General features: G+C 64.1%; 99 protein-coding genes and 1 riboswitch (1 of these 100 only partly in view). Of the genes, 54 read left to right on the forward strand and 45 right to left on the reverse strand.

Annotated elements, in window-relative coordinates; all coding sequences use genetic code 11:
• Positions 1 to 193: 193 nt before the first annotated feature.
• Together ACOZJV_RS01360 and ACOZJV_RS01365 are read right to left on the reverse strand one after the other, a co-directional pair.
• Entirely contained in the window at positions 194 to 1225 is a 1032-nt protein-coding gene (locus tag ACOZJV_RS01360) for a zinc-dependent alcohol dehydrogenase (RefSeq protein ID WP_078469042.1), read from the reverse strand.
• 67 nt (positions 1226 to 1292) lie between these two features.
• The gene (locus ACOZJV_RS01365; RefSeq protein ID WP_421546593.1) at positions 1293 to 2324 is read right to left on the reverse strand and encodes an ABC transporter substrate-binding protein; all 1032 of its coding nucleotides are present in this window, start codon (positions 2322 to 2324) and stop codon (positions 1293 to 1295) included.
• Positions 2325 to 2647: 323 nt separating this feature from the next.
• Here ACOZJV_RS01365 and ACOZJV_RS01370 point away from each other — a divergent pair, with 323 nt between their 5' ends.
• From ACOZJV_RS01370 to ACOZJV_RS01420, 11 genes are all read left to right on the forward strand, one after another.
• Entirely contained in the window at positions 2648 to 3985 is a 1338-nt protein-coding gene (locus tag ACOZJV_RS01370) for an NAD(P)/FAD-dependent oxidoreductase (protein ID WP_421546594.1), read from the forward strand.
• A 29-nt stretch (positions 3986 to 4014) separates the two neighbouring features.
• Entirely contained in the window at positions 4015 to 5445 is a 1431-nt protein-coding gene (locus ACOZJV_RS01375; RefSeq protein WP_201132206.1) for a gamma-aminobutyraldehyde dehydrogenase, read from the forward strand.
• Positions 5446 to 5563: 118 nt separating this feature from the next.
• Positions 5564 to 6595, forward strand: coding sequence for an ABC transporter substrate-binding protein (locus ACOZJV_RS01380; protein WP_421546595.1), 1032 nt, complete (start codon positions 5564 to 5566; stop codon positions 6593 to 6595).
• A 99-nt stretch (positions 6596 to 6694) separates the two neighbouring features.
• Positions 6695 to 7777, forward strand: a complete 1083-nt coding sequence (locus ACOZJV_RS01385; protein WP_020299017.1) for an ABC transporter ATP-binding protein — start codon at positions 6695 to 6697, stop codon at positions 7775 to 7777.
• Complete coding sequence (locus ACOZJV_RS01390) at positions 7774 to 8661, forward strand: ABC transporter permease (protein ID WP_078469048.1); 888 nt, start codon at positions 7774 to 7776, stop codon at positions 8659 to 8661. Before ACOZJV_RS01385 ends, ACOZJV_RS01390 begins: the two co-directional genes overlap by 4 nt.
• A 4-nt stretch (positions 8662 to 8665) precedes the next feature.
• Entirely contained in the window at positions 8666 to 9484 is an 819-nt protein-coding gene (locus ACOZJV_RS01395; RefSeq protein WP_020299019.1) for an ABC transporter permease, read from the forward strand.
• Complete coding sequence (locus tag ACOZJV_RS01400) at positions 9481 to 10959, forward strand: 2Fe-2S iron-sulfur cluster-binding protein (RefSeq protein ID WP_421546596.1); 1479 nt, start codon at positions 9481 to 9483, stop codon at positions 10957 to 10959. Before ACOZJV_RS01395 ends, ACOZJV_RS01400 begins: the two co-directional genes overlap by 4 nt.
• A complete protein-coding gene (locus tag ACOZJV_RS01405) occupies positions 10956 to 12125 on the forward strand; it encodes an NAD(P)/FAD-dependent oxidoreductase (RefSeq protein WP_421546597.1) in 1170 nt (389 codons plus the stop codon). Before ACOZJV_RS01400 ends, ACOZJV_RS01405 begins: the two co-directional genes overlap by 4 nt.
• 88 nt (positions 12126 to 12213) lie before the next feature.
• Complete coding sequence (locus tag ACOZJV_RS01410) at positions 12214 to 13008, forward strand: IclR family transcriptional regulator (RefSeq protein WP_078469051.1); 795 nt, start codon at positions 12214 to 12216, stop codon at positions 13006 to 13008.
• 151 nt (positions 13009 to 13159) lie between these two features.
• Positions 13160 to 13519 carry a RidA family protein gene (locus ACOZJV_RS01415; RefSeq protein WP_078469052.1) on the forward strand — a complete coding sequence of 120 codons (360 nt, stop codon included), beginning with the start codon at positions 13160 to 13162 and terminating at the stop codon, positions 13517 to 13519.
• A gap of 45 nt (positions 13520 to 13564) precedes the next feature.
• Positions 13565 to 15055 (forward strand): CoA-acylating methylmalonate-semialdehyde dehydrogenase, encoded by a 1491-nt coding sequence (locus tag ACOZJV_RS01420; protein ID WP_078469053.1) that lies wholly within the window; start codon positions 13565 to 13567, stop codon positions 15053 to 15055.
• Positions 15056 to 15109: 54 nt separating this feature from the next.
• Here ACOZJV_RS01420 and ACOZJV_RS01425 read toward each other — a convergent pair whose 3' ends face one another.
• Both ACOZJV_RS01425 and ACOZJV_RS01430 read right to left on the reverse strand, forming a co-directional pair.
• Positions 15110 to 15898 carry an IclR family transcriptional regulator gene (locus tag ACOZJV_RS01425; RefSeq protein ID WP_020299389.1) on the reverse strand — a complete coding sequence of 263 codons (789 nt, stop codon included), beginning with the start codon at positions 15896 to 15898 and terminating at the stop codon, positions 15110 to 15112.
• Between the two features lie 335 nt (positions 15899 to 16233).
• Entirely contained in the window at positions 16234 to 16665 is a 432-nt protein-coding gene (locus ACOZJV_RS01430; protein ID WP_421546598.1) for a PaaI family thioesterase, read from the reverse strand.
• 393 nt (positions 16666 to 17058) lie between these two features.
• Here ACOZJV_RS01430 and ACOZJV_RS01435 point away from each other — a divergent pair, with 393 nt between their 5' ends.
• The 3 genes from ACOZJV_RS01435 to ACOZJV_RS01445 all read left to right on the forward strand — a co-directional run bounded on the left by ACOZJV_RS01435 (position 17059) and on the right by ACOZJV_RS01445 (position 21285).
• Positions 17059 to 18762 (forward strand): long-chain fatty acid--CoA ligase, encoded by a 1704-nt coding sequence (locus tag ACOZJV_RS01435; protein ID WP_421546599.1) that lies wholly within the window; start codon positions 17059 to 17061, stop codon positions 18760 to 18762.
• A 47-nt stretch (positions 18763 to 18809) separates the two neighbouring features.
• Positions 18810 to 20171: an MFS transporter gene (locus tag ACOZJV_RS01440; protein WP_421546600.1), complete on the forward strand. Its 1362-nt coding sequence runs from the start codon at positions 18810 to 18812 to the stop codon at positions 20169 to 20171.
• Positions 20172 to 20280: 109 nt separating this feature from the next.
• Positions 20281 to 21285, forward strand: a complete 1005-nt coding sequence (locus ACOZJV_RS01445; protein WP_421546601.1) for an NAD(P)H-dependent flavin oxidoreductase — start codon at positions 20281 to 20283, stop codon at positions 21283 to 21285.
• A gap of 36 nt (positions 21286 to 21321) precedes the next feature.
• Here ACOZJV_RS01445 and ACOZJV_RS01450 read toward each other — a convergent pair whose 3' ends face one another.
• The 7 genes from ACOZJV_RS01450 to ACOZJV_RS01480 form a co-directional block, all read right to left on the reverse strand.
• The gene (locus tag ACOZJV_RS01450) at positions 21322 to 22575 is read right to left on the reverse strand and encodes an OprD family porin (RefSeq protein WP_421546602.1); all 1254 of its coding nucleotides are present in this window, start codon (positions 22573 to 22575) and stop codon (positions 21322 to 21324) included.
• Between the two features lie 372 nt (positions 22576 to 22947).
• Positions 22948 to 24090, reverse strand: coding sequence for an acyl-CoA dehydrogenase family protein (locus ACOZJV_RS01455; RefSeq protein ID WP_421546603.1), 1143 nt, complete (start codon positions 24088 to 24090; stop codon positions 22948 to 22950).
• A 10-nt stretch (positions 24091 to 24100) separates the two neighbouring features.
• Positions 24101 to 25297 carry an acyl-CoA dehydrogenase family protein gene (locus tag ACOZJV_RS01460; RefSeq protein ID WP_421546604.1) on the reverse strand — a complete coding sequence of 399 codons (1197 nt, stop codon included), beginning with the start codon at positions 25295 to 25297 and terminating at the stop codon, positions 24101 to 24103.
• A gap of 15 nt (positions 25298 to 25312) precedes the next feature.
• Positions 25313 to 27433: a 3-hydroxyacyl-CoA dehydrogenase NAD-binding domain-containing protein gene (locus ACOZJV_RS01465; protein ID WP_421546605.1), complete on the reverse strand. Its 2121-nt coding sequence runs from the start codon at positions 27431 to 27433 to the stop codon at positions 25313 to 25315.
• A 594-nt stretch (positions 27434 to 28027) separates the two neighbouring features.
• Positions 28028 to 30481: a TonB-dependent siderophore receptor gene (locus ACOZJV_RS01470; protein ID WP_421546606.1), complete on the reverse strand. Its 2454-nt coding sequence runs from the start codon at positions 30479 to 30481 to the stop codon at positions 28028 to 28030.
• A 75-nt stretch (positions 30482 to 30556) separates the two neighbouring features.
• Entirely contained in the window at positions 30557 to 31528 is a 972-nt protein-coding gene (locus tag ACOZJV_RS01475; protein ID WP_421546607.1) for a FecR family protein, read from the reverse strand.
• A 6-nt stretch (positions 31529 to 31534) separates the two neighbouring features.
• The gene (locus ACOZJV_RS01480) at positions 31535 to 32056 is read right to left on the reverse strand and encodes a sigma-70 family RNA polymerase sigma factor (protein WP_421546608.1); all 522 of its coding nucleotides are present in this window, start codon (positions 32054 to 32056) and stop codon (positions 31535 to 31537) included.
• Between the two features lie 336 nt (positions 32057 to 32392).
• Here ACOZJV_RS01480 and ACOZJV_RS01485 point away from each other — a divergent pair, with 336 nt between their 5' ends.
• From ACOZJV_RS01485 to ACOZJV_RS01495, 3 genes are all read left to right on the forward strand, one after another.
• A complete protein-coding gene (locus tag ACOZJV_RS01485) occupies positions 32393 to 33733 on the forward strand; it encodes an ABC transporter substrate-binding protein (RefSeq protein WP_421546609.1) in 1341 nt (446 codons plus the stop codon).
• Positions 33734 to 33969: 236 nt separating this feature from the next.
• The gene (locus tag ACOZJV_RS01490) at positions 33970 to 35133 is read left to right on the forward strand and encodes a DUF1624 domain-containing protein (protein ID WP_421546610.1); all 1164 of its coding nucleotides are present in this window, start codon (positions 33970 to 33972) and stop codon (positions 35131 to 35133) included.
• A gap of 219 nt (positions 35134 to 35352) precedes the next feature.
• On the forward strand, positions 35353 to 36531 hold the full coding sequence (locus tag ACOZJV_RS01495; protein ID WP_078469067.1) for a sugar transporter: 1179 nt from the start codon (positions 35353 to 35355) through the stop codon (positions 36529 to 36531).
• Between the two features lie 13 nt (positions 36532 to 36544).
• On the opposite strand, the gene ACOZJV_RS01500 is transcribed toward ACOZJV_RS01495, so the two are convergent.
• The 6 genes from ACOZJV_RS01500 to ACOZJV_RS01525 are packed head-to-tail and all read right to left on the reverse strand — an operon-like array spanning position 36545 to position 42105.
• Entirely contained in the window at positions 36545 to 37507 is a 963-nt protein-coding gene (locus tag ACOZJV_RS01500; RefSeq protein ID WP_421546611.1) for a fatty acid desaturase family protein, read from the reverse strand.
• Positions 37494 to 38126 (reverse strand): phosphatase PAP2 family protein, encoded by a 633-nt coding sequence (locus tag ACOZJV_RS01505; protein WP_421546612.1) that lies wholly within the window; start codon positions 38124 to 38126, stop codon positions 37494 to 37496. The genes ACOZJV_RS01500 and ACOZJV_RS01505 overlap by 14 nt, the downstream gene beginning before the upstream one ends.
• Before the next feature lie 10 nt (positions 38127 to 38136).
• Positions 38137 to 39228 carry a hypothetical protein gene (locus ACOZJV_RS01510; RefSeq protein ID WP_421546613.1) on the reverse strand — a complete coding sequence of 364 codons (1092 nt, stop codon included), beginning with the start codon at positions 39226 to 39228 and terminating at the stop codon, positions 38137 to 38139.
• Complete coding sequence (locus tag ACOZJV_RS01515) at positions 39225 to 39968, reverse strand: hypothetical protein (protein WP_421546614.1); 744 nt, start codon at positions 39966 to 39968, stop codon at positions 39225 to 39227. The genes ACOZJV_RS01510 and ACOZJV_RS01515 overlap by 4 nt, the downstream gene beginning before the upstream one ends.
• On the reverse strand, positions 39965 to 40990 hold the full coding sequence (locus tag ACOZJV_RS01520; protein ID WP_421546615.1) for a hypothetical protein: 1026 nt from the start codon (positions 40988 to 40990) through the stop codon (positions 39965 to 39967). The genes ACOZJV_RS01515 and ACOZJV_RS01520 overlap by 4 nt, the downstream gene beginning before the upstream one ends.
• 53 nt (positions 40991 to 41043) lie before the next feature.
• A complete protein-coding gene (locus ACOZJV_RS01525) occupies positions 41044 to 42105 on the reverse strand; it encodes a glycosyltransferase (protein ID WP_421547566.1) in 1062 nt (353 codons plus the stop codon).
• A 165-nt stretch (positions 42106 to 42270) separates the two neighbouring features.
• Here ACOZJV_RS01525 and ACOZJV_RS01530 point away from each other — a divergent pair, with 165 nt between their 5' ends.
• The 4 genes from ACOZJV_RS01530 to ACOZJV_RS01545 all read left to right on the forward strand — a co-directional run bounded on the left by ACOZJV_RS01530 (position 42271) and on the right by ACOZJV_RS01545 (position 44180).
• Positions 42271 to 42741, forward strand: a complete 471-nt coding sequence (locus ACOZJV_RS01530) for an SUKH-3 domain-containing protein (protein WP_421546616.1) — start codon at positions 42271 to 42273, stop codon at positions 42739 to 42741.
• 49 nt (positions 42742 to 42790) lie between these two features.
• Positions 42791 to 42934 carry a hypothetical protein gene (locus ACOZJV_RS01535; RefSeq protein WP_421546617.1) on the forward strand — a complete coding sequence of 48 codons (144 nt, stop codon included), beginning with the start codon at positions 42791 to 42793 and terminating at the stop codon, positions 42932 to 42934.
• Positions 42935 to 43011: 77 nt separating this feature from the next.
• The gene (locus ACOZJV_RS01540) at positions 43012 to 43443 is read left to right on the forward strand and encodes a DNA methylase (RefSeq protein WP_421546618.1); all 432 of its coding nucleotides are present in this window, start codon (positions 43012 to 43014) and stop codon (positions 43441 to 43443) included.
• Positions 43440 to 44180, forward strand: a complete 741-nt coding sequence (locus tag ACOZJV_RS01545) for a DUF72 domain-containing protein (protein WP_421546619.1) — start codon at positions 43440 to 43442, stop codon at positions 44178 to 44180. The genes ACOZJV_RS01540 and ACOZJV_RS01545 overlap by 4 nt, the downstream gene beginning before the upstream one ends.
• Here ACOZJV_RS01545 and ACOZJV_RS01550 read toward each other — a convergent pair.
• Entirely contained in the window at positions 44177 to 45061 is an 885-nt protein-coding gene (locus ACOZJV_RS01550) for a LysR family transcriptional regulator (RefSeq protein ID WP_078469151.1), read from the reverse strand. The two genes, ACOZJV_RS01545 and ACOZJV_RS01550, sit on opposite strands and share 4 nt — an antisense overlap.
• A 151-nt stretch (positions 45062 to 45212) precedes the next feature.
• On the opposite strand from ACOZJV_RS01550, the gene ACOZJV_RS01555 reads away from it, so the two are divergent.
• Positions 45213 to 45986, forward strand: coding sequence for an SDR family NAD(P)-dependent oxidoreductase (locus tag ACOZJV_RS01555; protein ID WP_201131205.1), 774 nt, complete (start codon positions 45213 to 45215; stop codon positions 45984 to 45986).
• Between the two features lie 43 nt (positions 45987 to 46029).
• Positions 46030 to 47322 (forward strand): MFS transporter, encoded by a 1293-nt coding sequence (locus ACOZJV_RS01560; RefSeq protein WP_421546620.1) that lies wholly within the window; start codon positions 46030 to 46032, stop codon positions 47320 to 47322.
• 46 nt (positions 47323 to 47368) lie between these two features.
• On the opposite strand, the gene ACOZJV_RS01565 is transcribed toward ACOZJV_RS01560, so the two are convergent.
• The 9 genes from ACOZJV_RS01565 to ACOZJV_RS01605 all read right to left on the reverse strand — a co-directional run bounded on the left by ACOZJV_RS01565 (position 47369) and on the right by ACOZJV_RS01605 (position 59881).
• Complete coding sequence (locus tag ACOZJV_RS01565; protein WP_421546621.1) at positions 47369 to 48340, reverse strand: aliphatic sulfonate ABC transporter substrate-binding protein; 972 nt, start codon at positions 48338 to 48340, stop codon at positions 47369 to 47371.
• Positions 48337 to 49233, reverse strand: coding sequence for an ABC transporter substrate-binding protein (locus ACOZJV_RS01570; protein ID WP_421546622.1), 897 nt, complete (start codon positions 49231 to 49233; stop codon positions 48337 to 48339). The genes ACOZJV_RS01565 and ACOZJV_RS01570 overlap by 4 nt, the downstream gene beginning before the upstream one ends.
• The gene (locus ACOZJV_RS01575; RefSeq protein WP_020298901.1) at positions 49230 to 50378 is read right to left on the reverse strand and encodes an LLM class flavin-dependent oxidoreductase; all 1149 of its coding nucleotides are present in this window, start codon (positions 50376 to 50378) and stop codon (positions 49230 to 49232) included. Before ACOZJV_RS01575 ends, ACOZJV_RS01570 begins: the two co-directional genes overlap by 4 nt.
• Before the next feature lie 29 nt (positions 50379 to 50407).
• A complete protein-coding gene (locus tag ACOZJV_RS01580) occupies positions 50408 to 52933 on the reverse strand; it encodes a TonB-dependent receptor domain-containing protein (RefSeq protein ID WP_421546623.1) in 2526 nt (841 codons plus the stop codon).
• Between the two features lie 91 nt (positions 52934 to 53024).
• On the reverse strand, positions 53025 to 53975 hold the full coding sequence (locus tag ACOZJV_RS01585; RefSeq protein ID WP_078469082.1) for a FecR family protein: 951 nt from the start codon (positions 53973 to 53975) through the stop codon (positions 53025 to 53027).
• Positions 53972 to 54472 carry a sigma-70 family RNA polymerase sigma factor gene (locus ACOZJV_RS01590; RefSeq protein WP_078469083.1) on the reverse strand — a complete coding sequence of 167 codons (501 nt, stop codon included), beginning with the start codon at positions 54470 to 54472 and terminating at the stop codon, positions 53972 to 53974. Before ACOZJV_RS01590 ends, ACOZJV_RS01585 begins: the two co-directional genes overlap by 4 nt.
• A 147-nt stretch (positions 54473 to 54619) precedes the next feature.
• A complete protein-coding gene (locus ACOZJV_RS01595; protein ID WP_421546624.1) occupies positions 54620 to 55975 on the reverse strand; it encodes an amidohydrolase in 1356 nt (451 codons plus the stop codon).
• Between the two features lie 260 nt (positions 55976 to 56235).
• Positions 56236 to 58389 carry a TonB-dependent receptor gene (locus ACOZJV_RS01600; protein ID WP_421546625.1) on the reverse strand — a complete coding sequence of 718 codons (2154 nt, stop codon included), beginning with the start codon at positions 58387 to 58389 and terminating at the stop codon, positions 56236 to 56238.
• A 108-nt stretch (positions 58390 to 58497) separates the two neighbouring features.
• Positions 58498 to 58702, reverse strand: a riboswitch (cobalamin riboswitch).
• Positions 58703 to 58807: 105 nt separating this feature from the next.
• On the reverse strand, positions 58808 to 59881 hold the full coding sequence (locus ACOZJV_RS01605; protein ID WP_421546626.1) for a hypothetical protein: 1074 nt from the start codon (positions 59879 to 59881) through the stop codon (positions 58808 to 58810).
• Positions 59882 to 60149: 268 nt separating this feature from the next.
• Here ACOZJV_RS01605 and ACOZJV_RS01610 point away from each other — a divergent pair, with 268 nt between their 5' ends.
• Positions 60150 to 60647, forward strand: coding sequence for a DUF1543 domain-containing protein (locus ACOZJV_RS01610; protein ID WP_421546627.1), 498 nt, complete (start codon positions 60150 to 60152; stop codon positions 60645 to 60647).
• Positions 60648 to 60670: 23 nt separating this feature from the next.
• On the opposite strand, the gene ACOZJV_RS01615 is transcribed toward ACOZJV_RS01610, so the two are convergent.
• Positions 60671 to 61321: a DUF2625 domain-containing protein gene (locus ACOZJV_RS01615; protein WP_421546628.1), complete on the reverse strand. Its 651-nt coding sequence runs from the start codon at positions 61319 to 61321 to the stop codon at positions 60671 to 60673.
• Positions 61322 to 61622: 301 nt separating this feature from the next.
• On the opposite strand from ACOZJV_RS01615, the gene ACOZJV_RS01620 reads away from it, so the two are divergent.
• A complete protein-coding gene (locus tag ACOZJV_RS01620) occupies positions 61623 to 62441 on the forward strand; it encodes a cyclase family protein (RefSeq protein WP_078469089.1) in 819 nt (272 codons plus the stop codon).
• Positions 62442 to 62445: 4 nt separating this feature from the next.
• Here the strand turns inward: ACOZJV_RS01620 and ACOZJV_RS01625 are convergent, their stop codons facing one another.
• Positions 62446 to 64338 carry an ATP-binding protein gene (locus tag ACOZJV_RS01625; RefSeq protein WP_078469090.1) on the reverse strand — a complete coding sequence of 631 codons (1893 nt, stop codon included), beginning with the start codon at positions 64336 to 64338 and terminating at the stop codon, positions 62446 to 62448.
• 307 nt (positions 64339 to 64645) lie between these two features.
• Between ACOZJV_RS01625 and ACOZJV_RS01630 the strand changes: the two genes are divergently transcribed.
• From ACOZJV_RS01630 to ACOZJV_RS01640, 3 genes are all read left to right on the forward strand, one after another.
• Positions 64646 to 66745: a PQQ-dependent dehydrogenase, methanol/ethanol family gene (locus tag ACOZJV_RS01630; RefSeq protein WP_201131197.1), complete on the forward strand. Its 2100-nt coding sequence runs from the start codon at positions 64646 to 64648 to the stop codon at positions 66743 to 66745.
• A 96-nt stretch (positions 66746 to 66841) separates the two neighbouring features.
• A complete protein-coding gene (locus ACOZJV_RS01635; protein ID WP_421546629.1) occupies positions 66842 to 67711 on the forward strand; it encodes a transporter in 870 nt (289 codons plus the stop codon).
• 145 nt (positions 67712 to 67856) lie between these two features.
• A complete protein-coding gene (locus tag ACOZJV_RS01640) occupies positions 67857 to 68558 on the forward strand; it encodes a DUF3053 domain-containing protein (RefSeq protein ID WP_421546630.1) in 702 nt (233 codons plus the stop codon).
• 58 nt (positions 68559 to 68616) lie between these two features.
• Here the strand turns inward: ACOZJV_RS01640 and ACOZJV_RS01645 are convergent, their stop codons facing one another.
• Together ACOZJV_RS01645 and ACOZJV_RS01650 are read right to left on the reverse strand one after the other, a co-directional pair.
• A complete protein-coding gene (locus tag ACOZJV_RS01645) occupies positions 68617 to 70401 on the reverse strand; it encodes an IlvD/Edd family dehydratase (protein ID WP_020298887.1) in 1785 nt (594 codons plus the stop codon).
• 48 nt (positions 70402 to 70449) lie between these two features.
• Entirely contained in the window at positions 70450 to 71631 is a 1182-nt protein-coding gene (locus ACOZJV_RS01650; RefSeq protein WP_078469094.1) for a fumarylacetoacetate hydrolase family protein, read from the reverse strand.
• 113 nt (positions 71632 to 71744) lie between these two features.
• Between ACOZJV_RS01650 and ACOZJV_RS01655 the strand changes: the two genes are divergently transcribed.
• The 7 genes from ACOZJV_RS01655 (at position 71745) to ACOZJV_RS01685 (ending at position 79161) form a co-directional block, all read left to right on the forward strand.
• A complete protein-coding gene (locus tag ACOZJV_RS01655; protein ID WP_421546631.1) occupies positions 71745 to 72695 on the forward strand; it encodes a LysR family transcriptional regulator in 951 nt (316 codons plus the stop codon).
• A 128-nt stretch (positions 72696 to 72823) separates the two neighbouring features.
• On the forward strand, positions 72824 to 74404 hold the full coding sequence (locus ACOZJV_RS01660) for an aldehyde dehydrogenase (NADP(+)) (protein ID WP_421546632.1): 1581 nt from the start codon (positions 72824 to 72826) through the stop codon (positions 74402 to 74404).
• Positions 74405 to 74493: 89 nt separating this feature from the next.
• Complete coding sequence (locus ACOZJV_RS01665; RefSeq protein ID WP_421546633.1) at positions 74494 to 75876, forward strand: MFS transporter; 1383 nt, start codon at positions 74494 to 74496, stop codon at positions 75874 to 75876.
• On the forward strand, positions 75873 to 76613 hold the full coding sequence (locus ACOZJV_RS01670; protein WP_421546634.1) for an SDR family oxidoreductase: 741 nt from the start codon (positions 75873 to 75875) through the stop codon (positions 76611 to 76613). Before ACOZJV_RS01665 ends, ACOZJV_RS01670 begins: the two co-directional genes overlap by 4 nt.
• 40 nt (positions 76614 to 76653) lie before the next feature.
• Positions 76654 to 77502, forward strand: a complete 849-nt coding sequence (locus tag ACOZJV_RS01675; protein WP_421546635.1) for an ureidoglycolate lyase — start codon at positions 76654 to 76656, stop codon at positions 77500 to 77502.
• 84 nt (positions 77503 to 77586) lie between these two features.
• Positions 77587 to 78375 (forward strand): hypothetical protein, encoded by a 789-nt coding sequence (locus tag ACOZJV_RS01680; protein ID WP_421546636.1) that lies wholly within the window; start codon positions 77587 to 77589, stop codon positions 78373 to 78375.
• Positions 78376 to 78459: 84 nt separating this feature from the next.
• Complete coding sequence (locus ACOZJV_RS01685) at positions 78460 to 79161, forward strand: hypothetical protein (protein WP_421546637.1); 702 nt, start codon at positions 78460 to 78462, stop codon at positions 79159 to 79161.
• A gap of 124 nt (positions 79162 to 79285) precedes the next feature.
• Here ACOZJV_RS01685 and ACOZJV_RS01690 read toward each other — a convergent pair whose 3' ends face one another.
• From ACOZJV_RS01690 to ACOZJV_RS01700, 3 genes are all read right to left on the reverse strand, one after another.
• Positions 79286 to 81526: an ATP-binding protein gene (locus ACOZJV_RS01690; protein ID WP_421546638.1), complete on the reverse strand. Its 2241-nt coding sequence runs from the start codon at positions 81524 to 81526 to the stop codon at positions 79286 to 79288.
• Positions 81523 to 82137, reverse strand: a complete 615-nt coding sequence (locus ACOZJV_RS01695; RefSeq protein WP_421546639.1) for a biliverdin-producing heme oxygenase — start codon at positions 82135 to 82137, stop codon at positions 81523 to 81525. Before ACOZJV_RS01695 ends, ACOZJV_RS01690 begins: the two co-directional genes overlap by 4 nt.
• A gap of 223 nt (positions 82138 to 82360) precedes the next feature.
• A complete protein-coding gene (locus ACOZJV_RS01700; protein ID WP_421546640.1) occupies positions 82361 to 82732 on the reverse strand; it encodes a hypothetical protein in 372 nt (123 codons plus the stop codon).
• 267 nt (positions 82733 to 82999) lie between these two features.
• Here ACOZJV_RS01700 and ACOZJV_RS01705 point away from each other — a divergent pair, with 267 nt between their 5' ends.
• Entirely contained in the window at positions 83000 to 83548 is a 549-nt protein-coding gene (locus tag ACOZJV_RS01705) for a glyoxalase superfamily protein (protein ID WP_078469107.1), read from the forward strand.
• Between the two features lie 92 nt (positions 83549 to 83640).
• Here ACOZJV_RS01705 and ACOZJV_RS01710 read toward each other — a convergent pair whose 3' ends face one another.
• Positions 83641 to 85032, reverse strand: coding sequence for an aldehyde dehydrogenase family protein (locus ACOZJV_RS01710; protein ID WP_421546641.1), 1392 nt, complete (start codon positions 85030 to 85032; stop codon positions 83641 to 83643).
• Positions 85033 to 85132: 100 nt separating this feature from the next.
• On the opposite strand from ACOZJV_RS01710, the gene ptrR reads away from it, so the two are divergent.
• Complete coding sequence (gene ptrR / locus ACOZJV_RS01715) at positions 85133 to 86011, forward strand: putrescine utilization regulator PtrR (RefSeq protein ID WP_421546642.1); 879 nt, start codon at positions 85133 to 85135, stop codon at positions 86009 to 86011.
• Between the two features lie 69 nt (positions 86012 to 86080).
• Here ptrR and ACOZJV_RS01720 read toward each other — a convergent pair whose 3' ends face one another.
• From ACOZJV_RS01720 to ACOZJV_RS01730, 3 genes are all read right to left on the reverse strand, one after another.
• A complete protein-coding gene (locus ACOZJV_RS01720) occupies positions 86081 to 86542 on the reverse strand; it encodes a YbaK/EbsC family protein (protein WP_078469111.1) in 462 nt (153 codons plus the stop codon).
• Between the two features lie 149 nt (positions 86543 to 86691).
• Positions 86692 to 87768, reverse strand: coding sequence for a bifunctional DNA-binding transcriptional regulator/O6-methylguanine-DNA methyltransferase Ada (gene ada / locus ACOZJV_RS01725; RefSeq protein ID WP_421546643.1), 1077 nt, complete (start codon positions 87766 to 87768; stop codon positions 86692 to 86694).
• 87 nt (positions 87769 to 87855) lie between these two features.
• Positions 87856 to 88515: a DNA-3-methyladenine glycosylase family protein gene (locus tag ACOZJV_RS01730; RefSeq protein WP_421546644.1), complete on the reverse strand. Its 660-nt coding sequence runs from the start codon at positions 88513 to 88515 to the stop codon at positions 87856 to 87858.
• A gap of 291 nt (positions 88516 to 88806) precedes the next feature.
• Here ACOZJV_RS01730 and ACOZJV_RS01735 point away from each other — a divergent pair, with 291 nt between their 5' ends.
• From ACOZJV_RS01735 to ACOZJV_RS01755, 5 genes are read left to right on the forward strand one after another with little or no spacing between them, the layout of a single operon-like run.
• A complete protein-coding gene (locus ACOZJV_RS01735) occupies positions 88807 to 90885 on the forward strand; it encodes a type VI secretion system Vgr family protein (RefSeq protein WP_421546645.1) in 2079 nt (692 codons plus the stop codon).
• Positions 90886 to 90910: 25 nt separating this feature from the next.
• Positions 90911 to 93544 carry a hypothetical protein gene (locus tag ACOZJV_RS01740; RefSeq protein WP_421546646.1) on the forward strand — a complete coding sequence of 878 codons (2634 nt, stop codon included), beginning with the start codon at positions 90911 to 90913 and terminating at the stop codon, positions 93542 to 93544.
• A gap of 29 nt (positions 93545 to 93573) precedes the next feature.
• The gene (locus tag ACOZJV_RS01745; RefSeq protein ID WP_421546647.1) at positions 93574 to 94257 is read left to right on the forward strand and encodes a hypothetical protein; all 684 of its coding nucleotides are present in this window, start codon (positions 93574 to 93576) and stop codon (positions 94255 to 94257) included.
• Between the two features lie 6 nt (positions 94258 to 94263).
• Positions 94264 to 95286, forward strand: a complete 1023-nt coding sequence (locus tag ACOZJV_RS01750; protein WP_421546648.1) for a hypothetical protein — start codon at positions 94264 to 94266, stop codon at positions 95284 to 95286.
• 26 nt (positions 95287 to 95312) lie between these two features.
• Entirely contained in the window at positions 95313 to 95942 is a 630-nt protein-coding gene (locus ACOZJV_RS01755; protein ID WP_421546649.1) for a hypothetical protein, read from the forward strand.
• A 127-nt stretch (positions 95943 to 96069) separates the two neighbouring features.
• Here ACOZJV_RS01755 and ACOZJV_RS01760 read toward each other — a convergent pair whose 3' ends face one another.
• From ACOZJV_RS01760 to ACOZJV_RS01770, 3 genes are read right to left on the reverse strand one after another with little or no spacing between them, the layout of a single operon-like run.
• Complete coding sequence (locus ACOZJV_RS01760; RefSeq protein ID WP_078474104.1) at positions 96070 to 96309, reverse strand: DUF6555 family protein; 240 nt, start codon at positions 96307 to 96309, stop codon at positions 96070 to 96072.
• Positions 96299 to 96556 carry a hypothetical protein gene (locus ACOZJV_RS01765; protein ID WP_078474103.1) on the reverse strand — a complete coding sequence of 86 codons (258 nt, stop codon included), beginning with the start codon at positions 96554 to 96556 and terminating at the stop codon, positions 96299 to 96301. Before ACOZJV_RS01765 ends, ACOZJV_RS01760 begins: the two co-directional genes overlap by 11 nt.
• Positions 96553 to 96810 (reverse strand): DUF6555 family protein, encoded by a 258-nt coding sequence (locus ACOZJV_RS01770; RefSeq protein ID WP_020294830.1) that lies wholly within the window; start codon positions 96808 to 96810, stop codon positions 96553 to 96555. The genes ACOZJV_RS01765 and ACOZJV_RS01770 overlap by 4 nt, the downstream gene beginning before the upstream one ends.
• Before the next feature lie 189 nt (positions 96811 to 96999).
• On the opposite strand from ACOZJV_RS01770, the gene ACOZJV_RS01775 reads away from it, so the two are divergent.
• Positions 97000 to 97203 (forward strand): hypothetical protein, encoded by a 204-nt coding sequence (locus ACOZJV_RS01775; protein ID WP_421546650.1) that lies wholly within the window; start codon positions 97000 to 97002, stop codon positions 97201 to 97203.
• Positions 97204 to 97268: 65 nt separating this feature from the next.
• On the opposite strand, the gene ACOZJV_RS01780 is transcribed toward ACOZJV_RS01775, so the two are convergent.
• The gene (locus ACOZJV_RS01780; protein ID WP_078474107.1) at positions 97269 to 97772 is read right to left on the reverse strand and encodes a DUF4142 domain-containing protein; all 504 of its coding nucleotides are present in this window, start codon (positions 97770 to 97772) and stop codon (positions 97269 to 97271) included.
• 182 nt (positions 97773 to 97954) lie between these two features.
• Between ACOZJV_RS01780 and ACOZJV_RS01785 the strand changes: the two genes are divergently transcribed.
• Together ACOZJV_RS01785 and ACOZJV_RS01790 are read left to right on the forward strand one after the other, a co-directional pair.
• Positions 97955 to 99736, forward strand: a complete 1782-nt coding sequence (locus tag ACOZJV_RS01785) for an ABC transporter ATP-binding protein (RefSeq protein WP_421546651.1) — start codon at positions 97955 to 97957, stop codon at positions 99734 to 99736.
• On the forward strand, positions 99723 to 101483 hold the full coding sequence (locus ACOZJV_RS01790) for an ABC transporter ATP-binding protein (RefSeq protein ID WP_421546652.1): 1761 nt from the start codon (positions 99723 to 99725) through the stop codon (positions 101481 to 101483). Before ACOZJV_RS01785 ends, ACOZJV_RS01790 begins: the two co-directional genes overlap by 14 nt.
• Positions 101484 to 101517: 34 nt before the next feature.
• Here ACOZJV_RS01790 and ACOZJV_RS01795 read toward each other — a convergent pair whose 3' ends face one another.
• Positions 101518 to 102165 carry a TetR/AcrR family transcriptional regulator gene (locus ACOZJV_RS01795; RefSeq protein ID WP_078474101.1) on the reverse strand — a complete coding sequence of 216 codons (648 nt, stop codon included), beginning with the start codon at positions 102163 to 102165 and terminating at the stop codon, positions 101518 to 101520.
• Between the two features lie 127 nt (positions 102166 to 102292).
• Here ACOZJV_RS01795 and ACOZJV_RS01800 point away from each other — a divergent pair, with 127 nt between their 5' ends.
• From ACOZJV_RS01800 to ACOZJV_RS01830, 7 genes are all read left to right on the forward strand, one after another.
• Positions 102293 to 104329 carry an FAD-dependent oxidoreductase gene (locus tag ACOZJV_RS01800; protein WP_421546653.1) on the forward strand — a complete coding sequence of 679 codons (2037 nt, stop codon included), beginning with the start codon at positions 102293 to 102295 and terminating at the stop codon, positions 104327 to 104329.
• A gap of 134 nt (positions 104330 to 104463) precedes the next feature.
• Positions 104464 to 105771 (forward strand): M24 family metallopeptidase, encoded by a 1308-nt coding sequence (locus ACOZJV_RS01805; protein ID WP_421546654.1) that lies wholly within the window; start codon positions 104464 to 104466, stop codon positions 105769 to 105771.
• A 59-nt stretch (positions 105772 to 105830) separates the two neighbouring features.
• Positions 105831 to 106640, forward strand: coding sequence for an amino acid ABC transporter ATP-binding protein (locus ACOZJV_RS01810; protein WP_421546655.1), 810 nt, complete (start codon positions 105831 to 105833; stop codon positions 106638 to 106640).
• Complete coding sequence (locus ACOZJV_RS01815; protein WP_078474097.1) at positions 106640 to 107281, forward strand: amino acid ABC transporter permease; 642 nt, start codon at positions 106640 to 106642, stop codon at positions 107279 to 107281. Before ACOZJV_RS01810 ends, ACOZJV_RS01815 begins: the two co-directional genes overlap by 1 nt.
• Positions 107278 to 107940 (forward strand): amino acid ABC transporter permease, encoded by a 663-nt coding sequence (locus tag ACOZJV_RS01820; protein ID WP_421546656.1) that lies wholly within the window; start codon positions 107278 to 107280, stop codon positions 107938 to 107940. Before ACOZJV_RS01815 ends, ACOZJV_RS01820 begins: the two co-directional genes overlap by 4 nt.
• 60 nt (positions 107941 to 108000) lie before the next feature.
• The gene (locus ACOZJV_RS01825) at positions 108001 to 108831 is read left to right on the forward strand and encodes a transporter substrate-binding domain-containing protein (RefSeq protein WP_078474095.1); all 831 of its coding nucleotides are present in this window, start codon (positions 108001 to 108003) and stop codon (positions 108829 to 108831) included.
• Between the two features lie 35 nt (positions 108832 to 108866).
• Positions 108867 to 109862, forward strand: a complete 996-nt coding sequence (locus ACOZJV_RS01830; RefSeq protein WP_421546657.1) for an Ldh family oxidoreductase — start codon at positions 108867 to 108869, stop codon at positions 109860 to 109862.
• On the opposite strand, the gene ACOZJV_RS01835 is transcribed toward ACOZJV_RS01830, so the two are convergent.
• On the reverse strand, positions 109859 to 110782 hold the full coding sequence (locus ACOZJV_RS01835) for a LysR family transcriptional regulator (RefSeq protein WP_421546658.1): 924 nt from the start codon (positions 110780 to 110782) through the stop codon (positions 109859 to 109861). The genes ACOZJV_RS01830 and ACOZJV_RS01835 overlap by 4 nt on opposite strands.
• A 136-nt stretch (positions 110783 to 110918) precedes the next feature.
• Between ACOZJV_RS01835 and araD1 the strand changes: the two genes are divergently transcribed.
• Complete coding sequence (gene araD1 / locus ACOZJV_RS01840) at positions 110919 to 111914, forward strand: AraD1 family protein (RefSeq protein ID WP_421546659.1); 996 nt, start codon at positions 110919 to 110921, stop codon at positions 111912 to 111914.
• A 43-nt stretch (positions 111915 to 111957) separates the two neighbouring features.
• Positions 111958 to 113541 carry an aldehyde dehydrogenase (NADP(+)) gene (locus ACOZJV_RS01845; protein WP_421546660.1) on the forward strand — a complete coding sequence of 528 codons (1584 nt, stop codon included), beginning with the start codon at positions 111958 to 111960 and terminating at the stop codon, positions 113539 to 113541.
• A gap of 89 nt (positions 113542 to 113630) precedes the next feature.
• Here the strand turns inward: ACOZJV_RS01845 and ACOZJV_RS01850 are convergent, their stop codons facing one another.
• Positions 113631 to 113726: the final stretch of an FAD-binding oxidoreductase gene (locus ACOZJV_RS01850; protein WP_201131169.1), read on the reverse strand. Its footprint extends 1299 nt past the window's final position; the window shows 96 of its 1395 coding nt (coding positions 1300-1395); its start codon lies beyond the right edge, outside the window; the stop codon is at positions 113631 to 113633.

The following is a 113726-nucleotide window of genomic DNA, read 5'->3' on the forward strand; positions in this document are numbered from 1 at the left end:
CCGCCCCCCCCCCGGGCGCCCCCCGCGCCCCCCCCCCCCCCGCCGGCGGCCCACCGGGATCCGCCCGCCCCCCCCCCCCCCCCCCCCCGGCCCCCCCGCGGGCCCCCCCCCCCCCCCCCCCCCCGGCGGCCGAAAAAAAACGCCGTTTGCTCACTCAGGGCAAACGGCGTTTTGCGTTGGGGGAGGGTGGTGTTCAGGCGATTTTCAGCACCGTGCGCCCCACCAGTTGCCCTTTGCGCATGCGCTCGAATATCTGGTTGATTGCTTCCAGCGGCTCGGTGACGATCTGCGCCGTGACCTGGCCCCGGGCGGCGAAGGCCACCGCTTCGTTGAGGTCCTGGCGGGTACCGATGTTGGAGCCGGTGATGGTCAGTTCCCAGCCGCTGATGGCCGAGATCGAGGCGCGCACGGTGTCGGCGTCGCCGCCGGGCAAGCCGATGAAGACGGCGGTGCCACCCGGGCGCAGCATGCCCACGGCCTGTTCGAAGGCGGCGTTGGCCACTGCCGTGACCAGGGCCGCGTGGACCCCGCCGAGTTGCTCCTTGATCGCCTGCACCGGCTCTTCCCGGGCGTTGATCAGGCGGTCGGCGCCCAGGCTGCGGGCCAGCTCCAGTTTGTCGGCCGAGACGTCCACCGCCACCACGCGAAAGCCCATGGCCTTGGCGTATTGCACTGCCACGTGCCCCAGGCCGCCAATGCCGAGCACCGCCACCCATTGCCCGGGACGGGCCCTGGAGCGCATCAGCCCGCGATACGTGGTGACCCCGGCGCACAGAATCGGCGCCATGGCATACAGGTCCACGCCGTCAGGAATCCGCGCGACAAACGCCGCTGGCGCCAGCATGTATTCGGCGTAGCCGCCGGGTTGGCTGTAGCCGGTGGATTCGCGGTGGGCGCAGATGGTTTCCATGCCCGCCAGGCAGTACTCGCAGGTGCCGCAGGCGCTGTACATCCACGGCACGCCCACCGCTTCGCCAATCGCCGGTTGCTGCACACCTTCGCCCTGAGCCACCACGTGCCCGGTGATCTCGTGGCCGGGTATCAACGGCAGCAGGGGCAGCTCAGACCAGTCGCCGTCGATGGCGTGCAGGTCGCTGTGGCACACGCCGCAGGCCACCACCTTGATCAGCACTTCACCGCGCCCGGGTACTGGAATCGGCACCTGCTCGATGCTCAACGCTTCGCCGACACGGTGCAGTACGGCGGCCTTCATGGTGTTGCTCATGGTGTTCCCCTGTGTTTCAAGGGCAGCCCGCCTGGGCTGCCGGATCGTTCGAGAGTGGAGGGCGGGCTTACTGGGCGACGAACAGGGCAAAACGCTTCTGCATGGCGTCCTGGTTATCGACCCACCAGTCGGGGTTGACCATCACCACGCGCGAGGCGTTCTGCGGCGAGGTCGGCAGGCGCTTGGACAGCTCTTCGCTGATCAGCCCCGTCTGGTAGGCATGGCTGTTGACCGGCGCGTAAGGAATAAAGGTCGCGAGCATGGCCTGGCTTTTCGCGCTCATGATCTGGTTGATCACCTGCATCGCCAGGGCCTTGTTCGGCGCGCCCTTGGGCACGATCAGGCAGTCGTGGCTGAGCAGGGCGCCGTCGAAGCTGTAGTCGACATTGGCGTCGTCATGCTTTACGTCGTTGACCCGGCCATTCCAGATCGCCAGGAAATCCACCTCGCGGCTGCGCAGTAATTGCGCGGAATCGGCGCCCGCGCTCCACCAGTTGGCGACTTGCGGCTTGATCCGCTCCAGGGCGCGGAACGCCCGCTCCACATCCAGCGGGTAGAGCTTGTCCGGGGCCACGCCATCGCCCAGCAGTGCGGCTTCCATGGTCAGCCAGGGTTGCCGGTACAGGGCGCGGGCGCCTTTTACCGAAGGGTCGAAGAATTGGTTCCAGGTTTTCGCCACCGGCTTGCCAGTGTCATTGGCCCAGGCCACCACCGTGGCGTAGGCGTGGGTGCCGATCCAGTTCTGGCCGACCACGTTTTTATCCACGCCATCGGTGCCGATCACGCTGTAGTCCAGGGGTTCGGACAGGCCTTCGCGCTGGGCCTGGGCGCATTCCATGCTGCCCAGTTCGACGATGTCCCACTTGGGTTTGCCCGACAGCACCTGGGCGCGCACGGCGGCCAGGCCATCCATGCTGTCTTCCTTGATGGTGATGCCCAGGGCCTCGGCGGCCGGTTGCAGGTAGGCCTTGCGCTCGGCGTCCTGCAGGGCACCGCCCCAACCGGAGAAGGTCAGGGTGGCGGCGCCGGCGCTCAGGTGCGCGCTCAACAGCAGGCAACCGGCGATGCAGCGGGGAAGGGAAAGAGGGGACAGTTTCATATCGATTTTCCTATGAGGTGCGTTTCGGGCAGCCGTCAGCCCAGATACAGGGGTGGTTGGCAGGCTGGCACAAGGTGGCGAAACGTAAATTTATTATTGTTCAGGCGTCATCGAGGTCGCTGATTCGCTGTTAAATATCGCATTGCGATAATTAAAAATCGAATAAAGTCAAGTCTTATGGTTATTTGATTGTCTGTCAATGCGATTTTCGAAATCGACAGCGGGGAAAGTTGTTAAAAATAATCGTTGACCGATATCGACATTCGCTTCTAGTCTGTTAAAAACCGATTAGTTGATATCGCACAGCGATAATGCGAGGCCAGATGTACGATCCATTGGTGCATTCCCATCCCGGCACGGGCGAAGCTCACTCCGCTTCCTATTGGGTCGATACCGCCGGCCAGGCGCCGGCGGATGACGGCCCGGTCACCGGGCCGCTGGACGTCGACGTGGCGGTGATCGGCGCCGGCTATACCGGCCTCAGCTGTGCCCTGCACCTGGCCCGGGATCACGGCGCCCAGGTGCTGGTGCTGGAAGCCAACACCACGGCCTGGGGCTGCAGCGGGCGCAATGGCAGTTTTGCGCGGATATCCGGCGGCCGAGTGCCCCTGGCGGAATTGATCGGCCGCTACGGCAAGGACACCGCCCGGGCCTACTTCGGCGAAATGCAGGCGGGCCTGGCCACGGTCAAGCGTCTGATCGCCGAGGGCGGGATCGAGTGCGACGTGCAGCCCGACGGGGTGTACAAAGTGGCGACCAAGGCCGCCCACACCGAAAGCCTCAAGCGCGAGGCCGGGCTGTACAACGAGGTGCTGGGTTACCCCGCGCATTTTGTCGGGGCCGAGCAATTGCAGGGCGCCCATGCCGGGGCCGAATCCTTTGGTGCGCTGCGCATGCCCGACGGCTTTGCCATGCACCCGTTGAAACTGGCCTGGGGCGTGCAACGCATGGCCCGCGCCGCCGGGGCCAGGGTTCACGTGGCGTCGCCGGTGACCGGCTGGAGCAGTGACGCCAAGGGCCACCTGCTGGTGACCCCGGGCGGTGTGGTGCGGGCCCGCAAAGTAGTGGTGGCCACCAACGGCTACACCTCGTCGGACCTGCATCCGCAACTGGCCGGCCGGGTACTGCCGGTGCATTCGCAGATCATCGTCACCGCGCCGTTATCCGCCGAGCAGGTGCGCAACAGTCTGCCGTCCACTGACTGCATGTTCGATACGCGCAACCTGTTGTTCTACTACCGCCGCCTGCCGGACAACCGCCTGCTGTTTGGCGGGCGTAGCGCCGTGACCGGGCGCGAGGCCGAGAACCCGGTGCACCGTCAGTTCCTCCTCGACTCCCTGCGGCGCAAGTTCCCGGTGCTCGGCCAGGTGCCAGTGGACTACGGCTGGGGCGGCTGGGTCGCGGTGAGCCAGAACTCGCTGCCCTACATCTATCAGGTGCCGGGCCTGGACCAGGTGTTCAGCGCCGGTGGTTACGCTGGCAGCGGCGTGTCGTTTTCGCTGCACGCCGGCCAGCGCCTGGCGGACATGGTGATGGGCACTGGCCTGCCGAGTGCCGCGAGTTTCCTGCACCAGGTGCCACAACGCTTTCCCTTCCAGCCGTTCCTGCGCCTGGGCCAACGCCTGGCCTACAGCTGGTATCGCTTTCAAGACGCCCGCTGAGGCGGGTCATTTTTCTGGAGCTTGTCATGATCTACCGTGAGTTTTTGATTGATGGTCAGTTGGTCCCGGGCCTGGGTGCCGAAGAGCGGGTAATCGCCCCGGCCGATGAGCGCCAACTGGCCGTCATTGCCGAAGCCACTCCGGCACAGCTGGACCAGGCCGTGGACGCCGCCGAACGGGCCTTTCCGGCCTGGGCCGCGACCCCGCCGCGCCAGCGTGCCGCGCTGCTGCTCAAGCTGGCCGATGCCATCGAGCGCCACGCCGAGGCCCTGGGCACCCTGGAAAGCCAGAACTGCGGCAAGCCGTTGCAAAAAGCCATAGGCCATGAAATGCCGGCGGTGGCCGATGTGTTCCGTTTCTTTGCCGGGGCCAGCCGCTGCCTGTCGGGCAGTGCCGCCGGGGAGTATGTGGCGGGGCGCACCAGCATGATCCGTCGCGATCCGCTGGGGGTGGTCGGGCTGATCGCACCCTGGAACTACCCGCTGCTGATGGCTGCCTGGAAACTCGCGCCGGCCCTGGCCGCCGGCAATACCCTGGTGTTCAAGCCATCGGAACTGACGCCCCTGAGTGCCCTGTACCTGGCGCGGTTGTGCGCCGAGATCTTCCCGCGCGGGGTGGTCAATATCCTTTCCGGACGTGGCGCCAGCCTGGGCGAGCAGCTGTCGAGCCACCCGAAGATCCGCATGGTCTCGGTCACCGGCGATATCGCCACCGGGCAGGCGGTGGTGCGGGCGGCGGCGAGCAACTTGAAACGCACCCACCTGGAACTGGGGGGCAAGGCGCCGGTGCTGGTGTTTGCCGATGCCGACATCGACGCAGCGGTGAACATGTTGCGCACCGGCGGCTATTACAACGCCGGCCAGGACTGCACGGCTGCCTGCCGGGTGTATGTGGACGATGCAATCCATGACCGCTTTGTCGAAGCCCTGAGCGCGAACATTGCCACGCTCAAGACCGGTGCCCCCACCGACCCGAGCAGCGATTTCGGGCCCTTGATCAGCCGCCGCCAGCAACAGCGGGTAGCCGGCTTCGTCGAGCGTGCCCGTGGCCTGGCCCATGCCGAAGTGCTGGTGGGCGGCGCGGTGGTGGATGGCCCCGGATTCTTCTACGCCCCCACCCTGATTGCCGGAGTGCGCCACGAAGATGAAATCGTGCAGAAGGAAGTCTTCGGCCCGGTGGTCAGCGTCACCCGCTTCGACGACGAACAGCAAGTCATGGCCTGGGCCAATCAGAGCGAGTACGGTCTCTCGGCCTCGGTCTGGACCCGCGACGTGAAGCGTGCGCTGCGCACCTCCAGCCAATTGCAGTACGGTTGCGTGTGGGTCAACGATCACATGACCCTGGCCACGGAAATGCCCCACGGCGGCCAGCGCCAATCCGGCTACGGCAAGGACCTCAGCGTCTATGGCCTGGAGGACTACACCTGCGTGCGGCATGTGATGCTGAATTTCAACGATTGAATACCCGCGACACCGGCGATACCCAGAATAAAAATCAGGATCGAGTTCGATTGGAGGGCAGGACGCCCGCGTTTCAGCTGTTGCCTGTCCTTTGACAACGACCCAGGGAATACACCCAATGCAGATCACCGCCAGCACCAGAACCATCAGCGCCTTGACCCTTTCACTGCTGTGCATCGGCGCCGCCCAGGCCGCCCCGAGCATCACCTTCGCGGGCTGGGGAGGGGCCCTGCAGGATGCCGAGCGCAAGGCCTACCTGGAACCCGCGGCCAAGGCCCTGGGCGTGACCATCAAGGAGGACAACATGGATGGCCTGGCCGCCGTGCGTGCCCAGGTGCTGTCCGGCAAGCCGCAGTGGGATGTGGTGGAACTGGCCTCCAACGATTGCGTGCTGGCCGAGCGCCAGGGCCTGACCGAACCCCTGGATTTCTCGGTGATCGACACCTCGGGCGTGGCCAAGGGGCTGTACGGCAAGAACTGGATCGCCAGCAATGCCTATTCCACGGTCATGGCCTGGGCCACCGACACCGGCAAGGCGGTGCCCAAGAACTGGAAAGAGTTCTTCGACCCCAATTTCAAGGGCGCGCGCTCGCTGTACCGCCAACCGTTCACCACCCTGGAACTGGCGCTGATGGCCGATGGCGTGGCGCCGAAAAACCTCTACCCACTGGACGTCGAGCGGGCGTTCAAGGTGCTGGAGAGGATCAAGCCGCAAGTGGTGAACTGGTGGCGCAGCGGCAGCGATTCGGCACAGTTGCTGCGCAGCCGTGAAGTGGACTTCCTGTCGATCTGGGCTTCGCGGGTCAATGAGCTGAAACAGGGCGGCGAAGCGGTCGACTACACCTACGACCAGGCGCTGCTGGACTACGATTGCGTGGTGGTGCCCAAGGACGCGCCAAACAAGGAACTGGCGATGAAGCTGATCGGCCAGATCATGTCCGCAGAGAGCCAGGCACGGCTGGTGATGCTGATCCCCAACCCGCCGATCAACAGCAAGGCCTACGACACCGGGATCATTCCTGCGCAGATGGCGGCCACGCTGCCCACCGCGCCGGCCAATATCGACAAGGTGGCGATGTTCGACCCGGTCTGGTGGGTGGACAACCAGGCCGAGCTGCAACGCCGCTTCGACCTGTTTATCCAAAACTGATTCATGCTCGACTCCCCGCTGGTCCAGGCCGCCGGGGAGGTTGCGGGCCGCGTGGTTGGCGGCCCTGAAGTTGAGCCTTTACCTTGCGCTGAGTTGACTATGTCCCAAGAAAAAAGCCAGTCGATCGCCATCGACATCGAGCGATTGACCAAGACCTACGGTGCCTTTGCCGCCCTGGACGATGTGTCGTTGAACATCCGCAGTGGCGAGTTCATCTCCCTGCTGGGTTCGTCCGGTTCGGGCAAGACCACCTTGCTCATGGCCCTGGCCGGGTTCGTCCAGCCCGACAGCGGCAGCATTCGCTTCGGTGGCCGCGAGATGGTCTTCGAGCCGCCGCACAAGCGCGACGTGGGGATGATGTTCCAGAACTACGCGCTGTTTCCCCATATGAACGTGTTCCAGAACGTGGCCTATCCGCTCAAGCTGCGGGGCTACAAGCGCGAGGACATCCGCCGTCGGGTGCACGAAGCCCTGGCCACGGTGGAACTCGATCACCTGGTGGAGCGGCGCATCGACGAAATGTCGGGTGGCCAGCGCCAGCGCATCGCCCTGGCGCGGGCGATTGTCTTTGAACCGAAGATCCTGCTGATGGACGAACCGCTGTCGGCCCTGGACAAGCGCCTGCGGGAAACCATGCAGCTGGAGATCCGCCGTCTGCACGAGCGCCTGGGCATGACCGTGGTCTATGTGACCCACGACCAGCGCGAAGCCCTGACCCTGTCCGATCGCATCGCGGTGATGACCAAGGGCCGCATCCAGCAGATCGACACCCCGCAAAACCTCTACGAGCGCCCGGCCAACCGCTTTATCGCCGAGTTTGTCGGCGAGTCCTCATGCCTGCCGGTGCAGGTCCGCGATGGCGCGGTGTGGCTCGGCGAATCGCAGCTGCAATGCACGCCGCCCGCTGGCCCGCTGCTTAACCCGAACCTGGTGGTGCGCCCCGAAAAACTGCAATTTATCGGCGCCGACACGCCAGGTTTCAACGGCTTGCAAGGCCAGGTCCGCGATGTGATCTACCAGGGCGACAGCCAACTGATCCAGATCACCCTGGAGCAGGGCGCCGAAGTCTCGATCCGCCGCCCGACCCGCAGCTCCGAGGTCGAGCGCTTGCCGCAGCGTGGTGAACAGGTACGCCTGGGCCTGCACCCGATGGACACCCTGGTGGTGGGGGACGCGCCATGAACCTGGCCCTCAACCCTGGCGAGGCCCCCCATCGCCAGCAATTGCAACGCGCCGGCCGCCGCCATGGCTGGTGGCTGCTGAGCCCGGGGCTACCGGCCTTGCTGTTGGTGCTGGTGACCTTTGTGCTGCCGATCGGCTGGCTGTTCGGCCTGTCGCTGTTCGACGCCGAGGGTCAGTGGACCACCGAGAACTACAGCCGCCTGCTGCAGCCGATCTACACCCTGGCCTTCAGCCAGACATTCAGCGTGAGTTTTATCGTCACCGCGATCTGCGTGGTGATCGGCTACCCCTACGCTTATTGCATGGTCCACGGCCCGCGCCTGCTGGCCAACCTGGCCATGGCCTTGCTCCTGGTGTCGCTGTGGACCTCCTTGCTGGTGCGCACCTACGCCTGGCTGGTGATCCTGCAACGCCGTGGCCTGGTCAACGAAATGCTGCTCGGCCTGGGCCTGGTGGACACGCCCCTGGCCCTGGTGCACAACCTCACCGGCACGGTGATCGGCATGACCCACATCATGCTGCCGTACATGATCCTGCCGCTGTATGCGGCGATGAAGAGCATCAACCCGATCTACCAGCAGGCCGCCGCCACCTTCGGCGCTTCGCCGGCGCGGGCCTTTCGTGATGTGTTCCTGCCGTTGTCGCTGCCGGGGCTGACCGCTGGCGCGACCCTGGTGTTCGTCCTCAGCCTGGGCTTCTACGTGACCCCGGCACTGCTCGGCGGCGGCAAGGTGCAGATGCTGTCGATGCGCATCGAAAGCGACGTGTCGATGTACGCCAACTGGGGCGCGGCATCGTCCCTGGGGGTGATTCTGTTGTTGGCGACCCTGGCCCTGATGTACCTGGTCAAGAAGGTCGCCGGCCTTCGTCAGCGGAGTGAGTGAAGCCATGTCCCGTCTATCCCGAAACCTGGTCCGCGAGGCCAAGCGCAGCTGGCTCTACCTGTTCATGCTGCTGGCGATGGTGTTTTTGATTGCGCCGACCTTGATCGTGCTGCCGATGTCGCTGTCGGATGCGCGCTACCTGAGCTTCCCGCCCAAGTCCCTGGGCTGGCAGTCGTACCTCAATTACTTCGGCTCCCTTGAGTGGCAGAGTGCGACGCGTATCTCGCTGTTCACCGCGACCCTGACCATGCTCATCGCCACCAGCCTCGGCACGGCGGCGGCCTATGCCCTGCATGTCAGTGGCAAGCGCTTCACCGCGCTGCTGCGCGGGCTGATGCTGGCACCGATGATCGTGCCGGTGATCTTCACCGCCATCGGCCTGTTCTTCGTCTATGCGCGGCTGGAGCTGAACAACACCCTGTTCGGCCTGGTGCTGGCCCATACCCTGGTGGCCTTGCCCTACGTGATCATCAACGTCGAGGCCGGGCTGCGTTCCTATGACATGACCCAGGAACACGCGGCGTGCATCCTCGGCGCCACCAGGCTGCGGGCGTTCTTTGACGTGACCCTGCCGCAGATCCGTTTTTCGGTGATCGGCGCGGCGATGTTCGCCTTTGCCGTGTCCCTGGATGAGGCGGTGATTTCGCTGTTTATCAGCGGCGGCGACACCTCGACCCTGACCCGCAAGATGTTCAGTTCGCTGCGTTCGGAAATCGACCCGGTGATCGCGGTGGTGGCGACGCTGATGACCCTGCTCTCGATCATAATGCTGGCCATCAGCCTCACGGCCCAGAGCCGGGCCAAGAAGAGGGCGCAGCCATGAGCCGGCCGTGTCCGCGCCTGGCCCACGGTGCGCAGCAGGCGGTGGAGTTTTTCTGGAACGGTCACGCTCTGCAGGGCCGGCCGGGTGAGCACCTGGCCGCGGCCTTGCTGGCCAACGGTGTTCGCACCCTGGCCTGGACCCGCAAGTCGCACCGGCCCATGGGCCTGTCGGGCAGTTACGTGAATGGCGTGCTGGCGCGGGTCGATGGCGTGCCCAATGTGCGCCTGGATCAGGTCCGGGTGCGCGCCGGGCTGCGGGCCGGGATGCAGAATTGCTGGCCCAGCCCCGGCTTCGACCTGTTGCGCCTGGCGCGCTGGATCCCGTCGGGCTGGATCCAGGGCGGCTTCGAGCACAGCAACCTGATTCCCAGTGGCAACCGGCTGTTTCAGGTGTGGGAAGCCCTGCTCGCGTTCCTGGCCGGCGTAGCCCGGCCGGCAGACCGTGCGCGCCTGGCGGGCCAGACATTGCCCCAGGGGCGGGCCCTGAGCTGCGAGGTACTGGTGATTGGCGCCGGCCCTGCCGGGTGCGCGGCGGCCAATGCGGCGGCCGAGCAGGGTCGGGATGTGTTGCTGGTGTCCCGTGGCCCTGGTCCTGGGCGCGGGTTGCAGGCGGCCGGGCAGCGGGTGCCCGAGGTGGCGGCGGCGGTGCGCACCCTGTACGGGGTCGAGGTGTTTGGCGCCTATCGCGACGGCGACTTGTTGTTGGCCGCGCCCCAGGACCCGAGTCAGGGTGCCGTGGCCCTGAGTGCCGGCGAGGTGCTGCTGGCCACCGGCAGCCGCAGTTGTCCGCCGTTGGTGCCGGGGGCCTGGCTACCGGGGGTGATGGACGCCCGCTGCGCCCTGGCCCTGGCCCATGAGTGTGCAGTGGCACCAGGGCGCGCGGTAGTGGTGGCCGGCACCGGCCAGGAAACCCAGGTCGCCGAACGCCTGCGTCAGCTCGGGGTGACGGTGGTGGCGGTCAAGAGCCTGGAGGGCTTGCGTTGCATCAAGGGCCGGCATGCGGTGGAGAGCGTCATGTTCGAGCAGCCGATTGTCTGTGATGCCCTGGTGCACGTCGGCCCCTGGTTGCAGGAGGCCAGCCTGGAATTTCAGAGCGCGGCCCACGGCCTGGGCCAGTTGCGCAGCGGCAACAGTCGCTTCCAGCGCATCGGCCGCGCGGCGCGGGCCGACCAGGTATTGCCGGTCAGTGATCTTGAGCCGCTGCTGCTGTGCCCCTGCATGGACGTCTCAGGCAAGGAGGTCGCGGCGCTGATCGATGAGGGCGTCATCGACCTGGAAGTGATCAAGCGCCTGACCTCCTGCGGCATGGGCCCGTGCCAGGGACAGCCGTGCTGGGATGCCTTGCGCGCCTTTGTCAGCGCCCGCAGCGGTCTGCCGTTGCAGGCCCTGGCCCGACCGACCCTGCGCCCACCCAGGCGCAGCCTGACCGTGGCCCAGGCGGCGGGGCTGGTGGATGTGGTGGAGCCTTTGCAATGACGGAATCAAGCAAGCTGCCGCGCCAGGCGTCGGTGGTGATTGTCGGCGGCGGCATCCAGGGCCTGGCCCTGGCGTTCAACCTGGCCGAGCTCAAGGTGCGCGACATCCTGGTGCTCGACGCCGGCTACTGGCAGGGCGGGGCTTCCGGGCGCAACGGCACGCTGATCCGCGGTGCCTTCAGTTCGCCGGAATGGACGCGCTTTTTCGCCCACTCCAACCGCCTGTGGCTGGGGCTGTCCAAGCGCCTGGGGCAGAACGTGATGTTCTCCCGCCGCGGCTACACCATGGTCGGCGAGCGCGAGGCCACTGCCCAGTTGCTGCAGCGCACGCTGCAGGTCCACCGTGACTGCGGCATCGACTCGGAAATGCTCAGCCCCGGGCGCCTGCGCAAGGTTCTGCCGGCCCTGGCCCATGAACGGGTCAGCGCCGCGTTGCACCTGCCCGACAGCGGGGTGGCGCCGCATCATGCGGCGATGCACGGCTACCTCAAGGCCTGTCAGGCCCGGGGAGTGGATGTGCGCTATCGCACCGAAGTCAGCGCCATCGACCGTCGCGACGGCCAGGTGGAAGGGGTGTGGGTCGGCCAGCAGCGGATTGCCTGCGACACCCTGGTCCTGGCCGGCGGCGCCCAGAGCAATGCCTTGGCGGACATGGCCGGGGTGCCGCTGGAAGGCTACCCGATGCGCCTGGAGGCCATGGCCCTGGAGCCGACCCGGGCCCTGATCGGCCCCGCGGTGGCCTTGCTCGACCGCCTTTGCTACATGCACCAGACCGCCCGTGGCGAAGTGGTGGGCGGCGCCGAAGTGGCCGAGCGCCCGCAAGTCAGCCTCGGCGCCGACGTGCCGGTGATGGCCGCCACGGCCAAGGCCTACGCCGAAATGTTCCCGCAACTGGGGGCGGCGCGGATCCTGCGGCAATGGGCCGGGCTGGTGCATATCTCCAAGGACTTCGGGCCGCTGCTCGGCGCCCACCCGCACCTGGGCGGGCTGCACCTGAGCGCCGGCTGGTGTTATGGACATGCCGGCGCGCCGGCCGCTGGCGAGTTGCTGGCCAGGGCCCTGGTCACCGGGGTGGTGGACGAGCGCATGCAGCCGTTCGCGGTCGACCGTTTTCAACGCAATTGCCCGGTGCACGAACCGGGAATTGTCCTGAGCCACTTCGAATGAACGCGGGCAGCCAGTATCCTGCACACTGTCCGGCTTTTAGCCGCGCCCCAGACGCGGCAGTCACACTCAATCAAGGATTTGTTGCCTGATGACCACACCTGAAGAATCCCCGCTGTTTGTCACTGCGCTGTCCAAGGGGCTGGCCATTATCGCGATCTTCCGCGCCGGGCAACCGAGCATGAGCCCGGCGGAAATCGCCGAGGCCACCGGGCTCAACAAGAGCACGGTGCAACGCTCCTTGTTCACCCTCGAGGCCCTGGGCTACCTGTGCAAGGAGCCGGACACCAAGCGCTACCGGCTGACCCCCATGTCCCTGGACCTGGGCACCGGCTACTTGCAGACCAGCGACCTGATCGAGCGCGCCAACCCGTACCTGCATGAACTCAACCGCGATATCGAAGAGAGCTGCAACCTGCTTGAGCCCTGCGGCCTGGACATGCTCTACGTGGCGCGCTTCCCCAGCCACAAGCAGATCTCGCTGCATATTCCCCTGGGCCGGCGCCTGCCGATGTACTGCACGGCGGCGGGGCGCGCCTACCTGTCGGCGCTGCCGGCGGCGGAGTCCGGTGCGATCCTCGAACAGTCCAACCGCCAGGCCTACACCGCCAACACCGTGACCGACCTCGGGCAACTGCAGGCGGTGATCGAGCAGGCACGCACTGAAGGTTATGCCTACGCCAACGAGGAGTACTACGCCGGTGATATCAGCGTCGCGGCAGCGGTGGTGAATGCCGCCGGCTACCCCCTGGGGTCGGTCAACGTGGCGGTGCCGTTCAGCCGCTGGAACCTCGAGGACGCCCGGCGCGAACTGGCGCCCAAGGTGATCAATGCCGCCCGCGCCATTTCCAGTGCGGCCCGCAGCCTGCGGCGCATGCCTGGCTGACTGACGGCCGCCCGCCGGGGTGGCCGCTGCCTGAACCTGTGAACTGAACCTGCCCGACGGCGATTGATCGCCGTCACGGGTTTCGTTCGCCCGCGATTTCTTGAAACCGGCCGAATACCTCGGCCGCACCGACCCCTGAAGAGAGGCCAGCATGACCATCAAACGCTACCAGCCCAACGGCAAACGCCTGAGCCACGCCGTGGAATACAACGGCATCGTCTACGTCACCGGCCAGGTCGCCGCCGACCGCAGCCAGGATGTCCAGGGCCAGACCCGCCAGGTATTGGCCCGCATCGACGAACTGCTGGCCGAAGCCGGCAGCGACAAGAGCCGCATCCTGTTCGCCCAGGTCTGGCTCAAGCACGCGGTGCAGGACTTCGCCCAGATGAACGCCGCCTGGGATGCCTGGGTACCGGAAGACGCACTGCCGGCCAGGGCCACCGTGGAATCGAGCCTGGCGGCCGAGAACATCCTGGTCGAGATCGCCGTCCAGGCGGCCCTCAGCCATTAATTTTCCGGGCGCCACGGCGCCCGCTTCAGCGAGGGTGTACCGAGCATGAGCATCGAACATTTGATCAATGGCCAACTCCTGGCCGGGGGTACGCGCCAGGTCGCGGTCTTCAACCCGTCCACCGGCGCCAGCATCGCCCAACTGACCCTGGCCGACAGCGCCACCGTGCAGTTGGCGGTAGAGGCGGCCGTGGCGGCTTTCCCGGGGTGGCGCGACACACCGCCGGCCAAGCGCGCCCAGGTCCTGTTCCGTTTCAAGCAGTTGCTCGAAGAGCATCAGCAAGCCATCGCGCAACTGATCAGCCTGGAGCACGGCAAGACCCTGGAAGACGCCCTGGGCGAGCTCAAGCGCGGCATTGAAAACGTCGAGTACGCCTGTGGTGCCCCGGAGCTGCTCAAGGGCGAATACAGCCGCAATGCCGGGCCGGCCATCGATTGCTGGTCAGATTTCCAGCCCCTGGGTGTGGTGGCCGGGATCACCCCGTTCAACTTCCCGGCCATGGTTCCGTTGTGGATGTACCCCCTGGCCATCGCCTGCGGCAACTGCTTCATCCTCAAGCCTTCGGAGCGCGATCCCAGTTCGACCCTGCTGATCGCCCAGCTGTTGAACCAGGCGGGCCTGCCCAAGGGCGTGCTCAACGTGGTGCACGGCGACAAGGAAGCGGTGGATGCGCTGCTGCAAGCGCCACAGGTCAAGGCCCTGAGCTTTGTCGGCTCGACCCCGGTCGCCGAGTACATCTACGCCGAGGGCACCCGGCGCGGCAAGCGCGTCCAGGCCCTGGGCGGGGCGAAAAACCACGCGCTGCTGATGCCCGATGCTGACCTGGGCAGTGCGGTCGGGGCGTTGATGGGCGCGGCCTACGGTTCCTGCGGTGAGCGCTGCATGGCGATCTCAGTGGCGGTGTGCGTCGGCGATCAGGTGGCGGATGCCTTGATCCAGCGCCTGCTGCCACAGATTGCGGCATTGAAAATCGGCCCTGGCACATCCCCAGGGTTGGACATGGGGCCGTTGGTGACGGCTGCGCACCTGGCCAAGGTCAGTGCCTATGTGGACGCCGGGGTCGAGGAGGGTGCCGAGCTGCTGGCTGACGGTCGCGGGCTGCAAGTGCCGGGGCATGAACAGGGCTTTTTTATCGGCGGTTGCCTGTTCGATCGGGTCACGCCGCAGATGAGCATCTACCGCGACGAAATCTTCGGCCCGGTGTTGTGCGTGATGCGGGTGGCGAGCCTGGAGCAGGGCATCGCCCTGATCAATGGGCACGAATACGGCAATGGCACCTGCATCTTCACCCGGGATGGCGAAGCGGCGCGGCTGTTTGCCGATCAGATCGAAGTCGGCATGGTCGGGATCAACGTGGCCTTGCCGGTGCCGGTGGCCTACCACAGCTTTGGCGGCTGGAAACGCTCGCTGTTCGGCGACCTGCATGCCTATGGCCCCGATGGCGTGCGTTTCTACACCCGACGCAAGGCCATTACCCAGCGCTGGCCGAAGGCGGCCACTCAGGAATCCACGCAGTTCGCGTTTCCCAGCCTGTAAGCGTCGAGGCCGATGACCAGGGCAGCGTCCCTGGTCATCGGCCTGGGCCCGGGGTTACACGCCGAGGCTTTCCAGGTCCCGGGCCAGCATCACCAGTTGGTGGGCCAGGGAGTTTTCGAGTTTCTCGCTCGACAGCTGGAAGCTCGGGGCACCGCAGGTCAGGGCCATGATGCTGCCGTCTGCCAGGTGCAGCGGCACGCCGGCGCCATTGACGTTGCGGTCCCACTCGCCCAGGGACAGGCAAAAACCCAGGGACTCGTATTCGCGGAACGAGGCTTCCAGGGATTTTTCCAGGGCCGGCCATTCGTCGCCGGCCTTTTTCGCCACTTCCCCCAACAGATGGTCGCGCTCGTTTTTCGGCGTGGCGGCCAGGTAGGCACGCCCGGCGGCGCTGGTGGCCAGGGGCAGGCGTACGCCGGGCTCCATGCGCAGGCTGGCGACTTCCGGCGGGCGGCTGCTGTCGACGTGAATCATCGACAGCCGATCGCGGCAGGTCAGGCTGACGGTGGTGTTGGTCCGGCGCGAGAACTCATCCATATACGGCTTGCCGAGCTGGCGCACCCGCAGACTGGCGGAGTAGGCGTACCCGAGGGCCAGCACGGCGGAGTCGAGCTGGTACTTCTCCAGGTCCTGGTTGTACTTGAGGTAGCCCAGTTGCGTCAGGGTGTAGGTCAGGCGCGAAACCGTCGGTTTCGGCAGCCCGGTGATGCGTGCGATGTCCTGGTTGCCGCGCACCGCATGGCCATGGGTAAAGGCCCGCAGGACTTCCAGGCCACGGGCCAGGGCCTCGACGAACTTGCGGTCCTTGGGGTCTTTTTCCGGGGAATCGTTCTGGTCGTGCATAGGCGTATCCGATGGGGGCTGGTGCCGGTCCAGTGCCTAAGGTCTGCACGAAAACTACCTGCGCTTCGATCATGCTGCGTTAAAAACACGCTCAGAATGCTCATGTAGGCCTCTACACTCCGCTTCCTCGCCTGTTTTTGCCTTGCCTGATCTTTGCTCGGCAAGTTTTCCTACAGACCCGAGTGACCACACAGCAGGTTCGTGAAATTCAACTGAAAAATGGTAGCGCGGAACCGCTTGAATTGACATCGCCGATTCCCTGTCGAAACCCGGTTTCGCAGGTGCGTGGCAGGCGCGTGTATTGGGCTTGTCTGCACGCGCGCCGCGCAATCGCCTCAGTCGCCATCCGGCGCGAGGCGCCCGCGCTTGAAAACCCCTTCTGCGCTCGCGAGTAATTGCCCCTCGACGTCGAGCAGGTCGCAGGTTGCCATAAAGATCTTGGCGCCACCGCCCCGGGTCCGTGCCACGGCTCGGACCTCGGTCCCGGGGGGGGCAGCAGCCATGTAGATGATGTTCAGCGACAGGGTCAGGGCCAGTCGCCGTTGGGCGGGAACGGCGTGCCAGGTTCCGCTCATGCCCATGGCCGAGTCCGCCAGTGAGGCGATCACTCCGCCGTGCAGGTTGCCGGCCCGGTTCAGGTGATGGGCCTGCACGGTGAAGCCGATGATGGTTTGCGCCTGGTTGTACTCGTGCAGGACCAGGCCGATATGGGCGGAAAAACCGTTGAAGGGGTCTTGCTGCGGTGGTTGCGGATGAACGGCGGTCATGGGCGATAGCTCGTGTGGGTCAGTCAGTGAGACAGGAATCAAGGGTTGCTTCCCGTGCCAGCGATGGCTGTACGGTGTTTCGCAAAGGTCTATTTAAGTCCAGTTAAGCGGATGAATCTAATTATTTCATGAGATATATGGAACCATATTCCGCAGTGCGAAATAAAAAAGATTGAAATAGGCTTGCGTCATGGGGCAGGATCGGCCCTGATGTGACGGCCACTGCGACCTGTGCCTGCCTTATCGCGTTCAGCGCCGGCAAGCCGCGAACAGGGCCCAGGCGCCAGGTCGCGCAAGCGTTGCCGGCCCTGATCCAGGCCGCTCGGGGGACCTCCGCAAGAGCCCCTGCCAGCGCAACTCGTGCTTGATCACCTTCGGAGTCAAGGAGTCTCGATGCCCACTATCAGCAGCGTGCGCCCCCACCAACGCGTCTGGCCTAAACGCCTGCCACACGCGTTATCGGTCCCGGCCACTTCCCTGTGGTTCAACCTGGAGGTGTCTGCGCGGCGCTACCCGGACAAGACCGCCTACCTGTTTTTTGGCCAGCCCCTGAGTTTCAGCGCCTTGCAGGCCCAGGCGCAGGCCGTGGCCGGCTGGCTGCAACGCGTGGGGGTCAAGGCTGGTGATCGGGTGGCGCTGTACCTGCAGAACTGCCCGCAATTCGTCGTTGCCTATTACGCCATCCTGCGGGCGAATGCGGTGGTGGTGCCGGTCAACCCGATGAACAAGATGGAGGAGTTGACCTACCAATTGCAGGACGCCCAGGCACAGGTGGTGATCTGCGCCGCCGACCTGGCGGCGACCGTGCAGGCCGCCCAATCAACCCTTGAACCTCACGAACGCCTGCGGCAGGTGCTGGTGACCCATTACAGCGACGCGATGCCGCCTGTCTCCGCCATGGACCCGGCCGAGCTTGCTGCCGAGGCCACCGATGCCTGGCTGCGCGCTGAGCCGGCATTGCCCGCAGCCTGCCTGCGCTGGAGCGAGATACTCGGCCAGGCCTGGCCCCTCGGTCCGCACACCGCCGAGGCGGACGATCTGGCGATGCTGCAATACACCTCGGGCACCACTGGCCATCCCAAAGGCTGCATGCACAGCCACCGCAGCTTGATGAGCAATGCCGTCACCGGCTGCTGGACCCAGTCCACGGTGGCCTCGGTGGGGTTGGGCGTGGTGCCGTTTTTCCATATCACCGGCCTGGTGTGTTTTGTCCTGCGTGCGGTGTTCGATGCCACCAGCACGGTGATCCTGCCGCGCTGGGACCGGGAGCTCGCCGGGCGCCTGATTTCGCGGCACAAGGTCACCCACTGGACCTGCATTCCAACCATGGTCATCGACCTGTTCGGCAGCCCCAACTACAAGGATTTCGGCCTGGGCGGGCTGGTTCATATCAACGGTGGCGGGGCGGCGATGCCTCAGGCCGTGGCCGAGCGCCTGCAACAGGAGTTCGGGCTGACCTTCCTCGAAGGCTACGGGCTCACCGAAACCGCAGCGGCCACCCATGGCAACCCACCCGAACGGGCCAAGCTGCAGTGCCTGGGCATGCCGTTCTTCGGCGTCGATTCGCGGGTGGTCGACCCCAATACCCTGCGCGAGCTCGAGCCCGGCGAGGTCGGGGAAATCGTCAGCCGTGGGCCGATGCTGTTCCAGGGCTACTGGCGCAACCCCGAGGCCACGGCGGCGGCCTTTATCGAGTTGGAGGGGCAGCGGTTTTTCCGCACCGGCGACCTGGGGCATATGGATGAAGAGGGCTACTTTTTTCTCACCGACCGGCTCAAGCGGATGATCAATTCCAGCGGCTTCAAGGTCTGGCCGGCCGAGGTGGAAGCCCTGCTGTTCAAGCATCCGGCGGTGCACGAGGCCTGCATCATCTCCAGCCAGGACGCCTACCGGGGCGAGAGCGTCAAGGCGCTGGTGGTCCTGCGCAGCGAAGCTCGGGGCCAGACCACCGAGCAGCAGATCATCGACTGGTCCCGTGAACACATGGCGGCCTACAAGGTGCCGCGCCAGGTGCAATTCGTCGAAAGCCTGCCCAAGTCCGGCTCGGGCAAAGTCATGTGGCGCCTGTTGCAGGAGCGTGAAACCGCGGGCACCTGAGCACCGATCCCCCGTCCCAGCAATTACCCACTCTGCCGGAGATGACCATGACAACAAAAATAATAAACGTCCAAGGTCCGCAATCCCTGCCGACCCATGCTGCTCGGCTCGACTCGCTGTATTCCAGGATCCGCTGGCGCCTGCTGCCGTTGTTGATGCTGTGCTACATGGTTGCCTTCCTTGATCGGGTCAACATCGGCTACGCACAATTGCAGATGAAGCAGACTCTGCCGTTCAGCGACGCGGTGTACGGCTTGGGCGCGGGCATTTTCTTCGTCGGCTATTTCCTGTTCGAAGTGCCCAGCAACCTGATGTTGCAGCGCAGCGGGGTGCGCAAGACCCTGCTGCGGATCATGGTCTGCTGGGGCCTGGTGGCATCGGCGATGATGTTCGTGCGCACCCCGCTGCAGTTCTACGTGCTGCGGTTTTTGCTTGGGGCGTTTGAAGCCGGGTTTTTCCCTGGGGTCATCCTGTATTTCACCTTCTGGTTCCCGGCGGCCCGGCGTGGCCAGGTGATTGCTTTGTTCATGACGGCTGCGGCGTGCGCCGGCCTGATCGCCGGGCCATTGTCCGGCAGCATCTTGAAGTACCTCAACGGCGTGGCCGGTTTTAATGGCTGGCAATGGCTGTTCGTGCTCCAGGGGCTACCGGCCAGTGTGCTGGGTGTGGTGGCGTTCCTTTACCTGCAGGATGGCCCGGATCAGGCAAAGTGGCTGAGCACCGCTGAGAAACGCCTGCTGAGCGACGACCTGGCGCAGGAATTGAAGAACCGCAAGGACCGCTCCCTGCACACCGTGGGCCAGATGTTTCGCGATCCCAAGGTGTACCTGCTTTCCACGGCGTACTTCATGTTCCTGGGGGCCACCTACATGCTGGTGTTCTGGATGCCGAGCCTGATCCAGGGCTGGGGTGTGGCGGACCTGTTGCTGGTGGGATTGATCACCACCATCCCCAACATCGTCGGCATTGTCGGCACCATCGTCATTGGTCTGCACTCGGACAAACGCCATGAGCGGCGCTGGCACTTTGTCTGCTGCATGGGGTTGGCGGTGTTCGGCCTGGGCATCACCACGCTGTTGAACGGTCATCTGGTGATGTCGGTGGCGGCGCTGTCCTTGGCGTACCTGGGAATCAAGGCGGCGACACCGTTGTTTTTCGCCCTGGTCAGCGAATACCTGTCGGTGGCGTCCGCGGCGGCCGGCATTGCCCTGATCAGCAGCCTGGGTAACCTCGGGCCGGCGGTGACGCCGTGGCTCAACGGGGTCATCAACAGCCATACCGGTGGCCATGTATCGAGCATGTACCTGGGCATCGGCATGTACCTGCTGGCCGGGTTGCTGGTGTTGCTCTCTGCCGGAACCGCCGGGGCGGCGAGGGTCAGTCCGGGGATCGCCCTGGCCACCAAGTGAACAAACGCCTTGTGCCGCCAGCCCTGGAGCGGCAGGCGCATGGGACCTGGCTCAGTTGCCGAATTTCGTCGGTGACGGGCATGTTGATCGCTCTGAAAGGAGGTGCTCCATGAGCTTGCCCGAGGTGTTGTCCCGGCGTTTGCGCCTGCCGTTGGTGGCCGCTCCGCTGTTTATCATTTCCACCCCGGAGCTGGTGATCGCCCAGTGCAAGGCCGGGATCGTCGGTTCGTTTCCGGCACTCAATGCCCGCCCTGCGGCACAGCTGGAGCAGTGGATCGAACGCATAACCCGGGAGTTGGCCGAGCATGATCGGCTGCACCCCGAGCGGCCCTCGGCCCCCTTTGCCGTGAACCAGATTGTCCATCGCTCCAACGAACGCCTGGAGCAGGACATGGCGGTCTGTGTGCGGCACAAGGTGCCGATCATCATCACGTCCCTGGGTGCGCGCCCCGAGATCAACCAGGCGGTGCACAGTTATGGCGGCATCGTGCTGCACGATGTGATCAACAATAAATTCGCGCACAAGGCCATCGACAAGGGCGCTGACGGCTTGATCGCAGTCGCGGCGGGGGCGGGCGGGCATGCCGGGACGCTGTCGCCCTTTGCCCTGGTGCAGGAAATCCGCCAATGGTTCGACGGACCCCTGTTGCTTTCGGGTTCGATTGCTTCTGGGAGCTCGATCCTCGCGGCCCAGGCAATGGGGGCTGACCTGGCCTATATCGGTTCGGCCTTTATCGCCACCCGCGAGGCCAATGCGGTGGATGGCTACAAGCAGATGGTCAGCCAGGCGAGTGCCGACGACATCGTCTACACCAACCTGATCACCGGGGTGCATGGCAATTACCTCAAACCGTCATTGCAGGCGGCAGGGCTCGATCCGGAGAACCTGCCCAGTAGCGACCCCTCACAGATGAATTTCGGCAGCGACCGCCAGCGGCCCAAGGCCTGGAAGGAAATCTGGGGCTGTGGCCAGGGTATTGGCGTGCTTGACCATGTACCGACAGCCGAGGCTCTGGTGGCACGTTTTGCCAGGGAGTACCGCGAAGCGCGCCTGCGTCTGGACAAGGTTTCGGGCGAGTTCCAGGGGCCCACCGCGGCAGTCAGCCTGGAGTAGGCAACTGCCGGCCTGTGCCGGCTGTTGGGGGCGGGGTTACCAGACTTTCAGGTTGTATTCGACGATCAGCCGGTTCTCATCGACGTTGGCCGCATAGTTGGCGCGATACACCACGTTGCGCCAGCGCAGGCCGATGTTTTTCAGCGGACCTTGCTGGATCACATAAGCCAGGTCGGTATCGAGTTCTCGTTCTCGGCCATTGCGTTGTCCGATCTTGAAGTGGTTGCCCTGCACGTAGCGGCTCATCCACGTCAGACCGGGCAGGCCTGCTGCGGCGAAATCGTAGCGGTAGCGCAACTGCCAGGCATCCTCCCCGGCGTTGATGAAGGATTTGTAGGTCGAGGTGTTGAATCCGTAAGGGTCGGTACCGTTGATAAAGGGCAGGCCGCTGCGCCCGCTCTGGTTGTGATAGATGAAGCCCAGGGCATGGCCCTTGTAGCTGAAGGTTTCCATGATCCCCAGGTAACGGTTGTCCACCTCAGCCCGGCCCTGGCTGCCGCTGTTGAAGTAACGCACTTCGGATTTCAGCGAGAGGCTGTCGGTCAGCCGCGCATCATGGGTCAGGTTGCCGTAGTGCTGGTCATAGTTGTCCTTGAGCTCGGCGTAGAAGTAGCTGGCCTTGAGCGCGGGCGTTACGGCGTAGCTGGCCCCGGCATAGCTGAAACGATCGCTGCTGACCCGGCCTGCGACCTGGCGGCCGTTTCTGGCGAGGGCCGACATGCTCATGTCCTCGTAGTCCGTGGAGTTGCGCAGGCGTACCGCCGTGAACTGGCCGAGGGTCAGGGTAAGATCCTTCAGGTCACTGGAGACCAGTTGCGTCCCCTTGAAGGTCTGCGGCAGCAGGCGGGTATCGTTTCTGAAGGCGACGGGAAGCAGCGGCTCGTGGGTGCCGATGCTCAATACGCTGCTGGCGGCCCGGGCTTTGGCGGTCAGGCCGAACGAGCCGTATTGATCGGCGACATCGCCACTGCGGTCGGCCAGCAGTGCCCCGGTATGGGCCGTGCCACCACCGGAATCGAGCTTGAGGCCGAGTGTACCCAGTGCGTCAACGCCAAAACCCACGGTGCCTTCGGTGTAGCCAGACTGGTAACGCAGGGTAAAACCCTGGGCCCATTCTTCCGCCTTGCTTTGTGGCGTTGCCTCACCGTGGAAGTCGCGGTTCATGTAGAAATTGCGGGCGCCCAGGTTCAACTGGCTGTCTTCAATCAGTTGTGCCTGGCACACCAGGGGCAGCATGCAACCACCCAACAGGGTGGAAAGGGGCAGTAAAGGTTTGGATGCCGAATGCATGGATCTTACCTATGTTGTTGTTTTTATTTTTAGGAGCGCCCACGTCGTATTCGTCCATGCCGGGGTTAGCCTGCTCGCAGCACCTGGAGGCTGCTGAGGAGGCAGCAGGCAATGCCAGGCTTCGTCGCGGGCGTAGCAACCCCTGACCCAGCCGAAGGCGAGGGTCATGCAAGCGGGCGCGAAAGACGAGAGGGCTGAGTGGGGGGCTCAACTACGCTTGCCGGGGTATCTCAGCCCTGGATAGCGCAGTTGCGGACCCGCCCGGTGGAGGCTTTCAGCGCAGCGTGAAGTAGCCCGCTGCGCGCCAGTCAAGGAAGGCGGCGACACCTGCGATGGTTGCGGCGGCGCGATGCCGGGTCATCGACATGGAGTTCATGCGGCGAGTTCTTTGCCGAGGGCAATAAAGCGCTGCAAGTGGTGATCTTCATCGCCCAACTGATGGTCGATCATCACCAGGCGCTTGGCGTAATGGGCCAGCGGCAGTTCCCAGGTCATGCCGATGCCGCCGTGCAACTGGATGCTTTCCTCGGCCACCAGGGTACCGATGCGCCCGATGCTGACCTTGGCCGCCGACAGTGCCCGCTCGCGAGTCAGCCGGTCGGCGTCCAGGGCGGCAGCAGCGTTGATCACCGCCGAGCGGGCTTGCTCGATCTCCAGCAGCAGCACTGCCATGCGATGTTGCAGGGCCTGGAAGCTGCCGATCAGGCTGCCGAATTGCTTGCGGGTACGCAGATAATCCAGGGTGGCTTGCTTGGCCACCTCCATCGCCCCCAGCGCTTCTGCGCACAGGGCCAGCACCCCCCGGCCAATGGCACGCTCCAGGGTGGCGTAGCCCTGGTGCTCGGCCCCCAGCAGGGCGTCGGCCGAGAGCTTCACGTTGTCCAACTGCACCTGGGCGACGCGGCCGCCATCGATGGTGGCGCAACCCTGTATCTGCAGACCCGTAGTGTTGCTCGGCACCAGGAACAGGGAGATTCCTGCTTCGTCGTCAATGGCACCCGCGGTGCGTGCCGAGACCAGCAACAGGTCGGCGTGCTCGCCTTGCAGCACCATGGCCTTGCTGCCATTTAGCAGCCAGCCTTGGCCGTCATGCTCGGCGCGGGTGGCGACCCGACTGGTTTCATAGTGAGTGCCAGGTTCTTCATGGGCGAAGGCGGCGAGCAGACTGGCGTCGACAATGCCCTGCAGCAGGGCCTTCTGCTCAGGGGAACCGGCCGTGGCGATGGCGTCGCCGACCAGTATCGCGCTGCCCAGCAACGGCTCGACCAGCAGCCCGCGACCGATGGCTTCGAACACCACGGCAATGTCGAAACCGCCGCCGCCAAAGCCGCCGTGCTCTTCGCTGAGCAGTGCGCCGATCACACCGAGCTCGGCCAGTTGCTGCCAGATCTCGCGGCTGAAGCCGTGGGTTGCCTGGAGAATGTGTTCGCGTTTGTCAAAGCTGTATTGCTCCGCGATAAAGCGGTTCAGGCTGTCGGCGAGCATGCGCCGCTCTTCGCTGTGTTCGAAGTTCATGTGCGTGCCCTCATAGCCCGAGAATCGTTTTCGAAATGATGTTTTTCTGGATTTCGTTGGACCCGCCGAAAATCGACAGCTTGCGGTTATTGAAGTACTGGGCGCTGGCATTGGCGGCAAACGCCGGGCCCAGGTCCAGGGCACTGAAGTCGTCCGCCTCGGCTTCAGGCACCAGGGCCCGGGCGCTGGAACCCATGGCCCGGCGCATCAATGAGGTCAGTTCCTGGCGGATTTCCGTGCCGCAAATCTTCAGCATCGAGCTTTCTGCGCCAGGGACGCCGCCTCCGGCCACTGCGGCGATGACCCGCAGGTTGGTGGTCTTCATGTTTTCCAGGTCGATCTCGACCCGCGCCAGTCGCGCGGCGAAGGCCGGGTCTTCGGCCAGTGGCCGGCCGTTGCGGCTCTGCAGGGCGGCCAGGCGCTTGACCCGTTCAAGGGCTGCCATCGACAGGCCGACCCCGGCGATGTTGGTGCGTTCGTAGGTCAGCAGGTATTTGGCACAGGTCCAGCCCTTGTGTTCCTCGCCCACCAGGTTGTCTACCGGCACCCGCACATCGGTGAAAAACACTTCGTTGATTTCGTGGGCGCCCTCCAGGGTAATGATTGGCCGCACCTCGACCCCAGGCGAGTTCATGTCGATCAGCAGGAAGCTGATGCCTTCCTGCTTCTTCGCTTCGCGGTCCGTGCGCACCAGGCAGAAAATCATGTTGGCGTGCTGGCCGAGGGTGGTCCAGGTCTTCTGGCCGTTGACCACATAGTGGTCACCGTCGCGCACGGCGCTGGTTTTCACCGCTGCCAGGTCCGAGCCCGCGCCGGGTTCCGAATAGCCCTGGCACCACCAGTGCGTGCCATCGAGAATGCGCGGCAGCCAGTAGCGTTGCTGCTCCGGGGTGCCGTATTTGATCAGCACCGGGCCGAGCATATTGACGCCGAAGGGCACGATGCGCGGTGTATTGGCGAGGCTGCATTCGTGCTCGAAGATAAACTTCTCGAACGCACTCCACCCCGGACCACCGTGTTCGACCGGCCAATGATTGGCCAGCCAGCCACGGGCATTGAGGATCGAGTGCCACTGCTCCATGTCGGCCTTGGACAGGTGCCCGCCGTTGGCCACTTTTTCGCTGAGGTCCGCAGGCAACTGTTCGGCGAGAAAGGCCTGTACTTCGCTGCGAAAAGCTTCTTCTTGCTCGGTAAAACGCAAATCCATGTTGGCTTCCCCCGGTTAGTGCGGCTGGTTGAGGCTGTCGAAGCTGGCACCGCGTTCCACCAGCTGCACCAGTAACGGCGAGGGCTTCCAGAACTGCGGGTCGGTTTTGGCGAACTCGTGGATATCGGCGAGCACCTGGGGCAGCCCGATCCCGTCGGCGTACTTCATCGGCCCACCCAGGTGCCGGGCGAAGCCGTAGCCATGGATAAAGGTCACATCGACATCCAGGGGGCGCAGGGCGATGCCTTCATGCACCACATTGGCCCCCTCGTTGATCATGGCGGCCATGTAGCGGCGGACGATTTCCGAGTCGCTGAAGCTGCGAGGGGTGATGCCGGCCCGAGCGCGTTCGGCGTCGATGATCGCCAGCACTTCGGGATCGGGCGTGGCGCTGCGCGCGCCGGCGGGGTAGAGGTAATAGCCACGGCCGGTCTTCTGCCCGAACCAGCCGCGTTCGCAGAGGCGGTCGGCGATCTGCACATAACGGGCTTCGGCGGGGCGGGTGGCGGCCTTGCGTTTGCGGGTGGCCCAACCGATGTCGCCTCCGGCCAGGTCCGACACCTGGAACGGGCCCATGGGGTAGCCGAAGTCGCGCAGGGCCTGGTCGATCTGATAGGGCGAGGCGCCGTCTTCCATCATGCAGTCGACTGCCTGGCGATACACCGCGAGGATCCGGTTGCCGATAAAACCATCGCAGACCCCGGCCCGGACCGGAACCTTGTTCAGTTGCCTGGCGAAGGCGAAGGCACTGGCCACCACCTCGGCCGAGGTTTTGGCCGGGACCACGATTTCCAGCAGTTTCATGATGTTGGCGGGAGAGAAGAAGTGCAGCCCGAGCACATCGGCAGGGCGCGAGGTGCTGTCGGCAATGGCATTGATATCCAGGTAGGAGGTGTTGCTGGCGAGGATGGCGCCGGGCTTGCAGACCTGATCCAGCTGGCTGAATACCGCCTGCTTGACGGCGAGGTCTTCGAATACGGCCTCGATCACCAGGTCGGCCTGGGCCAGGCTGGCGTAGTCGAGGCTGGTGTTGAAGCGTGTGAGGGTTGCGACTTTGTCGGTGGCCTTCAGGCGACCCTTGGCGATCAAGGCGTCGTAGACCTGCTCGACATGGGCCTGGCCGCGCGCCAGGGCACCTGGGTCGCGCTCGATCAGGGTCACGTGCAGGCCGGCATCAAGTGCAGCCACGGCAATGCCGGCGCCCATGGTGCCACCGCCGATCACGCCCACCCGTTCGATTCGGCGGGGTGTGGCGTCGCGGGTTTCGGGTGCCTTGAGCACTTCGCGCTCGGCGAAGAAGGCATGCACCAGGCCTTTGTGCTGCGGGCTGGCAAGGCATTGCAGGAACAGCTCGCGTTCCAGGCGCAGGCCGTCATCGAAGGGCTGCTCCAGGGCTGCCTCGACCGCCAGGATAATGTTCAGCGGGGACAGCAGGCCCCGGGCTTTGCTGATGGTTCCAACGCGTGCGGCATCGATTGCGGCGTAGTGGCTGGCCGGCTCGGCCAGGGCCTGGGCGTCCCGGGTGCGGCGGACTCCGGCGTTTGCCGCGAGAAGTTGACGGGTATAGGCCAGACCCTCGGCGAGCACATCGGCGCTGCCGGACAATTGATCGACCAGACCCAGGGCCTGGGCTTCTTCGGCCCCCAGGTGACGGCCGCTCAGCATCAGGTCCAGGGCCGGGCCGGCGCCGATCAGGCGTGGCAAGCGCTGGGTACCGCCGGCCCCCGGGAGCAGACCGAGCAAGACCTCGGGCAAGCCGAGCCGCGAGCCGCTGACGGCCAGCCGGTAATGCGCGGCAAGCGCCACCTCCAGCCCACCTCCCAGGGCCACGCCCTGGATCGCTGCCACCACCGGTTTGTGGCAGCTCTCGATGCGGTTGACCACCTCGGGCAATGAAGGCGGCTGGGGCGGCTTGCCGAATTCGCGGATATCGGCGCCCCCGGCGAAGTGGCGACCGGCCCCGACCAGAAGCACGCCTTTCACCTCGGGGTCATTGTCGGCCTGTTCGATCGCGGCCAGCAGTCCGCGTCGTACCTCGACCCCCAGCGCGTTGACGGGAGGGTTGTCGAGGGTCACCACTAGGATATTTCCGTGCAGGACAGACTCCACGGCTGGGCGGGGGGTATCGGGGCTCATCGCAAAAATCTCCAAAGTGGGGGAGGTTTGAGGTCGTTTGCGTCGACAGCGTGTTGTTCGAGACGCCTGTCCAGCGACAAAAGCTGTTTCGCTGGGCGTTTATTTATTCGAAATTGATCCTGTCATCAATAAATTGTGTGGTCAATACGGAATCTACTTTCGCACAGCGGAATAAGAAATTTCATTTAAGCACTGAAGACTTGTGCTGATTCATGCAGAAACAGCCCTGTGTACGGGGGGGCGTGATTGAGGGGCGGGGTGCGGGAGGCTGGTGCGGTTTGAAACCTTGCCTGTGGCGAGGGCGCTTGTTTCTGTTCTGCCGTGGAGTGGGCGCAGGGTCTGCTATCGCGATCTATTTGTTACACCGCGAATGCTCGGTTTAGGGGCGCTGCGCACCCCAGCGGGAGCAAGCTCCCTCGCCACGCTGTGGGGGCTGTATTCGAGGTGCTTTGAGGGATCGCGAGGTCGGGCATGCTCGGATCGTCTTGCGGGCAGGGGAGCTTTCTGTGGCGAGGGAGCTTGCTCCCGCTCGGCCGCGTGGCGGCCGCCGCGATCTGTCACTCAGACCGCAACGGCAGCTTTTGCAGGCGACGCTTACCAGCGATAGGTGATGGAGCTGACCAGTTGCCGCTCGTCGCCATAGCGGCAGATGGCGGCTTCGCAGTAGGTGTAGCGTTTGTTGGTGACGTTGTTGGCGTTGACCGCGACTTCCCAGTTGGGGTCGATTTCGTAGCTGGCCCGGGCGTCGAACAGGGTGTAGGCCGGCATTTGCGACGGCACTGCCGAGGCCTGGGTGGTGCCTTTGTAGCGGGCGCCGCCGCCGATCCTGGCCTTGGGCAGTCCCAGTTCGGCCAGGCGGTAGTCGGCCCAGAGTGCGGCCTGATGGTAGGGCGTGTCTTCGCTGCGCTGGCCGACTTGGCCGACGACGTTGCTCTTGGTGATGCGCGCGTCGATGTAGGCGTAGGAGCCGATCAGGCTCAGGTTGGCAGTGGCCTCGGTCTTGGCTTCCAGTTCCAGGCCCCGGGAGCGCATTTCGCCGGTCTGGACAAAGTAGGTGGAGGTGGTGTCGGTGGGGTCCGGGGTCAGCACGTTTTTCTGCACCAGTTCGTACACCGCCGCGCTCAGCAGGGTGGCGCTGCCTTCGGGCTGGTAGCGGATACCGATTTCATACTGCTTGCCTTCGGTGGGTACAAAGGCCTGGTTCTGCTTGTTCAGGCCCGCTACCGGGAAGAACGACTCGCTGTAGCTCAGATAAGGCGCCAGGCCGTTGTCGGCCTTGTACACGAGGCCGGCGCGCCAGGTGGTGGACTCATCACTCTGGCTGGTCTTGGCCGAGGTGCGAAACAGCTCGGTGCTCTGGTCGGCCCAGTCATGGCGTCCGCCCAGCAGCGCAATCCAGTGTTCGTCGAATTTGATCTGATCCTGGAAATAGATGCCTTTTTGCAGGGTGTCGACTTGGGAGCCCCGGTCCTGGGCCAGGGATTTATTGACCACCACCGGCTGCCCGTAGTTGTAGGTGCTCAGGTTCAGGGCCGGCGCATTGCCCCGGAAGTTGTGCGAGTCGTAGCTGGTGTCGTAACCGTCGAAACCCACCAGGAAGGTGTGGTCCCATTGGCCGAACTGCCATTTGCTTTCGACGCTGGTGTCGCTGGCCAGGCCCCGGGAGCGCTCTTCACGGTCGCTGTATTGGCGGCTCAATATGCCGGTGCGTAACGAATTGTCGAGGGTGGTTTTGGTGGCATTCACTTGCAGGTAACGCCAGGTCACGTCCGACTGGTAGTAGCGCAACTTGTGGCTGATGCGGGTGTGCTCGTCGAAGCGGTGTTCGAATTCATACCCCAGGGCGGACATCTCGCCGTTCATTTCGTCGTAGTCCGGCTCGCCGATAAAGTCATGGCGGCCGATCTGGTAGCGGTTGTCACCCACACCCTTGACCAACTGATAAGGCAGCGGCGCGGAGAAGCGGGTTTCGGTCTTCTGGTAGAACGACAGCAGGGTCAGCGAGGTGTCATCGTCCGGACGCCAGGTCAGGGCCGGGGCGACGTAGATCTTGTCGTTACCGATGTGGTCGCTGCTGGTGTCGCTCTTGCGATCGAGCAGGGTCAGGCGATAGCTGAGGGTCTCGCTGTCGCCCAGGGGGCCGGTGAAGTCGGCGGACAGTTGCTTGCGGTTGTTCTGCCCGGCCTGCACGTTGACTTCATGGTAGGGCGTCTGGCTTGGGCGCTTGCTGACGGTGTTGATCAGGCCACCGGGTGACAGTTGGCCGTAGAGCACCGAGGCCGCGCCACGGATCACTTCGGCGCGTTCCAGGCCGTAGGGCTCCTGCACCCCGTCATAGGAGTTGTTCTGCAGGCGCAGGCCATCGCGCAAGGAGCCGCCAGTGGCCGACTCGACATCGAAACCACGGATGCGGAAACGGTCCGAGGTGCGGTTGAAACTGGTTGGCTGGCTGGTAAAGCCCGGCGTCATGTCCAGGCTCTGGGACAGGGTTTCCGATTGCCGGTCGCGGATCTCGTCGCTGGTCACCACCGACAGCGATTGCGGGGTTTCAATGATCGGGGTGTCGGTCTTGGTGGCGCTCATGTTGCGTTTGGCGACATAGCCTTTGATGTGGCCGGTGGTGCTTTCTTCGCTGTTCAGCCCGGTAATGGCGGTGGGGGCCAGCTCCAGGCTGCCGGTGGTGACGGCGGGGATCAGCACGAAGCCGTTGTCGCTTTGCCGGGCCTGGTAGCCGCTGCCCTGGAGAATCCGCGCAAAGCCCTGGTTGATTTCAAACTCGCCCTGCAGGCCCGGGCTGTTGAGGCCGGCGACGGTTTTGGCGTCGAACATCAGCGCAACTCGCGATTGCTGGGCAAACAGGTTCAGCGCCGGGCCCAGGGGGCCGGCGGGAATGTCATAGCGCTGTTGAGCCTGGGCCTGGGCCGCGAGGGGCATGCACAGCCCAAGCCCCAGCAGGGTGCAAGTCGCCAGATTGACGGCCAGGACCAGGGGAGCGAAGGGCACGCGGGGACGCTGGATGTGGGGCATTGGGGGGCAATCTGACGGCATGGAAGAAGTTCCTGTCATGGGGTTCTTTCTTCCTTGACGCGGCAGGTAAAAAAAGCGGAACCCTGCCTGCAGAAATTAGTGCGGGTGTGCCTCCAGGCGCTCAACCCTGATCCACCAGGGGCCGTACGAATGGACCCGGACCGGGAAGGCATCGGCAATCAATTGCAGGGCGCGGCGCGGGTCGTCCAGCGGCAACACTGCCGATACCCGCAGGTCGGCCAGTTGCTCACGGTCGAACTGCACATGGCCGCCATACTGCCGGGCCAGTTCATCAAGCACTTGCGGCAATGGCCGGTCCTGGACCACCCATTGATGGGCCTGCCAGGCGTCGTTGAACAACGCGCTGTCGACGCTTCCCAGCAGCTCGACCTGCTCCGAGGTGATGCGCGCCTGTTGCCCGCCCTGAACCTGGGTCTCGACGCTGCTGTGGGCGCCCTTGGCTGCCACTTTGGATTCCAGCATGGTCAGCAGGGTGCCCGGCGCTTCGCGTTTCACCGTGAAGCGGGTGCCCAGTGCCTGCATGCGTCCGTCGTCGGTGACCACGGTGAATGGCCGGGCGGGGTCGTGGGCGACCTGCACCAGGATTTCCCCGCGCAACAATTCGACCTCGCGCTGTTGGCCGTTGAAGGTGATGTCCACTGCGCTGTTGCCGCCCAGGACCAACTGCGAGCCATCCTCCAGGCGCAGGCTGTGCCATTCGCCCGGCGCCGTGCGCTGGTCGGCCAGCAGGTAGCTCGGCGGGTAGCTGCGCAGCATCAGGGCCAGGGGCAGGGCGAGCAGCACCCCGAGCACGGCCGTGGCGCCCAGGTGGCGCCGACGATTGATCAGGGCCGCATCGAGGGCCGCCTGGACCGGCGCCTGCTGCGCGCTCAGGGCTTGCAGGTGGCCGACAAAACCTTGCAGGCGCGCCAAGCTGGCGGCATGGCGCGGGTCCTGGGTTTTCCAGTGCTCGAACGCCTGTTGCTCGTGGGCGTCGAGTTCGCCTTCACCGAGGCGGATCACCCAGTTGGCCGCTTGCTCTTCAATCGTCGGTTTCGGCTGGCCCATCAGCGGTTACACATCCAATGCATGGTGGCAATGCACCAGGGCATTCATCAGATGCTTGCGTACCATGCGCTCGGAAATCTGCAGGCGGCTGGCAATCTCGGCCTGGCGCAAGCCTTCGAGAAAGTGCATCAGGAACACTTGCCGCGCCTTCAGGCCAAGGCCATCGAGGACGAAGGCAATCTGCTCCAGGGCTTCGAGGGTGACCAGGATCTGCTCCGGCGACTGTTGGCAGCCTTCGAGCAGGTCAATGGTCAGCGCCAGTTCCCGCAGGTAGGCGTCTTCGATTTTGCGCCGGCGGGCACGGTCGATAATCAGGTGCCGCGCGGTGGTGGTGAGGAACGCCCGCGGCTCGCGCATACCACCCAGGGCCTCGCACGAAGAAAGGATGCGGACAAAGGTGTCATGGGAAAGGTCGGCGGCATTCTGTGGGCAGCCGAGCTTTTTTCGCAGCCAGCCCAATAGCCAACCGTGGTGCTCGGTGTAGAGCACATTGACGGCATGTTGCATGGGCAGTTCGGCGGTCGACATGGAGGTGCATCTGCGGATAAGAACTATTCGCGATGTTAGCGGGCCCGCAGTCCCGAACGCAAGCGCCAGAAGTGCCGATGCCGGCGATTTGCCTCAAGGCGCGTCGACGGCACCCGATTGAGTGAATGGCCCAGTATCCGGGCACTGTTCGCCAAGCAACAGCCGATCAATAGACTGTCATCCCGCGTACAGCGCCGATCTCCATATGTCGGTTTTAAGTCATTGATTTTGCGTGATTATATTGTTGGCATGGATTGTGGTTCAGGTCAGGCGCAACCGATGACTCGACCCGGCCACGGGAGGGCGACCCCTTACCCTTGATAAGAAGCCACCCCCATGCGCAAAACCTTGCATCGCACCCTGGCTGCCAGCCTCCTGGCCCTCGGTCTCTTTACCGGCCTGGCGCCGGCTGGCGCCCAGGCCGCCGATAACCAGCAGTTCATTCCCCTGGCCACTTACCGGGTCGGCGCCTATGCCTCCAGCGGGATTCCGTGGTGGGCCGGGGAGATCGACTATTTCCGCTACATCAACGAGGTCGAGGGCGGGGTCAACGGGGTCAAGCTGGTCTGGCAGGAGTGCGAGACCGAGTGGAACACCGACCGGGTCATCGAATGTTATGAGCGCTACAAGAAAGGCCTGGACGGTGCGCCGACGGCGTTTTTCTTCACCCATAGCACGCCGGCCTCCTATGCCTTGATGGACCGCGCGGCAGTCGACCATATCCCGCTGATCGACGGGGCCGGCGGCCGCACCGAGTCCACCGACGGCAGCGTATTCCCCTATGCCTTCCCGCTGCTGCTGAACTACTACGGCCAGGCGTCGGTGGGCATCAATTACATCGCCCAGCGCGAGGGCGGGTTCGACAAGCTCAAGGGCAAGAAGATCGTCACCGTCTACCACGATTCGGCCTACGGCCGCGAAACCCAGGCGCCGATGCAACTGCTGGCGCAGACGTACGGTTTCGAGAATATCCAGATACCGGTGGCGGATCCGGGCAGCGAGCAATCGACCCAATGGCGCCAGGTGCGGCAGATCAACCCGGACTGGGTGTTTTTGCGCACCTGGGGCGTGTCGACTCCTGTAGGAATCAAGACCGCAGTGCGTTTTGGCATCCCGGTGGACCACATCATCGGTGACGTCTGGGCCGGTTCCGAGGCCGATGTGATTCCCGCCGGCACCGCCGCCAAGGGCTACCAGGCGCTGGCGCCGTTTCCGGGGGGCGATGGTTTCGAGATCCATCAGCGGCTCAAGCAACACCTCCTCGATGCCGGCAAGAGCAACCTCAAGGACCCGAGCTACTTCGGCAAGGTTTACTACAACATCGGCCTGATCAACGCCGCGATTGCGGTGGAAGCGCTGCGCACCGGCCAGGCCAAGTTTGGCCAGCGTCCACTGAACGGCGAGGAAACCCGCTGGGCGTTCGAGCACCTGGACATCGACGCCGCACGCCTCAAGGCCATGGGGTTCGAAGGGCTGCTGGCACCGTTGAAACTGTCCTGCGCCGACCACGAAGGCGGCGGCTCCGCCCGGGTGCAACAGTGGGACGGGCAGAAGTGGGTGCTGGTCAGCGACTGGCTGCAAGCGGACCGCGCTACCCTGCGTCCGCTGATCGAGGCCAAGTCTGCGGCCTATGCCAAGGAGAAGGGCATTACGCCGCGTGACTGCTCGGCGGAATAAACCGGTACTCGGCTGCGGATAGGGGCCAACCCTGGGTTAGTGGAGTTGGCCCGGGCATGAAGGAGGGCGCTGTGCACGGTTGCGCCAACCCGGCGCAACGGGAGCAGGCTGCCTCATTTCAGGGATTTTCCACGAGGATGTTTTCGCGAATAATCACAATGTTATAAGATAACCACAAATCCGGTTCTGCGCTGCGTCCAAGGCAGAACCTTCACCCCCTGCGTTGCGAAAACTCCATGCCTGAAACAGTTGTTCGTCCTACCGTTGCCGGTCGCCTGCTCTCCATCGATGCGTTGCGGGGGCTGGTGATTGTGTTCATGTTGCTGGACCACGTGCGTGAAACCTTTTTCCTGCATCGCCAGGTCACGGATCCCATGGATGTCGCTGGCACCGAGCCGGCCTTGTTCTTCAGCCGGACTCTGGCCCATTTGTGCGCCCCGGTGTTTGTCCTGCTGACCGGCTTGTCGGCCTATCTGTTTGGCGAGAAGTACGCCGGCAAGGCTGATGTTTGTGCCTTCCTGTTCAAGCGCGGGCTGTTCCTGGTGCTGCTGGAAATGACCCTGGTGAACTTCGCCTGGACCTTCCAGTTGCCGCCGACGGTGATCTACCTGCAGGTGATCTGGGCCATCGGCCTGAGCATGCTTGCGTTGTCGGCCATGGTCTGGCTGCCACGGCCGCTGCTGTTGCTGCTGAGCCTGGCGATCATCGCCGGGCACAACCTGCTGGACGGCCTGCACTTTACGTCGGATTCGGCCTTGCACCTGCCGTGGGCGGTGTTGCATGACCGCGGCTGGATCGAGTTTTCCGAAACACTGCGTCTGCGCACCTCGTACCCGGTGCTGCCGTGGATCGGCGTGATCGGCCTGGGTTACGCCCTCGGACCCTGGTTCGGCAGGGCGGCGGATGCTGCGCTGCGCCAGCGCAGCCTGCTGGTGGCGGGGCTGGGCGGGCTGGTGGGGTTTGGGGCGCTGCGCCTGCTCAATGGTTATGGCGAAAAGCCGTGGGCGGTGGGGGAGACCTGGTTGCAGACCCTGATGAGTTTTTTCAACATCACCAAGTACCCGCCGTCGCTGCTGTTTATCAGCCTGACCCTGAGCCTCGGCCTGTTGCTGCTGTTGTGGCTTGAGCGCCGCCAGGGCAGTCGCTGGCTCCTGCCGCTGACGGTGTTCGGTTCGGCGCCGATGTTTTTCTACCTGCTGCACCTGTATGTGCTGAAGGTCCTGTACCTGGTGGCCGTGGCCTGTTTCGGCCTGAATCAGGGCCGCTACTTCGGCTTCGATTCGGTGTGGGCAGTATGGCTGGTGGCGGGGTTGCTGGCCCTGGCCTTGTACCCGCCGGTGCGCTGGTTTTCCGCGCTCAAGGCGCGGCGTCGGGACATTGCCTGGCTCAAGTATTTTTAAGCCTCGGGCGGACCTCGTCCGAATCTATTGAAGGTCAATGTCAGTGCCGGGCCGCAGGCGGCTGGCTTGAAAATCCGTTCGATGAGTGCAAACAGGCGTCGCACAAGCCTATAGAATGCATCCCCTGCGGGTGCCGTTCGCCAGGATGCGCCGCCTTGCCCGCAGCCTTGGGTCCAGCCTGGACCTGTTTGATCATCGATTGAGTACTACGACCTTTACATGAGCAATTCTGCGGCTACACCTCAGGCTACTTGGCAGCCGGTCATCGCTCTGGCGCTGGCGGCCTTTGTATTCAATACCACCGAGTTCGTGCCGGTGGGGCTGTTGAGTTCGATCGGCAGCAGCTTCGACCTGTCCACCGCACGGGTCGGGCTGATGCTGACGATTTATGCCTGGGTGGTGTCCCTGACGTCACTGCCGGTGATGCTGCTGACGCGCAACGTCGAACGCCGCAAGCTGTTGCTGGTGCTGTTCGGGATGTTTATCGCCAGCCATATTGTGTCCAGCCTCGCCACCAGCTTCGGCATGTTGCTGGTCAGCCGGATCGGCGTGGCGCTGTCCCATGCCCTGTTCTGGTCCATTACCGCCTCCCTGGCCGTGCGCCTGGCGCCGGAGGGCAAGCAGGTGCAGGCTTTGGGGCTGCTGGCCACTGGCACGTCTCTGGCCATGGTGCTGGGCATTCCCCTGGGCCGGCTGCTGGGCGAGGCCATGGGCTGGCGCACCACCTTTCTGGTGATCGCCGGGTTTGCTGCGCTGCTGGTGTTGTGGCTGACCCGGGCCTTGCCGCTGTTGCCGAGCCAGAACTCGGGCTCCCTGCGCAGCCTGCCGCTGCTGTTCAAGCGCCCGGCGCTGGTGGCCGTGTATGTGCTGACGGCGCTGGTGGTGACCGCGCAGTTCACCGCCTACAGCTACATCGAACCCTTCGTGCAGGAAGTGGCTGGCCTCAGCGGTGAGGTGGTGACCCTGATCCTGCTGCTGTTTGGCGGTGCCGGGATCCTGGGGTCGCTGTGCTTCAGCTGGTTTCACCGCTACGGCCCGCAGCGCTTCCTGATGACCGCCGTGACCTTGCTCACCCTGTGCCTGCTGCTGTTGTGGCCGGCCAGCGCCGGGGTCGAGTACCTGGGGATCCTCAGTGTGGTCTGGGGTATGGCGATCATGGGGTTTGGCCTGGCCCTGCAATCCAAGGTGCTGGTGCTGGCGCCGGATGCCACCGATGTGGCGATGGCGATGTTTTCCGGCATCTACAACATCGGCATTGGCGGCGGCGCACTGCTGGGCAGTTGGGTCGGCGGTCAGCTCGGTTTCGCCTACATAGGGCTGGGCGGTGGATCTCTGGCGGCCCTGGCCCTGCTGTTTTACGGGGTGGCCATGCACCGCCTCGCTCGCTCGGCGGGCTGATTTGCCCGGGGCGTCAGGCCGGCGATTTCGCTGTCGGGTAGCTGACGTCCCGCAAGACCCCGATGTAGCCGTTATAGAGATTGCGGCTCGGCACCAACTGTTGCGCGACCAATTGCCGATGCACCCGCTGCAGGTGGTAGAAGGGCAGCCGCACATAGAGGTGGTGCTCGATGTGGTAGTGGATGCCATGGGGGCCGAAGATAAAGGTCTGCCAGTTCGGCCGTACAATACTGCGCGCGTTCTGGCTCTGATCGTCGCAGGCGGGCAGGCCGGCATGTTCCATGATCGCCCGCACCCGGCCCATCAGCGGCAGCAGGGTAATGGCTGGCAGCAACCACAAGCCCAAGTAGAGCCAGGGGTGTCCCGCCCAGGCCAGCAGGCCGAACAACAGCCCATTGCCGAGCAGCATGGAACAGACTTCCGAGAGCACTTGCCGCGGCGACTTGTCGACCTTGGGCATGATCGCGCGGTAGTCGCCCCGGGCGAACCTGAAGGCGCTGATGACGTAACCCACCCCGCATAGATCCGCCAGCAGCCGCGTCGCCAGCTTGCCCCGTGGCAGTGGGTAGTCCCCCAGGCCAAACACCGCGACCACCGGGTCGTCATGCTGCATGGGGTCGAGGTGATGCTTGAGGTGCCCGGCGCGGTAGGTCTGCATCGAAATAAACAGCGGGCCGGCGGCGCACCATTGGCCGAGCAGGTCGTTGAGCTTCTGCCGCGGCAACAGCACGCCATGGGCGCTCTCATGCATGATCACCGCCAGCGCCAACTGGCTGCGGGCGATGAGCAGCGCCGCCAGCAGGTAGGTCACGGGGTGCGGCCAGAAGATGGCGCCAGCGAAGGCCGCAGCGATCAGGCCCCAGTCGGCCAGCAGCGCCAACAGGCTGATCCAGGGCTTGAGCGCAAACAGCTCGGCGGCCGGGGCAAAGGCATTCAGCGCCGGGTTGTTGCCGGCACGGGAGTTAGACGGGGACACGGGCGTTGCTTCCTTGTCGTTGGGTGGCCAGGGCACAGGCCAGGGCCAGCAGCACACCGCCGGCGACATCGACCAGCGTGTGTTGCTTGAGGGTCAGGGTCGACAGGCAGATCAGCAGCCCGACGCCTGCGGTGAGCCAGCGCCGGGGGTGATCCCAGAGCGCCCGGCAGGCGAGGCCGGTCACTGCCACGTGCAGGCTGGGGCAGCCATTGGACGCCAGGTCCAGCTGCCACATCCGGCTCAGACGCTGTTGCAGAAAAGCATTGTCGAGTGCGCCGATATCGGGCCGTGGCACGAACTCGGGGAACAGCCAGAAGCACAGCAGGGCGACCACGAACGCCAGCCCGGTAGCGGTGCGCAAGCGCCTGAAGCCGTCGGCGCTGGTGTAGGCCGCCGCCAGCACCACAAACGGGAAAAACAGCACATACAGCCACCACGAATGAGGGATGAACGGGATCAGCTCATCCAGCGGCGTGACCCAGTTGTAGCGCGGGGTAATGCTGTGCTCCAGGGCGATGAAAACCCCCAGGCCCAGCAGCAGGCCGAGCAACGCCAGCAGCGCCTGGCGATAGTCCGGGACCGGGTGCGGCAAGGGGCGCTGGGGGGAGGGCTGGCGCATTGCAGAGGACTCAGAGGCTGAGCAGGCGGCTGACCCAGGCGTCGATCCGCGCCTGGGCGCGTTCCGGGCCTGCCGCGCTTGCCGGGCTCGGCGCCGCGGCGGCCAGTTGCGTCGCTGCCTGAGTCACCTGGCGCTGGAAGTCGGCCCCATCGCCGCGCCAGGTCACCACTCGGTGCAGCACCTGCAACTGGGCGGCGCGGGCCGCATTGGTGGCTTGTTCGGGCTGGTCGCTGAGGACCAGGATGATCGGCCGCTGGTAGACCAGGGCAATCGACAGTGCGGCCATGCCCGGTGCCGACACCATCAATTGCGCCTGCGCCGCACGGCTGGCCCAGTCCGGGTCCACCGCCAGCCAGCCGTCGCGCCCGGCATAACCCTCACCGACCCGGTGCGCATCGAGGCCCGCAGCCGCCAGGCCCGCGCTCAAGGCGTCGGCCAGGGCCGGCTCGCTGAAATGCGGGTTGAGGTACACCGCCGCGCCGTCGCAGGTTTCGGCGGGCAATGGGTTGGCCAGGGCCACCGGGGTCGGCAGGCAATACAGGGCCGGGGCCTGGGTGTCGTCGATGTCGTAGGCGAAGTCATGTTCGATCGAGGCACGCGCCGCGTCGATCTGGCGCCCGACAATCCAGCCGAACAGGCGCCCGAACTGGCGTGGCCACATGCCCTCGAAATTGTTGATCAGGGCGACCTTGAGGCTCGCCCCGTACACATGCACCACCTTGCGCCGCCAGCCGGGCAGCATGCCCATGTACAGCAGCGCCGGGTGGAAGGAGTCGTTGATCACCAGGTCTGCGTGCTGCAGCCGCCGACGCAGGCGGCCGATATCGCGCAGCATGCGGGCGGGGCGAAACAGGTAATGGGCGACATTGCGGTTGGTGGCCTTGCGCAGCATGTTCTGCTCGCTGTCGAACTGCACCGCGTAGTGCTCGGACAGGATCTCGGACTCGACGCCAAAGCGCTGCAGGAAGCGCTGCCCTTGTTCAGAGGTGGTCAGTACATCGACCTGGGCCCCGGCCTGGCGCAGGGCATGCACCAGCAGTTGCGCGCGCATCAGGTGGCCGCGGGCGTCGGCAGTCGCCAGGTACAGAATGCGTGAACTCATCGGGCATGGCCGCCTGTGCTGCGCAAGCCGCCAAACACCCAGCCGGCGATGTACATCGCCAGCGCGCCGGTCACGCCAAAACGGGCGTCGACGGCACGAATCTCTTTCAGCAAGCGCGCCAGATGCGGCAGCTCCCGGGGCGCGACGATGCGGCGCAGGGTGTTCTCGCACAGGCGCACATGGCCTTTTTCATCGGCGAGCACCCGAGACAACAGCGGGTACAGGCCGTGTTCGGCACCGATCACCCCACAGTGACGGCCCAGCACGCGCTCGGCCATCTGCTCGGCACAGAGCCCGGTGGCATAGGCGGGCACCAGCAGGCCGTGTTCGAAATGCCCGGCGTACTCATGGGCCAGACGTTGCCAGCGCTGGATCTTGCGCCGGCTGAGCCAGTCCGGTTCGAGGCGTGTGGCGCCGTCGTCGCCGACCGCGCGCAAGGCCTCGGTGAACAGCGTCACGTGCCGGCGTTCATCGGCCAGGTGCTGTTCGACCTGGCATTCGAGCCAGGGCGGCGATTGCGGCATCAATTCGTCGAGCAGCGCGCGTTCCGTGGCGTCTTCGCCGGCCAGGTACATGCGCAGCAGCAGGCGCTCGCCACGAGGGCTGCGGTGCAGGCGCGACAGGGCTGCGCGCTTGATGCGGTCCACCAGACGCGCTTGCAGCGCGCCCAGACCCTCAGGGCTGGGCGTGGCCAGGCAACTGAAGTCAGCGGCGTCGGCGCTGTGTTCGAGCACATTCATTGGACGGGCTGCGGCGCGCCGCCGCTGGCCACCGAAGTCACAACCTGTGGGCTGCGGTGCCATGCCAGGATCAGGCCGATAAAGCTGTCGCGCATAAAGGCAGCACCTGAGGCGGCGGCCTCGGGAAAGCTTTCTTCAACACCGTTGTAACGCAGGTAACCCTTGCCGTTGATAGCGCCCAGTTCCAGGGTGTCGCGCTTGTTGAATCCGCGCTGGCGCACGTCCTTGAGCAGCGGGCTGTCTTCCAGGCCGAACACGAACAGTTGGCGCTGCACCACCCAGACCGGGATCTGGCCGCTCAGGGCCTGCAACTTGAGGTTCCAGGTGCCGCTCGCCAGCAGTGGGTTCAATTCGGCGCTGTTCGGTTGGTCAGAGGTAAAGCTGGCGCGCATCAGGGACTTGGAGACGCGACCGACGCCGAGGGCGATGGTGATGTCATCGGCGGCCGGGTTCTTGGCGTCGCTGGGGCGTACGGCGACGAAGTAACTGGCGACGCGTGCGGCCAGCGACGGCTGGGCCAGGACCTTGCGGGCCTGCTCGGCAGTGAACAGTACGCGTTCGCTGCTGCCCTCGCGGACGCTGATCTGGTACGGATCGAGTTCGATCGCGCTGAACTTGCCGCGCACCGGGGAGTGCACGTAGGTGTCGGACTTCCACACCTGGCCCGTGCGCCGCAGCAGCACATGCAGGCTCAGGGGTACGCGCTGGCCATCGGCGGCCAGGCCGCTGCCGTGCAGCAGCACATCGCCGATCACGGTCTTGCTGTCGTGCTTGGCGTCGGCGGCAATCACGATGGCGTGGGTCTGGGCGTCGACGCTGGCACGGGCGTCGGCCACGTCCAGGGCGATGCGGTTGCAGCTGTTGTCAACGCTGCTGGCGGTGGCGCAGCCGGTGCCGGAAGCGAAGTGGAACACCCCGCGCCCGCTGAACTCGGAGGGCGCGGCCTGGGCCTGGCCGCTCAGTGTCAGCAGTGCCAGGCACGCCAGGGAATAGCCGAGTGACGCAATCGAATGGGGTTTCATGCTGACTTCCTGTGGGCACTTGATGGGCGGCGACAAAAGGGGAGGGATGGGGATCAATCCAGGTTGCGGTGATAAGACAGCGCTTCACTGTGACGGGCACTGGCGCGACCCACCGAGACGCCGCAGCCACGGATCACCGCGCCGGCAGTATCCAGCAGCGACATGCCGATCACGACGGCCATCGCCGCCAGGCGCCGTACGCCGTGCACGGGCGGCAGGTCCTGGTGATTCAGCGCTCGCAGGCTGTAGCCCAGGCGCCCGGCCATCACGCACAAGGGGCCGATCGGCCCGCTGCGTCCCAGCCATTGCAGCCAGCTCGGCATATAGGCGCGTACCAGGTAGGGGGTGAGGTCGACGCTGTCGCCGCCCCGTAGCCAGCGCAGCTTGATCACTTCGCCCTGGCTGTCGGGCAGGCGGTGTTCGGTGTGCGCCCGCGGCGCATAAGCCACCGCCACGCCTGCGGCCTGCATGCGCAAGCCCATGACCTGGCAGTGGGCGCGGTACACGCCATCGAGGGGCTCGTAGCGGTGCTGCTCGAAAGTGTCACAGCGAAAGGCCACGTTGTTGGCGTAGAAATTACGCGTGGCGCCGCTGCGCAGCGGGCTGGGGAAGTACATGAAGTCGATGGAGGTCAGTGCGCTGCCGGTGATGCTCGGCGCGTAACTGGTGCGCCCGGCCACCGCGACCGGTGCGTCAGGCTCGGTGAAGGGCAGAAGCAATTGTTGCAGCCAGTCGACGCAGGGCAGGCAATCGGCATCGGCGAACACCACGTACTGGCAGCGCGCCTGGTCGACACCGTCGAAGCCGACATTCTTCGCGTCGTAGTAGCCGGTGCGGGCATCGATCTCGACGAAGTCCAGGGGCCGTCCGGCCAGGACGCACAGCGCCTGGCGCGCCTGCGGGTCGAGGCCGTCGTGGGTGATGACCCACTGCGCCAGGGACAAGGGGGAGACACTCTGCTGGGCAAACCGGGCGATCAGGCGCTTGAGGCTGTTCAGGGCCTCCACGGCGTCTTTGCCACCGCGCAGGTTGTTGGTTTCCAGGACCAGGGCGGTCGTGGCGGCGATGTCGACCAGGCGTTGCTGCATGCCGTCGCCGTGGGGCGGCGTCGACATCCCGGCTGTCGTTTCTTGGCTATCCATTTCGGGCGTATCTCTGAAAAAAGCGGGGCTGCCGGCCGGCCTGATATGCAGTCGTTCCAGCAACTCGGGGTGTCGCGGGCGCAATCACAGCATTATCCTTGAAAATATTCAAACACTGACTGTGACCGGACATTGCCCATGCCCCCGCCGATCGACCTTCCCGAGACCCTTCGCCCCTTGTTCCTGGCCGCGGGCTGGCCGGCCACCCACACTGAACCGCTGCCGGATTTCGTTCCGTCCTGGCACCCGGCCACAGCCCTGCTCCAACAGCTCGCCGGCCTGCAGGTGGGCACCTGTGACACAGGCGAAGAGTGCGCCACCAGCGATGTCGTCTTTGGCACCTTCGAGCACCTGCATGGGGACGAAGACTTTCTGGCCTGGCAACAACGCCTGGGCAGCACCCTGGTCAGCATCGCCGAAGTCCATCACGGCCACGGCGCGCTGTTGATGGACGAACAGGGCCGCTGCTACGTCTTGAGCATCATTCATGACGGGTTCTGGCTACAGGGCCGGACCTTTGCCCAGGCCGTTGAAACCCTGGTGTTCGGGCGCAAGGCCGGTGCGCAGGTGGCGCTGGCCACGCCCGGCGCCGTGCCCGCTATTCCTTGAACCCCGAGCATTGAGAGGCGACGGCCCATGGCACGGTGCAGGCCGTGGCATGGGCGTGCCGTTCCTGATGGCCGAGTCGGAGATGTTCGCCAGCGTGCCCATGGCGGTCGGCCGGAGGGTTTATCACCACCCGGCTAACCGCTGGCTGGGGGCCTTCATCCGCTTGCCGGGGGATTTTGCGCCCCTGGAGTGAAGGCTGTATTCCGGTGGAACCCCGGTGCGCGCGGCGGGTTCTGACCTAGTACCTGCCAGAACAAAAGGGATGCACCTATGGGCCGCGCGATCAGTGCCAGTGACCTGGGTATCGACTTGCAGCCGGGGGCTGAACCGGCGTTGTTCTGCTGGTTGATCGCCAGCTTCCTGATGGGCAAGCGCATCCAGGCCGATATCGCAGCCCGGGCCTACCGGGTGATCGTGCAGCAGCATGGGCGCGATACCCCGCGCAAACTGGCCGCGTGCAGCCATCGCGAGCTGGTGCGGATGCTCGGCGAGGCGCATTACGTACGCTATGACGAAAGCACCGCGCAGCGCCTATCGAGTCTGTGTCAGGCGTTGCTCGATGAGTATGCGGGCCAGGTCGGCGAGATCCGGGCCGCCAGCCTCGACCGCAAGGCCTTCGAGCAGCGGCTGCTGGCGTTTGCCGGGGTCGGACCGAAGACCGTCGAGATCTTTATGCGCGATGCCGCTGCGGTGCTCTTTTGAACGCCCCGATCGCCAGGCCGGCGCTGGCAATCGGCTGCGCCGGGTGGAGCCTGCCCCGTGAGCATTGGCCGCGCTTTCCCACCCAGGGCAGTCAGTTGCAGCGCTATGCCACGCAGCTTTCGGCGGTGGAGATCAACAGCTCGTTCTACCGCCCCCATCGTCCGCAAACCTACCTGCGCTGGGGGCAGTCAGTGACGCCGGGGTTTGCCTTCTCGGTCAAGCTGGCGAAGCAGATAACCCATGTGCAGCGCTTGCAGGCCTGTGACGGGCTGCTCGACGAATTCCTCGGCCAGTGCCTGCAATTGGGGGCCGCCATGGGCTGCCTGCTGGTGCAATTGCCGCCATCCCTGAGTTACGACGAGGCCACGGCCCGAGGGTTTTTCGAGGCCTTGCGCCAGCGCTATGCCGGGCCGGTGGCGCTGGAGCCGCGCCATGCCAGCTGGCTTCACGCCCAGGCCTTGCTGGTTGAATTGCAGATCGCCCAGGTCGCGGCCGACCCGTCGCCGATTGCCGGCGGTGATCAGCCCCGGGGCTGGTCGGGCCTGCAGTATTGGCGCTGGCATGGCTCGCCGCGGATCTATCACAGTGCCTACTCCCACAGCCGCTTGCAGGCACTGGCGGATGAGGTGCGGCGCGCACGTGCGGCGCAGATCCCGACCTGGTGCATCTTCGACAACACGGCCAGCGGCCATGCCGTCGAGGATGCCTTGACCCTGCAACAGCTGGTGCAGGCCTAGGCAGTGAACAGCAACTCCTGCAGCAGGCTGAACACCGTGGTTTTGACTGCGCTGTCGAGGTCGACCCAGGCCAGGCCGGTGGTGGCGCGGTAGCTGCCCAGGTCCAGGGGTCTGGCAATGACATTGGCCGGCAGCGCACGCCCGGCGTTGGCTGGCAGCAGGCCGACCCCAAGCCCGGCCGACACCAGGGCCAGCATGGTGGTGAATTCGCCCAGCTCCGAGGCGATTTGCAACTGCGCGCCCTGGCGCTCCAGCGCCTGCAGCAGCCCATCGTAAAACCCTGGTGCGTAACGCCGGGCCAGGATCAGCAGCGGTAGCTGCACCAGGTCCGTGGGGTGCAGGCTGCTGCTGGAGGCAAGGGGATGGTCACCGGGCAGGGCGACGATAAAACTTTCCTGCAGCACCTCACGGGTCTGGATCCCGGGGATGATCGCTGGCAAGCGCATCAGGCCGAAATCCAGTTGGGCATTTTTCAGCGCCGTGGCCTGGTCCGGGCCGGGCATGTCCTTGAGCTCCAGTTCGATCCGCGGGAAGCGCTCATGCAGAGTCCGGATCAGGTCAGGCAGCAGTTGGGGCAGCACTGAGGAAATAAACCCCAGGCGCACCCGGCCGATTTCCCCCCGCCCGGAGGCCCGGGCCACGTCGGCGGCATGGGCGGCCTGGTGCAGGGTGGCGCGCGCCTCGGGCAGGAAGATCGTACCGACCTGAGTCAGCGCCACCGAGTGTCGGTTGCGCTCGAACAGACGCACCCCCAGCTCTTCTTCCAGCAGCTTGATCTGCATGCTCAGTGCCGGCTGCACGATGGACAGGCGCTGGGCCGCGCGACCGAAGTGCAGCTCCTGGGCCAGGGTCACGAAGGCGCGCAAATGTTTGATTTCCACGGGGTGGCTCCGGGGCTGGATAGGGTCTGGGGTGGTGATCATAAATTTTGATGACCAGATCAGCAATGACGATTGGACGTTGCCTGTGCCCTGGGGTGAACTGGCGCCCAAGGCCTGCAGCACAATAAACGGCCGCTTTACGGAGAACAGCATGTCATTCAGCACCAGCAGCTTCCTGCTTGAAGGCCGCACGGCCCTGATCACCGGTTCCGGCAAGGGCATCGGCCTGGAGCTGGCCCGGGGCCTGGGCGCCGCCGGCGCCAGGGTGGTTATCAACGATCGTAATAGAGACAAGGCTGAGTCTATTGCCAGTCTGTTGCGCGACGAAGGGCTTGAGGTCGAGATCGCGGTATTCGATGTCACCGACCGCGCGCAGTTGTTCGAGGCCATCGACGCTTTCGAGGCGCAGTACGGGGCCATCGATATCCTGGTCAACAACGCCGGGATCCAGCGCCGCGCGCCGCTGGAGGATTTCGCTGCCAATGACTGGCACGAGCTGATGCGGGTCAATCTCGACGGCGTGTTCCATGTCTCCCAGGCGGTGGCGCGGCATATGATCGGTCGCGGTCGCGGCAAGATCATCAATATCTGCTCCGTGCAAAGCGAACTGGCGCGCCCGACCATCGCCCCCTACGCCGCGTCCAAGGGCGCGGTGAAGATGCTGACCAAAGGCATGTGCGCCGAATGGGCACGCCACGGGATCCAGGCCAATGGCCTGGCACCGGGCTACTTCGCGACCCAGATGAACCAGGCGCTGGTGGACAACCAGGCGTTTTCCCAATGGCTGTGCCAACGCACGCCGGCCGGGCGCTGGGGGCGGGTCGAGGAGCTGTGCGGCACCGCGGTGTTCCTGGCCTCCGCGGCGTCGGACTTCATCAACGGACAAACCATCTTTGTCGACGGCGGCCTGACCAGCGTCGTGTGAAACCGTACTGCGTACCTGAAAAAAACAACAACAGGGGACACCCATGAGCACACTCAAATCCCGGTCACTGCCGCTGCCGGCCATTAGCAGCGAGACGTCCACGGCCTTCGCGCCGAAACGCTGGCTGTACCTGATTCCACTGATTTTCATCACCTACAGCCTGGCCTACCTGGATCGGGCCAACTACGGCTTCGCCAGCGCCGTGGGCATCGAGCAGGACCTGGGCATCAGCAAGAGCACGTCGTCGCTGATCGGCGCGCTGTTTTTCCTCGGCTACTTTTTCTTCCAGGTGCCGGGGGCCATCTACGCGCAGAAATACAGCGTACGCAAACTGGTGTTCTGCAGCCTGATCCTGTGGGGCGTCTGCGCCATGGCCACCGGGCTGGTGACCAATATCCCGATGCTGATGGTGATCCGCGTCTCCCTGGGTATCGTTGAAGCCGCGGTAATGCCGGCGATGCTGATCTTCATCAGCAACTGGTTCACCCGCAAGGAACGCTCCCGGGCCAATACCTTCCTGGTGCTGGGCAACCCGGTCACCGTGCTCTGGATGTCGGTGCTCTCGGGCTACCTGATCCAGGCCTGGGGCTGGCGTGAAATGTTCATCATCGAAGGCGCTCCGGCGGTGCTCTGGGCCTTTGTCTGGTGGCGCATGGCGCGGGACAAACCGGAACAGGTCGACTGGCTGAGCCGCGAGGAAAAGACCCAACTGGCCGCGACCCTGGCCAGTGAGCAGCAAGGCCTGAAGGCCGTGCGCAACTATCGCCAGGCCTTTACCAGCCCAGTAGTGATCCAGCTCTGCTGTGTGCATGCACTGTGGAGCATCGGGGTCTACGGCTTCATCATGTGGCTGCCGACCATCATCAAACAGGCGGCGGCCGCCGATATCGTCACCGTCGGCTGGCTGAGCGCGGTGCCCTATGTCGCGGCTGTGGCGGCGATGCTGGTGGTGTCCTGGGCCTCGGACAAATCCCAGCAACGCAAACATTTCATCTGGCCGCTGCTGGCGCTGGGGGCCTTGGCGTTTTTCTGCTCGTACCTGTTGGGCTCGACCCACTTCTGGCTATCGTTCGCCCTGCTGAGCATTGCCGGCGCGGCGCTGTACGCACCCTATGGGCCCTTTTTCGCGCTGATCCCGGAGATCATCCCGGCCAACGTGTTCGGCGGTGCCATTGGCCTGATCAATGCCTGCGGTGCCCTGGGGGCCTTTATCGGTTCGTGGATCGTCGGCCACCTGATCGGCCTCACCGGCAACCCGGGGGCGGCCTACATCTTCATGACTGTTGGCGTGCTGTCCTCGGCGCTGCTGATGGCCTGGGTCAAGGTCCGGCGCTGACCCCACCACCGGGATAACGGGCGCGCAGCCCGGTATCCCGGTCGGCTTACTCGGCGTTGCCCAGGTCCACCACATGCTCAAGGATCACCGGTTGCTGGCGAATGATCTGCTTGCGCCAGTACCAGTCGGCAATGTGCTGGATCTGCTCCACCTGTTGCGCACCCACTGCCAGCAAGGGCGAGGTGTTGGTCGCGCCCAGTTGCCGAGCGACCTCTTCACTCTGGTTGCCCATCTGCCTGGCCCAGATCCGACCCGCTTCCAGAGGGTGCTCGCGGGCCCAGCGGTTGCTGCGTTGCAGCACCTCCAGCACGGCTTTCACCACCTGGGGATGAGCCGCGAGGAAGTCCTGGCGGATAAAGTAGCCGGCGGCGTTCTCCGAACCCAGTTGCTGGCCGTTGATCAGCAGGCGCCCGCCGTAATTGTTTTGCGCCAGGGCCAGGTACGGGTCCCAGGTGGCCCAGGCGTCCACATGCCCGGAGGCAAACGCCGAGCTGCTGTCGGTGGGGCTCAGGTACTGCTTGTGCACGCTGCCTTCATCGATGCCGGCGGTTTCCAGGGCGCGGGACAACAGGTACTCGCCGGTGCCGCCCCGGTTGACCGCGACTGTTTTGCCCGGCAGGTCGGCCAGGCTGTGAATCGGTGCCTGGTCCTTGACCACAATCCCTTCACCATTGGCCGGCATCGGCTGGTAGCCGAACATGCTCATTGGCATGCCCCCGGCAATCGCCGTGACAAAGGCGGTGGAGCTGCCGCTGGTAAGGTCCAGGGAGCCGCCATTGAGGGCTTCATAGGCCGGCGCCGCCGCCGGGAACGGCCCCAGCCAGCGGACCTTGACCGCAAGCCCGGCCAACTCTTTTTCCAGCTCGCCGGTGTCGCGTACCAGGGACAGGTCCGAAGGGCCACGCAGGTAACCGATGCGCAGTTCCAGTGGCTCGGCCTGGGCGTTGGCGCACAGCAGCCAGGCGCTCAGGCCGAGGCTGGCGAACAGCGCGAAGGCGCTAGGGCTCGATGCTTTCATGACAGCTCCGTGGACAGTGACAGGTCGCGGCCGAGGCTCGGTGGCAGGGCATTGTTCAGCAGCCCGGCGCTGAACAGCAGGCGGGCCTGCTGGTCCTGCTCGTCAAGGATTGGCTGCCGGGCCGGCTCAATGCCCCAGGGGCGCTGACGCAGGCTGGCGGCCCAGGTGCTGGCGGCAACCTGTTGCGGGTGGCTGCCGGCCAGCAACTCGGCTGCCTGCTCGATATGCCCGGCGATCCAGCGGTCATTCTCGGCCAGGGCCTGGAACACCAACTGCGCCTGCTGCGGCTCGCGCTCGACCCAGGACCGGTTGGCCCAGAACAGCGAGCGATTGGGGATGAAGTCGCCGGCCTGGCCCAGGGCTCGCACCTGGCCGGTCTGCAACTGCTCGCTGAGCAGCGGGTCGAGGGCGGCCCAGGCCTGGACCCGGCCTGCCTGCAGCGCGTGCTGGCCTTCGCGCCCGGGCAGGTCCAGCACCTCCACGGCCTGGTAGTCCAGGTGGTGGCTGTGCAGGGCCTGGGCCAGGAAGTGATCGGTGTAGGAACCCACGGTGCTGGCGATGCGGCTGCCCCGCAGCTGGTCGATGCGCTGCAGCGGGCTGTCGGCCAGCACCAGCAAGGCGCTGCTGGTCTGGCGCGAGGCCGAGGCGCCGACGTAGACCAGGTCGACCCCGGCGGCCCGGCTATAGAGCGGCGGTGTCGAGCCGGTGCCGACCCAGTCGACCTGGTCTTGTTGCAGGAGCCTGCCGCTGTCACGGCCTTCGGCGTAATCCAGCCAGTGCACGGACCAGCCCCGGGCCTCGGCCAGTGCCTCCAGGTGCCGGCGCTGGCGCAGGATAAACAGCGACAGGTTCATCGGATGGCTGCCGATACGCAGGGTTTGGGCGCGGCTCATGAGGGTTGCTCCGCACTGGCGACCGGGCTGTCCCAGAGGTTGCCCCAGGTAAAGCGCTGCTCGGTATCGGCCTCGACTGCCTGGCTCGGCAGGCGCGTGACCGGGAGCCGTGGCAGCACCTGTTCGCCGAAGCGGTAGGCCTCTTCGAGCAGGGGGAAGCCGGAGAGGATAAACACCTCGATGCCGGCATCGGCGTATTCCTTCATGACCCGCTCTACGGTGTCCGGGCTGCCGACAATCGCGGTGCCCGGGCCGGGCCGCACCAGGCCGATGCCGGCCCACAGGTTGGGGTAGATCTCCAGGTCGCGGGCGTTCTGTGGCCGGCGTTCGCCGTGCAGCGCGGTCATGCGTGCCTGGCCCACCGAATCGGAATTCTTCGCCAGGGCCTGGCGGTTGGCGATGGCTTGATCGTCCATCCCGGCGTACAGCTCATCCACTGCGGCCCAGGCTTTTTCATCGGTGTCGCGCAGGATCACATACAGCCGGATACCAAAGCGCAGGGTGCGCCCATGGGCCGCCGCACGCTGGCGTACCTGGGCAATTTTCTCGGCGGCCTGGGGCGGGGTTTCGCCCCAGCTCAGGTAGGTGTCGACGTGTTTTGCGGCAATTTCCTGGGCCACCTCGGACGAGCCGCCAAACCACAGCGGCGGCGCATATTGCGGGCCGCCGGGCAGGGCCAGGCGCGCTTCGCGGATATCGAAATACTCGCCCTTGAAGTTCACCGTCTCACCGGCCAGCAGCGGCTTGAGCACGCTCAGGAACTCGTCGCCCAGGGCATAGCGGCCGTCGTGGCTCATGTTCAGGCCGTAGGCGCCCAGGGTGTTGGCGTCACCGCTGACCACATTGAGCAACAGCCGGCCCTTGGACAGGTGGCTGAAGGTCAGGGCCATCTTGGCCAGCAGGGTGGGCGAGATCAGCCCCGGCTGGATGGCGATCAGAAAGCGGAAATTTTCGGTAAAGGGAATCAGCGATGCCCCGAGAATCCAGGGGTCGTGGGCGCCCGTGGCCAGCAGGGCCCCGGTAAAGCCCAGGTGGTCGACGGCCCGCGCCACTTGTTGCAGGTAGGGGTAGGTCACCGCGCGCGAACCGCTGGCGGTCCAGGGCTGAGGGCCATCGGGGGCGGTCAGGTACCAATAGATTTCCATGTGTTGCTCCTCGATCAATGACGAATGAATTACCAGCGCGTGGTGACGGACAGCCCGAGGGTGCGTGGCTCGCCGTAGAAAATGGCGTTGCCGCCGTAGGAGACCGGCAACGAGTGATTGACGTATTTGCGGTCGGTGATGTTTTGCGAGTAGAGCGAGATGCGCAGTTTTTCGTCCTGGGACAGCCAGGCCAGGCTGGCATTGCCGAGGGCGAAGGCGTCTTCGCTCAGGGCCGGATCGGTCTGGTTGTTGGCGAAGTAGTACTGCTTGCTGCGGTAGCTCCAGTCGGTCTGCGGAATCAGGTAGCCGCCAATGCCCAGGGGGTAGCGATACTCCACGCCAAAGGTGGCCGAGACGCTGGGGGCGCGGACAAAGCGATTGCCGGAAAAATCATCGCTGCCGGACTGGTAGTCGGTGAACTCGCTGTGCAGCAAGCCGATCCCGGCCTGCAGGTGCAGGCCGTCCACCGGCAGGGCTTCAATTTCCAGCTCGGCGCCGCGCAACTTGCCGCGGGCACCGTTGGTCAGGGTCGACAGCGCCCCGGTGCTGGTGCCGACCACGGCATTGAGCTGGATGTCCTTGTAGTCGTAGTAGAAGACGCTGCCGTTGAGGTTCAGGCGGCCATCGAACCACTCGGACTTGAGCCCCAGTTCATAGGCCGAGAGGTACTCCGGGTCGACCGTGGCGACGCTGCCCTGGCTGGTGGCGCCGGTATTGAAGCCGCCGGAACGAAACCCCTTGGCGTAGCGCAGGTAGACCCGGGCGTGATCGTTGAGCTGGTACTCGGGGGTCACGTCCCAGGTGAAGTCGTTCCAGGTCCGGCTTTCATCCTGGACCGCCGTGACCTGCAACGGGTTGCTGACACTGCTGCGCGACCACCAGCGGCTGGGGTCACTGAATTGCGCGCTGCCGACCGCCGCCACGCGGTTGAGGTCGATGTCTTTCTGTTCGCTGGTCCAGCGCAGCCCGGTGGTGATGCGCAATGGCTCGGTCACCTGCCAGGTGGTGCTGCCGAATACGGCGTAACTGGTGTTGCCTTGCTCGGTCTGGGTGTTGTTGAAGTAGGGCGTGAGGAAGCTGCCGTCGACGGCGGCGCGGGCTTCGGTGTAGTCGAGCTTTTCATGGAAGTAGTGCACCCCGGCGACCCAACTCAGGGTCTGTTCCTTGGGCGAGGCCAGGCGCAGCTCCTGGGACCACTGGCGGCTGTGCAGGTCGCGATAACCACGGGCCAGGTCGGCCGGGGTGTAGTCGCTGTCGCCGCGAATGGTGCGGGTGACATCCTCGAAGGCGCTGATCGAGGTCAGGGTCAGGTCCCCCAGTTGCCAGTTGAGGGTGGCCGAGCCGCCCTTGTGCTCCAGGTCATCCTTGCCGGGGAGGGTGTAGTCGACGTTGGTCCGCGACAGCCTGGGGCTATAGCCGAAGGCATTGGTGCCGTTCGCACCCCGGGCGAGGATCCCGGCGGTGCTGCCGTCGAGGCCATTGCCACGGCTCTTGAAGGTGCGGTAATGCAGGTTGAACACGCCGTCCAGGCTGTCGTTGAAGTTCACCGCCAGTTGCAGGCGCAGGGCGTCGTCCTGGGTATCGCCGCTGCGTCCGCCGCTGCTGTTGTCTTCCGCCAGGCCGTCGCGCTGGTTATGGCGGAACGACACCCGGCCGGCGATCTTGTCATCCACCAGCACGGTCCCGGCGGCGCCTTCCACCGTGCGGCTGGCATGGCTGCCGGCGTCGAGCTTGAGGTAGCCGGGGTTGTCCTTGAAGTCGGGTTTGCGCGACACGAAATTGATCGCGCCAGCGGTGGTGTTCTTGCCCCACAAGGTGCCCTGGGGGCCCTTGAGCACTTCCACCCGGTCCAGGTCGAACAGCGGAAAACTGGTGGCGTCGACGTTGTTCAGGTACACGTCGTCGAGGTAGATGCCCACCGGACTGACGGTATTGGCGCGCTGGTCACCGGTGCCGATCCCGCGGATCCACCAGCGCGGTCGCTGGTTGTCGATGGTGGCGGATGAAGTGTTGGGGATGAAGCGGGTGATCTGGGTGGCACTGGCGCCGGCATTGGTGTCTTCGATCTTGCGCCCGCTGACCACGCTCATCGGCACCGGCACCCGTTGCAGGGCTTCCTCGCGTTTCTGCGCGGTCACCAGCACGCTTTCCAGGCGTGGGGTGCTGGCTTCGCTGCGGGGCGCAGGGCTGACGGTCGCGTCCGCCGCCGCAGTCGGCTGGCCCTGGATGCTCAGGGCGCCCGAGGCCTCACGCTGCACGTGCAGGCCGGAACCCTTGAGGGCCCGTGAGAGTGCCTGTTGCAGGTCCAGGTCGCCGGTGATCGCCGGGCTGCTCAGGCCTTCCATCAGGTGCTGATCAAAGGCGATCAGTTGCCCGCTTTGCCGGGAGATCGCCAGCAGCACGCTGTTCAGCGGACCCGCCGCAATGGCGTAGTGCTGACGTTGCTCGGCGGCTTGCAGCGGCGCGGCCAGCATTGGCAGCAGCGGCGCTCCGGCCAGGGCAATGGCCAGGGTCAAGCGGTTCAGGGGGATGCGCACGCACGCGACATGGGGCATTTTTTTATCGATCCTGGTTGAGAGTGACTGCCGGGTTGACGGGGCAGCCCGGGTCATTTCCAGTCGCGGCTCAGATCGATTTGTTCCTAGCTTATGCCGGCTCGATATTCGCCCACAGGCGGCTGCGCCAAGTGACCCGGATCGGCGCGATGCTGGCGAGCATGTCCAGGGCCTGGTGGCTGTTATCCAGGGGGAACAGCCCGCTGACCCGCAGCCCGGCCACCGCCGGCGACAGGTGCAACAGGCCGGGGTGGTAAGGGCGCAAGGCGGCCACCACCTGCTCCAGGGGCAGGGCATCGGCTTCGAACAGCCCTTTGAGCCACAGGGTCTCGCTGTCGGGTGCGGGGCCGGTGTGCCAGGCGCCGTCGCGGCTCAAGCGAGCCCAGTGGCCGTGGGGCAGGGTGCGGCTGGCACTGGCGCCGTGCAGGCTCAGGTCGGCGTCCAGGGCGGCGACGTAACAGGCGCTGGCTTCCTGGCGCAACAACAGCCGCTGTTGCCGGGCCTCGACCCGCAGGTTGCCTGCCTGCAGGACAAACGCCCGTTGCGAGTGCTGGCGCACGTCCAGCAGCAATTGCCCGGCGTGCAGGGTCAGGCCGCGCTCGGCGCCGTCGAAATGCGGGCTGATGCGGGAAGCGGCGTCGAGGGTCAGTTGGCTGCCATCGGGCAGCTGGAACTGGCTGCGCTCGCCGATCCCGGTGTACAGGTCACCCGGCCAGGCCAGGCCGGTACTGCCCAGGCGACTGAGCAATCCGGTGGTGACCGCCAGTCCCGCCAGGCCGAGGCTGGTGCGCAAGAACCGGCGGCGGCTGGAGGGTGCATCCAGGGCTTGCTGCAACTGCCGGGGGTTGAGATCGCGCAGCTTCGACGCCTGGATAAACCCCAACTGCTGATTGATCCGCGCGATGCATTCGGCGTGCTGCGGGCTGCGCGCCTGCCAGTCGAGAAACGCCGCGTGGCGCGCCTCATCGGCTTCGCCGGAATGGAGGAAGGCCAACCAGCGGGCGGCTTCGATCCGGATCTGTTGCTGCGAATCCGTACTCATTGCGCCAGGGCCTCCAGGCAACACAGATACGCCTGCTCCATATGCTGATGGACGCGGCTTTTGGAAATCCCCAGCTGACGCCCGATCTGTTCGTAGGTCATGCCGTCGAACAGGCTATGGATAAACGCCTGCCGCGCCTGATGCCCAAGGCCCTTGAGCAGGCGGTCCAACTGCAACAGGGTTTCGATCAGCATCGCGTGTTCCTGGGGGGAGGGCAGCTCGCTGTGAGGTTGCTCCTCCAGGGTCGCCAGGTACGCCCGCTCCAGGTCGGCCCGGCGCCAGTGATCGATCATCAGCCGTTTGGCGATGGTGGTCAGCAGCGCCCGGGGCTCGCGCACCGCGGCCAGATCCTCGATCCCCAGCAAGCGCATGAAGGCCTCGGCGGCAATGTCCTCGGCGCTGTCCTGGCAGCCCAGCAAACGGCTGACCCGAGCGCGCAACCAACCGTAGTTTTTGCTGAACAGGCGGGTGAAATGATGATGGGATGTGCTGGGCATGGCAGGCAATCACGAGCAAGCGGACGGGCAATGTTGGCGAATGTGCTTGATTAAATAAAAGAATAAAAAGTGTGAGGGTTATTACTTTTTATCCATGCGGAGGCTGCGTACCGCCCTGCATCGGGCAGCACGCGGCCCGGCAGCCCGCTACTTGTAGCCGTTGTTGGCGAGATAGGTCAGGGTCACCTGCGACAACGCGCGCACGCCCACTGGCAGGGCCTGGTCGTCCACCAGGAATTTGGGTGAGTGGTTGGGCCAGGCCTTGGCCGGGTCGATACCGTCGGGGGTGACGCCAAGGCCGAAAAACAGCGCCGGAATGCGCCGCGAGTATTCGGCGAAGTCGTCGGCGGCGTAGACCCCGGAACCCAGGGTGACGGGCTTGCCCGACGAGGCTTCGAGCTGGGGCAGGAGTTTGTCCACCAGATCGGTGTTGTTGTAGCCGGCCGGGTAGCTGCCGGGGAGGATCTCGACCTTGGCGCTGGCTCCGGCGCTTTCGGCGATTTTGCTGGCGGTGCGTTGCAGGCGGCTGATCACATCGTCGCGCTGGGCGTCGGTGAGGGTGCGCAGGGTGCCTTCCATGCGCACTTCGGCGGGGATGATGTTGCTGCGCACGCCGGCGTCGATCTTGCCGATGGAGATCACCGGGGCGGGCAGGGCCACCAGGTTCACCTGGCGGCTGGGGATGGTCTGCCAGCCGAGGATGATCTGCGCCGCCAGGGGGAAGGGGTCGATCCCGGCCCAGGGGAAGGCGCCGTGGGTCTGTTCGCCGGTGATGGTGGCGACGAAGTTGTCCGAGGCGGCGGTGGTGCGTTGGCGACTGACCGAAAGGGTGCCGGACACCCCCGGCCCCACGTGCAGGCCGAAGATCGCTTGCGGCGCCGGGTTGGCCAGCACCCCTTGTTCGATCATCAGCCGGGCGCCGCCGGTTTCTCCCACCGGCACGCCTTCTTCGGCCGGCTGGAAAATGAACTTGATGGTGCCGGGCAGGCTGTCCTTGTGCGCCGCCAGGACCTGGGCCACCCCCAGCACAATGGCGATGTGCGCATCGTGGCCGCAGGCGTGCATGACCCCGACTTGCTTTCCGGCCTGGCTGAAGTCATTGCCGCTGTAGGCCTGGGTCACGGTCGAGGCGTAGGGCAGGCCGGTCTGCTCGGTGACCGGCAGCGCGTCCAGTTCGGAACGAATGGCCACCACCGGTCCCGGCTTGCCGCCGCGCAACAGCCCGACCACGCCGGTGTGGCCGATGTCGGTCTGCACTTCCAGGCCCAGCTCACGCAGGCGCGCGGCCACCAGCTTGGCAGTGCGCACTTCGCGGTTGCCCAGCTCCGGGTGTTGATGGATATCGTGGCGCAGCTCGATCAGTTGCGGGGTGGCCTGGCGGATATCCCGGTCGAGTGTCTGCAGGCGCTCGGCATCCACCACGGCGGCGCTGACGGTGTTGTGGAGCAGGGAGGAGAAAAGCAATCCGGCGCTGATGCCGAGTCGGGCGAAAAAGTGATTCATGCAAGGCCTCTGGGTTGGAACGGCAGAGCCCGAAGTCGGGCGCAATGGCGTTAACGCAGAAAGCATGCCAGCCCGCTTGCTGGCCGCCAGGCTGGCGTCGCGGGGAGATGAGGCGTGGGGATGCACCAGGCGCAACAGCCGGTTGCTGATGGTCTGCTGCTCTTCCAGCAGCCAGCGCCGGGAACCTGCGGGGTCCCCGGTGCCTGGCTCGGGCGGCGTTAAACGTGCCCGAGGGTTGCCCGCTACAGCGTGACAGGCACTTAGAAGCTGTAGTCGGCGGTGACGAAGAACGAGCGCGGCTCACCCATCAGCCATTGCTGGCCATTGTTCTGCTGGGCCACGGCGTAGCGCCGGTCGAGCAGGTTGTTGAGCTGCAGGCCCAGGCGCACATCCCGTTGCAGCTGCCAGCCGAGGTTGGCGTCGAGCACCGTGTAGCCCGGAACCTGGGTGGTGTTGGCCGTATTGGCATAACGCGCGTCGACATAACGCAGGCCCATTCCGGCTGTCAGGTCCTGGCTCAGGGCCTTGTTCAACCACAGGTTGGCGCTGCGGCGCGGCACGTTGCTCGGGCGATTGCCGGCGCGCGAGACCACCTGGCCCGACACCACTTCATCGAAGTCGTCGTATTCGGCCCGCACCAGCGCGGCATTGGCCGAGACCTGCCAGTCGTGAGCCAGGGCCAGCTCCAGGGATGCTTCCAGGCCGTCGGCGGACTGCTGGCCGACCTGTTGCGCCAGGCGCGTGACCGGGTCGCTGCTGAGCAGTTTTTTCTTGACGATATGGTAGGCCGCCAGGGTCCATTCACCGCGCCCGTCCCAGAACTGTTGCTTGAGGCCAAACTCGGTCTGCCGGGCCTCGGTCAGGTCCATCTGCTGCTGGCTCGGGTTCAGGCTGATGAGGTTGTTGACCCCGTCCTCGCTGGTCGAGTACTGGCCGTACAGCGACAGTTGGTCGGTGACCGCGAACACCAGCCCGGCGCGCCAGTTGCCGCCGGTGAGGCTGCGGTCGCTGCGGCTGCCGGCACGCTGGTCGTCGCGCTCGATGTGGTTCTGGTCGCGGCGCACGCCGGTCACCAGGGACCAGCGCTCGGACAGCTGCAAGCGGTTCTCGGCAAACAGGGCAAAGGTGTGGGTGCTGCTGGCGGTCTGGGGTGAAAATGCAGAGCGACTCTGGAAGTAACCCGCTGCCGGCTGCCAAGGGTCGATGTAGTCGCCGCCGACATCGGTATAGGGCGAGTTGTTGCCCACGGCGAACCTGATTTTGTTGTACTCGGTACCGACCACCGTGCGGCTGTCCAGGCCGAACAGCGAATGGTTGAAGGTGAAGCTCTGACGGTCGCCCATCTGCTCCTGGTCGTGCTTGATCTCCAGGTAGCTGTTGCGCAGCAGTTGCTGGCGGGGGCTGTCCCAGCTGTAGGTTTCGGCGTTGCGCCAATGGCGTCGGCTCTTGATGTAATACAGCTGGTTGCTGGCGCTGACGCTGTCGCTCAGGTTCCAGTCGGTATTGAGTCGGGTCCATTCGTCGTTGTAGCGCTGCACGGCGTTGCGCAGGTTGTAGTTCTTGTCGCGCAGGCTGTCGCGGTAGTGCCCGTCGAGCAGGGGCGTGCCGAAGTAACTGCTCGGTTCGCTGTCGCCACGCTCATGGGCGAAGGTGAAGCTCAGGTCATCGTTGGCCTGCCAGCGCAGGGCCGCACTGAGGGCCAGGCTGCGCGAGTCGCCGTGGTCGACCCAGCCGTTGCTTTGCTGCTGGTTCAGGGTCAGGCGATAGCTCAGGGTGTCGCTGAGGGAGCCGCCGCTGTCCAGGCCCAGCTGCTGGCGGTCGTTGGAGCCATAACCCAGGCGCAGGCGGTTGCGCACTTCACCTTCGAAGGGCTTCTTCGAGATCACATTGACCACCGCCCCGGTGGCGCCTTCGCCATAGAGCACCGAGGCCGGGCCCCGGATCACGTCGATGCGTTCAACCATCCACGGGTCGACCGGAAACGTCAGGCTGCCGGCACCGGTGTACAGGCGGGCACCGTCGAACAGGGTCATGACCGAGCTGTGCCCGGTAAAGCCCCGCGCCGCCAGCGCGGTGTTGCCGTTGCCCGGGGCGGCGATGCTGGTGATGCCCGGGGAGCGGGTCACCGCGTCCTGCACCGTGAGGTTATTGCGGTTGTCGATGGCGTCCTGGCCGATGCTGCTGGTGCTGGCGGGGTTTTCCAGGGCGCTCAGGTTGAGCCGTGAGCCGGCGGGCAGCGGTGTGCTGAGGGAAGTGTCATCGCCCTTGGCGACTTCGCTGACCAGGGTCGCCGGCAAGGCGAGCGCACGGTGGTCGGTTTCGGCAAAGGTCAGGGATGAAAAGGCCATGCAGGGGACAAAGGTGATCGGCAGGGATCGGCTTGCGAGGCTTTGGAGCAGGGGATTGCGGGACATGCTATTCCAACTGAGTCAGGAAAGAATGAAACCCGGAGGGAACAACGCATAAGGAATCGCAGGCGCACGCGCCCACGCAAACCGGACTGCGCCCGCCCACCGCGGGGTTGCCAAACGAAGTTGCAGGCCGGTCTCCGGGCTCGCGAGGGTCATGAAGCATTCACCTTCCCATGCCGGAGCACAGTGGTCTGTCGAATGCTTCGCTCGCTTACCGTTGCGGGGGCAGCGCCGGACTGATCACCGAAGTGACGCACCGGCTTCCCGTTTAATCCCATGCACGGCGGCATGGGACACCTGAAACTGGCGCGCATATGACCATTGATGAATTTCTTCGTCAATGCGCAAAGCTGCTACAGGGGAAAACAGTCTGTGCCGCCGCCGGTCCTCGGCAGCGGCTACGCGATAGGTGGGGGATGCTTCAGGGGGTGGCCAGGGTCTGCTGCGGCTCGTATTCGGTTTCGGCGAAGTTGAAGTAGGTGGTGCCGGCATGCTGGGTGATCTGCGGTTCGCAGCGGCCAAAGGGTTCGGACAGATGCCCCTTGCCGTTGACCACTTTGAGCAGTATTTGCTCTTGGGCACTGCAGCCATTGCCGGCCCACGCGGCACTCACCAGAAACAGCCCATCCCCCAGGTGCTGCACAGCTTCGAACGACATGCCGTCGCTGAGCAGGGCCGACTTCCCGATCAGGGCACCGTTGACCAGCAATTGGCTGGGCGGGTTTTTATTGCCGTCATGCTGTTCGGCAATCACCTGCACCTTGTCGTTGCCGTTGACGGCCTGGGTCTGGGTGCCGATCTCCAGTGCCGGGTATCGACGGGCCTTGGCCGCTTCCGCGGCGTTGGCTTCGCGGGGCACCAGGCCCAGGCCGGCAGGGCCGCGCACGGTCATGAAGTCGGCGGGCTTGGCGGCTTCGAGGGCGCGCACGGCGTCGAAGTCCCAGTAGTTGACCCGGGTCACCGCCATGCGCGAGGGCGCAGGCTCGATCACGCTCAGCTCGAACTGCTTGCCGGTCATATTCGGCGCATACAGGTAGGACAGGTGATCCAGCGATGCCTGGGCATGTACCGCGACCTTGTTGGTCTGGGTGAACGCCTGCAACGGGCCTGAATAACGGGCCAGGGCCTCGTCGGCGAGCTTTTTGCCGGCGGTGAGCGAGCCTTTTACCTCGGCTTCCAGGGCAATGACCCTGTGATCGGGGCCGAAGGTGTAGGTCGCCGATTCATAGGGCTTGTCGCGGTTGACCTCGGTGCGCCGGGTGTTGCTGAAGTAGATGGTCTGGTAGCGCAGGAACACCGTCAGCGAATGGATGCCCGCCGGGCCGGAGCCGGTGTAGGTCATGCAGCCCCGGGGGCAGGTTTCCTGAAGCAGCAGATTGACTTCGTCATAGGGCATGCCGAGTGCAACGTCATGCACGGTAAAGTCCGGGGCCGCCAGCAGCGTCGGCGAGACCAGCGCCGCCGCCAGCGCGAGCGCGTTGAATGTGTGCTTCAAGACCATCTCCTGGTTGTCCAATGGCGGGGCCGTCGTGCCCCACGCCGCAATCCTTGCCAGCGAATGGCATGGCCTGTGTGGCTATCGGCTGCTGGCGATTGGCCTTTAGCTGCAATGTGCTGCAAGCCGCGCGGGAGTGTCCCGGGCGCAGTAAAACCTCAGCAATCAGACGCAACATGGTGAAGAATATGGCGCTTGCCTGATGAGCCCCGACCGGGACCATTACCCTGAAATCGCTGCCGCCGGCGGCAGGTAACCAAGGAACAGAATGCTTTTTGTAGTGATGCTGGGGGGCAAACACCCCAGGGCCAAGATTGAGGTCCACGACGTGGTGTTCGCCATCGCCGACAACCTGGAAGCGGCCTACCCGCAACTGCGCGAAGGCTGGTTTGGCAGCCCGGCGGGGCTGCATGTCGATTCGTGGATGCAGGTCGACGGCGTGGAAGGGTGGAAGGTGCAGTTGAGCCCGCTGGCGCCTCTGCCCGGGGCCCCGCGCCTGTATTTCATCAACCTCGGCGGCTATGAGGCCCAGGCCTTCGGCGAGGCCCACCACTACCTGCTGGTGGTGGCCCATGACAAGGCTGAAGCCAAGGCCAAGGGCAAGCGGCATATGCTCAGCCACTGGAGCAAGGCCCATACCGACGCGCTGATGGACGTAGACGACTGCCTGCCGATCGATGCCGTGGACGGGCGCTATATCCACCTGGTGGAGGGCGAGCATCGCGGGGTGGTCCAGCGCAACGACTACATCGTGATTCCCCGCTGAGCCCCGGTGGCTGACGCTGGATCTCAGGCCGGAGCGTCGAGCTTTTGCGCCAGTTCCAGGTTCAGCCGGTAGTGTTCGTCCAGCGGCACGGCGCGCCGACTGCTGCTGTTGATGCTGCCTTCGGCGGTCCACAGGAACGGGTAGAAGCTCATGCACTGGTCTGCCCCAAGCTGCGGCAGTTCACGCTGCCAGCCGTCCCAGCGCAGGTCCTGGTAGAACTGCCCGAGGCGTTCGCTCAGGGCCCATTCGACGAAGTCCGAGTAGCCGATTTCCAGGGCTTCCCAGCGCAGGGTGTCCGGCGCCCAGTAGTACAGGGCCCCGGTATCGTCGCCGAGGCTGCCGCCGTTGATGGCGAAGAAGCCGCCCGCGGCATCGTCGGCGACCAGCATCGCCCCCTGGATGCGGTCCTGGTTCCAGTCCCGCAGGTTGCGTGGCAGCTGTGGATGGCCCGACCCCAGCAGTCGCAGCCAGCCGTCATCGATCAACAGCCCACCGCTTTCGTAAGCCATGGCCCCGAGCACCGAGCGGGTGCTCACGCCGAGTGCCAGCAGGATGGCCTCGCGATCCGGGGCCGGCGCCAGCCATTCGCAGCGATGAGGGGAGCGGGCGATCCACGCCTCGATCAAGGGCAGCGCCGGGTCGGTGAGGTTGAGCAGTTGATCGAGGGTTGGCACGTCAAAATCCTTTTTTGCAGCAGGCACTCGCCAGGGGGCGCTGATCATATCAGGCGCGTAGCCGCTGCCGAAGGCTCTGGCCTGCGTTCGCAACACCGCGAAAGCTCGGCAGCGGCTACAGGGCTACAGGGCTACAGGGCTACAGGGTGAAAGTGGGGGATTGGATATTTTTGGAGGCTGATGAAAAGCGCCGCTTACTTAGTCACACTGTGCAGGCTTTTCCTGGGTGCTTTCGGGCAGCCACACAGAGTCGGGCACCAGGGCAGGATCCTCTTATTGTTTGATGGAGCACTCAGACGTCATGGTTAAATCAACGCAGAAAAACAGCCGTTTCAAAATGGCATCCATTGGCGTACTGACCGCGTTTCTGGCGGTCGGCGTGGCCAAGAGTTTCGCCGAGGACAAGGGAGTCCAGGGAATGCACAGTCTCCAGTTTCGCAAGGTCATCGACCTCAGCCACGTTATCAGCCCCTCCATACCGTTATGGCCCAACGACCCGCCAGTGACCTTCGATGTCGTGGCAACGCTGGACAAGGACGGCTATTACCTGCGGCGCTTCAGTATCGGTGAGCACAGCGCGACCCATATGAATGCGCCCAACAGTTTTCACGCCAAGGGCATGGGCATCGACGGCTATGCGCCCGAGTCCCTGATCCGGCCGGCGGTGGTGATTGATGTGCGCAGCCAATCCAAAGCCAACGCCGACTACGTGATCGGCGTGCAGGACATCGAAAAATGGGAACGCGAGCACGGCACGATCGCCAAGGGCTCGCTGGTGCTTTTCTACACCGGCTGGCAAGCCCTGTGGAACGACCCCAAGGCCTTTATCAATGCAGACGCCAAGGGCCCGCACTTCCCCGGTGTCGGTGCCGAGACCAGCAAATTCCTGCTTGAGAAGCGCCAGATCGCCGGTGTGGGCATCGACACCCATGGCGCCGATCCGGGCCAGGATGAGGTGTACGCCACCAACAGCCAGGTGCTGGAGAAAAACGGCATCATCCTCGAGTGCCTGACCAACCTTGACCAGTTGCCGGCCAAGGGCGCGACGCTGGTCATCGGGGTACTGCGGCTGCAGGAAGGTTCGGGCTCGCCCGTGGCCGTTACCGCCCTGGTGCCTTGATGGGTCATTGACGGGAACGCGTGTCCACTGGCGGGGCGCTGGCCTGGATCTGTTGCCGGTAGTTGGATGCGCGTTGCAACACACTGGTCAAGGCCTGCAGGTTGGCCGGCTTGGTCAGGATGTCATTGGCGCCCGCCGCCCTGAAGCGCTCGACCTCGCTGGAAAACGCGCTCGCGGTAAAGGCCACGATGTAGCAGTTCTCGCTCAAGGGCAGGTCACGGATTTCCTCGATGGCTTCGAGCCCGGTCATCACCGGCATGTTGATGTCCATCAGAATCAGGTCCGGGATCGCGCCCACGCAGTACTTGATCGCCTCCAGCCCATTGTCTGCCAACTGCGGTGCGTAACCGAGCCGTTGCAGCATCGCCATCGCCACTTTCTGGCTCACCGGGTGGTTCTCCACCAGGAGGATGTCGAGGGGGAAGCGCTCGGCGAACGACGAGTCGAAGTCCACCACCACATCCTGCTCCTCGCCCTTGGGGATCTCCGCCCCGGAGAACGGCTCCATGGGCAGGGAAAACGAGAATATCGAGCCGACGCCAAACTGGCTGCTGAAGGACAGGGTGCCATTTTGCGCTTCCACCAGGTTCTTGCAGATCGACAAGCCCAGGCCGCTGCCGGAAAAGCGCTGGTTGATCGGCCCCTCGAACTGGGCAAAGGGCTTGAACAGGCTGTCTTGCAGCTCGTTGGGGATGCCGACCCCGGTGTCGTAGATGGAAAACGCCAGGCGCGCGCGGGGGCCATAGCCGTTGGTGGTCACCACCAGCGACACCTTGCCGGTCTCGGTGAACTTGACCGCGTTGCCCAGCAGGTTGATGAGGATCTGGTGCAGGCAGTCGGCATCAGTCTTCACCAGCGCCGGGACCTGGGGCGAAATCTGCACCTCCAGCACCACCGGTTTGTCCTGCAACCCCTGGCGGATCATCTCGACGCTGGAGGCAATCAGGGTCCGCAACTCGAAGACCCGGGGCTTGAGTTCAAGCTTGCCTGCTTCGATTTTCGCCAGGTCGAGAATATTGTCGATCAGCGACAGCAGGGTGCGTCCGCTGCTGTGGATGGTCTTCACCAGGCCGCGTTGTTCCGGGCTCAAGGGCGAGTCGGCGAGCAGCTCGGTCGCACCGATCACGCCATACATGGGGGTACGGATCTCATGGCTCATGGTGGCCAGAAATCGGGTTTTGGAGCGGTCGGCATCTTCAGCGGCATTCTTGGCCTGTTTCAGCACCTGCTCGTTGATCTGCAGTTGTTGCAGGTGAGAGCGCACGCGCAGCAGGTCCACGACAAACAGCAGGCTGAAGGCGAGAAACACCAGGATCGCCAGGATGATGTGGTGCAGGGAGTCCCGATGGAGCTGGTGGTAGTAATCGGCCAGGGTGATTTCCGCACCCGCAACGTAGACGGTCCCGTCCTTGGAGTGCAGGGGCACGAACACCGCTCGAAAGTCTCCCCAGTGATCGGTGTAGTCGATCCACACCGGCTTGGTGCTTTCGAAACTGTCGACCAATGCCTGGCTGGCGTCCGGGTAGGGGTCGAAAAAGCGCACGAAATTCTGGTTCTCGACCTCGGTCTTCGACGCGCTGGAACTGGCCAGGTAAGCCACACCCTCGCGTTTGATCACGGTGTAGACAAACGCTGTGCCCAAGGCTTCGTTGAACCGCGACAGCCGGTTGATGGCGTCCAGGTCTTCGGCTTCGGTCTTGGACTGCTTGTCGACCAGGTGGTCGTGGTAGTTGTCGCCGAGGATCGCTGCGGTGCCCAGCGCGGCATACAGCAGCTTGTTGTTGATGTTCTCAGTGAGGATTCCCTGGGTTTCAACGTAGAGGTAATAGATGTAGCCACTCACCCCGACGATATAAACCAGCAGCAAAGCCCATGTTTTCCTTCTGAGTTTGAACATTGATCCCAGCCTCCGTGCCAGTAGAACCGGACGATCAATGTGCGATCTCCGGGCGTTCCTTGCGCGGAGCATAATTTGGCAGGGGGTGGAAAACCATTGTTTTATTTTCAGCCTGCCGCCGCTGCCGGGCCTTTGGCCATGGGGCGCCGCGCGCGTACCGGACAAAAAATCAATATGGCACGCAGATGCAAATAACTGGCATACACAGACACGTTTTGCTGATCCAGCTTTGATCTAATCCCGTTCACCGGACAGGCGCCCTGCAAGTGCCTGCCACGCTGTCACCCAGAACGGGATAACAAGAATAATGAAACGCTTGATACCGCTTGCTGCTATTTGCCTCTCGACCCTGGCCCTGGCCGCGCCGCCGACCCCAGGCGCAGTCGACGAGAAACGCCTGCTCAACGCTGACCAGGAACCCCAGAACTGGATGGCCCACGGGCGCACCTACGATGAACAGCGCTTCAGCCCGCTGAACCAGGTCAACGACAAGAACGTCGCCGGCCTGGGCCTGGCCTGGACCCAGAAGCTCGACATCGACCGTGGCACCGAAGCCACGCCGATCGTGGTCGATGGGGTGATGTACACCACCGGCGCCTTCAGCATCGTCTATGCCTTCGATGCTGCCAGCGGCAAGCCGCTGTGGAAGTACGACCCGAAGATCCCCATGGAGAAACTCAGCCAGGGCTGCTGCGACGTGGTCAACCGTGGCGTCGCGGTGTGGCAGGGCAAGGTCTACCTGGGCAGTTTCGACGGACGTCTGATTGCCCTCGACGCCGCCACCGGCAAAGAGGTCTGGAGCGTCAACACCATCCTCGATCCGAACAAGAGCTACACCATCACCGGGGCACCGCGGGTGGTCAAAGGCAAGGTGCTGATCGGCAATGGCGGCGCCGAATTCGGCGTGCGCGGCTACATCACGGCTTATGACGCCGAGAGCGGCAAACAGGCCTGGCGCTTCTTCACCGTGCCGGGCGACCCGGCGCTGCCGCCGGAAAACCCGGCCATGGCCAAGGCCATGAAAACCTGGAAGGGCAATGGCTGGGTCAAGTGGGGCGGGGGCGGCACGGTGTGGGATTCGATGTCCTATGACCCGCAGCTGGACCTGCTGTATGTCGGCACTGGCAACGGCTCGCCCTGGAACTACGAGTTCCGCAGCCAGGGCGAGGGCGACAACCTGTACCTGTCGTCCATCGTCGCCCTGCGCCCGGATACCGGCGAATACGTCTGGCACTTCCAGGTGACCCCGGGGGATCGCTGGGACTTCACCGCCACCCAGCAGATCATTCTTGCCGATATCAAGATCGACGGCGCCGTGCGCAAGGTGCTGATGCAGGCGCCGAAGAACGGCTTCTTCTACGTCATCGACCGCACCAACGGCCAGTTCATTTCCGGGCGCAACTTCGTCCAGGTCAACTGGGCCAGCGGCCTCGACCCCAAGACCGGGCGCCCGATCCTCACCGCCCAGGCCGATTACTCCAAGGCGCCCAAGGTGGTGCAGCCAAGCTTTCTCGGCGGCCACAGCTGGCACCCGATGTCCTATAACCCGGCCACCGGCTACGTCTACATCCCGGCCCAGGACACCCTGGCCGAGCTCAAGGCGGCAGACAAACCGCTGTTTCTGCCGAGCAAGTCGGTGGTCAATTTCGGCCTCGACGTGCCGGACCTGCCGGAGGATCCCAAGGTCCTGAACCAGATCCGCAGCGCCTGGCGCGGGCACCTGATTGCCTGGGACCCGGTCAAGCAGCAGGCCGCCTGGACCCATGACTATGTCGAGTCGGGTAATGGCGGCACCTTGAGCACCGCCGGCAACCTGGTGTTCCAGGGCACTTCCGATGGCCGGGTCATGGCCTTCAGCGCCGACAAGGGCGAGCCACTCTGGGAGCACCGCGCCAACTCCGGGGTGCTGGGCGGGCCGGTCACCTACCAGATCAAGGGCGAACAGTACGTGGCCTTCATGGCCGGCTGGGGCGGGATCATGCCGCTGATTGCCGGGCCGCTGACCGACAAGGGCAAGGTCCGGCCCGAGTCCCGGGTGCTGGTATTCAAGCTCGGGGCCAAGGAGCAGCTGCCGCCACCGCGCCAGGCGCCGGTGCTGCCACCGCAAGTGCCAGCACTGACCGCCTCGGCGGAGCAGATCAAGCAGGGGCGGACCTTGTTCAATGGCATGTGTGGCGCCTGCCACGGCCTGAACGCGGCCAGCGGCGGGGTGATTCCCGACCTGCGCTACCTGACGCCGGACAAGCACCTGGCCTTTGTCGGCATCGTCAGCGGGGCCTTCATGAACAAGGGCATGCCGAGTTTTGCCGGGGTCCTGGACATGCCGCAAATGGAGCTGATCCACCAGTACATCATCAAGCGCAGCCTGGATTTGCGTGCGCTGACCGACACCGCCGCAGCCCAGTAAAGCGTCACGGGGGCCCCCCGGTATCTGCCGGGCAGGCCCACGGGCGTGCCGTGCCTTAGCCATTCCAACAACAATATCCGCTAGACAGGTGAACTGATGAAAACGCTTTTTTCCAGCAAAAGTGCTGCCTTGCCGTGCTCGCTGTTATTGGCCTTGCTGGCCGGCCAGGCCCAGGCCGACGTCAAGCCCGACTCCGGCGACTACGCGGCGCTGCCGGCGGGCACCGACCTGCTGTTGCTGTACCAGCAGAACCCGCGAATCGACAAGTCGTACCAGGGCGGTAAAAAAGTCGCCGACAACCTCGACCTCGACCTGACCGTCGAAGTGCTGCGGCTGGTGCACTTCACCGAGTTTTTCAACACCGGCTATATCTGGGACCCGCAGATCGTCATCCCCTACGGCCATCAGGACCTGGGGGCCAGCGGGCAGAAGTACACCGGCTTGGGTGACATCACCTTTGGCGCCACGCTCTGGACCCTGGCCGACATGGAGCGCAACCGGCACCTGGGCTGGTCGATGTTCATCACCGCGCCCACCGGCGACCACAAGAACCAGGGGTTTGCCCTGAGCAACAACCGCTGGGCGGCGGATTTCCAGGTCGGTTATGTCCATGGCTTCAACGACAAGTGGACCTGGGACGTGATTGGCGAAACCGAGTTCTACCAGGAGCAGCGCGACACCGGCGCCCACCGCGACCCGCTGATCCAACTGCACAATCACTTGCGCTACAACTTCACCCCGCAGACCTCGGTGGCCCTGTCTTATCGGCATAACTGGGGCTCGCGCGAGACCCTCGACGGGCAGACCCTGGACACCAGCCACAACAACGGCACCGTGGGGCTGTCTGCAACCACTATGCTCGGCAAACAGTGGCAGGTGATGGGCCAGTACTGGCGCGACGTGGCGGTGCGCTCCGGGCCGATGACCGACCATTCGCTGCAATTTCGCCTGGCTTATATCTACTGAAGATCGGGGCCTCGGGCATGGCAGGGCAGATCGAGCGAACCCCGGGTGAAAGCGGTGGTCTGACTGGCGTCGAGCGCGTATGCTCGCCGACGCTTTTCAGGGGTCGACCCCGGCAAGCGCTTATCTTTTTTCGGAGGTCCATGACATGAAGTCCCTGTTTCGTCCCGGTTTGCTGCTGGTTCTGGCGCTGCCCCTGGTACTGGCCGCTTGTGGCGACAAAGAACCCGAGCAGCGCGCAGCGTTCAGCCAGTTTCTGCAGACCCGCATCCTCGACAAGCCTGGCGTACGCGTGCCGCAACTGACCGCGGATGAGAGCAAAGCGTTTGGCGACTACAGCCGTCACTACGCGGTGATCAGCGATTTCAATGCCGGCATGGACGCGTCGGTCAAACCTTTGGGCGAGCTGATGCAGAAGGGGTCGATGCGTTCCCTGGGCGATGTCATCGCCCGTCGTGACGATATCCAGGCGATCCAGGCCGGGCTCAATAACATGAGTACCCAACTGACCAGCGAACAGGCCAAGGCGGATGCGGCGCATGCCCAGCTCAAGCAGCCCGAGGACTTGAAGGTGGTGTATGACAAGGCCTACGACAAGACCGTCAGCGTGCCGGCCAACACCTTTCGCGAGGTGCTGCCGCAGATCAACGGCACCTTCGACAGCAGCCTGAAGATTGCCGATTACGTGAACGCTCACAAAGGCCAGATCGAGATTTCCGGGGCGGTGGTCAAGGTCCAGGACCCGGCAGTCCAGGCCGAGTTGAATGCCCTGTTGCAAGAGCTGAACAACCAGGCGAAAAACGTCCAGCAGGCCCAGGCCCGCTTGCAGAGCCTGATGACCGGCCGCTAAGCCGGCGCAAAAAAAACGCCACTCAATCGAGTGGCGTTTTTGTATGGGGCGCCGATGGTCAGTGGGAATGCCGCGGTTCGCCGCTGCGGGCGATGATGCGCAGGTGCAGGGTGGCGGGTTCCAGGCAGCCGCCAGTGGAGAGTTGGCCGACCAGTTGTCGGTAGAGTTCCTGCCATGGGGTTTGCGAGGCGGGGATACTGGGTTTCCACAGCGCTCGGCGCCGCTCCAGCTCGGCCTCATCCACCAGCAGATTGACCTTGCGCGCGTTGAGGTCGACGCTCAGCCGGTCGTTGGTTTGCAGCAGTGCCAGGCCACCACCCACGGCCGCTTCCGGCGACATATTGAGAATCGACGGGCTGGCCGAGGTGCCGCTCTGGCGGCCGTCGCCCAGGCACGGCAGGGAGTCGATGCCGCGCTTGATCAGGGCTGCGGGCGGGGCCATGTTCACCACCTCGGCGCTGCCCGGGTAGCCGACGTTGCCCACGCCACGGATCACCAGGATGCAGCGTTCGTCGATATCCAGCGCCGGGTCGTTGATCCGTGCGTGGTAGTCCTCAGGGCCTTCAAACACGATGGCCCGCGCCTCGAAGCTGTTTTCCGCACCGGGCTCGGAGAGGTAGGTCTTGCGAAACGCCTCGCCCACCACCGACATTTTCATGATCGCGCTGTCGAAGAAATTGCCGCTGAGCACGATAAAGCCCGCACGGTGTTTGAGTGGCGCGTCAAAGGCGTGAATCACGTCGGCATTGCTGGTCAGGCTATTGCGCACGATCTCGCCGATGCTCAAGCCGCTGACCGACGCACAGTCCTCGTGCAGGCGCCCGGCCTTTTGCAACTCGTGCATCACCGCCGGTACGCCGCCAGCGCGGTGGAAGCCTTCGCCCAGGTACTTGCCGGCTGGCATGCAGTTCACCAGCAGCGGCACGTCTTCGCCGATGCGTTGCCAGTCATCCAGGCTCAGCTCGACTCCCATGTGCCGGGCGATGGCGATCAGGTGCGGCGGGCAGTTGCTCGAAGCGCCCAGGGCCGAGGCCACGGCAATCGCGTTTTCGAACGCCTCGCGGGTCATGATCTGTGACGGGCGTACATCCTGGCGCACCAGCTCGCAAATACGCTTGCCGGTGGCATAGGCCATCTGCCCGCGCTCACGGTAGGGCGCCGGAATGCTCGCGCAGCCTGGCAGCGACATGCCCAGGGCTTCGGCCAGGGCGTTCATCGACAGCGCGGTGCCCATGGTGTTGCAGTGACCGACCGAGGGCGAGGCCGCGGTGGTCATTTCCATAAAACCTTCGTAATCGATGTCGCCGGCGGCCAGCAGGTTGCGTGCATGCCACAGCACGGTGCCGGAGCCGATCAGCTCACCCTTGTGATGGCCGTCGAGCATCGGCCCGCCCGACAGCACGATGGCCGGCAGGTCGGTAGTGGCCGCCGCCATCAGGCAGGCGGGGGTGGTCTTGTCGCAGCCGGTGGTCAGCACCACGCCGTCCAGCGGGTAGCCGTGGAGGATCTCCACCAGCCCCAGATAGGCCAGGTTGCGGTCCAGCGAAGCGGTGGGCCGGCGAGTCTGCTCGGCGATGGGGTGCACCGGAAATTCCATGGGGATGCCGCCGGCATCGCGAATCCCGGCCTTGACCCGCTGTGCCAGCTCCAGGTGGTGGCGGTTGCACGGGGTGAGGTCGCTGCCGGTCTGGGCGATGCCGATGATCGGCCGCCCCGATTGCAGCTCTTCGCGGGTCATGCCGTAGTTCATGTAGCGCTCGACGTAGAGCGCGGTCATATCGGCGTGGGCAGGGTCGTTGAACCATTGTTCGCTGCGCAGCGGGCGTCTCGGGGTGTCGCTCATGGTGCGGTTCTCTCTTGTAATTGGGATGAATCGATACCGGCGGCGGCCTCAGCGGGCGAGCAGGCCGCGCGCGGCCAGGTTGCGCAGCAGGGCGCTCAGGCCAAAGGTCCAGGGCGCGGCCTCGCTGCTGTGGGTCACCTGATTGTGCAGGCTGCCCAGCAACGGGCTGCTGATGCTGACCTGGTCTCCCAGCTTGTGGGTGAAACCGCCGCCGACGTGATCACGGTCCTCGGTCGGGGCGAACAGGGTACCGAGAAACAGCAGGAAGCCGTCGGGGTATTGGTGATTGGCGTTCAGAGTCTGCTGCACCAGGTCCTGGGGATCGCGGCTGATCTGGTCCATGGAGCTGGAGCCCTGGATCCGGTAGCCATCTTCGCCCCGCACCTCAAGGTCGACCACGCAGCGGCGCACGTCATCCAGGCTGAAGCCTTCATCGAACAGACGAATGAACGGCCCGATCGCGCAGGACGCATTGTTGTCCTTGGCCTTGCTCAACAGCAGCGCACTGCGCCCCTCGAAGTCCCGCAGGTTGACGTCGTTGCCCAGGGTCGCGCCGTGGATCTGCCCTCGGCTGTTGACCGCCAGCACCACCTCCGGCTCGGGGTTGTTCCATTGCGAGCCGGGGTGGATACCGATCTGGCTGCCGCTGCCGACCGCGGCGAGCACCGGGGCCTTGGTGAAAATTTCCGCATCCGGGCCGATTCCGACTTCCAGGTATTGCGACCACATGCCTTGTTCGATCAGCAGCGCCTTGAGGCGCTGAGCCTGCTCGGAGCCGGGGACGATCGAGCGCAGGTTGTCGCCGATGACCCCGTGGACGATGGCCCGAACCGCTTCGGCCTTGCCCGCATCGCCGCCGGCCTGCTCCTCGATGACCCGCTCAATCATGCTGGCGGCGAAGGTCACGCCGGCGGCCTTGATCACTTGCAGGTCCAGGGGCGGCAACAGGAACGGCTTGCCCGGGTCGCTGCCGGCACCGCTATTGGCCAGCAGCTCGTCGAGGCTGCAGATAAAGGTGCCTGGGGTCTGGCGCAACGCCTCCAGCGGCGAATCCGACTCCAGCAGCTCGCTCAAGGTGGCAAAACGTGCCGACAGATCGAACACGCCGTCGGCACGCAGAGCAATGGCCGATGGGCCGGCGATGGCTCCCGGGACCCAGGCGCGGCCGATCAGGGTGCCGCTCACGCCATCGGCGGGCAGGGTGTTGTGTGGGGTAAGCAATATCGACATGACGACTATTCCAGGTCCGTAAAGCCTTCACGCTAGGGCTGGCGGTCGATAAACTCCAATGACATATTTTCAATTATCGATAACGTACGGTTATTGTTTTGCGGGGGAGTGTCATGTCGGACCTGTCATTTTCAAGCTTCTGCGGTTGGCTCAAATTCAGGCATTTGCTGCTGATCGACACCCTGGGACGCACGCGCAACATGCACCTCGCGGCGCAGCAGATGAACCTCAGCCAGCCGGCCATCAGCAAGATGCTCAAGGAAATCGAGAGCCTGCTGGGCTTCGCCCTGTTCGAACGCCAGCCGCGCAGCATGCCGCCCACTGCCCTGGGCGAGCACGTGGTGCGGTATGCGCAGATTGCCCTCAATGATGCCCGGGCCTTTGTCGGGCAGATCAGCAGCCTGCGCGAAGGCGGCCACGGCCATCTCAAGGTCGGCGGGATTTTTGCCGCGACCGCGATCGCGCTGCCCGAGGCCATTTTGCAGATCAAGCAGCGCTGGCCGTTGCTGTCGATCGAAGTGGTGGAACAGACCAGTAACCACTTGATGGAGATGCTCGAAGAGAAAAAGCTCGACCTGGCGGTGGCGCGCTTCACCGAACAAAGCCAGCGCCGGCGCTATGACTTCCAGCCCCTGGCCCCGGAGCCGTTCTGCATCGTGGTCAACAGCCGTCATCCGCTGGCCGAGGCCGGGCCAATCTCGCTGCAGCAACTGGTGGGCCTGCCCTGGATCCTGTACCCGGTCGGCACCCCGATTCGCGGGCGCATGGAGCTGGCGTTCGCCGACGCCGGGGTGGAGATGCCGCGCAATACCGTGGACACCATTTCCATGCAGACCTTTCTCCAGGTCCTGCAACGGGGGCCGATGATCGGCATGCTGCCCGATGCCATGGTCAAGCCGCTGCTCGACAGCGGCCAGCTCAGGACCCTGGACACGCCTCTGCACCTGGTGCCCCAGGATTACGGGATCCTGACGCGCAAGGGCGAGCCGCTGGTGGGCGCGGCCTTGGAGTTTGCCGAAATACTCCTGGAAAACGCCCGGCTGACCCGGGAACAGGGCGGTTGAAAGGGCACTGATGAAGCGGCGCTTCCGATAACGGGCCGTTATCGGTTAATCCAAAAATGCCATTGGGAAAGAATCGCGACCGGGCAGTAGAGTACGGACCAGATTTCAATCCGGGTCAGGAGACTGTCATGCCCCAATTGTCCGGTCACAACTTTATCGCCGGTGGCCGCAGCGCCGCTGGCTCGGTGCTGCTGCACAGCGTCGATGCCAGCACCGGCGAAGCGCTGCCGGGTGCTTTCGTCCAGGCCACCCTGGCCGAAGTCGACGCCGCGGCGAATGCCGCTGCCCAGGCCGACCAGCTCTATCGCCATTTGCCGGCCGCGCGCCGCGCCGAATTTCTTGATGCCATCGCCGCCGAGCTGGATGCCCTGGGGGACGATTTCGTGGCCCTGGTGAGCCGTGAAACTGCACTGCCGGCAGGCCGTATCCAAGGGGAAAGGGCGCGCACCAGCGGCCAGATGCGCCTGTTTGCCCAGACCCTGCGCCGGGGTGACTTTTACGCTGCGCGCATCGACCTGCCGCTGCCGGCACGCCAGCCGCTGCCCCGGGTCGACCTCCGGCAATGCCGCCTGGGTGTGGGCCCGGTGGCGGTGTTCGGTGCCAGCAACTTCCCCCTGGCGTTCTCCACCGCCGGCGGCGACACCGCTGCCGCCCTGGCCGCCGGCTGCCCGGTGGTGTTCAAGGCCCACAGCGGGCACATGGCGACCGCCGAGCGGGTGGCTGAAGCGATCGTGCGCGCCGCCGAGAAAACCGGCATGCCGGCCGGGGTGTTCAATATGATTTTCGGCTCCGGGGTCGGCGAAGCACTGGTCAAGCACCCGCTGATCCAGGCCGTGGGTTTTACCGGTTCACTCAAGGGCGGCCGCGCGCTGTGCGATATGGCTGCCGCCCGGCCGCAGCCGATCCCGGTGTTTGCCGAGATGAGCAGCATCAACCCGGTGCTGCTGCTACCCGAAGCGCTGGCGACCCGAGGCGAGCAGATTGCTGCCGAACTCGCCGCTTCGGTGGTGATGGGGGCCGGGCAGTTCTGTACCAACCCGGGGTTGGTGATCGGTATCCGTTCGCCGCAGTTCAGCGCCTTTATCCAGCGCCTGAGCACCCTGATCGGCGAGCAGCCCGGGCAAACCATGCTCAATGCCGGGGGCCTGCGCAGTTATGTGCAGGGCTGCGACGCCTTGCGGGCGCATCCGCAGATCCGCCATCTGGCGGGCGCGGCGCAACAGGGCCAGCAAGCCCGGGCGCAGGTGTTCCAGGCCGATGTCAGCCTGCTGCTGAGCGGCGCCGAACTGCTGCAGGAAGAAGTCTTCGGCCCGGCCACGGTGCTGGTGGAAGTGGCCGACCGCGCCGAGTTGCTGGCGGCCTTGCACGGCCTGCACGGGCAACTGACCGCCACCCTGATCGGCGATCCGACCGAGCTGGGGCACGCTGGCGAACTGGTGACGTTGCTGGAAAGAAAGGTCGGCCGGGTCCTGGTCAACGGCTACCCGACCGGGGTCGAAGTGTGTGACGCCATGGTCCACGGCGGTCCTTGGCCGGCCACCTCCGATGCCCGAGGCACCTCGGTCGGGACCCTGGCCATCGGGCGTTTCCTGCGCCCGGTGTGCTACCAGAACTTCCCGGACGCCTTGCTCCCCCAGGCTTTGCAGAACAGCAACCCGCTGCACCTGACGCGCCTGGTCAATGGGGAAAATACCAACCAGGCCGTGTAATCCGCTGCACCGCCGGCTGAACGACTCAGCCGGCGCGACCCATTCGATAAAAACAATCAGGCATGTCCACATGCCCAGGGGTTATCTCCATGCAAACCATCTCCGAGCACCTGCCGGCGCAGGCGCAAGCCCGCGAACTGGATTTTGAAGACCGCACCTACCGCAAAGTCATCTGGCGCATCCTGCCGGTGCTGTTGCTGTGCTACATGGCCGCCTACCTGGACCGGGTCAATATCGGCTTTGCCAAGCTGGACATGCTCAACGAACTGCAATTCAGCAACACCATCTACGCCCTGGGCGCGAGCATGTTCTTCTGGGGCTACTTCCTGTTCGAGGTGCCGAGCAACCTGTTGCTGCACCGCTTCGGCGCGCGCTTCTGGATCGCCCGGATCATGCTCAGTTGGGCGGTGATCTCCATGGCGGTGGCCTACACCGTGCCGCTGGCGGGGCTGTTCGGCATCGAATCGCACACCATGTTCTACGTGCTGCGCTTTTTGCTGGGGATCTGCGAAGCCGGCTTCTTTCCCGGGGTGATCCTGTACCTCAACTACTGGTTTCCAACCCATCGCCAAAGCCGGGTGATGTCCGGGTTCCTGATGGCGATGCCCATCAGTCTGACCCTGGGCGGCATTCTTTCCGGCTGGCTGATGAACAGCATGCAAGGGGTGCAGGGCCTGTCCGGCTGGCAGTGGATGCTGATCATCGAGGGCATTCCGTCGATCATCATGGCGTTCGTGGTCATCGTTTGCCTGGCCGATAACATCGACAAGGCCAAGTGGCTGTCGGCGGCAGAGAAAGCCCTGCTCAAGGCCAATCTGCAAAGCGACAACCAGGGTAAGGCCACCCGCTTGAGCGAGGTGTTTTTCAACCCGCGGGTGTGGTTGCTGGTGCTGATCCTTCTGACCTTCAATACCGGCTTCTACGGCCTGGCGTTCTGGATGCCGTCGATCATCAAGAGCACCGGCATCACCAACAGCCTGCACATCGGCTTGCTCACGGCGATTCCCTATGCCGTGGCCACGGTGGCGATGCTGCTCAATGCACGGCATTCCAACCGTACCGGCGAGCGCCGGCTGCACGCGGCGATCCCGGCTTTTATCGGCGGTGTGGGGCTGATCCTCAGTGCGTTTTTTGCCGACAACCTGCTGCTCTCGGTGTTGTTCCTGAGTGTCGCCGCCTCCGGGATCCTGAGCCTGATGCCGATTTTCTGGACCCTGCCGGGCACTGTGTTGTCCGGGGTCGCGGCGGCTGCCGGGATCGGCATGATCAATGCCATCGGCAACCTCTCGGGTTTTACCGGCTCGATGATCACGGCCGTGGCGGAAAACCTCACCGGCAATATCAACAACGGCACCTACGTCCTGGCCCTGTGCCTGTTTGTCAGCGGCGGGCTGATCCTGGCGATCCCCGCTGCCATGCTGGGGCGCAAGGCCAAGGCCGCTGATGCCACTGCGAAGGTGGAAGGCCGATGAACATGCGTGACAAACGGGTCCTGGTCACGGCGGCCGGGCAGGGCATAGGCTGGGCCAGCGCCCTGGCCTTTGCCGAGGCAGGCGCCGAAGTGTTTGCCAGCGACATCGATATCGACAGCCTGCACGGCATCGACGGCGTGACCCCGCTGCTGCTGGATGTGACCTCAAGCAGCGCCATCGCTGACGCCTGCCAGCGTATCGGTGGCCTGGACGTGCTGTTCAATTGCGCAGGTTATGTGCACAGCGGCAGCATCCTTGAGTGCGACGAAGCGGCCTGGGCGCGCTCGATGGAGATCAATGCCAGCGCCATGTACCGGGTGATTCGCGCCTTTTTGCCGGGCATGCTGGAGCGCGGCGGCGGTTCGATCATCAACATGGCGTCGGTGGTGTCCAGCGTCAAAGGCGTGCCCAACCGTTTTGCCTACACCGCGAGCAAGGCCGCGGTGATCGGCCTGACCAAGGCCGTGGCCGCCGACTTTATCGGCCAGGGCATCCGCTGCAACGCCATCTGCCCGGGCACCGTGGAGTCGCCATCGCTGCGTCAGCGGATTGCCGAACAGGCCGCGCAGCAGGGCGTCAGCGAGGTCCAGGTGTATCAGCAGTTCCTGGATCGCCAGCCCATGGGCAGGATCGGCTCTGCCGGCGAAATCGCCCAATTGGCGCTGTACCTGGGCAGCGATGCATCGGCCTACACCACCGGTGGCGTGCACGTGATCGATGGCGGCATGAGCATCTGAGCCTGGGCTTACCCCTTTTAGAAAAAAGCAGGAGCAGCACATGAAATTATTGCGTTATGGCGAAAAGGGCTCGGAGAAACCGGGACTGCTGGATGCCAACAACCAGATCCGCGACCTCTCGGCCCATGTCACCGATATTGCAGGCGAGGCCTTGAGCCCGCAGCGCCTGGCCGCCCTGGCCGCGCTCGACCCCAACAGCCTGCCGCTGGTGGCCGGGCAGCCACGGATCGGCGCTTGCGTCGGCCAGGTCGGCAAGTTTGTCTGCATCGGCCTGAACTACGCCGATCATGCTGCCGAGTCGAACATGGAGGTACCCAAGGAACCGGTGATCTTCAACAAGTGGACCAGCGCCATCTGCGGCCCCAACGACGATGTGCAGATCCCTCGGGGTTCGCGCAAGACCGACTGGGAAGTGGAAATGGGCGTGATCATCGGCACCGGTGGGCGCAACATCGACGAAGCCAACGCCATGCAGCACGTGGCCGGCTACTGCGTGATCAACGATGTGTCCGAGCGCGAATGGCAGCTCGAACGCGGTGGCACCTGGGACAAGGGCAAGGGCTTCGACACCTTCGGCCCCCTCGGCCCATGGCTGGTGACCCGTGATGAAATCCCCGACCCGCACGTCCTGGACCTGTGGCTGGAGGTCGATGGCCAGCGCTACCAGACCGGCAATACCCGGACCCTGATCTTCAGCGTGCCGCAGCTGATCGCCTACCTCAGCCGCTGCATGAGCCTGCAACCCGGCGATGTGATTTCCACCGGCACCCCGCCCGGAGTCGGCCTGGGCATCAAGCCGCAACCGGTGTACCTGCGCCCGGGCCAGACCATGCGCCTGGGCATCAGCGGCCTGGGCGAACAGCGCCAGCTCACGGTACAGGCGGACTGATTGCGCGGCCTGTTTCAATAGGCCTGGCTCCGGCCTCGCAGCCCCGGTACATTGGCGCCCATTGTCGAACCGGGGGGAGAGGCTATGGCGCCTGACGGCGAGTTGCGGCTGTTTGCCGTGCCGATGTGCGGCGGGCTGGTGTATGCCGGCGCCAAGGCGTTGGTCCTGGGGCCGAGCGCTGAGGCGCTGTTCTCGGGGTTTTTGTTTGGCAGCGTGATTGCCATTGTCCTGGGGCTCCCCTTGCTGCTGTGGGGGGATCGGCGCTGCCCAGGCTCCAGACTGCGGCACCTGCTCAGCGCGCTGCTCCAGAGCCTGGCGGCCAACCTGCTGCTGGGCCTGCCCTTGGGCACACTTTTGTGGTCGACGCTGGCGGGCGGCCTGGCCCTGGGGCTGTTGTCCAGCCTGGTGCTGTTGGGCATCGAACGCTTGCCCAGCCGCACCCCGGCGCATAGGCGCAGCCCCGGTTCAATCATCGCCGTGCCGCTGTCGGGCGGGCTGACACTGGGCCTGGCGGCGAGCGTATTCATCGAGCACAGCCTGGGCGCTTTCTGCCTGTTCTTCCTGATTGGCGGGCTGCTGGGCATGCTGGTGTGCTGGCCGGTCCTGTGGCTGGTGGAACGTTGCCTGAACACGTCCTGGCGTTACCTGGTCGGCGGGGTTATCAGCAGTGGCCTGATCTGGCTGATGTCCGCGCTGCCCCATTTTCTCGACTATGCCCGTGCCTCCGTGTCTGCCGACTATCCCTGGCCATCACGATTTGGCCAGGGGGCGTTGCTGTTCCTGGCCCTGGGTCTGGTGGCGGGCGGCCTGTGCACCGCGCTCAATGCGCTGTTCGCGTGGCTATGGCGGCGCAAGGACCTGGTGCGGCCCTAGTCCGGGGGCCGGCTTGAGTGGCTGCGACGGCGTACGCTCTGTATCCTGCCCGACCTTCATCGCCATCCTGCAAGGAAGCCCCCCATGTCTGTTTTTCTCGGCCGTTACGTGCTGCTGGCGTGCCTCTTGCCCCAGGTGTGCCTGGCCGGCGCGGCGTCGATCGATCCCCGGGCAGAAAGCCTCTACCAACAAGCTGTGCCTTATCTGCAACAGGCCAACAGCAAGCTGGAAGCGGTGCCTGCCGACATGCCCACCGCGAGTGCCGAGGACAAGCAGCGAGGCATGCTGCTGATCGACCAGGCCGGCGCCTTGATGCGGCCGGCCATGGGTCTGCTGGAACAGGCCGCTGCGCTGCAACACCCGGTGGCTGAATATCGCCTGGCGCTGATCTACGTGATGCTTTATCCAAGCGAGGAGGTGAAGGCCAAGGCCTGCCCCTTGCTTGAGCACAGCCTGACCCAGGGGTTTGCGCCGGCGGCGCTGGAAATTTCATCCTGGTGCCTGCCATTCACCGACACCCCGCAGTACCAGGCAGCGTTGCATGCTGTGGAGGACGCCATGCCGGCTTACGCGCAGTACTTTCCGCAGCCGGTGGTCAGGCTTGAGTGCCGCCGCGAGCAACCCCAGGGCCTGGCGATGCAGTGGGGCAGCAGCCGCGACTATCAGGCGGAAATCTACCGCCTGCTGGGGGACAGCAACCGCGCGCAACGCCAGGCGTTTTATCAGAAGGCGCTGGACATCAACGATTGCTACAAGGCCAAGCGGCGCATGGCCATTGCTCAATAGGCGGTTGCACCTATTCGGTCGCGGCAAATGCCGGGTGGTACTGCACACGCCCGACTGGCAGCGGGCCGCCCAGGACCCCGCAGCGCCGCCGGGTCAGGGCACCCGACGACGTGACTGACATTGATCAACTGGTGGTGACCGCACTCCTGGGCACGGTAAAGCGAAACTCGGTCCCGGCCCCGACTTCACTTTCGGCCTCGATCCGCCCGCCATGGGCCTCGACTATGCCCTGGGTGATGTACAGCCCCAGCCCGGTGCCGGTGGGGTTGCCGTCCTTGATGGTCCAGTAGCGGTCGAAGACGTGGGGCAGTTGATCCTGGGGAATGCCTTCGCCGGTATCGCGCACGCTGAACACGATGTCATCCCCGGAGGACATCGCCACCACGCCGATCTTGCCGCGCCGCGGGGTGAACTTGATGGCGTTGCCCACCAGATTCGACAGTACCTGGAACAGACGCTCCGGGTCGGCGTGGATCGACAGCTGCGGCTCGGCCTGGAAAGAGATCTCGATGTCCTTATCCAGCGCCAACGGCGTGAGCAGGGCCTGAGCTTCTTCGAACATTTCCCCGACTTCCAGCGCTTGCGGCTTGATGGTGTAGCGCCCGGCATCGATTTTCGAGGTGTCGAGCAGGTCTTCGAGCAGGGTGTTCATCCGCCCGGCGGCCTGTTGCATGGTGTCGATGGCGGTCGAGATGCGTCGCGAGGTGTGCGGGCCGTCGGAGCTGAAGGCCTTTTGCATCATGCCGCACAGCATCGAGATCACGGTCATGGGGTTGCGCAGGTCGTGGGAAACCACCGCCACCAGGTCGTCCCGGGCCTGTACCGCGCGCTGTTCGCGCAGCACCTGGCGCGCCAGGTCGCTTTCCAGCGCCGAGCGCCGCAGGTCATTGGCGGCGAACAGGTCGCCATGGCTCCACTTGGTGGCGATGCCGGCCATTTCCACCTTCCAGATCTCGAACGAGGTCCGCGGACGCAAGCGCAGGCCCGATTCGGAGTCTTCCAGGTTGAGCGGCTTGTTCGGGTCGCCGCTCCAGTTGATGTTTTCCTTCACCTCGGGGCGAAACCACAGCACACCGTTGTCCACCGGCTTGGGCAGGCTCATCGCAAGCACGCCGCTGGCGACCTGGGTAAAGGCGGCGGCAGGCGGGTAGAGCAACGACAGCTGGTGGCTGGAAAACACCTTCTGCGACGACGCTTGCAGCCATTTGTGCAGGGCGCGGATGTCATCGGGCTCGGGGCAGTTGCCGTAGCGGTGCAACTGTTTGTCTTCGATGATCGCCACGCCGCCGGCATCGGCCAGGGCCAGCAGCAGCTCCGGTTGTTGGGCCAGGCCGTCGAACACGTTTTCCGTGGAGTCGATCATCGCCTGGTTGAGCTGGGCCAGGGTTTCGACCTTGGCCTCGCGCTGGCGGCTGACTTCCAGCGCTTCCATCGCGCTGATCTGCAACGACAGCACCTGGCCGATGGTCTGGCAGGCGCTGCGCAATTCGTGGGGCACATGCAGTGGCTGGCGATTGCCGCAGCTGATCAGGCCCCAGAGCTTGTCGCCCTTGAGCAGCGAGATGCTCATGGAGGACAGCACCCCCATGTTCTTCATGTACTGGCAGTGAATCGGCGACACGCTGCGCAGGTTGGCGAAGCTCAGGTCCAGCGGCTGACCGGTATCCGGGCGCAGCTTGGGCACCAGCGGCACCGGCTGGTAGTCGGCATCGGGGATGATGCGCAACCAGTTGGTGCGGTACAGCTCGCGCGCCTGCTCGGGGATGTCGGAGGCCGGGAAAAACAGGCCCTGGAACACTTCCATGGACGGCGACGAGGCTTCGGCGATCACCTGGCCGTGACCTTCTTCCTCGAAGCGATAGATCAGGACCCGGTCATAACCGGTGATGGCCTGGATTTCCTGCACGCTGATTTCATACAGCGCCTGCAGGCTTTTGGCCGCCTGCAGGCGTTGCAGCATTCGCCCCAGGTTGGTGGCCTGGCCCGCGACCTTGGCCGGCTCGGCCTGAACTTCCAGCTCCAGCACCAGCACGCCCTGATGGCGGTGCACGAAACCTTCGAACACACCGCCATTCAGTGAAAAGAACAGCTCGGGTGCTTCCAGTTGGTTATCGTGCTGCGCTGCCAGTTCGACCTGCTGCGTGTACTCGGCGCCGATCAAATGCTCCAAAGGCGCGCCCACGCTCTCGTCCGGTGTGCGGCCCAGCAGGGGCTGGACGTTGGCGCTGATCTGCAGAATGCGCAGCTCGGGCTCGGCCAGGGTCAACAGCACGCCGTGGGGCTGAATCGCGCCGGGGGTGCGGATGGGTTCGTCATCACAATTGGCCAGCAGCTCTTCGAAGGCTTTTTTGTCCAATGGGTTCATAGCAGCACCTCCGAGCGGTCAAGCCAGTGTTCAAAAGATGAAAATGTATCCTGGGCGGCGTTCACCGCCTCTTGCCGTGCGTTGGCCTCCAGGGGCCAGGCCCCCAGGTAGTCGGTGAACTCGCGCCAGCGGCGGCCGGTGGCGGCGCCATAGATGTCGAGAAACGCCGCGCCGTTGTCCGCGTCCAGTTGCAAGCGGGCGGCAATCTCGCGCCGCAGGATCTGCCCGCCCAGGGTGGCGCCCTCCAGCACATAGAGCACCCCCAGGCAGGCCTGGACCGAAGGCGTGCCCGGCAGCGACGGGCACTGGGGCAGGGCGTCGATGGCGGCGTCATCCAGGCCCAGGGCCAGCAGGTCGCGGCGCAGGGTCGGGGCCTTGAGGCGCTGGTCCAGGCCAAAGTCGGCCGGCACCGCGCCGCTCTGCAGCAGGCGTTGCTCCAGAGGCTGGTAGAAGCCGTAGTAGGCCTTGATCAGGCGTAAATAGTGGGAGTGGCTCAGCAGGGGGGAGAAAAACGGCAGGCGCTTTTCCAGAGCGATGTGTAACGGAGCTGTTCCTGAGCGCAGGTTTTGCAGCAACAACGGAACATCAACGCTACGAACGTTTGATTGCATGTAAGTCAGCTCTAGCGGTCGGGCCTCATCACGGCCATGGGGCGGAGTGGAAGTGGGCTGAATGAACAATATCGCCAGCCGCACAACGGTCCTGCCAAGTGGATACGTTGGTGTTCCACCTGACAATCTGAGTCGCAAGAGTCAAAAAAAATTCCGGGCGACGTGCAAAAAAATGGCGATTCGCTATTGATGGCGTGGTGCCCTGTGGCGCCAATGGCAGGGGTCATTCACGGGGGACTTCTTCGATACGGCCGCCGCAGCCGGTAAAGGACAGCTTGTAACCCTGGCGGCAGCTTCGCACCTGTTCGGTGCGAGGGTCGACTGGGGCCGGGCCGCACACTTGCCCTTGGGGCGCGTCTCTTGAGCTGTTGTGCAGGCAACTCTGATAGCTGGCCATCATCGCGTCGTAGATGCCTGTATCGGCCTCCAACTGCTTGCTGGCGCGCTGCTCGCACTGAGCAACATCGGCATCGAGCTTGGCTACGCATTGCCGACCTTCGGCGCTGTCGGGCTGGACATAGCGGTATTGGGTGCAGCCGGACAGGCTGAGCAGGGCGGCGGTGGCGGCGATAACCAGGGGCAGGCGAATAGGCACGGGGCAGGGTCCGTCTAAAAAAGGGCTCGATCTATGACCCTGGACCGGGCATTCGGTTCTGCGCGTCTGCCGGGGCCAGGCTCCTGCTGCGCCCTCGCCACCGGGCGCAGGCTTGGGTATGATCGCCGCCGGCCGCTGCTGCCCGCCGCTCGCTCCCGCACAAGGGAAAGGTGAAAGCATGTGTTGTTGTTCCCAATCCTATCGCCACTCTTGAGAGTCGAGGTTTGGCAATGCGAGCACCGAAATGCCTCGATCACAGGAGCAACGATGTTTTCGATCGATCAAGCCAAACAGATGGCCAAGCGGCTGCGTGCCTCGCTGGAGACGCGCGATCAAGTGGTGTCTCACTCCGCCGCGCTGGAACTGGTGGCGCAGCAACTGGGCTACAAGGACTGGAACACCGCGGCGGCGCTGCTACCCGAGCAAACCGCCCACGCCCAGCCAGCCACTGCGCCTGCCATAACGTTCGACAAACCCATCCCCATCCTGCGCATGTTCGATGAAGCCAAGGCCCGGGAGTTCTACCTGGATTTCCTGGGCTTCGGCGTCGAGTTCGAGCACCGCTTCGAAGCCGATCTGCCGCTGTACCTGGGCCTCAGCCGCGACGGCCTGCAACTGCACCTGTCCGAGCACCACGGCGATGCCAGCCCGGGTTCGACCGTATTTGTGCCAATGCACAATATCGAGCTGCTGCGTGACGAACTGCTGGCCAAGCGTTACGGCTACGGGCGTCCACAGATTGTCCAGCAGGGCTGGGGCCAGGTGCTGGAAGTCTATGATCCGTTCGGTAACCGCATCCGCTTCTGTCAAAGCTGATGGCCCTGACCCAACCCGAGGCCTGATCGCCGGCCAGGATCCTTTCGGCAGTGCCCGCCCGTAAACCAAGGCTTACGGGCGGGTTGCGGCCCTCAGTTGCGGTCCAGCCACACCGTCTGCGCATTGCAGAATTCGCGTACGCCGAAGTGCGACAGTTCGCGACCAAAACCGCTTCTTTTCACCCCGCCAAAGGTCACCCGTGGATCGCTGGCGCAGTAGCCATTGATAAACACGCCGCCGGTTTCCAGGTGCCGGGCGAAGTACTCGGCCACCTCCAGGTTGGCGGTGTAGACGGTGGAGGCCAGGCCGAACTCGCTGTCGTTGGCCAGGGCCAGGGCGTGCTCGGCATCGCGGGCGGTGATGATCGAGGCCACCGGGCCGAACAGCTCCTGCTTGAACGAGGTCATCTGGTCGGTGACATCGGCCAGCACCGTGGCCGGGTAGAAGTTGCCGGCACCTTCGGCCTTGGCGCCGCCGAGCAGCAGGGTCGCGCCTTCTTCCAGGGTGTCGCGCACTTGCTGGTCCAGTTCGTCACGCAGGTCAAAACGCGCCATGGGGCCGATGTAGGTGTCGGCGGCCAGGGGATCGCCCACGGCCAGCAGGCGAGTGGCGTCGACGAACTTGCGGGTGAATTCCTCGACCACCCCTTGTTCGACGATCAGCCGCTTGGCCGCTGCGCAGACTTGCCCGGTGTTCTGGTAACGGCCGATCACCGCGGCTTTGACGGCAGCATCGAGGTCGGCGTCGTTGAGCACGATAAACGGATCGGAGCCGCCCAGTTCCAGCACGCATTTTTTCAGCGCGGCACCCGCCTGGGCGCCGATGGCGATGCCGGCGCGGACGCTGCCGGTGAGAGTCACGGCGGCGATGCGGCGGTCAGTGATGGCACTGGAGACGCCGTCCGGGGTGACGTTGAGCACTTCAAACACACCCTCGGCGAAGCCCGCGCGCTGGAAAGCATCGCGCAGCAAATAGGCGCTGCCCATGACATTCGGTGCGTGCTTGAGCACGTAAGTGTTGCCGGCGACCAGGGCCGGTACCGCGCCACGCAGCACTTGCCAGATCGGGAAGTTCCACGGCATCACCGCCAGGATCGGCCCCAGCGGGCGGTATTCGATCCGCGCCTTGCCGCCTTCGACCAGGGTCGGTTCGGCGCTGAGCATGCCCGGGCCCTGGGCCGCATACCACTCGCAGAGCTGGGCGCATTTTTCAATTTCGCCACGGGCCTGGGTGATCGGCTTGCCCATTTCCCGGGTGATCATGCTCGCCATCTGTTGCGCGTCGTTGCGCAGCTCAGCGGCCAGGGCCAGCAGCGCGGCGGCCCGTTGTGCCACCGGGGTGTTGCGCCACAGGCTGAACCCCGACGCGGCGCGCGCCAGTGTCGCTTCCTGGGCCTGGGCCGATTCAAAGGGGTAGTGGCCGATCTGTTCGCCGGTGGCGGGGTTGATCGAGATGGCGTGGGTGACGCTGGAAACCTGAGTCATGGCACCGTCCTGCTGGGTGGGGATGGGCGCAGGTTACGGTGGCGTTTGTTTTCTGGAAACTGAATAATACTGAGTCTTTCGTTCACGTTTGGAGAATGCCGTGGATCTGGTACAGCTGGAAATCTTCAAGGCCGTGGCCGAGCACGGCAGCATCAGCGCCGCTGCGGCGCAGATCCACCGGGTGCCGTCGAACCTGACCACGCGCATCAAGCAACTGGAGCAGGACCTGGGGGTCGACCTGTTTATCCGCGAGAAAAGCCGCCTGCGCCTGTCGCCGGCCGGCTGGAGTTTTCTCGACTACGCCCGGCGCATCCTCGACCTGGTGCAAGAGGCCCGGGCCACGGTGGCCGGCGAAGAGCCCCAGGGCTCGTTTTCCCTGGGCTCCCTGGAAAGCACGGCGGCGGTGCGGATCCCCGGGTTGCTGGCGGCCTACAACCAGCGTTACGCCAAAGTTGAACTGGACCTGTCCACTGGGCCCTCCGGGACCATGATCGACGGTGTACTGGCAGGGCGCCTGGCGGCGGCTTTTGTCGACGGCCCGGTGCTGCACCCGGCCCTGGAAGGCGTGCCGGTGTTCGAAGAGGAGATGGTGCTGATCGCGCCGCTGCACCACCGGCCGATCCAGCGCGCCCGAGAGGTGAACGGCGAAAACATCTACGCCTTTCGCGCCAACTGCTCGTACCGGCATCACTTCGAACGCTGGTTCACCCAGGACGCGGCAGTGCCGGGGAAGATTTTCGAAATGGAGTCCTACCACGGCATGCTCGCCTGCGTCAGCGCCGGTGCCGGCCTGGCGCTGATGCCGCGCAGCATGCTCGAAAGCATGCCCGGGTGCAGCACCGTGAGCATCTGGCCGCTGTCGGAAGCCTTTCGCTACTTGCGCACCTGGCTGGTGTGGCGCCGGGGTACGGTCTCGCAAAGCCTGACCATGTTCGTGCGCTTGCTGGAGGAACGCGGGGTGGTGCAGCCCCAGGCTTGATCGAAGGGTGTGTTCAGCCCGCGGGACTACAAGCTTTCCATGCCATTCTCGGTCCTTGACGTTGGAGGGTCAGGCCTGGGCCACGTCGACCCATTGCGCGCTGACCAGTTGCGCCATGCGCAGTGGGCAGATGCGTACCGCAGCGTTGGTCGCGCCGCCGGCGGGCAGCACTTCGTCGAATTGCTTGAGCGAGACATCGCAGTACACCGCGACGGTGTCCGGCACGCCGAACGGGCAGACGCCACCTACCGGGTGGCTGGTATGGGCCTGCACTTCGCTGGCGTCGAGCATCTTGGCCTTGACCCCGAAGTGGCTCTTGAATTTCTTGTTATCCAGGCGTGCGTCGCCACGGGTCACGATCAGGATGACCTGGTCGTTGACCCGCAGCGACAGGGTCTTGGCGATTTGCCCCGGTTCGACATTGTGCGCGCTGGCGGCGAGGGCGACGGTGGCGGTGCTTTCTTCGAGCTCGATGACCGAGAGGTCGGAAGCGTTTGCGGCGAGAAAGTGTTTAACGGTTTCCAGGCTCATGGCGGCTCCTTGAGCGGTCTGTCAGTGCGGTCCGGGGTGGCGGCAACGCGGCAGGGCGACCCGTGCGGGGCGCGGTCGAGGTCGGTCACCTTAACGGGTGCGGCGGCCATCGTGCCAGTGTTTGTCGGGGATCAGGAGCGCGCGCCGGCTCACTGCGCCTCACGCTCCAGCAGTTGGCGCTTGCGCTCCACGCCCCAGCGGTAGCCCGACAGCTGGCCATCGCTGCGCACCACCCGATGGCAGGGAATGGCCACCGCCAGGCTGTTGGCGCCGCAGGCCTGGGCCACGGCGCGGAAGGCTTTCGGCGCGCCAATGAGTTGGGCGATCTCGGCATAGCTGGCGGTGCTGCCCGGCGGGATGCTGCGCAGGGCCTGCCACACCCGCTCCTGAAACGCGGTGCCGCGCAGGTCCAGGGGCAGGTCGAGGCCGAGGGCCGGGGCCTCGATAAACCCCACGACCTTGGCCACCAATTGCTCGAACTGCCGGTCGCCACCGATCAAGCGCGCCTGGGCAAAGGTGTCTTGCAGTTCCGTGACCAGGGCTTGGGGGTCATCGCCCAGCAAAATGGCGCAGACCCCGCGGTTGCTTTGCGCCACCAGGATGGCCCCCAGCGAGCATTGACCGACGGCGAAGCGAATCTCGGTGTTGGCCCCACCGGCGCGGTACTCGCCAGGCTTCATGCCCAGTACGTCGTTGGAGGATTCATAGAAGCGGCTGTTGGAGTTGAAACCGGCGTCATACAACGCCTCGGTCACCGAGCCGCCACGTGTCAACTGTTGGCGCATCTTCCTGGCCCGGTGCGCGCTGGCGTAGGCCTTGGGTGTCAACCCGGTGATGGCCTTGAACACCCGGTGGAAGTGATAAGGGCTCAAGCCCAGTTGCTGCGCCAGGGCATTCAGGCTGGGCGCAGCCTCGGCCTGCTCGATGAGCTGGCAGGCGCGGGTCACCAGAGCTGCATGCTGCTGTGCGGTGCTGGTCTGATCCGCCGCCGCGCGTCTGCTGGGGCGATAACCGGCAGCTTCGGCCTGCTCGGCAGTATCGAAAAACTCGACGTTGTGCCGCCGTGGCAGGCGCGCTGAGCTGCTGGGGCGGCAGTAGACCCCGGTGGTTTTCACCCCGTAGACAAACTGCCCGTCGGCGCCTGGGTCGCGAGCCTCTATCGCCAGCCAGCGCCGGTCGTCTTCAGACTCGGCGCCAGGGCTGTGGGGCAGGGTGGGTTGCTTCATATCGGCTCTCTGGGGTAGGTCAGGTTGCAAGCAGCATAGGCCGATTTCCGGCGTCGAAAACTCCGAGTCTTGCGCTTGAATTGATGCTCAATCCGTGGTGTCCGCGCCCCGGGCCGGGTGTGCCGGAACCCGCCATAAATACCAGGCCGCCACGGTGCGGTAGGGGCTCCAGGCCTGGGCGGTAGCGGCCATCTGCTTGCGGGTCAATTGTGCTTCCAGGCCTTGCAGGCGCCGGTAGCCCTCACGCACGCCGAAATCGTCGACGGGCAGGATATCCAGACGTTCCAGGGTGTAGATCAACAACATCTCCACGGTCCACTGGCCCACCCCGCGCAAGGCGACCAGGCGCTCGATCAAGGCTGCATCGGTCATCTGCAGCGCTTGTTCATAGCTGGGGATCACCCCGTTTTGCGCCGCTTCGGCCAGGCCCTGGATAGTTGCCAGCTTGCTCGCGGAAAAACCGCAGCCACGCAAGGTGTGTGGATCGGTGGCGATGATCTGTGCCGGGCTGGGGAATGCCTGGCCGGGGTACAGCGCCAGCAGCCGCCCGAGGATCGCGTCGCCGGCCCGGGCATGCAATTGCTGATAGGCAATCGCCCGCACCAGCGCCTGGAAAGGGTCGCGGGTCGGTTTGGGCTGATGCAGGCAGCGGCCCACCCGCTGGATATGGGCGGCCCACTGTGGGTCCAGCGCCGCCAGAAACGCACTGGCGTCGGCATAAGGGTCATCAGTGGCAGCGACGGGCATGGCGGTACCTGAAAACTCGTGGGTCCAAGGGCTCTTTGCCGGAGCATGGTAGGGGACGCCGGGGTGGGTTGCACTCGGTGTCTTGCGCTTGAACTCCGGGGTGTGGCTAGGGGGATTTTCGGCTCAACAAAGGGAGCCAGGCTTCAGATCAGGTGATTTAAGCGATTTTTCTGTGGGTCTTTTCAGCAAGGTCTCATATCTGCGGGCCATGAAACACGTGCAGGCTTCTGCCGGCTACACCCAGGCATGCCCACTTTTGAGGGCATGCAATCAGGTTGCCGGGAATAGAGCATGCCAAGCCAATCCGATCTGCGTTTTAGCTTCAGCATTGGTAACGAGTCTTTTGACGTTGTTGAGTTCACCTTGCACGAAGGCTTGTCCGAGACCTTCCACCTCGCGGTGGAACTCACCAGCGCCAACCCGGCCATCGACTTCGGGCAGGTGCTGGATCGACCGGCATTGCTGACGCTCTGGCATGGCGAGGCACCGATGCGTTACGTGCACGGCGCCGTGTCCTCCTTTGTTCAGCACGACAGCGGCTTCAGGCGTACACGCTATTCGGCGGTGGTAGAACCACGTCTGGCACGGTTGAAGCTCAGTTCCGACTGGCGCATTTTCCAGACTCTTACCGTTCCGCAGATTACTGAGGCAGTGCTTAAGGCCCACGGGCTGACTCAAGACTACGAACAACGCCTCACCACCGAACACCAAGCCCGCGAATACTGCTTGCAGGCCGGCGACACCGACTACCACTTTGTCGAACGCATCATGCGTGAGGAAGGTTTTTTCTACTCCTTCCGCCACAGTGCAGAAGGTCACCAACTGGTCCACAGCGATCGCCTGTTTATCCACGGGCGGGTGGGGGATGAGCCGGTGCAATACAACCCCACGCCCGGCGGCGATCAGCCGCAACCGTCTCTGCGCCGATTCGCCTACAGCGAAAACGTACGCACCGCGCGCCAGACTCAGCGCGATTACACCATCCACCATCCGCGCTATAGCCACCAGCACAGCCGTGATGGCGTCGATCTCGACCATCAAGGTCGCCAATACGAACGTTACGATTATCCGGCCCGGGCCAAGTTTGATGAGGCCGGCAAGCCCTTCGCCGAGAACCGCCTACGCGGCCACCGGCGCGATGCGCGCATGGCCCTGGTCGAGGGCGATGATCCGCGCCTGCAACCGGGCATTTCCTTCACTCTGGCCGGCCACCCACGGGAAGATATGAACCGAGGCTGGCGCCCGATCAGCATCGTTCACCATGGCAAACAGCACACCAGCCAGGCCGAAGAAAGCGCCGAGGCGCAGCTGGGTACGCACTACAGCTACCAGGCCGAACTGGTGCCGGACGATGCCGAATGGCGCGCCGAACCGCTGCGCAAACCTCGTATCGACGGCCCGCAGAACGCCACGGTAGTCGGCCCAAAAAATGAGGAGATATTTACCGACGAATACGGCCGAGTGAAGGTGCAATTCCCCTGGGACCGGGAAGGAAAAGAGGACGAATACAGCTCCTGCTGGATCCGCGTTTCGCAAAACATCTCTGGTGCCACCTGGGGCCATATGGCGATCCCGCGAATCGGCCAGGAGGTTATCGTCGACCATTTCGACGGCGACCCGGACCAACCGATCATCACCGGCCGTACTTATAACCGCCTGCAACTACCGCCCTACGAACTGCCCCGGCACAAAACCCGGATGACCCTCAAAAGTAAAACCCACAAAGGCGAAGGCTTCAACGAACTGCGCTTCGAGGATGAAAAGGATCAAGAGGAAATCTACGTCCATGCGCAGAAAGACCAGAACATCCACATCAACCACGACGAGACGACTTTCGTCGGCCACGACCGCAGCGAACAGGTCGAGCACGACGAAACCGTTTCTGTCGGTCACGACCGCAAGGAAACAGTCGGCAACGACGAACAAGTGAACATCGGCCAAGACCGGCGCCACGATATCGGCCAGGACGACTACCTGACCATCGGCCGCAACCACACAATCCGCACCGACAAAGACCGCACCGAAGAAGTCGGCAACCACCGCCGGGACAAGACCACGGCCAATCATTGGGTCAGCATCGGCGGGCATCAGGAACACAGCGTCGAAGGCCACGCCGAGCTACAGGCAGGCCAGGCGATTCGTCATCGCTCGCAGGTGATCGAACTACAAGCCGGCGAAGTGATGCGCATACGTGGCCCTGGCGGGACCATTACCTTGCACGATGGCGGCATCACCCTGGACGGCGTCGCCATCAACATCAAGGGGCCGCTGAAACAGCAGGCTGGTGGCAGCGGCTACGCGCTGTCCCCCGATGGCCAGCCAATGCCCGGTCTTCCCTTTGATCCGACCAGCCTGCCACTGTCCGAGTAACGGCCCGGCCCCAGGAGTGCTCTAGATGCTTGTCAGCTTCCCCTTCCTGCGCAACGCCGATCTTCAAGAGACAGATACGATCGACGATGGCACCTTCAATCTGGGCGAGAAAAGCGGCAAAGGGGCCTTTCCTGTCAGCCACCAGTTCGGCTGGCATGGTGGCGTGCACCTGGTAGCCCCAGGCGCACCGAACGATCCCGAACCCGTCCGCGCCATCGCCGATGGTGAGGTCGTGTTTGCCCGTCACAGCGACCCGATGCCGCTCAACAGCGCCAGCGCCGAGGTCCAGGCCGCCCACCCACTGCTGTACTACACCGGCTGGACCAGCAATGGCGTCATGCTCATCAAGCACCAAACCGAGATCGGCGAAGGGGTGGGTGTGACCTTCTATTCCATCTACCAGCACCTGCACAGCGTGGCCAACAAACCGGGCACCGAAACGCCGCTGAAAAAAGGCGACAAGGTTTATCGCAAAGACTCGATCGGCAAGGCCGGGGCCGTCTACGGAAAACCCAATCGTATCCACTTCGAGATCGTCGCCGACCAGCGCAATGTGGAAGCCCTCATGGGCCGCAGTGCCGGTCCACTGACCGCCCCGCAAGGCCGGCGCACCAGCGTATGGGGCGATATGCATATCGTTTTGCCCGCCAACACGGTGCTCTACGCCCAGGACCCTCGTACCGAGAGCAAGGCTTATGTGGTGCGCACCAGTCACCCGGGTTCGGGGGGCATCAACGACAGCCTCAATTCAGTCGCGCAACGCTTCCACACCACGCCTGAACGCATCCGCCGGCTCAACGGCACACCCGCCCAAGCGGCCAACTGGTGGTCAACGGTGGCGGCGGCAACCACGGTCGCCCAGCGCACGATTCGCGTACCGGCCCAGTACGGCGCCGCAGCGAACGCACCGCCCGCGGACCTGTCCCTGGAAGATTGGCGTCACTGGCACGCCACCCGCAGTGGCCGTACACCGGCTGATCTCATCATCAGCCTGAGCGAAATTCGAGGAACCATCACCCTCACTACTCGCGACCGCGAGGGCGTCGTGATCGGCCGCTGTACGGAACCCGAGGGTGGCTACAACCTGTATAAAACCGCGGTCAAACACTACCCGGGGTGCCCCAGCGCCGGTTATGAAATGCTGCGCTTCGGACGCATCCTCGGTCCCGATGCACCTGCCGCGACGGACATGCAAGGCGGGCGTCTGCCCCATGTACGCAAGATCGTCACCCCGGGCGGCGTGCAAGCGTTCGTCGACCTCAACCCGGCAGGGGTCAAGGTGTACAGCGACGCTGATTTTCCCGACTGGCTCGGCTGGACCTTTATCGACGACGACACCGATGGCAACAGTCGCTGCGACTCGAAACAGTTACTGGACCTGATCGAGCCCATGGCGCCCACCCCCAACCCCGCGCCGAGCTTGCCGGGAGTGCTGGGCGAAGCCGTGCATGCCGCCGCCACGGCGTTGGACACGGCCATGCACTACAAAGACCGCCTTGCCCGAGCCTACGCCAAGATCCACAACGCCAGCATGCGCAAGCGCCTGAGCTACTGCGTGGCCAAACTCCCTACCGAGTGGTCGCGCGACGACTTCGACCAGCGCTGGGGCTGGATCAAAGGCGACGACCCAAACGACGTTCCGGCCAACGTGCTGCTCAGCCTGTGCCTGTCACCTGAGGCCTACGACAAGCTCAAGCGCCACCATGGAGCGCTGGCGTTTTGGGAGGACGCGGTGAAAGAGGGGCTGGCCTTGGGCAAGGTGCATTATCACTTTCATCCGTTGCGGTTTATTCAGACTATGCAAAGTTGCTCTTGGCGTAGCGTACGCGAACTAGCGCAGACACTACCAAGACGCTCTTCTCAGAATGCGGGAGGCCTTATCTCATGGGGAGACGCCTCGGAGCGCTGGACCATTGGCAACAGTAGTAATGGATTTATGCCCGCAAATATACATGTATCAATAAATAGGATGTGGAGGAAGTTTGGATTCATCACAACATTACGCCAAGCCCATTTCCTTGCCCAGATATATAAGGAAAGCGGTGTGCTAAAGGCGACAGCCGAAAAAGGTAGTTTGCGCTACTTTAGGACCGTGTATGAAGTTCTAACACCTCAGGAGGCCGGCGAAGATTTTGATAATAAGCATGCTTGGTTACAGGCAACAGGGTTTTTGAAAGGAAGGAACCGACCGACCTATGTGGCGCAGCGTCCAGGAGAAATTCGTGAAAAAGCACAAGCTTTAGGAAATATTCAATCCGGAGATGGTCCTCGTTTTTGTGGAAGAGGACTCCTTCATCTTACCGGTCGAAATAACTATCGAGACTACGGCGCTTTTCGAAATGCAAACTTTACAGCTGATCCCAATCCTATTCTTTTATCGACAAGCGCTGAGGTGGCGGCAGACTCTGCGGGGTACTTCTGGGTAAGCAAAGTAATGGTGTCAGCAAATAATGAAACGCTTCGTAATGGCATGAACATACATCGTCGTGCAGATCTTGGTGGGGGTGATAATAATGTCGCCGCAATTACAACCCCTGTGAACGGTGGCAGTATTGGATTAAATGGGCGCCAAGAGCTCTTCAAATACATCCGATTTATTTTTGAGGATGAAGTCAGTATGCCGGTAACAGCAACTCTAGAAAGGCAAACTGAAGACTAAAAAATTAATATTGATCATGGATGACCAACATGGCGCTGAAAAGAAATGATTTCTGGATGATGTTTTGGGTGGCTGTATGTTTGTGTGGCTGCAGTTTTGCAAAAGGTGGTGAGGCTGCTGGCGAAAATAAAGAACTATTGAGGTGTGGGCTGGTATTGAATGTTCCTGCGGAGCTACCCTCTGATCAAGATATTCAGCCGGATTTGTGCATCAGTTCATATCGCGACCAAGAAGGAGCACTTCTACTACTAGGGGCTTTGCTGGAGGGGCAGAGAAATCCAAGGTGGTTAGATATTATGCCTTCGCTGAGAATATACTCTAAAGGTATTGATGAGCTTTTATCTATAAGTAACGAAAGTGGCATTCGCCGAGGTTTGTCCGGTCTAGCGCAATCAATGAATGATTTCACCGAAAAAAACTGTTCGCTAAGCCGCCGTACACACTTATCGGAACTGTCTGGAGGCAACTGGAAAGGCTGGATTGCAGAGGATTCCTATCACGAACTCAGCAAGGTCACTTCACGGCCTGAGTACTGCGAACAGTTTTCTGAACATAACAGATGTATCAGAATGATAATTGGAAATCTGAAGGAGTCGGCAGTTATGGGGCAATACTGCTTAACGCGACGAGATGATGACTTTGATCTTGATGCCGGTCTTAGCTATGGCATTTTCCTCAAGATAATTAAGAGCATTAGGTTTATCGAAAGTTAAGTAATCATGGAGCTCCGGCTATCTACAGAAAATCTATGTGCCAATACTGACGCTCTGGCCGTGGCGAATCGAGCAAGCGGCGCTGGCGTTTTGGGAGGACGCGGTGAAAGAGGGGCTGGCTTTGGGCAGGGCGCATTATCACTTTCATCCGTTCGGTTTATTGAGGTGTTCAAGCGGTGTGGGTGGTTGAGCCCTGCCGAGCTTAGGCAGACGGTTCCGGCACGGGCGTTGCGTGGGGTCGGGGCAGGTATTCCTGCTCAGATCGTATATGAAAGGGTGCGGCCTGAAGCCGGTCAACTAGTCCAAAGCCACTCAACCGAACTAAATTGCGCGCTGCGCAAATACACCATCAACACCCCAGTTCGTATGGCTACCTTTTTTGGAAACGCCGTACAGGAAACTGCTTGGCTACGAGTGACAGAAGAAATAAATGCCACTAATCGGTGGTATGCGCCTTGGATAGGGCGAGGCTTCCTGCAACTCACTCATCCCAGCAATTACCTCAACTATTGGCACTGGCGTGGCCGTGTAATTGATGCTGATGTGGAGCGCAGGTTGAGGCAGGCACGACAGCAGGCTAATGCCCAACGCAGCAATCAGCCATTGCAGGAAATAGAAACTCAACTACCAAGGCAAATAGTGGATTGGCGCATCAACATCGCAGATACGCCGTACGACGCCATGGACAGTGCCGGATACTACTGGGCCATGAACACAGTCAGTCGGGAAGCGGATGTGGCATCGCGTAATGTCCGACACCCCTTCACCCTCCATACCAGCAGCCAACAATGGCCGGGCCAACGCTTCACCTTTTATGAGAATGTGTCCTTCCGTCGCGTGAGTTGCCTGATCAATCTGCCCGGCCACATCAACCGTATCGACCCGCAGCTCAACGGTTTAATCGACCGTTATCACGCCCATGCCTATGCGCAAGTACTGCTAGTTGACCAAAACACCTTCCCTGACGCCAACGGTGTGTTGCAGTTTCTGCCAGAGAGTTACCAGGTGAAAGATGAGGAACCGCGATGAACAGGATAAGACTGATCCCTCTGCTAATGGCCAGCCTGCTCGTGGGACTTGCCCCATATGTCGCAATGGGTGAAACCGCTATAGATGTTGAAAGAGTGTCTGAGCCCGGTGATAAAAAACTGCCAAAAGGCATGCAGCGCTATGTTCTTCCATTACTGGGGTGTGCTTTCGAGTTCGTTGCAAAAGAGGGAGGAAGAGCTAGAGCAAGCGAGAGTTTATCACCCAATCCGTACGGCTTTTTCAGTTACAGTCGCTATGTGAATGGTGAAAAGCCACCATCGACATCCTTCATTTGCTACCCCGGTAATGCCACGGAGTTATGCCTAAAATTGCTTCCCGTTGAGCCCGCAGAAAATATCCGATACTACAACATACGTCGCTTTGAGAATTTGCACCCTGCTTACTTTAATATCGCCCAGATATCGTCGTTTCCTCTTAATAGTTCCTTGCCGGGCCAAGTTAGAAGTCTTAGTTTTTGTCTGGGCGATAATACCCATACGTTGATCACTAGCAATGGTGGATTCGAGCTTGGCTACGATTCCAGAGACGTTTCCGAAACCCCAGGAAAAAAACTTCAGTCCACTTCTGAAACTGCCCTTCCTGCGACGCTGGAGATTATTCGCTCCATCCGCTTTTTACCGGCAGACAGCGAGTGAAAGGCGAGGTTGCGCGATGAACACAATACGTCTGAGCTATGTTCGCCCGTTACAGCGCTGTGTCTTTAAGCTCGTTAACCAACCCAAAATCCAAAGTCTGGAAAACACCCGAAACTGCAATGAAACACTACTTCTGAGCCACCGAGGTCTTCGGCGCCAGGTTCCAGCGCACCGAGCTGATGCCGTGGGGTTCGAGGATGCTTTTGATGATGGCCAGGGAACGCAGCGACGGCAGTTCGCGCAGGGGGATGGCGCAGTCGAGGGCGGCGCAGAACCAGGCGTCGAACTCGGTCATCTGGGTCGAGGCGTGCAGGGACACTTTTTTGTGTCCCTGCAGCAGGTAGTGGATTTCGTAATCACGAAGCATGGGGTGATTGCTGCATGGCGCGGCGGATGCGCATCCAGTCCTGATAGGCCTCGGTGCGTTTGGCGTCCGCGGCTTTCTTGGCCTGGCTGTAGCGTTCCCACACGGCGTCCGGGCCGTCCTGGCCCCCGATGATGGTGTAGGCCAGGTCGTCGAGGCGGTCGGCCTCGAAGAACAGTTGGGTGTTGCGCGCGATTTCCTCGTCCCAGGGGTTGCAGTCGAGGCTGGTCTTCAGGGCGTGGGCGTTCACAGGCTTGATTCTCCGGTCCAGTCGATTTGGGTCGAGGGGCGCCATTGCACATCGGTCAGGCCGTAGCGTTCAGCCAGGGGGCGGGTGACGCGCTTGACCTTGTCCCGAGAAGACTTGGGGATGGTGCCGATGCCGGCGTCACAACTGGCCCAATGCCAGGCCTGTGCGTTATCCATGCCGTCGGCGCGGATGACGAAGGTCTTGTGTGCACCCTGTAGGTGGTATTCGATTACGTAAATTGCCGGGTTTCCCATAAGGCCCTCCATTAGCTTGTGAGAAAGAATCGATTTCGTTCAAAAAGGTTCAAAATAATTGTAGGACAATTGCATTTCCGTGACCCAAGTCAAGCCCAGGCCATTCGTCACCTCGAATGCACTGCACCGCCGCTCCGAACGTCGAAAGATCATGGCCCAGGTTGGCTGGACCCAAGCCCTGAGGTGTTTATGTCCACTGATTCGAGTTTCGACGATCAAGCGCAAACCCCACGCCCCGATCCGGCACCGGCCGAGCCCTCTGCCGAGCCGTTGCAGAAGGACCCTTTGGCGCGCCCCGAGGTGGTAACCCGCGAGCGCCCCAAAGACTGGAACGAGCCCAGCGCCGGCGATGGCATCCCCAGCGACAAGGACATGCCGCTGCCCAATGATTGAGCCCCCATGCAAACCCCGCCTTTCGGGCGGGGTCCGGGTGCTGCTTGGGGCGGTCGGGCCGGCGGTTACTTGGCGTGCTGTGCCTGCAGTTTTTTCGCCATGTCCAGGTGGTGCTCCAGCGTCGGCAGGGTCTGCTGGGCAAACGCCTTGAGTTCGGCGTTATCCGAGGACGCGGCTTCTTTTTTGAACAGGGCGACGGTGTCCTCGTGAGCCTTGACCTGGTTGTTGGCGTAGGCCTTGTCGAAGGATTCGTCGCGCATTTCGAGAATCATCTTCTTGGCTTTTTCCGTGAGCGAGGCTTCATCCGGCACCTCGATATCGAGTTTTTTCGCCAGGGTCGTCAGCTCCTGATTGGCCTTAGTGTGGTCGGTGACCATCTGCTGGGCAAACGCCTTGACGTCGGCTGCGCTGCTTTTTTCCAGTGCCAGCTTGGCGCTTTCGACTTCGTTGATTCCGCCTTGCGCCGCGTCATTGACGAAGCTGTTGGAGGTGGCGGCAGCGGCGCTGCCCACGGTACCGGCCAGCAGCAGGAAGGACAGGCCCATCTGTTTCATCAACAGTGTGTTCATGGTGATCTCCATTTCATTATCAGGGGACGAGGATGTCGTCTTACTGTTGAGCCAGCGGCCGGGCAAAAGGTTTAGTTTTTTTGCTTGGCGCAGGCTTGAGATCAATCAGTAGTGATTCGCATTTACATCCTGGGTGAGAGTTTCTATTCTTGCGCCTGCGCATTTTCAGCTCAGGAGAGCCCATGCAATCTTCCAACCCCGGATCGGAACGCGCGTCGCCGATGGCCACCCTGATCGGTTTGCTGGCGGGGCAGCGCGCTCGGCTGGGCTTGGCCGTGAGCCTGGCCGCCGGCTCGGCGCTGCTGGAGCTGTTGCTGTATTACCTGTTGTACCGCGCGGCGGAGCTGGCCTTGCTCGATGCCCCGCCAGGCCGGGACCTGCTGCACTTGGCCGGTTTGGTGCTGCTGGCGCTGCTGGGCAAATACGGGCTGCTGACCCTCGGCGGCTATTTCAGTCATGTGGCGGCGTTCCAGATCCTCTACGAGGTCCGCTTGCGCCTGGCCCAGTCCTTGACCCGCTTGCCGTTGCAGATGCTCGGCCGCTACAGCTCCGGCGGCTTGCGCAAGATCATCCTGAATGACGTCGAGCGCCTGGAAACCTTTATCGCCCACCACAGCATCGAACTGATCGCAGCCGTGGTCACGCCCTTGGCTGCGGGCGGCTTTCTGTTCTGGCTGGACTGGCGCATGGCCCTGGCGGCGCTCAGCACCATTATCCCGGCATGGCTGGCCCAGGCCTGCATGTCGCGGGGCATGGACGAGCGGGTGCGCAGCTATAACATCGCCACCGAACAGCTCAACGGCGCCACCGTGGAGTACCTGCGCGGGATTCCGGTGATGAAGGCGTTCCGCCAGAGCGCCAGTTCCTTCAAGTTGCTGCGCGAGCGGCTGGAGGCGTACCACCGCCTGGTCGAAGGCTTTAGCCGCAAGGCGGTGCCTGGCTGGTCGGCTTTTGTCGTGCTGCTGACGGCCAATATTTTCGTGTTGCTGCCCCTGGGGCTGTGGCTCAACGCCCAGGGCCAGTTACCGCTGCCCAACCTGATTTTGGCTCTGGTGCTGGGCAGCGGTTTGCTCAAGCCGCTGCTGCGCCTGATGTTTTTTTCTTCGGTGATCCGCGAGATCTGCGGTGGGGTGGAGCGGATCCAGCCACTGCTGGTTCCGGTGGCCGTGCAGGTCAGCAGCCGCTTGCCGGCCCATGCCGGGGTGCGCTTGCAGCATCTGTCGTTCAGTTACCAGACGCGGCCGATTCTGCAGGACCTGAACCTCGAGTTGCGCCCCGGCAGCTTCAACGCCCTGGTGGGTCCTTCCGGTGCTGGCAAGTCGACGCTGGCCTATCTGCTGTCCGGGCTGTTGCCGCCCGACAGTGGCGAGGTGCTGCTCGGTGAGGTATCCCTGGCCAGCCTCGGCGATCGAGACCGGGCCCAGGCCATTGCCGTGGTCAGCCAGGACGCGTTTCTGTTCCAGGGCAGCCTGGCGCAGAACCTGCGACTGGCCAAGCCCCTGGCCAGTGATCGGCAGTTGTACGACGTACTGGCCATCGTCCAGGCCCGGGACCTGGTGCGCAGCTTGCCTCAAGGCCTGGACACCCAGGTCGGCGAGCGCGGGACGCGTTTGTCCGGAGGCGAGCGGCAACGGATCGCCATCGCCCGGGCGCTGCTGGCGGGAGCCCCGGTATTGGTGCTTGACGAGGCCACGGCCTTTGCCGACAGCCTGACCGAGGCCGCGTTTTATACGGCGTTGCGCAAGCGTTACCCGCAGACCACGGTGCTGGTGATTGCCCATCGCTTGTACGCGGTGCGCCATGCCGAGCAGATTCTGCTGCTGGAGGAGGGGCGCCTTGTCGCGTCCGGCTCCCATGCCCAATTGCTCCACGGCAACAGCACTTACCAGCGCTTGTGGCACAGCCAGTTCCAGGCCCATGCCTGGCATATTCGCCAACAGGAGGTCAGGGATGTCGATGCTTGAGGATGTGGTGCGCATTGCCGGTCGCCAGCCGTACCGGGTGTACCGCGGCATCGGTCTGCGGGTACTGGCCCAGGCCTGTTCCATCGCGCCGTTCTTCCTGGCCTGGCTGGGGCTGCAATGGGTGCTCGCCGGCAGCGCCGGGAGTGCTGAGTGGTGGGGGCTGGGCCTGGCGTTGGGTGCTTGTCTGATCGGCCAGTTGCTGTTTTCCCACTTCGGCCAGATGGACTGCTTTATCGGGGCCTATGACCTGATGATGAGTTATCGCGCGGCGCTGACCGATCACTTGCGCCTGGTGCCCCTGGGATTTTTCCATCAGCGGCGGATCGGCGAGTTGGCGGCAACCCTGACCGATGATGTGAAGCGGGTCGAGGACGTCTTCACCCACTTGATCGCCGAAGTCATTGCCGGGATCAGCGTGCCGCTGATTTTCTGCCTGCTGCTGGTCTGGGTCGACTGGCGCCTGACCCTGAGCCTGCTGGTCACCTTGCCCCTGGGCTGGGCGCTGTACCAGGGGTGCATGGGTTACCTGCTGCGCGAAGGCACGCGGCAATCCGGGCGCCTGCAAATGGCTTCGGGGCTGCTGGTGGAGTTTGTCAGCGGTATTCGCACCCTGCGTCTGTTTCACCGCTGTGACGGCATGCTCGCGCGCCTTGAAGAAACCTTCGCCAGCATCCGCCGTGGCAGTCTGGGCATCGAAGCCTGGGGCGGCGGCGGGGTGCAGCTGTTGCGCCTGATGATCGAGATGGGCCTGGTCAGCCTGCTGCTGATGGCGGCCTGGCTGTTTGTCGAGCAGTCGCTGGACGTGGCGACCTGGCTGTTGTTTGTGCTGGTGTCGTACAAGATCATCGACGCGCTGCTGGAGGTCGCGGCCTACCTCACGCAACTGCGCATGATGAGCCAGTCTTCGGCGCGCCTGAGTGCCCTGATGGCGGAGCCGATCCTGGCTGAAACCACCGAAGTCGCGGTGCCCGAGGATTCGACGCTGCGCTTTGAACAGGTGAGTTTCGGCTATGCCCAAGAGCCGGTGGTGCAGGGCATCGACTTCACGGTGCCGGCCGGTTCAGTGACGGCGATTGTCGGGCCGTCCGGCAGTGGCAAGTCGACCTTGCTGCATTTGCTCGGGCGTTTCTACGACCCGCAGCAAGGGCAGATCACCCTGGGCGGTGTCGACCTCAAGGCCCTGGGCACCGACGCCTTGTATCAGCAGGTCGGCTTCGTGTTCCAGGATGTGCAGCTGTTCGACGGCTCGGTGCTGGATAACGTGCGCATCGGCCGTCCCGAGGCCAGTGTGGAGGCGGTGCGCGCCGCCTGTCGCGAGGCCCATTGCCAAGCCTTTATCGAACAGTTGGAGCAGGGCTATGACACGCCGCTGGGGGAGGGCGGCCTGCGCTTGTCCGGCGGCGAGCGCCAGCGGCTGTCGATTGCCCGGATGCTGCTCAAGGCACCGCGCATCGTGCTGTTGGACGAAGCCACGGCCTCGGTCGACCCCTGCGCCCAGGCCGATATCCAGCAGGCTTTATCGCGCCTGGCCGAGGGCCGCACGGTGGTGATGATTGCCCATCGCCTGCGCACGGTGGAGTATGCCGATCAGATTCTGGTGCTGGATCAGGGGCGTATCGTCGAGCGCGGCAACCACCGTCAATTGCTCGAGCTGGGCGGTCTGTACCGGCGTCTGTGGGACGAGCAGGATGCCCAGGCCATGCCGCTGGCGCCCCTGATACCGGGGCTGCCTGGCGAGCAGCCATGAGTGAGGGGGGCGCACGCCGCCGATGGCGCGCGCTTCAGCCCTGCAGGTCGGCCGAAGAAAACCCGTTGCGCCGATAAAAGCGCTCCAGCTCCCGGGGTTCGGGCTCGACCCCGGTGAAGATCTTCAAGTACTCGGGGATGTAGCGCATGCGCTGCGCCAGCGGCTCCTGGGTGTTCATGCTGATGTAGCCGATCTGGGTCAGGTAGATCGAGCGCGCCCGGGTCACGGCGGCGTCATGGGCGAAGCCGAAACGGTCGAACATGGTTGCCAGGGCCTGCACCCGCTGGGCATCGGCCTGGCGGATTTCTTCCGCCACCTCGGGCGATTGCAGGGCCCAACTGCGCATGGCGAATTCGAACTGCGAATCGAACAGCTCGCTGTTCAGCCAGCAGTCGAAGACGTTGAGAATCGCCTCGGTGATGGATTCGGCATAGGCCTCGGACTGTGACACCAGGTTGAAGGTGTTCTTGTTCTTCCACAGGCTCACCAGGGCTTCGAGCAGCGCTTCGCGGTCCTGGAAATACCAGTAGAAACTGGTTCGCGACAGGTTGAGTTTCTTCGCCAGCGGCATCACCCGCACTGCATCCACCCCCGATTCCTTGAGGCTCTCATAGGCCGCGTTGAGCCAGCTCTCCAGAGAGCCGCGGCCAGCCGCTTCCGCACTGTTGGTGGTTGCTTTCATGGGGCGTTTTTTCCTTGTCCACTTGACCTTGATGGGGGTGAATATACACAACCGTCGACGTTATTGACACTGGTGTACATTGGGGTCTATCGTCTGCCTTGCCTGATGACCTGTATGCGAGACCGATATGAATAACGATCCGCTTCTTCAGCCTTATCGCCTCAAGCACCTGACACTTCGCAACCGCATTATCACCACCTCCCACGAGCCGGCGTACCCCGAAGAGGGCATGCCGAAGAAATTGTACCGGGCTTATCACGTCGAACGCGCCAAGGCCGGCGTGGCCATGACCATGACCGCAGGCTCGGCGGCGATCTCCCGCGACAGCCCCCCGGTGTTCAACAATATCCTGGCGTACAAGGACGAAGTGGTCGGCTGGATGAAAGACCTCACCGACGAATGCCACGAGCATGGCGCGGCGGTGATGATCCAGCTTACCCACCTGGGGCGGCGCACCCGCTGGGACAAGGGCGACTGGCTGCCGGTGGTGTCGCCTTCGCACAACCAGGAGCCGGCGCACCGGGCCTTCCCCAAGAAGCTCGAAATCTGGGATATCGAACGCATCGTCCGCGACTATGCCGACGCCGCCGAACGCATGCAGGCCGCCGGCCTGGATGGCATCGAGCTGCAAGCCTACGGCCACTTGATGGACCAGTTCTGGTCGCCGTTGACCAACGAACTGGAGGGCGCCTACGGCGGTTCGCTGCACAATCGCCTGCGGTTCACCTTCGAGGTGCTGAGCGCGATCCGCCAGCGGGTCGGTTCGGCGTTTATCGTCGGCATTCGCTACACCGGTGACGAGGTGCTGGCGGGCGGGCTTGAGAAAGAGGAGGGGCTGCACATCTCGCAACTGCTGAAAGACAGCGGCATGGTCGACTTTCTCAACGTGATTCGCGGCAATATCGCCACCGATGCCGGGCTGACCGACATCATCCCGATCCAGGGCATGCGCAATGCACCGCACCTGGACTTTGCCGGGGAGATTCGCGCCCTGACCGGCTTCCCGACCTTCCATGCGGCGAAGATTCCCGATGTCGCCACCGCCCGCCATGCGATTGCCGCCGGCCTGGTGGACATGGTGGGCATGACCCGCGCGCACATGACCGACCCGCACATCGTGCGCAAGATCATCGAGGGCCGGGAAGATGAAATCCGCCCCTGCGTGGGCGCCAACTATTGCCTGGATCGGATCTACAACGCCGGCGCCGCGTACTGCATCCACAACGCCGCCACCGGCCGCGAAACCACCATGCCCCACGAGGTGCCCAAGGCCCCGCGCAAGCGCAAGATCCTGATCGTCGGCGCCGGCCCCGGTGGCCTGGAGGCCGCACGGGTCGCTGGCGAGCGCGGGCATGAGGTGCTGGTGCTGGAAGTGGCCGACCAGCCCGGCGGGCAGATTCGCCTGACCGCGCAGTCCGAGCGGCGCAAGGAAATGATCAGCATCATCGACTGGCGCATGGCGCAGTGCGAGCGCCTGGGGGTCAAGTTCCGCTTCAACACCTGGGCCGATGCGGCGATGGTTCTCGATGAAAACGCCGACGTGGTGATAGTCGCCACCGGCGGGCTGCCCCACACCGAAGTCCTGCAACGGGGCAACCAGTGGCTGGTGTCGAGCTGGGACATTATTTCCGGCGACGTGAAGCCCGGACGCAATGTGCTGGTGTATGACGATGCCGGCGATCACGCGGGTTTGCAGGCCGCCGAGTTCATCGCCCGCAGCGGGGCCAGGACCGAGATCATGACCCCCGACCGTTCGTTCGCGCCGGAGGTGATGGGCATGAACCTGGTGCCTTACATGCGCTCGCTGCAACAACTGGACACCACCTTTACCGTCACTTACCGACTCAAGGCCGTGGACCGTGAGGGCGACCAGTTGCTGGCGACCATCGGCACCGATTACAGCGATCTGGAGAAAACCCGGCGGGTGGACCAGATCGTGGTCAACCATGGCACCCGGCCCCTGGACGAGCTGTATTTCGAGCTGCAACCCCTGGCCACCAATGAAGGCGCCGTGGAGTACATGGACCTGATTGCCGGCACCGCGCAAAACGTGGTGACCAATCCCCAGGGGCGTTTCCAATTGTTCCGAATCGGCGATGCAGTGTCATCGCGTAACACCCAAGCGGCGATCTACGACGCCCTGCGCCTGGTTAAGGACCTCTAGCGAGCGCTGATTAGCGTGCCCTGAAAATAAGAAAGACAGCCGTCATCCGTTTCCCAAGCCTTTAAGTCACTGCCCCGAAAGTTGGTCCGATTGGTTTTGATTAACGTCAAACTCTTCCCAGCGGAGGTTGTTGCATGCACACGGATACCGATTTCACCGAGCTGCTCAATGCCGTACCCCCAGGCCCGCTGCACTATCGCAGCGATGCCAGCGTTACCGGGCATGCCCTGGCCCCGGTCGATAACGGCCTGCTGGCGGCCTATGCCGCCATCGATCGCCCGGCCCTGCGCCAGTACCGCCTGGAGCGCATTCGCCAGCAGCTGCGCGAGCACGATTACGCCGGCGTGCTATTGGCCGATCCGATCAATATTCGCTACGCCACCGACACCAATAACCTCGGCCTGTGGGTGATGCATTCCCCCAGCCGCTACGTGTTTGTGGCCACCGATGGTCCGGTGGTGCTGTTCGAGTTCACCAGCAGCCGGCACAACAGCGAACACATCGAGACCATCGATGAAATTCGCCCGGCCATCCCCTGGCTGTATTTCCTGGCCGGCCCCCGGGTCGAGGAGAAGGCCGAGCGCTGGGCCCTGGAAGTGGCCGACCTGATGACCCGGCATGGCGCCGGCAATCGCCGCCTGGCGGTGGACCGCTGCGACCCCTGGGGCGCGGAAAAACTCAAGGCCAGGGGCATCCAGCTGTTTGATGCCCAGCCGCTGATGGAGCAGGCGCGGCTGATCAAGTCGCTGCAGGAGATCGCCAGCCACCGGGTGTCGATGGATGTGTGCGACCTGGCGATTGCCCGCATGCGCGCCAGCCTGGTGCCGGGCATCACCGAAAACCAGCTGTGGAGCATCATGCACGGGACCAACGTGGCCCAGGGCGGGGAGTGGGCCGAGAGCCGCCTGCTGAACTCCGGACCGCGCACCAACCCGTGGTTCCAGGATGCTTCGGACAAAGTCATCGCCGCCGGGGAAATGGTCTGCTTCGACACCGACATGGTGGGTCCGGGGGGGTATCTCTCGGACATTTCCCGCAGCTTTATCTGCCCCGGCAAGGCACCGACGGCGGCCCAGCGCGACCTGCTGGAGATTGCCTCGCAGCAAATCAACTTCAACCTCGAGCTGCTGCGTCCCGGGCTGTCGTTCCGCGAGTTCGCCGAGGGCTGCTGGCCGGTGCCCAGGCAGTTCGAGCACAACCGCTACATGATGATGTTGCACGGCGTGGGCCTGGTCGACGAGTACCCCAGCGTGGCCTACGCGGTGGACTTTGCCGAGTGGGGCTATGACGGTCACTTCGAGGAAAACATGGTGCTCTCGGTGGAGAGTTACATCGGCGAGCAGGGCGGCCATGAAGGCGTGAAGCTCGAAGAGCAGGTGCTGATTACCGCCACTGGAGCGGTCAAGCTTTCCCGTACCCCCTTAGTCGACGGCGATCGATAACAGCGGTTGTTGCCTGATTCTTGCAGGCATGGCGTCTACCCTGTCCGGAGAAAAAAACAATGAGCAGCATGACCGTGATCGAAAGCGCCGCCGCCCTGGCGCCGCGCCCGGTGTCCAGCGCCGAACCGTTCCTGCGCCTGGATGCGATCCACAAGCAGTTCGGCCCTTATCCCGTCTTGCATGATGTGTGCTTTGAAATGGCCAAGGGCGAGGTGGTGGCGATCATCGGCCCCAGCGGCTCCGGCAAAAGCACTCTGTTGCGCTGCATCAACCAACTGGAACCGCCGACTCGGGGTCGGGTCAGCATGGCCGGGGTGCACATCGAAGCCGGGCGCCCGCTGCCCAGGAGCGAGTTGCTCAAGCTGCGACGGCGCATCGGCATGGTGTTCCAGTCGTTCAACCTGTTTCCGCACCTCACGGTGCTGCGCAATGTCAGCCTGGCGCAGATCCGCACCCTGGGCCGCAGCGCCAGGGAGGCGGATGCCCGGTCCTTGCAGTTGCTGGACCGGGTCGGCCTGGCGGACAAGGCCAATACCTACCCGGCGCGCTGCTCCGGCGGCCAGCAGCAACGCATCGCCATTGCCCGGGCCCTGGCCCTGGACCCGGAATTGATGCTGTTCGACGAGCCGACCTCGGCCCTCGACCCCGAGCTGGGCCTGGAAGTGCTGGCGGTGATGAAGGAGCTGGCGCGCGAGGGCATGTCGATGCTGGTGGTGACCCATGAGATGCACTTTGCCGAGACCGTTTCCGACCGGGTGGTGGTGATGGCCGAAGGGCGGATTATCGAGCAGGGGCCCAGCGCCCGGGTGATGCGCGAGCCGCAGCATGCGCGGGTAGTGCAGTTTCTCCAGGCCGTGAGGAATCGCTGATGCTGGATATTCTGCTGGTCCTGTTGCGCGGTGTGCCCTGGACCCTGGCCGTGACCCTGGGCGCCTTCTGCATTGGCATGGTGCTGGGCTTTCCGCTCTGCGCCCTGCGCATGTCGAACCTGAAATTCTGCCGCTGGCTGGCGGCCATGCTGGTGCTGACCCTGCGGTCGATTCCGCCGATTGTCTGGTTGTTTTTCATCTTCTTCGGCATTGGTGGCGGCTACATCGCCTTGTCGCCCTTTGCCGCCGCCGTGCTCGGCTTGGGCCTGATCACCGCAGCGCATATGTCCGAGGTCTATCGCGGGGCCTTTGCCGCGATTCCCCAGGGCCAGTACGAGGCAGCGCATGTGCTCAACCTCTCGGCCCCCCAGCGGTTCTTTGATGTGGTGCTGCCGCAACTGGTGCGCATCGCCATTCCCACCTCGGCCACCTATGCCATTGGCCTGCTCAAGGACTCGGCCGTGGCCTCGACCATCGGCGTGGGCGATATCAGCTTCCAGGCGTACCAGATGTCCCAGCAGACCTTTCAAGGGCTGGGGGTGTACAGCGCGGCGGCCGTGGTCTACCTGATTCTGAGCGTGCCGGTGGCGCTGTTCTCGCGCTGGCTGGCGGCCACCCTGAAACAGAGGATTGCCCGATGAGCGAGCTCCTGACGATGTGGCTGGCCTGGTTTCCCGAGCTGTGGAAAGGCTTTGTGCTGTCGATGCAGGTCACCGCCGTCAGCCTGGCGCTGGGGGTGGTCCTGGGGTTGCTGCTGGCACTGGGCGTGTCGGCACCGCGCCGGGTGGTGCGCTATCCCTCGCTGCTGATTGTCGAGCTGGGGCGCGGCGCGCCGGCGTTGATCCTGTTGCAGTACTTCTATTTCGGCCTGCCCTCGGCGGGCCTGACCCTGAGCTCGTTCTGGGCCGCGGCCCTGGCGCTGGCCTACTGCACGGCGGCCTATACCAGCGAGATCATCCGTGGCGGTATCGAGGCGGTGGCCCAGGGCCAGAACGAGGCGGCCGAGGTGATTGGCCTGAATCGCCTCGATACGCTGCGCTTCATCATCCTGCCCCAGGCGCTGCGAGTGGCGCTGCCATCGTTGCTCGGGTTCTCGATCATGATGTTCCAGGCCTCGTCGCTGTGTTTCACCATCGCGCTGCCGGAGATCGTCAGCCGCGCCTCGGCCATTGGTTCATCCACGTTCGAGTACATGCCGGTGCTGACCCTGGCCGGCCTGATGTATGCCGCTGTTTGTGCGCCTGCGACCCTGGGCGTGGCGGCACTGGAGAAAAGACTGGCACCCAGCCAGCACGCATGACCGACTCGGGCCGTTTTTCGGCTGCTGCTCTCTTAATGCAACCCTTGCACAGGTGAAGCCATGATTAGCTCCTTCAAATGCATGACCCGTTGGGCCGTCCTTTGTTCCACCCTGATGGCCGGCGCGGCCCAGGCGGACTGCAAGCCGGCCCATCAGTTTGAAACCCTGACCCCGGGGGTGCTGACCGTCGCCGCCTGGGTCTTCCCGCCGTACTCGATCCCCGGGCCGGGCAACCAGTTGAGCGGGGTCGACGGCGAGATCATCAAGCGCATCGCCGCCCGCGAATGCCTGGAGATCAAGGCCACGGTGGTCGACCCGGCAGCGGTGATCCAGTCGGTGATCGCGCGGCGGGCCGATGTCGGTATCGGCGACTGGTACCGCACCGCCGAGCGCAGCAAGGCCCTGGGATTGTCCGCGCCGCTGTACCTGGACGTGATGGGCATCATCTCCAGTGAGGGTTTTTCGAAAATCTCCGAGCTCGAGGGCAAGCGCATCGGCACGGTGCAGGGCTACCTGTGGGTCGACGACTTGAAAAAGACCTTTGGCGACAACCTGGTGCTGTACCCCAACCCGGTGGCCATGGCCCAGGACCTGGCGTCAAAACGCATCGCCGTGGGTGTGGACAGCTTCGCCGTGGGCGTGGCCTCGCAGCAGAAGGGCGCGTACCAGGGCAAGAGCATCAAGGTTTCGGAGCCCGACCCACGGGTCAAGGCGACCCTGGAACCGGGGCAGACCGGCTTCCCCCACACCAAGGCCAACACCGCGCTGGGCCTGGCGCTGAATGAAAATATCGAGGCCTTGCATGCCTCGGGCGAGATTGCTGAAATCCTCGGTTCGTTCGGCCTCGACAAGCAGGCCGCGGACGTCGGTGCGCCACGCCTGGTGGAGTAACCGGCAACCTCATCCCCGGCCTTGATGGAGAGCCCATGCAATCACCCGCAGCGTTCAAGCACCTGTCGTTGCCAGAGGCCCGGGCGTTTGCCCGGCAGTGCTGCCTGGCTGCCGGCGCCAGCCAGGAGGTGGCCCAAGCCCTGGCCGAGGCAACGGTGTCGGCCCACGCCCATGGCTTGGCCAGCGTCGGTTTCGAGCACTTGCCCGACTACCTGAGCGGTTTCGCCAGCGGGCGCATTGCCTGCGCCGCGCAACCGCTGATCACTCAGGTCGCCCCGGCGATGATCCGCAGCGATGCCTGCCAGGGTATCGCGCAACTGGGTTTCGACCAGGCGTTTGGCGCCCTGTGCGACAACTCCCGGCAGTTGGGTATCAGCCTGTTCGCCCAACACAACTGCTTTACCTGCGGCGAGCTGGGCTACTACACCCGGCGCCTGGCTGCCGAGGGCCTGGTGGCGCTGGCCTTCTGCAACGGTCCGCCGTTGTTGACGGTGCTCGGCCAGCGCCAGCCGATGTATTCGACCAACCCCCTGGCGTTCGCCGCACCCAGTGGCGATGGGCGCCAGGTGCTGATCGACCAGGCCAGCAGCGCCACGGCGTTCGTCAATATCCTCAAGGCGGCGCAGGCCGGCGAGGCGATCCCCGCCGGCTGGGCGGTCGATGCCCAGGGCGCTGCGACCCAGAGCGCGCGGGAGGCCATGCACGGCGCCTTGCTGGCCTTTGGCGGCAGCCGTGGGGCCAATATCGCGTTGATGGTCGAGGTGCTGGCGGGCTGCGTCGGTGGCGGCAACTGGTCGCTGGACGCGCCGGACTTTCGCAGCGGTGCACAATCGCCGGGCTCGGGGTTGCTGGTGATCGCCATTGCTCCGCACCTGCTCGACGAGCAGTTCGAAAGCCGCCTGGCGCAGCAGATGCAGCGCCTGGCGGCCCTGGGCATTCATCATCCGGGGCAGGCCAAGCAGCAGGCGTATGCGCGGGCGTTGAACGAGGGCATCCGCTTGCCGATGACGCTGTATCAGCAGTTGGCCTAGTCGGCGTCCTGCAGGGTGTCCCAGAGCAGCCTGGCGCTCGGCGACAGCTGCACGCCCTGGCGGGTCACCAGGGAATAGGGTTCGCTGCGCGAGCGCATGTGCAGCGGCAGGGACACCAGCACCCCCATGCGCGCGGCGGCGTCGGCGACTTCTTCGGGCATCAGTGCAATCAACTGCGGGTCCTGCTGCAACAGCATCAGGGTGGTGAAGGTCGAGGCGGTTTCCAGGGGGAATCGCGGGAACTCCAGGCCGGCCTCGCTGAACTCCCGTTCCAGCACCAGGCGCATTGGCATGTTGGCTGGGTAGATGATCCAGCCATAACCCTCCAGCTGCGCCAACTGCAACGATTCGGCCTGGGCCAGCGGGTGCCGGGGGTTGGCCACCACGCGCAGCTGTTCCTGGTTCAGCACCTGGCAGTCATAGGCTTGCGGGCGCGGGCTGACGCTGGTGCGGCAGATCGCCAGGTCGAGGCGCCCCTGGTCGATCAGGCCCAGCAGGCGGGCGCTGGTGTCTTCGACAATTTCCACCGACAGCTCGGGTTGGGTCAGCCGCAGCCGCGCCAGGCTGCTGACCAGCATCGGCACTGCGCCCATGATGATGCCCACCGAAATGCGCCCGCCCTGGCCTTGGAGGATGCCGAGCATTTCTTCGCGCAGGTGCGCCAGGTCGCTGTGGATCAAACGCGCATAGCGGATCGCGCAGCGTCCCAGGTCATTGGGTTCAAGACCCTGGCTGGTGCGGGTGAACAGCCGGGTGCCGAACGCCGACTCGATCTCATTCAGGGCCTTGGTCGCCCCGGGCTGGGTGATCGCCACCTGTTCGGCGGCCTTGTGCAACGAGCCGTGTTCGTCCAGGGCAATCAGCAGGCGCAACTGGCGCAGGCGCAGACGGGAAACCAAAGAGGGCAGGGAAGCGATCATGGGGATGACTAAAAGTTATCGCGAGGGCAGGGGTTCTCATTAGGCAGCCTGCGGGGCGATTCGTAAAGTGGCGCATATCACGGCTGATGCTCAGCCCATGCCCCTAACAAACTCCTGCCCAAAGAAGGCCCCTGCCATGCGATTGATTCAGTTTGAGAGCACCACCGGTGAACGCCACGTCGGCATTGTCGAAGGTGAGCGAATCCTCACCGTGAACCAGGCGAGTTCCACCCGCGAGCTGGCCCTGGCGGCGATTGCCGCGGGTCGCAGCCTGCAGGAGCAGGTGCTGCAACAGGGCAGCCAAGCCGGCCCGCTGTACGCGCAGCTGCTGCAGGATGGCCGCGTGCTGCCACCGCTGGACCACGTCGACCCGGCCCATTGCCTGGTCAGCGGCACCGGCCTGACCCACCTGGGCAGCGCCTCGACCCGGGACAAGATGCACCAGCAGAAGGCCCAGGATGAGTCGACCATGACCGACACCCTGCGCATGTTCAAATGGGGCGTCGAAGGCGGCAAGCCGGGCAGCGGCAAGGTCGGGGCGCAACCGGAATGGTTCTACAAGGGCGATGGCAGCATTGTCGTGCGCCCGGGCGCGGACTTTGCCGTGCCGACCTTTGCCGAAGACGCCGGCGAAGAACCGGAACTGGTCGGCCTTTATGTCATCGGCCATGACGGCCTGCCGTATCGCCTGGGTTATGCCCTGGGCAACGAGTTTTCCGACCATGTGCTGGAGCGCCGCAGCTACCTGTACCTGGCGCACTCCAAGTTGCGCCGCTGTGCCTACGGCCCGGAATTGCGCCTGGGCGAGCTGCCCAGGCATCTATCGGGCTTCAGCCGCATCCATCGCGCTGGCCAGGTGCTGTGGGAGAAGGAGTTCCTCTCGGGCGAGGAGAACATGTGCCACAGCCTGGAAAACCTCGAATACCACCATTTCAAGTACGCGCAGTTCCTGCGGGCCGGTGATGTGCACGTGCATTATTTCGGCACCGCCACCCTGTCGTTCGCCGACGGGATCGAGGCTCGGCCGGGCGACACGTTCGAGATCGAAATGAGCGAGTTCGGCGCGCCCTTGCGCAACGGGATAGCCGCGCAGGCCGAACCTCTGGCACCAGGGGCGGTCAGGGCACTTTGAGCCCGTTCACTTATCCTCCCTCTATCAGGTCAAGGAGCAACAGATGACGCGCATCAGCGGTCAAAACTACATCGCAGGCACCCGCAGCGCCGCAGGCAAGGTCACCCTGCACAGCCATGACGCCACCACCGGCGAGGCCCTGCCATTCGATTTTTATCAGGCCACCGAGGCCGAAGTCGACGCCGCAGCCCTGGCGGCCAAGGCTGCTTATCCGGCGTTTCGCAACCTGTCGGCGGCCCGTCGTGCCGAGTTCCTGGAAGCGATTGCCGACGAGATCGACGGCCTGGGTGATGAATTCGTCGCCCAGGTGTGCCAGGAAACCGCCTTGCCGGCGGGCCGGATCCAGGGTGAACGCGGACGCACCAGCGGCCAGATGCGCCTGTTCGCCAAGGTTCTGCGTCGAGGCGATTTCTATGGTGCGCGGATCGACCGCGCGTTGCCTGATCGTCAGCCACTGCCACGGCCGGACCTGCGCCAGTACCGCATTGGCCTGGGCCCGGTGGCGGTGTTTGGTGCCAGCAACTTCCCCCTGGCGTTCTCCACGGCCGGTGGCGATACCGCGGCGGCCCTGGCCGCCGGTTGCCCGGTGGTGTTCAAGGCCCACGGTGGGCATATGGCGACGGCCGAGTGGGTGGCCGATGCGATCATCCGCGCCGCCGAGAAAACCGCCATGCCGGCCGGGGTGTTCAACATGATCTACGGTGCGGGCGTCGGTGAGTGGCTGGTCAAGCACCCGGCCATCCAGGCCGTGGGCTTTACCGGGTCCCTGGGCGGCGGTCGGGCCCTATGTGACATGGCGGCGGCGCGCCCGCAGCCGATCCCGGTGTTCGCCGAGATGTCGAGCATCAACCCGATGTTGCTGCTGCCTGAGGCGCTGAAGCAGCGTGGCGCGACCATCGCCAAGGAACTGGCAGCTTCGGTGGTGATGGGGGCAGGGCAGTTCTGCACCAACCCGGGGCTGGTGATCGGCATTCGTTCGCCGCAGTTCAGCGACTTCCTGCAGCATCTGATCGCACTGTTCAATGAGCAACCGGCGCAGACCCTGCTCAATGCCGGCGGCCTGAAAAGCTACTGCCACGGCCTCGACAACCTGCAGGCCCATGCCGGTATCGAGCACCTGGCCGGCACCGCGCAAACGGGGCGTCAGGCCCATGCCCAACTGTACAAGGCCGATGTCGGGCTGCTGCTCAAGGGCGACCCGTTGTTGCAGGAAGAAGTGTTCGGCCCCACCACGGTGGTGGTCGAGGTGGCCGATCAGGCCGAGCTGACCCAGGCCCTGCACGGCCTGCGCGGGCAACTGACCGCGACCCTGATCGCCGAGCCGGCGGACCTCGAGGTCTTCGGCGGCCTGCTCAGCCTGCTGGAAGAGAAGGCCGGGCGCCTGCTGCTCAACGGCTACCCGACCGGCGTCGAAGTCTGCGAGGCCATGGTCCACGGCGGTCCTTACCCGGCCACCTCCGACCCGCGCGGCACCTCGGTCGGCAGCCTGGCCATCGATCGCTTCCTGCGCCCGGTGTGCTACCAGAACTACCCGGACAGCCTGCTGCCCGAGGCCCTGAAAAACGCCAACCCCCTGGGCATCCAGCGCCTGGTGGACAGCGTCAGCAGCCGTGACGCCCTGAGCTGAAACTGACCGGCCATACGAAAAAGGCCGACCGTTGATGACGGTCGGCCTTTTTTATTGCAGAGCACGCCCAGGGTGCGCCTGCTCGGCGATCAGCCCAGGCGGCGAAATATCTTCCCCGGGTTCATCAGGTTCTGCGGGTCCAGTGCCTGCTTGATCGCGCGCATGGTGTCGATGGCCACTTGGCC

The organism is Pseudomonas sp. QD4 (genome assembly GCF_049199125.1).
Lineage (GTDB): Bacteria > Pseudomonadota > Gammaproteobacteria > Pseudomonadales > Pseudomonadaceae > Aquipseudomonas.

Bases quoted from the DNA above. Each gene is read 5' to 3' on its own strand.
- ACOZJV_RS01600 (WP_421546625.1), bottom strand. From the start codon at position 58,389: ATGTCCCGCAATCCCCTGCTCCAAAGCCTCGCAAGCCGATCCCTGCCG.
- ACOZJV_RS01505 (WP_421546612.1), bottom strand. From the start codon at position 38,126: ATGCGCCAGCCCTCCCCCCAGCGCCCCTTGCCGCACCCGGTCCCGGAC.
- ACOZJV_RS01510 (WP_421546613.1), bottom strand. From the start codon at position 39,228: ATGAGTTCACGCATTCTGTACCTGGCGACTGCCGACGCCCGCGGCCAC.
- ACOZJV_RS01465 (WP_421546605.1), bottom strand. From the start codon at position 27,433: ATGAGCCCCGATACCCCCCGCCCAGCCGTGGAGTCTGTCCTGCACGGA.
- ACOZJV_RS01785 (WP_421546651.1), top strand. From the start codon at position 97,955: ATGCAATCTTCCAACCCCGGATCGGAACGCGCGTCGCCGATGGCCACC.
- ACOZJV_RS01415 (WP_078469052.1), top strand. From the start codon at position 13,160: ATGACCATCAAACGCTACCAGCCCAACGGCAAACGCCTGAGCCACGCC.
- ACOZJV_RS01440 (WP_421546600.1), top strand. From the start codon at position 18,810: ATGACAACAAAAATAATAAACGTCCAAGGTCCGCAATCCCTGCCGACC.
- ACOZJV_RS01555 (WP_201131205.1), top strand. From the start codon at position 45,213: ATGTCATTCAGCACCAGCAGCTTCCTGCTTGAAGGCCGCACGGCCCTG.
- ACOZJV_RS01680 (WP_421546636.1), top strand. From the start codon at position 77,587: ATGGCGCCTGACGGCGAGTTGCGGCTGTTTGCCGTGCCGATGTGCGGC.
- ACOZJV_RS01750 (WP_421546648.1), top strand. From the start codon at position 94,264: ATGGAGCTCCGGCTATCTACAGAAAATCTATGTGCCAATACTGACGCT.
- ACOZJV_RS01620 (WP_078469089.1), top strand. From the start codon at position 61,623: ATGGTTAAATCAACGCAGAAAAACAGCCGTTTCAAAATGGCATCCATT.
- ACOZJV_RS01520 (WP_421546615.1), bottom strand. From the start codon at position 40,990: ATGAAACCCCATTCGATTGCGTCACTCGGCTATTCCCTGGCGTGCCTG.
- ACOZJV_RS01585 (WP_078469082.1), bottom strand. From the start codon at position 53,975: ATGAGTACGGATTCGCAGCAACAGATCCGGATCGAAGCCGCCCGCTGG.
- ACOZJV_RS01360 (WP_078469042.1), bottom strand. From the start codon at position 1,225: ATGAGCAACACCATGAAGGCCGCCGTACTGCACCGTGTCGGCGAAGCG.
- ACOZJV_RS01770 (WP_020294830.1), bottom strand. From the start codon at position 96,810: ATGGGAAACCCGGCAATTTACGTAATCGAATACCACCTACAGGGTGCA.
- ACOZJV_RS01685 (WP_421546637.1), top strand. From the start codon at position 78,460: ATGTCTGTTTTTCTCGGCCGTTACGTGCTGCTGGCGTGCCTCTTGCCC.
- ACOZJV_RS01655 (WP_421546631.1), top strand. From the start codon at position 71,745: ATGTCGGACCTGTCATTTTCAAGCTTCTGCGGTTGGCTCAAATTCAGG.
- ACOZJV_RS01665 (WP_421546633.1), top strand. From the start codon at position 74,494: ATGCAAACCATCTCCGAGCACCTGCCGGCGCAGGCGCAAGCCCGCGAA.
- ACOZJV_RS01370 (WP_421546594.1), top strand. From the start codon at position 2,648: ATGTACGATCCATTGGTGCATTCCCATCCCGGCACGGGCGAAGCTCAC.
- ACOZJV_RS01580 (WP_421546623.1), bottom strand. From the start codon at position 52,933: ATGCCCCATGTCGCGTGCGTGCGCATCCCCCTGAACCGCTTGACCCTG.
- ACOZJV_RS01760 (WP_078474104.1), bottom strand. From the start codon at position 96,309: ATGCTTCGTGATTACGAAATCCACTACCTGCTGCAGGGACACAAAAAA.
- ACOZJV_RS01395 (WP_020299019.1), top strand. From the start codon at position 8,666: ATGTCCCGTCTATCCCGAAACCTGGTCCGCGAGGCCAAGCGCAGCTGG.
- ACOZJV_RS01380 (WP_421546595.1), top strand. From the start codon at position 5,564: ATGCAGATCACCGCCAGCACCAGAACCATCAGCGCCTTGACCCTTTCA.
- ACOZJV_RS01450 (WP_421546602.1), bottom strand. From the start codon at position 22,575: ATGCATTCGGCATCCAAACCTTTACTGCCCCTTTCCACCCTGTTGGGT.
- ACOZJV_RS01405 (WP_421546597.1), top strand. From the start codon at position 10,956: ATGACGGAATCAAGCAAGCTGCCGCGCCAGGCGTCGGTGGTGATTGTC.
- ACOZJV_RS01490 (WP_421546610.1), top strand. From the start codon at position 33,970: ATGCCTGAAACAGTTGTTCGTCCTACCGTTGCCGGTCGCCTGCTCTCC.
- ACOZJV_RS01710 (WP_421546641.1), bottom strand. From the start codon at position 85,032: ATGACTCAGGTTTCCAGCGTCACCCACGCCATCTCGATCAACCCCGCC.
- ACOZJV_RS01480 (WP_421546608.1), bottom strand. From the start codon at position 32,056: ATGTCGACCGCCGAACTGCCCATGCAACATGCCGTCAATGTGCTCTAC.
- ACOZJV_RS01390 (WP_078469048.1), top strand. From the start codon at position 7,774: ATGAACCTGGCCCTCAACCCTGGCGAGGCCCCCCATCGCCAGCAATTG.
- ACOZJV_RS01400 (WP_421546596.1), top strand. From the start codon at position 9,481: ATGAGCCGGCCGTGTCCGCGCCTGGCCCACGGTGCGCAGCAGGCGGTG.
- ACOZJV_RS01475 (WP_421546607.1), bottom strand. From the start codon at position 31,528: ATGGGCCAGCCGAAACCGACGATTGAAGAGCAAGCGGCCAACTGGGTG.
- ACOZJV_RS01515 (WP_421546614.1), bottom strand. From the start codon at position 39,968: ATGAATGTGCTCGAACACAGCGCCGACGCCGCTGACTTCAGTTGCCTG.
- ACOZJV_RS01820 (WP_421546656.1), top strand. From the start codon at position 107,278: ATGAGCGAGCTCCTGACGATGTGGCTGGCCTGGTTTCCCGAGCTGTGG.
- ACOZJV_RS01595 (WP_421546624.1), bottom strand. From the start codon at position 55,975: ATGAATCACTTTTTCGCCCGACTCGGCATCAGCGCCGGATTGCTTTTC.
- ACOZJV_RS01410 (WP_078469051.1), top strand. From the start codon at position 12,214: ATGACCACACCTGAAGAATCCCCGCTGTTTGTCACTGCGCTGTCCAAG.
- ACOZJV_RS01645 (WP_020298887.1), bottom strand. From the start codon at position 70,401: ATGAGCGACACCCCGAGACGCCCGCTGCGCAGCGAACAATGGTTCAAC.
- ACOZJV_RS01385 (WP_020299017.1), top strand. From the start codon at position 6,695: ATGTCCCAAGAAAAAAGCCAGTCGATCGCCATCGACATCGAGCGATTG.
- ACOZJV_RS01485 (WP_421546609.1), top strand. From the start codon at position 32,393: ATGCGCAAAACCTTGCATCGCACCCTGGCTGCCAGCCTCCTGGCCCTC.
- ACOZJV_RS01535 (WP_421546617.1), top strand. From the start codon at position 42,791: ATGGGCGTGCCGTTCCTGATGGCCGAGTCGGAGATGTTCGCCAGCGTG.
- ACOZJV_RS01565 (WP_421546621.1), bottom strand. From the start codon at position 48,340: ATGAAAGCATCGAGCCCTAGCGCCTTCGCGCTGTTCGCCAGCCTCGGC.
- ACOZJV_RS01650 (WP_078469094.1), bottom strand. From the start codon at position 71,631: ATGTCGATATTGCTTACCCCACACAACACCCTGCCCGCCGATGGCGTG.
- ACOZJV_RS01705 (WP_078469107.1), top strand. From the start codon at position 83,000: ATGTTTTCGATCGATCAAGCCAAACAGATGGCCAAGCGGCTGCGTGCC.
- ACOZJV_RS01830 (WP_421546657.1), top strand. From the start codon at position 108,867: ATGCAATCACCCGCAGCGTTCAAGCACCTGTCGTTGCCAGAGGCCCGG.
- ACOZJV_RS01675 (WP_421546635.1), top strand. From the start codon at position 76,654: ATGAAATTATTGCGTTATGGCGAAAAGGGCTCGGAGAAACCGGGACTG.
- ACOZJV_RS01420 (WP_078469053.1), top strand. From the start codon at position 13,565: ATGAGCATCGAACATTTGATCAATGGCCAACTCCTGGCCGGGGGTACG.
- ACOZJV_RS01835 (WP_421546658.1), bottom strand. From the start codon at position 110,782: ATGATCGCTTCCCTGCCCTCTTTGGTTTCCCGTCTGCGCCTGCGCCAG.
- ACOZJV_RS01695 (WP_421546639.1), bottom strand. From the start codon at position 82,137: ATGCAATCAAACGTTCGTAGCGTTGATGTTCCGTTGTTGCTGCAAAAC.
- ACOZJV_RS01800 (WP_421546653.1), top strand. From the start codon at position 102,293: ATGAATAACGATCCGCTTCTTCAGCCTTATCGCCTCAAGCACCTGACA.
- ACOZJV_RS01430 (WP_421546598.1), bottom strand. From the start codon at position 16,665: ATGACCGCCGTTCATCCGCAACCACCGCAGCAAGACCCCTTCAACGGT.
- ACOZJV_RS01775 (WP_421546650.1), top strand. From the start codon at position 97,000: ATGTCCACTGATTCGAGTTTCGACGATCAAGCGCAAACCCCACGCCCC.
- ACOZJV_RS01435 (WP_421546599.1), top strand. From the start codon at position 17,059: ATGCCCACTATCAGCAGCGTGCGCCCCCACCAACGCGTCTGGCCTAAA.
- ACOZJV_RS01670 (WP_421546634.1), top strand. From the start codon at position 75,873: ATGAACATGCGTGACAAACGGGTCCTGGTCACGGCGGCCGGGCAGGGC.
- ACOZJV_RS01470 (WP_421546606.1), bottom strand. From the start codon at position 30,481: ATGCCGTCAGATTGCCCCCCAATGCCCCACATCCAGCGTCCCCGCGTG.
- ACOZJV_RS01660 (WP_421546632.1), top strand. From the start codon at position 72,824: ATGCCCCAATTGTCCGGTCACAACTTTATCGCCGGTGGCCGCAGCGCC.
- ACOZJV_RS01640 (WP_421546630.1), top strand. From the start codon at position 67,857: ATGAAGTCCCTGTTTCGTCCCGGTTTGCTGCTGGTTCTGGCGCTGCCC.
- ACOZJV_RS01525 (WP_421547566.1), bottom strand. From the start codon at position 42,105: ATGTCGACGCCGCCCCACGGCGACGGCATGCAGCAACGCCTGGTCGAC.
- ACOZJV_RS01455 (WP_421546603.1), bottom strand. From the start codon at position 24,090: ATGAACTTCGAACACAGCGAAGAGCGGCGCATGCTCGCCGACAGCCTG.
- araD1 (WP_421546659.1), top strand. From the start codon at position 110,919: ATGCGATTGATTCAGTTTGAGAGCACCACCGGTGAACGCCACGTCGGC.
- ACOZJV_RS01365 (WP_421546593.1), bottom strand. From the start codon at position 2,324: ATGAAACTGTCCCCTCTTTCCCTTCCCCGCTGCATCGCCGGTTGCCTG.
- ACOZJV_RS01795 (WP_078474101.1), bottom strand. From the start codon at position 102,165: ATGAAAGCAACCACCAACAGTGCGGAAGCGGCTGGCCGCGGCTCTCTG.
- ACOZJV_RS01560 (WP_421546620.1), top strand. From the start codon at position 46,030: ATGAGCACACTCAAATCCCGGTCACTGCCGCTGCCGGCCATTAGCAGC.
- ACOZJV_RS01575 (WP_020298901.1), bottom strand. From the start codon at position 50,378: ATGGAAATCTATTGGTACCTGACCGCCCCCGATGGCCCTCAGCCCTGG.
- ACOZJV_RS01805 (WP_421546654.1), top strand. From the start codon at position 104,464: ATGCACACGGATACCGATTTCACCGAGCTGCTCAATGCCGTACCCCCA.
- ACOZJV_RS01590 (WP_078469083.1), bottom strand. From the start codon at position 54,472: ATGCCCAGCACATCCCATCATCATTTCACCCGCCTGTTCAGCAAAAAC.
- ACOZJV_RS01425 (WP_020299389.1), bottom strand. From the start codon at position 15,898: ATGCACGACCAGAACGATTCCCCGGAAAAAGACCCCAAGGACCGCAAG.
- ACOZJV_RS01540 (WP_421546618.1), top strand. From the start codon at position 43,012: ATGGGCCGCGCGATCAGTGCCAGTGACCTGGGTATCGACTTGCAGCCG.
- ACOZJV_RS01445 (WP_421546601.1), top strand. From the start codon at position 20,281: ATGAGCTTGCCCGAGGTGTTGTCCCGGCGTTTGCGCCTGCCGTTGGTG.
- ACOZJV_RS01815 (WP_078474097.1), top strand. From the start codon at position 106,640: ATGCTGGATATTCTGCTGGTCCTGTTGCGCGGTGTGCCCTGGACCCTG.
- ACOZJV_RS01530 (WP_421546616.1), top strand. From the start codon at position 42,271: ATGCCCCCGCCGATCGACCTTCCCGAGACCCTTCGCCCCTTGTTCCTG.
- ACOZJV_RS01845 (WP_421546660.1), top strand. From the start codon at position 111,958: ATGACGCGCATCAGCGGTCAAAACTACATCGCAGGCACCCGCAGCGCC.
- ACOZJV_RS01790 (WP_421546652.1), top strand. From the start codon at position 99,723: ATGTCGATGCTTGAGGATGTGGTGCGCATTGCCGGTCGCCAGCCGTAC.
- ACOZJV_RS01740 (WP_421546646.1), top strand. From the start codon at position 90,911: ATGCTTGTCAGCTTCCCCTTCCTGCGCAACGCCGATCTTCAAGAGACA.
- ACOZJV_RS01735 (WP_421546645.1), top strand. From the start codon at position 88,807: ATGCCAAGCCAATCCGATCTGCGTTTTAGCTTCAGCATTGGTAACGAG.
- ACOZJV_RS01720 (WP_078469111.1), bottom strand. From the start codon at position 86,542: ATGAGCCTGGAAACCGTTAAACACTTTCTCGCCGCAAACGCTTCCGAC.
- ACOZJV_RS01780 (WP_078474107.1), bottom strand. From the start codon at position 97,772: ATGAACACACTGTTGATGAAACAGATGGGCCTGTCCTTCCTGCTGCTG.
- ACOZJV_RS01570 (WP_421546622.1), bottom strand. From the start codon at position 49,233: ATGAGCCGCGCCCAAACCCTGCGTATCGGCAGCCATCCGATGAACCTG.
- ACOZJV_RS01745 (WP_421546647.1), top strand. From the start codon at position 93,574: ATGGCGCTGAAAAGAAATGATTTCTGGATGATGTTTTGGGTGGCTGTA.
- ACOZJV_RS01730 (WP_421546644.1), bottom strand. From the start codon at position 88,515: ATGCCCGTCGCTGCCACTGATGACCCTTATGCCGACGCCAGTGCGTTT.
- ACOZJV_RS01625 (WP_078469090.1), bottom strand. From the start codon at position 64,338: ATGTTCAAACTCAGAAGGAAAACATGGGCTTTGCTGCTGGTTTATATC.
- ACOZJV_RS01755 (WP_421546649.1), top strand. From the start codon at position 95,313: ATGGCCAGCCTGCTCGTGGGACTTGCCCCATATGTCGCAATGGGTGAA.
- ACOZJV_RS01635 (WP_421546629.1), top strand. From the start codon at position 66,842: ATGAAAACGCTTTTTTCCAGCAAAAGTGCTGCCTTGCCGTGCTCGCTG.
- ACOZJV_RS01690 (WP_421546638.1), bottom strand. From the start codon at position 81,526: ATGAACCCATTGGACAAAAAAGCCTTCGAAGAGCTGCTGGCCAATTGT.
- ACOZJV_RS01495 (WP_078469067.1), top strand. From the start codon at position 35,353: ATGAGCAATTCTGCGGCTACACCTCAGGCTACTTGGCAGCCGGTCATC.
- ACOZJV_RS01610 (WP_421546627.1), top strand. From the start codon at position 60,150: ATGCTTTTTGTAGTGATGCTGGGGGGCAAACACCCCAGGGCCAAGATT.
- ACOZJV_RS01630 (WP_201131197.1), top strand. From the start codon at position 64,646: ATGAAACGCTTGATACCGCTTGCTGCTATTTGCCTCTCGACCCTGGCC.
- ACOZJV_RS01810 (WP_421546655.1), top strand. From the start codon at position 105,831: ATGAGCAGCATGACCGTGATCGAAAGCGCCGCCGCCCTGGCGCCGCGC.
- ACOZJV_RS01460 (WP_421546604.1), bottom strand. From the start codon at position 25,297: ATGGATTTGCGTTTTACCGAGCAAGAAGAAGCTTTTCGCAGCGAAGTA.
- ACOZJV_RS01825 (WP_078474095.1), top strand. From the start codon at position 108,001: ATGATTAGCTCCTTCAAATGCATGACCCGTTGGGCCGTCCTTTGTTCC.
- ada (WP_421546643.1), bottom strand. From the start codon at position 87,768: ATGAAGCAACCCACCCTGCCCCACAGCCCTGGCGCCGAGTCTGAAGAC.